The following is a 115343-nucleotide window of genomic DNA, read 5'->3' as shown; positions in this document are numbered from 1 at the left end:
TGGTGAACATCGGTATCGGTGGCTCGTTCCTCGGCCCGGAGCTGGTCTCCGAAGCGCTGTTGTCCTACGCCCATAAAGGCGTGCGTTGCCACTACCTGGCGAATATCGACGGCAGTGAGTTCCACGAACTGACCATGAAGCTGCGCGCCGAGACCACGCTGTTTATCGTCTCGTCGAAGTCCTTCAACACCCTCGAAACCCTGAAGAATGCCCAGGCCGCCCGCGCCTGGTACCTGGCCCAGGGTGGCTCGGAAGCCGAGCTGTATCGCCATTTCATCGCCGTATCGAGCAACAACGCGGCAGCGGTGGCCTTCGGTATTCGCGAAGAGAACATCTTCCCGATGTGGGACTGGGTCGGCGGCCGTTACTCGCTGTGGTCGGCCATCGGCCTGCCCATCGCCCTGGCCATCGGCATGTCCAACTTCAAGGAGCTGCTGTCCGGTGCCTACACCATGGACCAGCACTTCCAGAACGCCCCGTTCGAGTCGAACATGCCGGTGCTGCTGGGCCTGCTGGGCGTGTGGTACGGCAACTTCTGGGGCGCGCAGAGCCATGCGATCCTGCCGTACGACCACTACCTGCGTAACATCACCAAGCATTTGCAACAGCTGGACATGGAATCCAACGGCAAGAGCGTGCGCCAGGATGGCACACCGGTGTCCACCGATACCGGCCCGGTGATCTGGGGCGGCGTCGGCTGCAACGGTCAGCACGCGTACCACCAGTTGCTGCACCAGGGGACCCAACTGATTCCGGCTGACTTCATCGTGCCGATTGTCAGCTTCAACCCGGTGTCCGATCACCATCAGTGGCTGTACGCCAACTGCCTGTCCCAAAGCCAGGCGCTGATGCTTGGCAAGACCCGCAGCGAAGCCGAAGCCGAACTGCGCGACAAAGGCCTGCCGGAAGCCGAAGTGCAGAAGCTGGCGCCACACAAGGTGATCCCGGGCAACCGCCCGAGCAACACCCTTGTGGTCGAACGGATCAGCCCGCGCCGCCTGGGCGCGCTGGTGGCGATGTATGAGCACAAGGTGTTCGTGCAGAGCGTGATCTGGGGCATCAACGCCTTCGACCAATGGGGCGTGGAGCTGGGCAAGGAACTGGGCAAGGGCGTCTACAACCGTCTGACCGGCGCCGAAGAAACCTCCGCCGAGGATGCTTCGACCCAGGGCCTGATCAACTACTTCCGCGGTCGTCACCGCGGTTAAAGGGATCGGCACTACACTTACGGTCTGAACCTGCGGGAGCACACCCTGTGTAGGAGCGGGCTTGCCAGCGATAGCGATCTTCAGGACGCCATCGCCGGCAAGCCAGCGCCTACGAGGGTCGCACGGCTCCCCTCTTGTCGCTAAAACAAGAATAAGGACCGCTCATGTTCGACCTCAGCCAATTCCCCACCGCCGATGCCGTCCGCCGGGCTGCGCAACTCAGCCAAGAGGACTATCAGCGCCTCTATCGCCAATCCATCGACCAGCCGGATACTTTCTGGGCTGAACAGGCCATGGCCTTTCTCGACTGGATAACCCCGTGGCACACCGTCCAGCAGTCGGACATCCACACCGGCGCCGCCCAGTGGTTCGCGGGCGGCACACTGAACGTCAGCTACAACTGCATTGACCGTCACCTGGCGCAACGCGCCGATCAGCCGGCCTTCATCTGGGAAGGCGATGATCCGACAAACGCGTCCAAAATCACCTACCGCCAACTGCACCAAAACGTCTGCCGGCTCGCCAACGTGCTGAAAAGCCGCGGCGTGAAGAAAGGTGACCGGGTGTGCATCTACATGCCGATGATCCCGGAGGCGGCCTACGCCATGCTCGCCTGCACGCGCATTGGCGCAGTGCACTCGGTGGTGTTTGGGGGGTTCTCGCCGGATGCCTTGCGCGACCGCATCCTCGATGCCGACTGCCGCACCGTGATCACCGCCGATGAGGGCGTGCGCGGCGGCAAGCCGGTGGCACTGAAACAAAATGTCGACAAGGCCCTGGCCAATTGCCCGGACGTCAGTACGGTACTGGTGGTCGAGCGCACCGGCGCCGCTGTGAACTGGAGCGAAGGCCGCGACCTGAAGTATCGGCAATCCCTGGAAGCCGCGAGCGACGATTGCCCACCCGAGCCCATGGACGCCGAAGACCCGCTGTTCATCCTCTACACCTCCGGCAGCACCGGCAAGCCCAAGGGCGTGCTGCACACCACCGGCGGCTACCTGCTGCAGGCGGCGATGACCTTCAAGTACGTGCTCGATTACCGCGATGGCGAGGTGTTCTGGTGCACCGCCGATGTCGGCTGGGTCACCGGCCACAGCTATATCGTGTATGGCCCGCTGACCAATGGCGCCACCTCGCTGATGTTCGAGGGCGTACCGAGCTACCCGGACAGCTCGCGCTTCTGGCAGGTGATCGACAAACACCAAGTCAACATCTTCTACACGGCGCCCACCGCCCTGCGCGCCTTGATGCGTGAAGGCCATGGCCCTTTGCAGAGCACCTCCCGCGCCAGCCTGCGCCTGCTGGGCAGTGTCGGTGAGCCGATCAACCCGGAGGCGTGGGACTGGTATTTCAACGCGGTCGGCGAACAGCGCTGCCCGATTGTCGATACCTGGTGGCAGACCGAAACCGGCGGCATCATGCTCAGCCCGCTGGTCAGCGCCCGGCGGATCAAGCCGGGTTGTGCGACTCAGCCGATGTTTGGCGTACAGCCCGTGCTGCTGGATGAGCACGGCAAGGTGATCAGCGGCGCCGGCAGCGGCGTGCTGGCGATCAAGGCCAGTTGGCCGGGGCAGATCCGCAGTGTGTATGGCGATCCGCAGCGCATGATCGACACCTACTTCAAACCCTACCCCGGCTACTACTTCACCGGTGACGGCGCCCGGCGCGACGAAGACGGCGACTACTGGATCACCGGGCGCATCGACGATGTGATCAACGTGTCCGGCCACCGTATCGGCACCGCCGAAGTGGAGAGCGCCCTGGTGCTGCATGACCAGGTGGCCGAAGCGGCCGTGGTCGGCTACCCCCATGACGTCAAGGGCCAGGGCATTTATGCGTTCGTCACCCCGATGAATGGCGTCGAGCCCGATGACACATTGAAAAAGCACCTGCTGGAGCTGGTCAGCAAGGAAATTGGCAGCTTTGCCAAGCCGGAACTGATCCAATGGGCGCCCGCTTTGCCGAAGACTCGCTCGGGCAAGATCATGCGCAGGATCCTGCGCAAGATCGCCTGTAACGAACTCGACAGCCTCGGTGATACTTCCACCCTGGCCGATCCGAGTGTGGTCGACGGCCTGATCGACAAACGCCTGAACCGATAGGACACCATGGAATTTCTGCGCAGCCGTATCGAAACCCAGTTGATGAGCCTGACGGGCTTGTCACTGGGCCAGTTGGACCTGGAAAACCCCAAGGGCGATCCAGGCCTGTTCGGGCCGGACTCGGTCAGTTGGCAGGTGCATGGCGACTTCAGCAGCATGCTGATCGGCGGTATCAGCGCCTTGATGCTGCAAGCCTTGCACCCGCTGGCCCTGGCGGGCGTGTGGGATCACTCGAACTTCCGCCAGGACATGCTCGGGCGGCTGCGGCGGACTTCGCAGTTCATCTCCGGGACCACCTTCGGCTCGCGCAAGGATGCCGAATGGCTGATCGAAAAAGTCCGCACCATTCACCTGCAGGTGGTCGGCCATGCGCCGGACGGGCGACCTTATGCCGCCAGCGATCCGGAGCTGCTGAACTGGGTGCACGTGGCCGAGGTGAGCAATTTCCTCGCGGCCCACCTGCGCTATCGCAACCCGCGCCTGTCAGGCCGGGATCAGGACCGTTACTACAGCGAGATTGCCTTGGTCGCCGAGCGACTGGGCGCGCGGCATGTGCCTCGCTCGCGGCAGGAAGTGGCAGATTACATGGCGCGTATTCGTCCTCAACTGCTGTGCGACGAGCGCAGCCATGAAGTGCTGCGCCTGCTGCTCAATGCGCCTGCGCCCAGTCACCTGGCCAAGCCTTTCGGTGCCTTGATGATGCAGGCCGGCATTGATCTGCTGCCGGACTGGGCAAGCGCCATGCTCGACCAACAGCAGAGCCCGCTGCAGCGCCAGATGATCCGCGCCGGGGTCAAGCGCAGTGCGCCGTTGCTGCGTTGGGCGATGCGCAATGGTTCGGTGCAACGCGCCCATCGGCGGATGGGGTTGATGTAGGCCGTGGCGCATAACTGTTAAACTCCGCGCCCTCATTTCCCCAGCAAGGCGCGCTCCATGTCTTCCTTGAATCAGGCGCTGCGCGCCGCCCTCGATCAACGCCAAGACCTGATCAACGAGCTGCATGCCCAGGGCACCGATTGCTATCGGCTGTTCCATGGCAGCCAGGAAGGCGCCGGCGGCCTGACCGTCGACCGCTACGGCCCGCAACTGCTGGTGCAGAGCTTCCACCAGAGCCTGGAAACCAGCGACCTGCTGGCGCTGCATCAACAGATCAACCAGCACCTGGGCCTGGAACTGCTGCTGGTGTACAACGACCGCTCCCGGGGCAACTCGCGAATCGACCGCGAAGACACGGTGTACCGCGCCGAGCCCGCTGCGCTGGAAGACATGATCGGCCACGAGTGGGGTCTCAATTACCGCGTGCGCGGGCGGCATGCCGGGCAGGACCCGTTGCTGTTCCTCGACCTGCGCAACACGCGCGGTTGGGTCAAGGCGCACAGCGCGGGCAAAAGCGTGCTGAACCTGTTTGCCTACACCTGTGGCGTCGGCTTGAGTGCCGCAGCCGGCGGCGCCCGAGAGGTGTGCAACCTGGACTTCGCCGAAGGCAATCTGGCGGTCGGCCGTGAGAACGGCCTGCTCAACCCGCAATTGCCGACCATGGAGTTTGTGCAGTCGGATTATTTCCCGGCGATTCGCCAGTTGGCCGGCTTGCCGATTACCCAACGTCGTGGGCAGAAGCTGCCGAGTTACCCGCGCCTGGAGCCACGTCAATATGACCTGGTATTGCTCGACCCACCGGCCTGGGCCAAGAGCGCATTCGGCACTGTCGACCTGCTGCGCGACTACCAGAGCCTGCTCAAGCCGGCGCTGCTCGCCACCGCCGACAACGGCGTGCTGATCTGCTGCAACAACCTCGCAAAAGTCAGCATGGACGACTGGCGCGACCAGGTGCTGCGCTGCGCCGAGAAAGCCGGGCGGCCGGTACGCGACTGGCAGATCATGACACCTGGCGCGGACTTTCCCTCGCAAGACCAACAGCCGCCGTTGAAGACCCTGATCCTGCAGCTGTAGTACTTTTCCCAAGAAGCCGCGTACTTCGGAACCGAAATCCCGTGCCATACTCCAAGGCACTCTTGTTCGACATAGATGGCGTCACCCATGCCCAAAGGATTGATTCGCGCCGCTGGCGCCCTGTTGACCGCCCTTGCCCTGTACAGCTTGCTGGGCTTTCTGATTCTGCCGGGCATCGCCCTTCGCATTGCCAACCAACAACTGGCCCATTACGCCACGGTGCCGGCCCGGATCGAGCGCATCGAGCTCAACCCGTTCAGCCTGGAAGTGACGGCATGGGGCCTGAAAATCGGCGAGCCGGGCAAGGAGCAAGTGGGTTTCGAGCGTCTCTACGCCAACCTGCAGATCGACAGCCTGTGGACTCGCGCGCTGCACCTGGCCGATGTGCAATTGGACAAGCCCAAGACCGAACTGCTGTTCGACAAGTCCGGCCAGTTGAACCTGGCGCAGCTGTTCAAGCTGCCGCCCAGCGAGCCTAGCCCGGCCGATCCCAATGCCAAGCCGTTTCCATTGCGTATCGACAGCATCAAGCTGGCGGGCGGCTATGTGCACTTTCAGGACCTGCGCCCCAGCGAACCTATCGAATTTCTCTACGACACGCTCGACTTCGAACTGAAGAACCTCAGCACCTTGCCCGAAGACAACGCCGACATGACCTTGGTGGCCGCCGGCCCTGAAGGCGGGCGGATCGACTGGAAAGGCAATTTCAGCCTGGTGCCGATCATTTCCGAAGGGACCCTGAAGATTACCGACGGCAAGATGAAAGCCTGGTGGCCTTATGTGCGCGACGCCTTGCCACTGGTGCTCGAAGACGGCGTACTCAACTTCAGTACCGACTACCGATTCAGCCTGGCCAAAGAGACCGAGCTGAACCTGACCAACACCGCAGCGAGCGTCGCGCCGTTTGCCATCAACGCGCCGGATGGTCGCCCGCTGGTGCGCCTGGAGCGCCTGGACGTCAGTGAGACCACGGTTGACCTGGCCAAGCAGCAGGTCGTCATCGGCAAGATTCGCAGCAACAAACTGGAAACCTGGGCCGCCCGTGAAGCCGACGGCCAACTGGACTGGCAGAAACTGTTCGCCAGCCAACCGAGCAAAGCGGCCAAGGCGCCTGAGCCTGCCACGGCACCGGCCACCGCCGACTCACCGAAACCCGAACCCGCCGCGCCGAGCAAACCCTGGCAAGTGCTGCTCAAGGATGTGCAACTGCGCAACTATCAAGTGCACCTGGCCGACCGCCAGGTCAAACCCGCCGTCGCGCTTGAACTGGGCCCGTTGAACGTCGACATGCAGAACTTCGACAGCCTCAACCAGAGCCCCTTCACCTTGAAGGTCGACTCCGGCCTGGGCAAGCAGGGCAAGATCCAGGCAACCGGCGAGGTCAACCTCAACCCGATCAGCGCCAAGCTGAAAGTGAATACCCAGGACATCGACCTTCGGGTGGCGCAGTCCTATATCAGCCCGTTTATTCGCCTGGAACTGCGTAGCGGCATGCTCGGCAGCAATCTGGACGTCAACCTCAAGAGCGCCGATCCGCTGAAGCTCCAGGTAACGGGCCGGGCGCAAGTCGACCAGTTGCACACCCTCGACACCCTGAAGACCCGCGACTTCGTGAAGTGGCAGCGCCTGGTGCTGGAAGGCGTGAACTACCAGCACGGTGAGAGCCTGTCGATTGACAAGGTCAACCTGCTGCAACCGTATGCACGGTTCATGATCAACGATGACCGCACCACCAACGTGGATGACCTGCTGATTCCACAGCCGGCCAACAGTGGCGCCAAGTCAGCAGCAAAACCGGCCAGCAAAGACAAACCCCTGGGCATTCATGTCGGGCAAATCGCGATCAACGACGGCTCGGCCAATTTCGCCGACTTCAGCCTCACGCCGAACTTCGCCACGGCGATTCAACAACTCAACGGGCAGATCGGCACGATCGACAGCCGCCAGGCCAAACCGGCCAGCGTCGACATCAAGGGCAAGGTCGACCGTTACGCTCCCGTCACCATCAAAGGCAGCGTAAACCCGTTTGATCCGATGGCGGCGCTGGATATCGCCACCAGCTTCAAACGTGTCGAGCTGACCACCCTGACGCCTTACTCGGGCAAGTTCGCCGGCTTCCGTATCCGCAAGGGCCGTCTCAATCTCGACTTGCACTACGTGATCACCAAAGGCCAACTGAAGGCCGAAAACAAGGTGGTGGTCGAGCAACTGCAGTTGGGTGAGAAAGTCGACAGCGCCGATGCCGTGGACCTGCCGATTCGCCTGGCCATCGCGTTGCTCAAGGACAGCGACGGCAAGATCTCGATCGAACTGCCGGTCACCGGCGACTTGAACAACCCGCAATTCAGCGTGATGCCGATCGTCTGGCAGACCCTGCGAAACCTGGTGGTACGTGCGGCGACAGCGCCGTTCAAATTCATCGGCGGGTTGATCACCGGGGGAGGCTCGGAGGACCTGGGTAATGTGTCCTTCGCCGCCGGCTCTAGCGAATTGAGCAAGGACGCCGAAGGTGCACTGAATACGCTGGCCAAGGCACTCAAGGAACGCCCTACCCTGCGCCTGGAAATCGAAGGCACGGCCGCGGCCAGCAGCGACGGTCCGTTCCTTGCCTCCCAGCGCCTGGAGCGTGAATACCAATACAACTACTACAAGATGCTCCAGCGCCGTGGCGACAAGGTCCCGGCCCAGGCATCGCTGTTGGTGGTTCCGGAAAGCGAGAAGGCCCCGCTGTTGGAAGGCATCTACCGCACGCGCCTGAAGCAGCAGCCGCCAGCCGAGTGGAAAGACCTCAGCCGCGACGACCGCACGGCCAAGTTGAAAGACGGTGTAATCAAGTTCTGGAGCAGCAGTGATGTGCTGCTGCGCCAGCTCGGCCAGGATCGCGCCAGTACCATCAAGGATTATCTGGTGGACAAAGGGCAGTTGGAAGATGACCGGGTGTACTTCATCGATGCCAACCTGGGCCAGGCCGAGAAGGATGGCCGGGTGGTGACGCCAATGCACCTGGATGCCGAGTAGCCTGCGAAGGCGGTGCGTCAGTCACTTATAGGCTGACACACCGAATTCGCGGGCAAGCCTGCTGCCACATCTGACCGCTTTCGCACTAAGATTTTATTTCGACCCACAATAGAACAGGCCCCGACACGAATGCCGGGGCCTGTAATGACCACATCCTTGTGGCCGGTCGCATGAACTCGTGAGGTGCATTGAGTGGATATCTAGCTCACTCGTTGCCGCCTTCGCCTAGTTCAGACGAATGGGTAAGCGTTACTCTGCTTTCAGGCCATCGGCCGATACAGCTTTAACGCCTTTGATTTTCTTGGTGATGTTCACCGCGGTAGTTTTCTGCGCTTCAGTCACAGCGACCGAAGAGGACAGGGAAACTACACCCTTATTGGTTTCGACTTTGATGTCGGTACCAGGAATGCCTTTCTCGGTTACCAGGTCAGCTTTCACTTTGGTGGTGATCCAAGTGTCCGAGGTGGACTCTTTGGCACCTGCAGCTGCGCTTTTGGTTTTGTCGACGTTGTCTGCCTTGGTAGCGCCGCCAGCCAGCAGGCCATCAGCAGAAACTGCAGTTACGCCTTTGATTTTCTTGGTGATCGCTACAGCGGTCGCTTTTTGCGAATCCGAAATGGCTACGGTCGACGAGAGGGAAACCACACCTTTGTTGGTTTCAACCTTGATGTCCGAACCAGGAATACCTTTTTCGGTCAGCAGATCAGACTTAACTTTGGTGGTGATCCAAGTATCCGAAACGCTTTCTTTTGCCTTGGTGGCTTCACCCGCCGCCATGGTCATTGGAGCTTGGGAAGTCTGGGCAAAGGCCACGTTAGCACCCATGGCCAGGGTCAGAGCGGTAGCAGTAGCGAGAGCGAACTTCTTCATACGAGTAACTCCTGTTTTATTAAAAGTCTGCAGTGTGTGAACCTTGATGCTGCAGCGTTAACAGGGATATTGCAGGCAGTGTGCCAAGTCCTGATATCCAAATAAATCCTTATAAAACAATACGTTAAGAAAACACGCTTTTTTCGGAATCGTGCAACTTGCATGAACCTGACCGGCGCTGCATGCAAGTTGCGGTTTTTTCGATTTACTAAGCACCTGATTTACCGGCATTTTCTCATGGACATAAAAAAAGGACCCCGAAGGGTCCTTTTTCCAGCTTAAAGCCTGCGGGTATTTAAACGCCCGAAGCCTTGGCTGCTGCTACGTCCTTGATGGACAGCTTGATACGGCCGCGGTTGTCCACGTCCAGTACCAGCACTTCCACTTCCTGGCCTTCTTTCAGGATGTCGGTCACTTTCTCGACGCGAGCATCGCTCAGCATGGAGATGTGAACCAGACCGTCCTTGCCAGGCAGGATGTTGACGAATGCGCCGAAGTCGACGATACGCTCAACCTTGCCGACGTAGATCTTGCCGATCTCGGCTTCAGCGGTGATGCCCAGAACGCGCTGACGTGCTGCTTCAGCCGCTTCCTTGGTTTCGCCAAAGATCTTGATCGAGCCGTCGTCTTCGATGTCGATCGAAGCCTTGGTCTCTTCACAGATCGCACGGATGGTCGCGCCGCCTTTACCGATGACATCACGGATTTTGTCGGTGTCGATTTTCATCGCGATCATGGTCGGAGCATTTTCCGACAGCTCGGTACGCGACTGACCAATGATCTGGTTCATCTGGCCGAGGATGTTCAGGCGCGCTTCCAGGGCTTGGCCCAGAGCGATTTCCATGATCTCTTCGGTGATGCCCTTGATCTTGATGTCCATCTGCAGCGCGGTCACACCTTTGGCGGTACCGGCTACTTTGAAGTCCATGTCGCCCAGGTGGTCTTCGTCACCCAGGATGTCGGTCAGGATGGCGAACTTCTCACCTTCTTTAACCAAGCCCATGGCGATACCGGCAACCGGTGCCTTCATCGGCACACCAGCGTCCATCAGTGCCAGGGAAGCACCGCACACGGAAGCCATCGAGCTGGAACCGTTGGACTCGGTGATTTCCGAGACAACACGGATGGTGTACGGGAACACGTCAGCAGCCGGCAGCATGGCCTGGACCGAACGACGGGCCAGACGGCCGTGACCGATTTCGCGGCGACCAGCGCCACCCATGCGACCACACTCGCCCACCGAGAACGGAGGGAAGTTGTAGTGCAGCATGAACGGGTCTTTTTTCTCGCCTTCCAGGGTGTCCAGCAGCTGTGCGTCACGGGCAGTACCCAGAGTCGCGACTACCAGGGCCTGGGTTTCACCACGGGTGAACAGGGCCGAACCGTGAGTCTTCGGCAGAACGCCGACTTCGATGTTCAGCGGACGCACGGTGCGAGTGTCGCGACCGTCGATACGTGGCTTGCCGTTTACGATGTTTTCGCGAACGGTGCGGTATTCGATTTCACCGAATGCAGCTTTGACGTCGCTGGCGGAAGGCTGGCCTTCTTCGCCGGACAGCTTGGCCACAACCTGATCCTTCAGCTCGCCCAGGCGAGCGTAACGGTCGGCCTTGACGGTGATGGTGTAGGCGTCGGAGATAGCAGCGCCGAACTCGGAGCGGATAGCACCCAGCAGTTCGGTGGCTTCCGGGGCAGCAGCCCAGGTCCAGGTTGGCTTGGCAGCTTCGGCAGCCAGCTCGGTGACAGCCTTGATGACAGCCTGGAATTCGTCGTGGGCGAACAGCACGGCGCCCAGCATCTGGTCTTCGGTCAGCTCTTTGGCTTCCGATTCAACCATCAGAACGGCTTCCGAGGTACCGGCAACGACCATGTCCAGGCTCGATGCTTTCAGTTGTTCGTAAGTCGGGTTCAGCAGGTAACCGGTGCTCTCGTGGAAAGCAACGCGGGCTGCGCCGATCGGACCATCGAAAGGAATGCCGGAGATGGCCAGGGCAGCCGAAGTACCGATCATCGCAGCGATGTCCGGATCGGTTTTCTTGCTGGTGGAAACGACGGTGCAGACAACCTGCACTTCGTTCATGAAGCCTTCTGGGAACAGCGGACGGATCGGACGGTCGATCAGTCGGGAAGTCAGGGTTTCTTTCTCGGAAGGACGGCCTTCGCGCTTGAAGAAACCGCCAGGGATCTTACCGGCAGCGTAAGTCTTTTCCTGGTAGTGAACGGACAGAGGGAAGAAGCCCTTGCTCGGGTCAGCGGTCTTCGCGCCGACTACGGTCACCAGTACGGTGACGTCATCGTCAACGGTGACCAGCACTGCGCCGGAGGCTTGACGGGCGATACGGCCTGTCTCGAGGGTAACGGTCGACTGACCGAACTGGAATTTTTTGATAACCGGGTTCACGGTGTCCTACCTTCTTTGTGGCTCTTGGGGAACTTGTCTTCTTGCGAAATTCTTGGGCAATGCCGGGAGTCGGCCCGACCGCTGTCCAGGGTAAAACGTGTGTCCAGATAAAACTTGAGGCTGGGAGCCTGCCATGGGCCAGCGGGAATCCCACTGACACACGGCAGACAACCAACCTCTAGCGCAATCGCTTATTAGCGACGCAGACCCAGGCGACCGATCAGAGCCTGATAACGACCCAGATCCTTGCCTTTCAGGTAGTCCAGCAGCTTACGGCGCTGGTTTACCATGCGGATCAGACCACGACGGGAGTGGTGATCTTTACCGTTGGCCTTGAAGTGACCTTGCAGCTTGTTGATGTTGTGGGTCAGCAGTGCAACTTGCACTTCTGGCGAACCAGTGTCACCAACAGCTTGCTGATAGTCAGCTACGATTTGTGCTTTTTCTTGAACGTCGAGAGCCATGAGGCAATCCTTTTTTCAGGAAACCACCCAAAGGGCAGTCTCAACAGGCCAGGGACAAATCCCTGTATCTAAAAATGAGTAGTGACCGTGCCTGTTAACAGCCACCCTCGTTCCAGTTTGCGTAAAATCTACTGCGCTTTTACCACAAACTGGTTCCGGTCATTCTGACCGAATCAGTCGACGCGGCGCGATGCGCCCGTCTTCGCTCACTTCACCGATACCGATAAAGCGACCGTTATGATCCTGTACCCGCACCATGCCGAACTTCGGGGCATCCGGGGCACGTACCGGCTGGCCGTTGAGCCAGTAGAACGCGCTGTGCTCCGAGAAGTGCAGCAATGGCCAATCCAGCAAACCGCTGTCCGATGGCATCAGGAAGCGATCCACCGCTTCATTGCCGCCTTCGGCGTGCACCGCCTCCAACTCTTCCAGCGTCACCGTCTGGGCCAAGCTGAAAGGTCCGGCCTGGGTACGTCGCAGCTCTGCAACGTACGCGCCGCAACCGAGCTTTTCACCGATATCTTCCACCAGGGTACGGATATAGGTGCCTTTGCTGCAGTCCACGGCCAGGCGCGCAGTGTCACCTTCACAGGCGAGCAATTCCAAGCGCGCAATAGTAACAGAACGCGGTTCGCGCTCCACTACTTCGCCCGCACGTGCCAGCTTGTAAAGAGGCTGCCCATCGCGCTTGAGAGCCGAGTACATCGGTGGTATCTGACTGATTTCTCCACGAAAAGCGGGTAAAGCAGCCTCGATATCAGCACGACCAACGGTCACGTCGCGAACCTGCAGAACATCACCTTCGGCGTCAGCCGTGGTAGTGGTCTTGCCCAGTTGCATCAGGGTTTCATAACCCTTGTCGGAATCGAGCAGGTATTGCGAGAACTTGGTGGCCTCGCCAAAGCACAACGGTAATACACCGGTGGCCAGGGGATCGAGGCTGCCGGTATGCCCGGCCTTCTCGGCATTGAGCAGCCAGCGAACCTTCTGCAACGCAGCATTGGAGGTAAAGCCAATGGGTTTGTCGAGCAGAATGATGCCGCTGACATTGCGACGAATACGTTTGACCTGAGCCACCGCTTACTCCTTGGCGTCTTCAGGTGTGGACGGGTGCTGGCTGTCTTCAGCCACCGCGCGCTCGATGAGTGCCGACAGGTGCGCACCACGCACGACGCTTTCGTCGTAGTGGAAGTGCAACTGGGGCACGCTGCGCAGCTTCATCTCACGGGCCAACTGCATGCGCAGGAAACCTGCAGCCGAGTTGAGCACCTTGATGCTTTGCGCGATTTCTTCGCTGCTGTCCTGGCCCATCACGGTGATGAAAATCTTCGCGTGACCAACGTCACGGCTCACTTCAACAGCGGTGATGGTGACCAGGCCAACGCGGGGGTCTTTGACTTCGCGACGGATCAGTTGGGCCAGCTCACGCTGCATCTGATCGCCGATACGCTGGGTACGGCTGTATTCTTTTGCCATGTCTTGTTACCTGTTACTGCCACACGGTGAAACCCATGGGGTCTGAAAGCGGCAAACGCCCGGCCTGACAAAAGCCAGACCGGGCGTTGCGTTTAGAGTCCGGACACTGCGCGGGGCATCTGCATGCCCACACGCCGTGTGGCTCCTGAAGTGCGCGAGTTAGAGGCTGCGAGCAACCTGAACCTTCTCGAAGACTTCGATCTTGTCGCCAACCTTGACGTCGTTGTAGCTCTTGACGCCGATACCGCATTCCATGCCGGCACGCACTTCAGAAGCGTCATCCTTGAAGCGGCGCAGGGATTCCAGCTCGCCTTCGAAGATAACGATGTCTTCACGCAGTACGCGGATTGGACGGTTACGGTACACGGTGCCTTCGACAACCATGCAGCCGGCGATCGCGCCGAATTTCGGCGAGCGGAACACGTCACGTACTTCGGCGATACCCAGGATGTTCTCCCGGACGTCACTGCCAAGCATGCCGGTAAGGGCCTTCTTGACGTCTTCGATGATGTCGTAGATGACGTTGTAGTAACGCATGTCCAGGCCTTCCTGCTCGACGATCTTGCGAGCGCCAGCATCGGCACGCACGTTGAAGCCGAACAGTACAGCGTTGGAAGCCAGTGCCAGGTTGGCGTCGGATTCGGTGATACCACCGACACCGCCACCGACAACGCGCACTTGCACTTCGTCGTTACCCAGGCCGTTCAAGGCGCCGTTCAACGCTTCGAGGGAACCACGGACGTCAGATTTGAGGACGATGTTAAGCGTCTTCTTCTCTTCCTGGCCCATGTTCTCGAAGATGTTTTCCAGCTTGCCAGCGTGAGCACGGGCCAGTTTGACTTCGCGGAACTTGCCTTGACGGAACAGAGCCACTTCACGGGCTTTCTTCTCGTCGGCAACCACGCTCATCTCGTCGCCAGCGTCCGGCGTACCGTCCAGGCCGAGGATCTCGACCGGGATAGCTGGACCTGCTTCCTTGATTGGCTTGCCGTTCTCGTCGAGCATGGCACGTACACGGCCGTAGTTCGAACCGACCAGCACCATGTCGCCTTGGCGCAGGGTACCGTCTTGAACCAGGACGGTCGCCACCGGGCCGCGGCCCTTGTCGAGGCGGGACTCAACCACGACACCACGGCCAGGAGCCGATGGGGTAGCGGTCAGTTCCAGAACTTCGGCTTGCAGCAGAACGGCTTCGAGCAGTTCGTCAACGCCGGTACCCATCTTCGCAGAGACCGGTACGAACGGAGTGTCACCACCCCACTCTTCGGAAGTCACGCCGTGAACCGACAGTTCGCTACGGATGCGATCGAGATCAGCGCCCGGCTTGTCGATCTTGTTCACGGCAACCACCAGCGGCACGCCAGCCGCTTTCGCGTGCTGAACAGCTTCGATGGTTTGTGGCATCACGCCGTCGTCCGCTGCAACCACCAGGATCACGATGTCGGTCGCCTTGGCACCACGAGCACGCATTGCGGTAAACGCGGCGTGACCCGGGGTGTCGAGGAACGTCACCATGCCACGGTCGGTTTCAACGTGGTAAGCGCCGATGTGCTGGGTAATGCCGCCGGCTTCGCCTGCAGCTACCTTGGCACGACGGATGTAGTCGAGCAGGGATGTCTTACCGTGGTCAACGTGGCCCATTACGGTCACGACCGGCGCACGGGAAACAGCCTCGCCTTCAAACTTCAGGGACTCGGCCAGGGAATCTTCCAGGGCGGTGTCGCTGACCAGGGTCACTTTGTGGCCCAGCTCTTCAGCAACCAGTTGGGCAGTTTCCTGATCCAGTACCTGGTTGATGGTGGCCGGAGTACCCAGCTTGAACATGAACTTGATGATTTCAGCAGCCTTGACCGACATCTGCTGGGCCAGATCGCCCACAGTGATGGTCTCGCCGATCTTCACTTCACGCACGACAGGGCCGGTTGGGCTCTGGAAACCGTGGGCGTTGCGTTTTTTCAGCTTGGCCTTGCCGCGACCACCACGACGGAAGCCATCGCTTTCTTCGTCGGTAGTACGTGGGGCAACGCGTGGAGCAGGCGCTTTCTCTTTGACCGACGCACGATGCGGAGCGTTTTTGCGCTCGCCATCACCGCCACCACCACGACGATTGTTATCGTCGGCACGTGGCTTGTCTGGACGACGCGGTTCGTCGCGCTTGCGGGCGTCAGCTGCAGGAGCAGGTGCGGCGGCAACCGGAGCGGCCTCACGCACAGCTTCTACCGGCGCGCTTGGCGCGGCGACTGCTTCAGTGGCAGCAGGTTGCGCAGCAGCAGGCTGGCGACGCGCTTCTTCTTCGGCGCGACGCTTGGCTTCTTCTTCAGCCTTCTGACGAGCAGCATTTTCTACTGCGCGACGTTCTTCCAGTTCGCGTTTGCGCTCGGCTTCGATTTCTTCCGGGCTGCGCTGTACGAAGACTTTCTTCTTGCGTACTTCAACGCTGATGCTCTTGCTACCAGCAACACGCAGTGTGCTGGTGGTTTTGCGCTGCAATGTAATCTTGCGCGGTTCTTCCACTTTCGCCTTGTGGCTGCTCTTCAAGTGAGTCAGCAAAGACTGCTTCTCACTATCGCTCACACCTTCATCGGCGGCGGTGTGCGGCAGACCTGCCTCACGCATCTGCTGCAACAGGCGCTCTACCGGTGTTTTGACCTCATCGGCCAGTTGTTTCACCGTGACTTGCGTCATGCACTTCTCTCCTCAGGCCGCGCCTAATTACTCGAACCAATGGGCTCGGGCGGCCATGATCAACTTGCCGGCACGATCATCGTCAATGCCGTCGATGTCGAGCAGATCGTCAATAGACTGCTCGGCCAGGTCTTCGCGGGTAATTACGCCGCGCACCGCCAGTTCCATCGCCAAATCCTTGTCCATACCCTCAAGCGAGAGCAGGTCTTCGGCCGGATGGGCGTCTGCCAGCTTTTCCTCAGTAGCGATGGCTTTAGTCAACAAACGATCCTTGGCCCGAGCGCGAAGCTCGTTGACGGTGTCTTCGTCAAAGCCGTCGATGTTGAGCATTTCTTCCAACGGTACGTAGGCAATCTCTTCCAGGCTGGTGAAGCCTTCATCTACCAGCACCTGCGCCAGGTCTTCGTCGACTTCCAACTCGTCGATGAAGTTGCGCAGGATGTCACCGGTTTCAGCTTGCTGCTTAGCCTGGATGTCCGATTCGGTCATCACGTTCAGGGTCCAGCCGGTCAGTTGGCTGGCCAGACGCACGTTCTGACCACCACGACCAATGGCCTGAGCCAGATTGTCTGCGCCAACGGCGATGTCCATTGCATGGGCATCTTCGTCAACGATAATTGCCGCCACTTCAGCCGGCGACATGGCGTTGATCACGAACTGCGCCGGGTTATCGTCCCACAGGACGATGTCCACACGCTCACCGCCCAATTCGCCCGACACTGCCTGGACGCGCGAACCGCGCATACCAATGCAAGCGCCTTGCGGGTCGATGCGTTTGTCCTTGGAGCGAACCGCGATCTTGGCGCGTGAACCCGGGTCGCGGGACGCAGCCATGACTTCGATCAGGCCTTCGGCAATTTCCGGCACTTCAATACGGAACAGCTCGATCAGCATTTCCGGCGCGGTACGCGACAGGATCAACTGAGGGCCGCGGTTCTCGGTGCGGATTTCCTTGAGCAGCGCGCGCAAACGCACGCCAACACGGAAAGTTTCGCGAGAGATGATGTCTTCGCGGGCCAGCAACGCTTCGGCGTTGTTGCCCAGGTCGACGATCACGTTATCGCGGGTAACTTTTTTCACGGTGCCGGAGATGATTTCACCCAGGCGCTCGCGATAAGCGTCAACGACTTGAGCGCGCTCGGCTTCGCGAACCTTCTGCACAATGACCTGCTTGGCGGTCTGTGCAGCAATACGGCCGAATTCGATCGATTCGATCTTTTCTTCGACGACATCACCGACCTTGGCGCCAGGGTGCGTTTCAGCAACCTTGCTTGGCCAGGTTTCGATGGCCGGATCATCAAGATCGGCTTCTTCGACGACCGTCCAGCGACGGAAAGTCTCATAGGCACCGGTGTGGCGGTTGATTTCCACACGCAGATCAACTTCGTCTTCAAAACGCTTTTTGGTTGCAGTGGCCAGGGCCAGCTCCAGCGCTTCAAAAATCACGTTTGCCGGTACGCCCTTTTCATTGGATACCGACTCAACAACCAGCAGTACTTCTTTGCTCATCGTACGCCTCGCCTTTCGCAAGCCATTGGATCCGCGGGATCCGCGTCTCAGTCAAAACTGGGAATAATGTTGGCCTTGTCGATCATATCGATCGGCAACAGGAACTCATGGTCTTCTACCTGCACCACGACATCCTGTTCTTCTACACCGCGCAGAAGGCCCTGAAAGTTGCGACGCCCTTCGAACGGGGATCGCAGCTTGATCTTCACTTGTTCACCGGCAAATTTTGCAAACTGATCAATAGTGAACAGTGGGCGTTCCATGCCTGGCGAGGAAACTTCGAGGGTGTATTCAACGGAGATCGGATCTTCAACATCCAGGACACCGCTGATCTGACGGCTGACAATGGCACAATCGTCCACCAGCACGCCGCCCTCTTTATCGATATAAACGCGCAACATTGAGTGGCGACCTTGAGCCGAAAACTCAATACCCCAGCATTCATAGCCTAGGGCCACGACCACCGGGGCCAACAAGGCCTGCAACTCTTCTAGCTTGCTCGACACCTGAACCCCCTCGTGCATGTATGTGCATGCTGTGCAAAATAAAAAAATGGGCGAAACGCCCATCCTTGAAACGCCGTCGAACAGCGGCGTTGAAAGTGTCCAGCTAACAAAAAGCCCCTTAAAAGGGGCTCCGCTAAAACTGGTTGCGGGGGCCGGATTTGAACCGACGACCTTCGGGTTATGAGCCCGACGAGCTACCAGACTGCTCCACCCCGCGACAAAGCTGGGGCGGAAGTATACGACCGATCCCTTACAGGGTCAATGTAACCTTCCACCTACAAGAAAGCCCGCAACAGCGGGCTCTCCTGATAATTGGTACCGAGAAGGGGACTCGAACCCCTACACCCTATGGGCACAACCACCTCAAGGTTGCGTGTCTACCAATTCCACCACCTCGGCAATACAGCGTTTACAACCCTTCTTACTTCTGCTCTTGAGCTGGAGGTACGTCAGTCGCTGGAGTAGCCGACTTTTGCTCTTGAAGCACCGGGACATCATCAGAAGCCGGTTTTGCTTTTGGTACTTCCAACACTGCTGGGTTTGGGAGACCTACTTGAGTCAGCACATGAGCTTTCTCTTTAGCAAAGTAACCTAACCCCAAGCTGGTTATGAAGAAACCGGCGGCAAGTATAGCAGTAAACTTACTAAGAAAGGTAGAGGAACCTTGGCTTCCGAACACAGTATTTGAAGCACCTGCACCGAAAGACGCACCAGCATCCGCACCTTTACCCTGTTGCAACAAAACCAGGGCAACTACGCCCAGGGCAGCCAACAGATGAAAAACGACTACGACTGTTTCCAGCATTTTTTCAGTTTCCCGCGGCGCGACAGATCGCACCGAACTCATCTGCATTCAGGGAAGCTCCACCAATGAGCCCCCCATCGATATCCGGCATGCCGAACAGTTCGACCGCATTGGCCGCCTTCACGCTGCCGCCGTATAGAAGACGCACACCTTGTGCGACTTCAGAATTCTCTGCCGCCAACTGCGCGCGGATGGCTGCGTGCACATCCTGCGCCTGTTGCGGTGTAGCAGTCAGCCCGGTACCAATGGCCCAGACCGGCTCGTAAGCAATAACTGCCTTTGCAAACGCACCAACACCCAGCTCCTCGATGATGCTGCCCAGCTGACGCGAGACAACCTCAAGAGTCTTGCCCGATTCACGCTGCTCCAGGGTCTCCCCTATGCACAACACTGGAATCAAGCCACAAGCCTGTGCCGCTGCGAACTTGCGATTGAGTGTCCCATCACGCTCGCCCATCATCTGACGGCGCTCGGAGTGCCCGACAAGCACATAGGAACAACCCGCATCGACCAATTGACTCGGTGCAATCTCACCGGTCAACGCACCTTGCATGGCTTCCACCGCAGAATTCTGCGCGCCGACCTGAATCGACTTGCCTTTCAAGCCATCAACTACTTGAGTGATATGCAAGCAAGGCGGGAAAACCGCGACATCAACACCGCTAGGCAAGGCCAAGTGACGAAGGCCATTGATCAGCTCAGCGACACTGGCGCGGGTACCGTGCATCTTCCAGTTACCAGCTACCATAGTGCGACGCATGCTGTACCTCGTCGGTCAAAGTGGGCGCAGATGTTACCCAACCACATCATCACTGGCAAGCCGAATTCAGGCGCAAACTTCAGTTACCAGTTTTGCCAGGTCTTCGGCATGGCCGCGAACCTGAGTTTCGTCGTCACCTTCGACCATGACACGCACCAGAGGCTCTGTGCCGGACTTGCGCAACAACACCCGGCCACGCCCCGCCATTGCAAGGGTCACACGCTCGCACGCCTCTTTGACAGCGGGATGCTCGATCGGGTTTTCGCCACCGGCAAAACGCACGTTGAGCAATACTTGTGGGCACTTGCGCAGGGCCTGGCGCGCCTGGGCCAGGCTCTCTTCACGGCGACGCAGGGCCAATAGCACCTGCAGCGCAGCAATGATCGCGTCACCCGTGGTGGTGTGCTGGAAGCAAACAACATGCCCCGAGTTTTCCCCACCGATCTGCCAGTTACGCTCAAGCAGCTCAGCGATCACATAGCGGTCACCGACATTGGCACGCACGAATGGAATGCCAAGATCTGCCAGGGCCAACTCCAACCCCAGGTTACTCATCAGCGTACCGACGACCCCCCCTTGCAGCTTGTTACGCTCATGGAGGTCGCGAGCAATGATAAACAGCAGGTCATCCCCGTCGACCACGGCGCCGGTGTGATCCACCATGAGCACGCGATCGCCGTCACCGTCGAAGGCAATACCCAGGTCCGCATGCTCGGCCAGGACCGCCGCCTGCAGCTGGCCCATATGCGTCGAGCCACAGTTGTCGTTGATGTTCAACCCGTTAGGCTGGGCCGACAGCACTGTCACATCAGCCCCAAGCTCCTTGAATACGCTCGGGGCCACCTTGTAGGTCGCACCATGGGCGCAGTCGACAACAATTTTCAGCCCGGCAAAATTGGTGCTGCTTGGTACGCTGCTCTTGCAGAATTCGATGTAGCGGCCAGAGGCGTCGTTGATGCGCGACACCTTGCCCAGCTTGCTGGACTCAACCACCGTCATCGGTGCGTCCAGCAGCTCTTCGATCATCAACTCGATCTCATCCGGCAGCTTGGTGCCCAGACCCGAGAAAAACTTGATGCCGTTGTCATCATGGGGATTGTGAGAAGCACTGATGACAATCCCGGCTTCCGCGTGGAAGGTACGCGTGAGGTAGGCGATAGCCGGCGTCGGCATCGGCCCCAACAGCATCACATCGGCGCCCGCGGCGGACAAACCAGCTTCCAGTGCGGATTCAAACATGTACCCGGAAATTCGAGTGTCCTTACCCACCAGGATGCGGCAGGCGCCCATGCTACGGAACGCCATACCTGCCGCCCACCCCAGCTTGAGCATGAAATCCGGAGTAATCGGAAACTCGCCGACCCGCCCACGGATACCGTCGGTGCCAAAATATTTTTTAGTCATAAGTGCTCCATCATTCTTATTCGGCTGATTCTACCGCGGCAATCATGCGCACCACATCCACCGTCTCGGCGACATCATGCACGCGCAAGATACGCGCACCCTTGGTCATAGCAAGCGCCGCGAGTGCGAGACCGCCGTACAACCGCTCACCTACCGGACGATTCAGTGCCATCCCTATCATGCTCTTGCGCGAAACACCGACCAACAGGGGCCGACCAAGGGCATGCAGGGACTCCATGTGCTTGAACAGGCTTAAGTTGTGCTGCAAGGACTTGGCGAAGCCAAACCCTGGATCCAGGATAATCTTTTCAGGCGCAATCCCGACTGCGGCGCATTGAGCGACCCTTTCAGCCAGGAAGCTGCTCACTTCACCCACCAGGTCATCATAGTGCGGGTTGTCCTGCATATTGCCGGGCTCACCCAGCATATGCATCAGGCACACCGGCAGACCGGTAGCCGCCGCCGCGTCAAGGGCGCCGTCACGCCGCAGGGAACGCACGTCGTTGATCAACCCTGCCCCCAGGCGCGCCGTCTCACGCATGACTGCCGGGGTGGAAGTATCCACCGAGATAATGACATCCAGCTCGCGAGCAATGCGCTCTACAATCGGCGCCACACGCTCCAGCTCCTCCAACGGAGAAACTACCCGAGCGCCCGGCCGAGTCGACTCACCGCCGACATCAATCAGGGTCGCCCCCGCCGACACCATTGCTTCGGCATGGCGCAACGCAGCATCGAGCTGGCTGAAGCGGCCGCCGTCGGAAAAGGAGTCAGGGGTGACATTAAGAATGCCCATCACGTGCGTATGGGCCAAATCAAGAACCCGGTTGCCGCAAGGCAACCGGGTGGAGGACAACACAGAAGTCATTTCAAACCTTAGTGGTCAGCTGCCGGACCACCGATCGGGGTTTCAGGGCGTTCGTTCTGCACGACAGGCGGAGTGCCAGAGGTGCCCGAACCACCTTCCCAATCACGCGGCTCACGCGGCGTACGGCCCGCCATGATGTCGTCGATCTGGTCAGCATCGATAGTCTCGTACTTCATCAACGCGTCAGCCATGGCGTCCAACTTGTCACGGTTGTCGGTCAGGATCTGCTTGGCCGTGCCATAGCACTGGTCAATGATGCTGCGCACTTCGGAGTCGATCAGCTTGGCTGTCTCGCCGGAGAAGCTGGCACTCTGACCACCACCCCCACGACCCAGGAATACCTCACCCTCTTCCTCGGCGTACATCAACGGACCGAGCTTCTCCGACAAGCCCCACTTGGTCACCATGTTCCGCGCAATCTGACTGGCACGCATGATGTCATTGGAAGCCCCGGTCGTTACGCCATCAAAGCCCAGGGTCATCTCTTCAGCAATTCGACCGCCGTACAGTGAGCAGATCTGGCTGATCAGCGCACGCTTGGAGAGGCTGTAACGATCCTCTTCCGGCAGGAACATGGTGACACCCAGCGCCCGACCCCGAGGAATGATCGACACCTTGTAGACCGGGTCATGCTCTGGCACAACGCGACCCACAATGGCGTGACCGGCTTCGTGATAAGCGGTGTTCTGCTTTTCTTTCTCGGACATGACCATGGATTTGCGCTCTGCGCCCATCATGATCTTGTCTTTCGCCAGTTCGAACTCTTTCATCTCGACGATGCGCTTGCCTGTACGGGCCGCGAACAACGAAGCTTCGTTGACCAGGTTGGCCAGGTCGGCACCGGAGAAACCCGGCGTACCACGCGCAATCACTGCTGGAGCGACATCGTCACCCATCGGCACTTTGCGCATGTGGACTTTGAGGATCTGCTCGCGACCACGGATATCCGGCAAGCCTACGACAACCTGACGGTCGAAGCGGCCTGGACGCAGCAGCGCAGGGTCCAGCACGTCAGGTCGGTTGGTCGCAGCGATGACGATGATGCCGTCATTCATCTCGAAACCATCCATCTCGACCAGCAACTGGTTGAGGGTCTGCTCACGCTCATCGTGACCACCGCCCATGCCAGCACCACGATGGCGACCAACAGCGTCGATTTCATCGATGAAGATAATGCACGGTGCGTGTTTCTTGGCCTGCTCGAACATATCGCGAACGCGGCTGGCGCCGACACCGACGAACATTTCGACGAAGTCAGAACCGGAAATGGTGAAGAAAGGCACCTTGGCTTCACCGGCAATCGCCTTGGCCAGCAAGGTTTTACCGGTACCCGGAGGACCGACCATCAGCACGCCGCGAGGAATACGGCCGCCCAGGCGCTGGAACTTGCCCGGATCGCGCAGGAATTCAACCAACTCACCGACTTCTTCCTTTGCCTCGTCGCAACCCGCGACGTCAGCCAGGGTGGTCTTCACCTGATCTTCGGAGAGCAGGCGCGCCTTGCTCTTGCCGAAGCTCATCGGCCCGCCCTTGCCTCCCGCACCGCCTTGCATCTGGCGCATGAAGAACATGAACACGGCGATGATCACCAGGATCGGGAAGCTGGCCACCAGGAGTTGAGTCCAGATGCTCTGCTGCTCAGGCTGCTTGCCTTCGACAACCACATGGTTATCCACCAGGTCGCCGATCAGACCGTTGTCCTGAATGGCTGGACGAATGGTCTTGAAGCTATCGCCATCGTTGCGTTTGCCGGTGATCACGTAGCCATCAACCGCCACGCGCTCGACCTTGCCATCCTTAACTTGCTGGATGAAGTCGGAATAGTTGAGGGTCTGCGGCTCGTTAGGGCTGGAGAAGTTGTTCATCACCGTCACCAGGACAGCCGCGATGATCAACCACAGGATCAGATTCTTTGCCATATCGTTCAATTAACTACCCTCTGAAGCAAGCTCCGCTACTGGCGCGCGCTTCGCATGATATTCACCGGCCTAACTTACTACATTACCTACAACTCTGGCAGGCGCCGTCTGTAACCCTTTGTGAAACTTTGACTACACAATATTCGTAAAGCTTCGTGACGAAAGCGATATAAAAAAACCTATCGACTCCCTTCAAACCTTCAAAGACGCTCATCACTGGCAGCGCCTTCAATGCCGCGGAACCCCCGCGCCAGCAGATATTGCTCGCGAGACCGGTCCCGGGAAGAGTCCGGTTTACGCATCTGTACCTTGTCGAACAGCTTGCGGATGTTCTTGTGGTACTCGTCGAAGCCTTCACCCTGGAAGACCTTGACCAGGAAATCACCACCCGGACGCAATACCCGCCCCGCCAGATCCAGCGCCAACTCGCACAGGAACATGGCTCGCGGCATATCAACAGCCGGTAATCCACTCATATTGGGGGCCATGTCGGAAATCACAAGGTCTACCTGCGAATTTCCGACGGCTTCCAGGATCTCGGCCAGTACGGCGTCCTGGGTGAAATCGCCGTGCACGAAGGTTACATCCGGGATGCTGTCCATCTCGAGGATGTCGGAAGCGATCAATCGGCCTTGCCCGCCAATCAGACGACTGGCCACCTGGGACCAGCCACCGGGCGCTGCACCCAGGTCGATCACGCTCATGCCGGGGCGAAACAATTTGTCCTTGTCCTGGAGCTCCAGCAGCTTGTAGCTGGCCCGGGACCGGTAGCCGTCCTTCTGCGCCTTTTTGACGTAAGGATCGTTGAAATGCTCTTGCAGCCACTTAAGGCTAGTTTTGGAACGGGCCACGGGCCACCTCGAAAAATAAAACGGGTCGTGATTAACTGGGCGGTCCCGGACTCGCTCGGGTAAACTGGCCGCCGCTTTTTACAAGATCAGACGCAGGGGTCAGATTATGCCGCTCACTCAAGAGCAGAAGAAACAGTACAAATCCATTGGCCACCATCTGAAACCAGTTTTGATTGTGGCAGATAACGGTTTGACTGAAGGTGTGTTAGCCGAATTTGAACGCGCACTGAACGATCACGAACTGATCAAGATCAAGGTCAATATCCTTGACCGTGAAGCGCGCCTGGCCGCCATTGCAGAACTGTGCAAGGTTGGCAAAGCGGACCTGGTCCAGGTCATCGGCAAGATGGCGCTGCTGTATCGCAAGAACTTCAGCGTCAACAAGCAACTGTCGAACGTTCATCGCTTCAAATGACAACAAGGGTCACGGGCGTGCTTCGCGCGCCCCGCCACTCCATCCCGGCGCAGGCTGTATAACCAGCACCAGGCCGGAGAACCCTAGCACAAGATAGCTGAATAACTGCCAGCGCAACGCTTCCGGCAGCCACACATGCACGATGCAGTACATCGCACATGCATACAGCGCCATCAACAGCAGTTGGCCGCGAATATCCCGCCACAAACTCCCCAAGCCTTCGGCCTTGACCAGCACCAACGCCTGGAGCGTCACGCACGCCGCCGCAAAACCCACCAGCAGCGCACTCAGTAATCCATCGATCTCATTGATCAGCAACGGTGCCAGGCCAATCAGGCCCAGCGCCGGTAACACGCCAATGTGCAACAACCACAGGCCGCCCACCCAAAGCATCTGGGCAAGCTGCCAAAGCATGGCGCCCGCACGAAGCGGGCGCCGCCGTTCAGACGTGACGGACTTCAACAATCTCGTACTCGATCACGCCACCCGGCGTCTTGACCGCCACCACGTCACCCTCTTCCTTGGCAATCAAGGCGCGGGCAAGCGGGGAGCCGACGGAGATCTTGCCGAGTTTGAAGTCAGCTTCGTCTTCCCCGACGATGTGGTAGACCACGCTTTCGTCAGTCTCGACGTTGGCGATTTCCACGGTGGTGCCGAAAATCACCTTGCCGGTCTTCGGAATGGTCGTTACGTCGATGACCACCGAGTTCTGCAGGCGGCCTTCGATGTCACGGATCCGCGCCTCGACCATACCTTGCTGCTCGCGAGCAGCGTGGTATTCGGCGTTTTCCTTAAGGTCACCCAGTTCGCGGGCCGTACCGATGTCCTGGCTCAGCTTTGGACGTACGACCTTGGTCAGATGGGCGTGCTCCTCTTCCAGGGCCTTGAAGCCCTGGACGGTCATTGGGTATTTGGTCATGCCTTCAATCCTGCGTGTAGATCCTGCAAGCGACGCACGGTCTTTTCCGGACCGAACTTGAGTGCTTCGCAGATGGCTTCGCCAGCAGCAATGGTGGTGGTGCAGTAGATCTTGTGCTGCAAGGCGTTACGACGAATGGAATAGGAGTCCGCGATCGACTGGCGACCTTCGGTGGTGTTGATGATCAGCGTGACTTCGTCATTCTTGATCATGTCGACCACGTGCGGACGGCCTTCCGTCACCTTGTTCACGCGACGCACTTTCAGGCCGGCAGCCTCGATCAGCTTGGCGGTCCCGGCGGTGGCCACGACTTCAAAACCCAAGTTGATCAGATCACGGGCCACGCCTGCAACCAGTGGCTTGTCATCATCACGCACGCTGATAAACGCAGTACCGCCGGTCGGCAGCACCTCGCTGGCACCCATCTGGGCCTTGGCGAACGCTTCACCGAAGGTATCGCCCACGCCCATCACTTCACCGGTGGACTTCATCTCTGGGCCCAGGATCGGGTCCACACCAGGGAATTTGGCGAATGGGAACACCGCCTCTTTCACACTGTAGAAGTTCGGAATGATTTCCTTGGTGAAGCCGATTTCCTTCAGGGTCTTACCGGCCATCACGCGGGCAGCGATCATGGCCAGGGACACACCGATGCACTTGGAAACAAATGGCACGGTACGCGAAGCGCGCGGGTTGACTTCGATGACGTAGATGTCTTCGCCTTGCAGCGCCAACTGTACGTTCATCAAGCCGACCACGCCCAGTTCCAGGGCCATTTTCTTGACCTGTTCGCGCATCTCGTCCTGGATGTGCGCCGGCAGCGAGTACGGTGGCAGCGAGCACGCCGAGTCACCGGAGTGAACACCCGCCTGCTCGATGTGCTGCATGATCGCGCCGATCACGACATCAGTGCCGTCGCAGACCGCATCCACATCCATTTCGATGGCGCAGTTGAGGAAGTGGTCCAGCAGCACCGGGCTGTCGTTGGACACTTTCACCGCATCGCGCAGGTAACGCTTGAGTTCTTCTTCTTCGTAGACAATTTCCATCGCCCGACCGCCCAGTACGTAGGACGGACGCACTACCAGCGGGTAGCCAATCTTGCTGGCGGCGCGGATGGCCTCATCTTCGCTGCGCACGGTGGCGTTCGGCGGCTGACGCAGGTTCAGGCGTTCAACCATCTGCTGGAAGCGCTCACGGTCTTCCGCACGGTCGATGGCATCTGGGCTGGTGCCAATGATCGGCACGCCGGCCGCTTCAAGGGCACGCGCCAGTTTCAGCGGGGTTTGGCCGCCGTACTGGACGATCACGCCTTTTGGCTTCTCGACGCGCACGATTTCCAGCACGTCTTCCAGGGTCACTGGCTCGAAGTACAGGCGATCAGAGGTGTCGTAGTCGGTGGAAACAGTTTCCGGGTTGCAGTTGACCATGATGGTCTCGTACCCGTCTTCGCGCAGGGCGAGAGCGGCGTGTACGCAGCAGTAGTCAAACTCGATACCCTGGCCGATACGGTTCGGACCGCCGCCCAGGATCATGATCTTGTCGCGACCCGACGGGGCGGCTTCGCACTCTTCCTCATAGGTGGAGTACAGGTAGGCGGTGTCGGTGGAGAACTCGGCGGCGCAGGTATCAACGCGCTTGTAGACCGGGAAGATCTCCAGCTTGTGGCGATGCGTACGCAGGTTCTTCTCAGTCACACCCAGCAGCTTGGCCAGGCGCTGGTCGGAGAAGCCTTTGCGCTTGAGGCGGAACATCATGTCGCGGTCGATGCTGGCCAGACCGAGGGTCTTGACCTTCTCTTCTTCCTTGATCAGATCTTCGATCTGCACCAGGAACCACGGGTCGATCATGTTCATGCCGAAGATGTCTTCGACAGTCATGCCGGCGCGGAAGGCGTCAGCCACGTACCAGATACGCTCGGCGCCCGGCACGGTCAGCTCGCGCTTGAGCACGCTCATGCTTTCCGGGTTGCTCAGGTCGAGCTTCTCGTCCAGGCCGCAAACGCCCACTTCCAGGCCGCGCAGGGCTTTCTGCAGGGATTCCTGGAAAGTACGGCCGATGGCCATGACTTCACCAACCGACTTCATCTGAGTAGTCAGGCGCGCGTCAGCCTTGGCGAATTTCTCGAAGGCGAAGCGTGGCAGCTTGGTGACGACGTAGTCGATGGACGGTTCGAAGGACGCCGGGGTCTTGCCGCCGGTGATGTCGTTCGACAGCTCATCGAGGGTGTAACCCACAGCCAGCTTGGCCGCGACCTTGGCGATCGGGAAGCCGGTCGCTTTCGACGCCAGGGCCGACGAACGCGATACACGCGGGTTCATCTCGATCACGACCATGCGGCCAGTGTTCGGGCAGATACCGAACTGAACGTTGGAACCGCCGGTTTCCACGCCGATCTCGCGCAATACCGCCAGGGAGGCGTTACGCAGGATCTGGTATTCCTTGTCGGTCAGGGTCTGTGCCGGAGCAACGGTGATCGAGTCACCGGTGTGCACGCCCATCGGGTCAAAGTTTTCGATGGAGCAGACAATGATGCAGTTGTCCTTTTTGTCGCGGACAACTTCCATTTCATATTCTTTCCAGCCGATCAGCGATTCGTCGATCAGCAGTTCCTTGGTCGGCGACAGGTCCAGACCACGGGCGCAGATTTCTTCGAACTCTTCACGGTTGTAGGCGATACCGCCACCGGTGCCGCCCATGGTGAAGGACGGACGGATGATGCACGGGAAGCCGAGAGTCTCGAGGACTGCGTTGGCTTCTTCCATGGTGTGCGCGATACCGGAGCGCGGGCACGCCAGGCCGATGGACTTCATCGCCTTGTCGAAACGCGAACGGTCTTCAGCCTTGTCGATGGTGTCGGCATTCGCACCGATCATCTCTACGCCGAACTTCTCCAGCACGCCTTCGCGCTCCAGGTCCAGGGCGCAGTTCAGTGCAGTCTGGCCGCCCATGGTGGGCAGCAGCGCGTCCGGACGCTCTTTCTCGATGATCTTGGCAACGGTCTGCCACTTGATCGGCTCGATATAGGTGGCGTCGGCCATGGCCGGGTCGGTCATGATGGTCGCCGGGTTGGAGTTCACCAGGATGACGCGGTAGCCCTCCTCGCGCAGGGCTTTACAGGCCTGGGCGCCGGAGTAGTCGAATTCGCAGGCCTGGCCGATAACGATCGGGCCAGCGCCGAGAATCAGGATGCTTTTTATGTCTGTACGTTTTGGCATGGGTTTGTCACTCAAATCCGCAGGTCAGTCGGCAAGCCGTCTTGAACATTCTTTGAAGAGCCTGCGGGGGCCACCGACAGTCGGGGCCGCGCGCAGGCCACTCAGTCAGCGTCGCTTGGCCATCTCATTGATGAAACGGTCGAACAGCGGCGCTACGTCGTTCGGGCCCGGGCTTGCTTCAGGGTGGCCCTGGAAGCTGAAGGCGCTCTTGTCAGTGCGCTCGATGCCTTGCAGGGAACCGTCGAACAGCGACTTGTGAATTGCGCGGACGTTGCCCGGCAGGGTCGCCTCATCCACCGCAAAGCCGTGGTTCTGGCTGGTGATCATCACAACGCCAGTATCCAGGTCTTGCACAGGGTGGTTGGCACCGTGGTGGCCGTGCCCCATTTTCAGGGTCTTGGCGCCGGAGGCCAGGGCCAGCAACTGGTGACCCAGGCAGATACCGAAGACTGGAATTTCGGTTTCCAGCACATCCTTGATCGCCTGGATGGCGTAGTCGCAAGGCTCAGGGTCACCCGGACCGTTGGACAGGAACACGCCGTCCGGTTGCAGGGCGAGCACATCGCTGGCCGGGGTTTGCGCAGGTACCACGGTCACGCGGCAACCGCGCTCGACCAGCATGCGCAGGATGTTGTACTTGATGCCGTAGTCGTAGGCGACGACGTGGTAAGGCAGCTCAGCGGCCTCGATGGTCGCGTGACTGTCAGTCTTCAAGTCCCAGACGGTGGAGCGCCACTCGTACTTTTCCTTGGTGCTGACGACTTTCGCCAGGTCCATGCCTTTCAGGCCAGGGAAGCCTTGCGCAGCAGCGATCGCTGCCTCTTCGGAAATATTCTCACCGGCCATGATGCAGCCGTTCTGCGAGCCTTTTTCACGCAGGATGCGTGTCAGGCGACGCGTATCGATACCGGCGATTGCCACAACATTGTTGGCTTTCAGGTAATCGGACAGCGACATCGTGTTACGCCAGTTGCTCGCGACCAGTGGCAGGTCACGAATTACCAGACCCGCCGACCAGACACGATCAGACTCGACGTCTTCCGGTGTAGTACCGGTGTTGCCGATGTGCGGATAGGTCAGGGTAACGATCTGTTGGGCGTAGGAAGGATCGGTAAGGATTTCCTGATAGCCGGTCATGGCGGTGTTGAACACCACCTCTCCAACGGTTTGACCGTCGGCTCCAATGGCTTCGCCGCGAAAAATGCTGCCATCAGCAAGGGCGAGTATGGCTGGCTTAGTCAAGAAGACCTCCCGTAAATAAAGCCTGAAAGGGCGATCGCAGGTTGTAAAAAAGCGGAGTGACGTATGGACACGTCACCCCGCTTCTTCACCGAATTATTCTGCGCGCTTTTAGTGGACACACTAAAGCTGTAGCTTACAGAAAAAGGCTTTTTTGGTCCACCGCTAATGAGCCTTAAAGGCAGGGGAATGCGACAGGACGTCGCTTAGCGGGTAAAAACGGGGCCTCAGGATAATCATGAGGCCCGATTTTAGCTACTGATTAGTGCAGATCCAGCACGTCACGCATGTCATACAGACCTGGCTCACGACCTTCCAGCCAGAGCGCAGCACGGACGGCGCCCTTGGCAAACGTCATGCGACTGGAGGCCTTGTGCGTGATCTCCAGGCGCTCACCTTCAGTGGCAAACAGCACGGTGTGATCACCCACAACATCACCACCGCGCACGGTCGCAAAGCCGATGGTGTCACGCGCACGCGCACCGGTATGACCTTCACGACCATATACGGCCACCTTGGACAAATCGCGGCCCAACGCATCAGCGATGGCTTCACCCATGCGCAGCGCGGTGCCCGACGGCGCATCGATCTTGTGACGATGATGGGTCTCGATGATTTCGATATCCGCCTCATCACCCAGCACGCGGGCTGCCAGATCCAGCAACTTGAGCGACAGGTTCACACCCACGCTGAAGTTGGCCGCGAAGACGATCGGGATATCCTTGCCCGCCTCCACCAGCAACTGCTTCTGCTCGGCACTCAAACCCGTCGTACCGATCACCATGGCCTTGCCCGCCTTGCGGCAGAACGCCAGGTTTTTCAGCATCACGTCAGGCAGGGTGAAGTCGATCAACACGTCGAACTCTTCAGCCACCTGCTCCAGGCTGCTCGACAACGACACACCGATACGGCCCAGCGAGGCCAACTCGCCCGCATCCGCACCAATCAACGTGCTGCCCGGGCGAACGATGGCTGCGGTCAGCCCGGAGGCCGGCGAGCGCTGCTGCACCGCCTCGACCAGCGTCTTCCCCATGCGCCCGGCAGCGCCCATAACGGCTATACGTCGCATATCCACTCCTTACAGGTCGCCGAAGAAGCGCTTCACGCCATCGAAAAACCCAGTGGTTTTCGGTGAATGGGAGTCGTCACCTTCCAACGAACTGCGGAACTCTTCGAGCAGCTCACGCTGACGACGCCCCAGATTGACCGGGGTCTCGACCGCTACGCGGCACATCAGATCGCCTGCACCACCGCCGCGCACCGGCGCAACGCCCTTGCCACGAATACGGAACTGCTTGCCGGTCTGGGTACCCTCGGGGATCTTCAGCTTGACCCGACCATCCAGGGTCGGAATCTCCAACTCGCCGCCCAAAGCTGCATCAACAAAGCTGATCGGCACTTCACAGAACAGGTGCTTGCCGTCGCGCTGGAAGATCGAGTGCTCACGCACATTGATCACCACGTAAAGGTCACCGGTAGGGCCACCCTGGGTGCCCGCCTCGCCCTCACCCGACAAACGGATGCGGTCTCCGGTATCAACACCCGCCGGCACTTTGACCGACAGGGTCTTGTACTCTTCGACGCGACCTTCGCCGTGGCACGAGTCGCACGGATCGGAAATGATCTTGCCCTGGCCATGGCAACGCGGGCAGGTTTGCTGCACCGAGAAGAAGCCCTGCTGCATACGGACCTGGCCGATACCGCCACAGGTCGGGCAGGTGATCGGCGAGGAGCCTTTCTTGGCGCCCGAGCCATCGCACGGCTTGCAATTAACCAGCGTCGGCACGCGGATGTTGACGCTGGTACCGCGCACGGCCTCTTCCAGGTTCAACTCGAGGGTGTAGCGCAAGTCGCTGCCACGCTGGGCGCCACCACGCTGGCCACCTCGGCCACCGCCAAAGAAGTCGCTGAAAACGTCGCCGAAGATATCGGAGAAGTTCTGACCGCCGAAACCTGCACCGCCGCCGCCCATGCTCGGGTCGACACCGGCATGACCATACTGGTCGTAAGCCGCACGCTTGTTCGGATCAGAAAGGCATTCGTAGGCCTCGTTGGCCTCCTTGAACATTTCTTCGGATTCTTTGCTATCCGGATTACGGTCCGGGTGGTGCTTCATCGCCAGGCGACGGTAAGCCTTTTTCAGGTCCGCATCGCTGGAGCCGCGCTCCACACCCAATACTTCGTAATAGTCACGCTTTGCCATAAGTCTTTGCACTCTTAAGGACGTTTGGCCAGACCCTCCTGAGCCTTGCCAAACTCGTTGAGCCCCAATACAGGCCCGGACCCAACTCACGTCAATTCAACGATCCTGGTCATTACTGCTTTCAGCCAGGGACCCGGCCAAAAACGCGGTGACTGTCGCCCGGGAAGCAGGAGCATTCCCGATCACACCGCCAACATCCGAGCGTTGTCGCATGTTGTAAAAATTCGCATACCCCAGACACGCCAACGCGGGAGCAAGCTCCCGCGCGGCGACATCCTACCAGTCACCGCTTGATAGCGGTCAACCGGGCGACCAACTTACTTCTGGTCTTTGACTTCTTCGAACTCGGCATCGACAACGTCGTCGTGCTTGGCTTCAGGCTCTGCGTGCTGTGCAGCACCATCAGCCGGCTGGCCTTGTTCGGCGTACATTTTCTGGGCAACCGGTGCGGAGACTTTCGACAGCTCCTCAACCTTGGCTTCGATGGCAGCCTTGTCGTCGCCTTTGATGGCGGCTTCCAGGGCAACCACGGCAGCTTCGATTGCGGTCTTCTCCTCAGCAGTCACTTTATCGCCAGCATCCGCGACCATTTTGCGGGTCGAGTGAACCAGTGCATCACCCTGGTTACGGGCGCCAGCCAGCTCGGCAAACTTGGCATCTGCGTCGGCGTTGGCTTCAGCATCACGGATCATCTGTTGAATTTCTTCATCAGACAGACCGGAGTTGGCCTTGATAGTGATCTTCTGCTCTTTGCCAGTGGCCTTGTCCTTGGCACCTACGTGCAAGATGCCGTTGGCGTCGATGTCGAAGGTCACTTCGATTTGTGGCACGCCGCGTGGTGCTGGTGGAATCTCGGCCAGGTCGAACTTGCCCAGGGACTTGTTCTGAGCCGCTTGCTTACGCTCACCTTGCAGCACGTGGATGGTCACAGCACCTTGGTTATCGTCGGCAGTCGAGAACACCTGGGATTTCTTGGTAGGAATCGTGGTGTTTTTCTCGATCAGCGCAGTCATCACGCCACCCATGGTTTCGATACCCAGGGTCAGCGGGCTGACGTCCAGCAGCAGCACGTCTTTCACGTCGCCGGCCAATACCGCGCCCTGGATGGCAGCACCCATGGCAACCGCTTCGTCCGGGTTCACGTCTTTACGTGCTTCCTTGCCGAAGAACTCGGTTACTTTCTGCTGTACCAGTGGCATACGGGTCTGACCGCCCACCAGGATCACGTCGTTGATGGAACCAACGTCGATACCTGCGTCTTTCAAGGCAATGCGGCAAGGTTCGATGGTGCGCTGAACCAGGTCTTCAACCAGTGCTTCCAACTTGGCGCGAGAAATCTTCACGTTCAAGTGCTTAGGACCGGTGGCGTCTGCAGTGATGTACGGCAGGTTCACGTCGGTCGACATGCTCGAGGACAGCTCGATCTTGGCTTTTTCAGCAGCTTCCTTGAGGCGCTGCATAGCCAGCGGGTCACCCTTGAGGTTCATGCCGCTTTCTTTCTTGAATTCGTCAACGAGGTAGTCGATCAGACGAATGTCAAAGTCTTCACCACCCAGGAAGGTGTCGCCGTTGGTGGCCAACACTTCGAACTGGTGCTCGCCGTCAACTTCAGCGATCTCGATGACCGAGACGTCGAACGTACCGCCACCCAGGTCATAAACGATCACAGTGTGGTCGCCCTTGGCCTTGTCCATACCGTAGGCCAGAGCGGCTGCGGTAGGTTCGTTGATGATACGTTTTACGTCCAGACCCGCGATGCGGCCGGCGTCTTTGGTCGCCTGGCGCTGGCTGTCGTTGAAGTAGGCCGGAACGGTGATGACCGCTTCAGTCACTGCTTCACCGAGGTAGTCTTCGGCAGTCTTCTTCATCTTTTTCAAGACTTCAGCCGAGATCTGCGGTGCAGACATCTTGTTGCCATTGACTTCAACCCAGGCGTCGCCGTTGTCAGCCTTGGCGATTTTGTAAGGCACCATCTTGATGTCTTTCTGTACGACTTCTTCGTCGAACTTACGACCGATCAGACGCTTCACCGCGTACAGGGTGTTGTGCGGGTTGGTGACAGCCTGACGCTTGGCCGACTGACCAACGAGGATCTCGCCATCATTTGCGTAAGCAATGATCGACGGCGTGGTACGCGCGCCTTCGGCGTTTTCGATAACTTTGGCTTTGCCGTTTTCCATGACGGAGACGCAGGAGTTGGTGGTCCCCAGGTCGATACCGATAATTTTGCCCATGATTTACTCTCCCGAAACTTGAATTTGGATGCCGCAGCAGTGGTGGCTAACTGCGGTAGCACTTAAACGCTTGACTTATAGATGGGGGCCTTACGGCGTATTTCAAGCCTGCTCATCAATAGAAGGCGAAACCGATGCAGGAGCCTTGCTCACTACAACCATCGCCGGGCGCAGCAAGCGACCATTGAGCTGATACCCCTTCTGGAACACTTTCAACACGCTGTTAGGCTCCAGGTCATGGCTTTCCTGCATGGCCATGGCTTGGTGATGCTCAGCGTTGAACGGTTCGCCGCCGGTTGGATCGATGGCTTCCAACTGATAACGCTTCAGGGTGTCCTGGAACATTTTCAGGGTCAGTTCGATCCCTTCGCGCATTGGGCGGATGTTTTCGTCGTCCGGGTTGGACAACTCAAGGCCACGTTCCAGGCTGTCGATGATCGGCAGCAAGTCACCGGCGAATTTTTCCAGCGCGAATTTGTGAGCCTTCTCTACATCCTGCTCGGCACGGCGGCGGACGTTCTGCAGATCGGCGGCAACACGCAAAGACTGGTCCTGCGCAGTGGCCAATTGCTCTTCGAGCACTTGCACACGCACGGCCAGGTCTTCCGAGCCAGCCTGGGTAGCGTCTGGAGTTTGCGTATCCTGCGTCTGTTCGTCAGCCATAGATTTCTCCTTTCAAAATCATGCGCGAACTCAACTCGCGCTTCTGTTCCGGTATATGGGGCCACAATTTCAGGGTTCAAGGGCGCAGGCGTTACCAAAAGTCTTTCCCATGACCGGGATCAATTCCTGCCGCATCATTCCTCATTGCGCTAAAAAAAGTGACGACTCAAGCAAATCGAGCTAAGCGCCAGGATTGTCAGCCCTGAACAAAACACTGTATAAATAACCAGACCTAAAGCCTGGGAGCGACGTTCATGCTCGTGCACCTGTCCGTACATAACTACGCCATCGTTGAACACCTGGATCTCGAACTGGATCGCGGGATGAGCGTAATCACAGGCGAAACCGGCGCCGGCAAATCGATCATGCTCGACGCGCTCGGCCTGACCCTGGGCGATCGCGCCGACAGCGGCGTGGTGCGTCCGGGTGCGGACAAGGCCGACATCCTGGCTACCTTCGACCTGGCAGACATCCCCGAAGCCGAGGCCTGGCTCGCCGAGCGCGACCTGAATAATGAGGGGCCGTGCATCCTGCGCCGGGTGATCACCGCCGAAGGGCGCTCGCGCGGCTACATCAATGGCACGCCCTGCCCGCTTGGCGACCTGAAAGCCCTGGGCGAGTTGCTCATCGATATCCACAGCCAACATGAACACCAGTCCCTGCTGAAAACCGACACCCACCGCCGCCTGCTCGACGAATATGCCGGCGCCACCGACCTGGCCCGCCAGGTGCAGCTTGCCGCTCAACGCTGGCGCCAGACCCGCCAGGAATTGGAGCGACTCTCCAACTCCGGCGACGAGCAGCGCGCTCGCCATCAACTGCTCAGCTACCAGCTTGAAGAGCTCGAGAGCCTGGCACTCGGCGAGACCGAGCTGGAACAACTCGAACAGGAACACAAGAACCTCACCAATGCCGAAACCCTGTTGGGCATCTGCCGCCAAGTGGTGGAGCAATGCAGCGAAAGCGATTCCGGCAATGTGCTCAACGCCCTGACGGCCAGCCTCAACCGACTGTCCAGCGTCAACAATGCTTCGGGCTCGCTCAGCGAGGCCACCACCTTGCTGACCAGTGCGCAGATCCAGGTAGAAGAAGCCGTGGGCGAGTTGAATCGCTTCCTCGACCACTTTGATGCCGACCCCTCCCGCCTGCAGGAAATAGAGGAGCGCCTGGACACTATCTACACCCTGGCGCGCAAACACCGAATCCAGCCCACCGATGTGGCCACGATGCAGCAAAAGCTGCTGGATGAAATCGAAACACTGAATGCCAACGACGAATCCATCGAACGATTAGGCGATGAACTCGCATCCTTTGCCCGTCATTATCAAGAGAAGGCCCGCGAGCTGAGCGACCTGCGCCAGCAAGCAGCCGCCAGCCTGGCCAGTGCCGTAGAACAGGAGATCCAGCGCCTGGGCATGCCGGGCGGGCGTTTCACGATTGAATTGCGCGCCAATGCCAGCAATGAGCTGCAGCCCCACGGCCTGGAGCAGGTAGAACTGCTGGTCAGCGCCAACCCTGGGCAGCCGCTCAAGGCGCTGGCAAAAGTGGCATCCGGCGGCGAATTATCGCGCATCAGCCTGGCGATCCAGGTGATTACCGCCCAAACGTCACGGGTGCCTACGCTGGTATTCGACGAAGTGGACGTCGGTATCGGCGGGCCGACCGCAGAAATTGTTGGCCAGTTGTTGCGACGCCTGGGGGATAGAGGCCAGGTGCTGACGGTGACTCACTTGCCACAGGTGGCTGCACAGGGACATCAACATCTGTTTGTACACAAGGTGCGCGGCGATGAAGCGACACACACAGCCGTGTCCAAGCTGAACAAATCGGAACGTGTGGAAGAAGTGGCTCGGATGCTCGGCGGTATCGACCTGACCAAAGAGTCCCTGGCCCACGCGAAGAAAATGGTGGTGGCCGCGAAAGCCTGAAGCCAGCATTTTCTCCCTTATAGAAAGCACGAAGGCGACCCTAGGGTCGCCTTCGATCGTTTCGCAGAGAGAATCTGCGTCGATTTTTACTTTTTCTTACGGATGTACAGGACCAGATTATGGTCAACCAGATCGAAGCCATGCTCCTCAGCAATCTTATGCTGCAGCGCTTCAATCTCAGGGCTGGTGAACTCGATAACCTCATTGGTATCCAGGTCAACCATGTGGTCGTGATGACCACCGTCAGCCAATTCGAACACTGCATGACCGCCGTCGAAATTATGACGAACCACCAGCCCTGCGGCTTCAAACTGGGTCAGCACACGGTAAACCGTGGCCAGGCCAACGTCCTCGTTAGACTCCATCAGCGCCTTATAAACATCCTCGGCACTCATGTGGCGCTGCTCAGCAGAATCGAGCATTTGTAGAATCTTGACTCGTGGCAGAGTCACTTTAAGACCGGCTTTGCGTAGTTCGCTATTTTCAACCATGGTTAGCTTTCTCGCGGATGCTGCTTCGCAGCTTCTCTTAATACGGGTATGATCGGCGTTTACGTTGTCCCAGCCAAGATAGTGGAAGTCGCCCACCGATGCAAAACACCAAGCTCTTGCTAACCAGTTTCACCTTTGTGGGACTGCTCGCACTCGCCGGTTGTTCATTCCCCGGGGTTTACAAAATCGACATCCAGCAGGGCAATGTCGTCACGCAGGACATGATAGACCAGTTACGCCCGGGAATGACCCGACGGCAAGTAAGGTTTATCATGGGCAACCCCCTGCTGACCGACACTTTCCATGCTGATCGCTGGGATTATCTCTACAGCATCCAACCGGGTGGCGGTGAACGCCAGCAGGAGCGCGTCAGCGTCATTTTCAATGGCAATGACCAACTCGTCAGCCTGTCTGGTGACTTCATGCCCGGCGTGAGCCGAGATGAAGCCTTGCTCGGCAAGGACAACGGCGCCAACGTGACTGCCCCTGCGCAGGAAAACGAGAAGCCGAAGTCTGAAGTGCCAGCCAAACCAGGCTCATTGCTCGACAAGATCCAGAAAGACGTCGACGGCGTAGAAACTGTGCCGGTCCCGACGCCACAGCCTCTGGACACCAGCCCGCAGTAATTGAGCGGCGCCCAATAAAAAACCCGGCATGCCGGGTTTTTTATTGCCTGCTGCTTGGCAAGCCTATGGATTTTGCTGTTTGGCCAGCGCCGCCTTGGCTGCACGCAAGCGGCGCACCTCTTTAGGATCGGCCAGCAAAGGCCGGTAAATCTCAATACGATCGCCCGCCTGCACGACTCGCACGTCGGGGTCCGCAATTACCTTGCCAAATATCCCCAAAGGGCAATCCGCCAGATCCAGCGCCGGAAACTGCGCCTCGATCCCGCAAGCCCGCACCGCGGCTCGCAAGCTGGTGCCTTCAGGCACCGCAGCCGCCAGCAACATCTGCCGATCTTCTGCGGCGTATACCACCTCAATCTCAACCATGCAGTTGCTTGGCTCGCTGGCAAAACGCATCCACCAGGGTATTGGCCGCCTGATTGAACAGTGGCCCCAGTGTTGCTCGCACGATAGGCCCCGCGTAATCAAACGACAGGTCCAGGCTGATCTTGCACGCCTTGTCCGTCAGCGCCTTGAACACCCACACACCATGCAATTGGGTGAACGGCCCCTCCTGCAGGTTCATTTCAATGGATTTCCCGGGCACCAGCACATTGCGCGTAACAAAATGCTGGCTAAGACCGCCCTTCGCCACGCCAACGCTGGCGACCATGTGCTCATCACTGCTTTCCAGCACCTCGGCAGTCGAGCACCAAGGCAGGAATTCCGGGTAACGCGCAACGTCGTTGACCAGGTCATAGAGCGCCTGTGCCGGATAGGGCAGCAACGCCGAACGTTGAATATGCGTCGTCATGTGTGCGTCATTTCCACTGCTGAGGCAAAACATCGCGAAAGAACAGCCCGATCCGCGAGAGAAAAAAACCAAAGAACTGCCTGCATTGTCCGGGATTCGTCCAACACGCTCAAGCACGCAGGTTGACCGTAGCCGACACGCTCGCAACTCCCTATAATGCCGCCCCTATGGCTAAACAAAAGAAACACCCCACAGGGACCATCGCGCAAAATAAAAAGGCGCGACACGATTACTTCATCGAACATCGTTTCGAGGCTGGTCTGGTCCTGGCCGGCTGGGAAGTAAAAAGTCTGCGCGCCAGCAAGCTGCAACTGGTCGACAGCTATGTGCTGCTCAAGGATGGCGAGGCGTGGCTGCTCGGCAGTCATATCACTCCGCTGACCACCGCGAGCACCCACGTGATTGCCGACCCGGTGCGCACGCGCAAGCTGCTGCTCAACGCCCGCGAGATCGACAAGCTCGCCGCCGCCGTGCAGCAGAAGGGCTATGCCTGCGTCTGCCTGTCCTGGTATTGGAGCAAGCACCTGGTCAAGTGTGAGATCGCGCTGGGCAAGGGCAAGAAGGAATACGACAAGCGTGATACCGAGCGCGAGCGCGATTCCAACCGGGAACTGCACCGCGCCGTACGCAACAAGGGCAAGGAAGAATAATCCTTGTCGCGGTGTAGCTTCGGGAACGCCCGCGGCTACATCCCCTTGCGCCGCTCGGCACGCGCCACGCGCTGAACCTCCTGACGCACCTCTTCCAACACTTCCTGCACATACAGCAGGTGACGTGTTGAAACCTCTCGTGCCTGCTCCGCCCGCCCCTCGATAATCGCCAGGTACAAATCCCGGTGCTGACTAATCAGCATGTCGCGGGTTTCCGTGCGCTGCTGATACATGCCGCCGATGTTGGTGACCACGTTACGCTTGAGCAGATCGAACAAGCCGCGAATCGTGTGCAGCAGCACCGCATTGTGGCTGGCCTCGGCAATCGCCAAGTGAAACCTTGCATCCGCCGCCCCCTCCTCCGCCCGGCTCACGTCATCGGCGCGGGTGTAGCAATCCTGCAGTGCTTCGAACGCCGCCGTCAGCCGCTCGCGATCCACCTCGGTGGCGCGCAATGCGGCGTAATAAGCACAAGAAGCTTCCAGGGTCTGGCGAAACTCCAGCAAGTCACGCTGCGCTTCGGGATTGTTCTCCAACAGGTGCAACAGTGGATCACTGAACGTAGACCCCAGCGACTCCGCGACATAGTTGCCGCCGCCCTGACGACTCACCAGCAAGCCCTTGGCCGCCAGCTTCTGGATTGCTTCGCGCAATGACGGGCGCGACACGCCAAATTGCTCAGCCAAGGCCCGTTCGGCCGGCAAGCGCTCACCCGACTTCAGCGTGCCCTCAAGGATCATGCCCTCAAGCTGCTCGACAATATCGTCAGACAAACGGCGCTGACGCACCTGATCAAACCCCATAACTCACTCTCCACCATCCCGACCACTCGCCGGGCCCTCTATTCTCGCCTATCGCTGCGCTTGCAGCACCTATCAGAACGCCTTGGATTTATCCGCTCAGCTCCCCGTCCTCGCAGACCTGAGACCAAAGTTTCGCAAGCGGCAAATTGACACACCGGCCCGAAGCCTTTTAACCTAGCCCACAGCGATTGTAAATTGGTATTACCAATTATCCAAGCTGACTAAACAACAACAATCAGGGGCCACCCCATATGCAAACCTGGCAACAGCTCTACAGCCCGCTCGGCAGCCTCGGCCTGTCCGCACTGGCCGCCGTTATCCCGATCGTATTCTTCTTCCTGGCCCTGGCGGTGTTTCGCCTCAAAGGCCACGTTGCCGGGAGCATCACCCTGGCGCTCTCGATCCTGGTCGCGATCTTCGCCTTCCAGATGCCGGTAGACATGGCGCTGGCTGCCGCCGGCTATGGCTTCGCCTACGGCCTGTGGCCTATCGCCTGGATCATCGTGGCGGCCGTGTTCCTGTACAAACTGACGGTCAAGAGCGGCCAATTCGAAATCATCCGCAGCTCGGTGCTGTCGATCACTGACGATCAACGCCTGCAAGTGCTGTTGATTGGCTTCTGCTTCGGCGCATTTCTGGAAGGTGCCGCCGGTTTCGGCGCCCCCGTGGCGATCACTGCCGCGCTGCTGGTAGGCCTGGGCTTCAACCCACTGTATGCCGCCGGCCTGTGCTTGATTGCCAACACCGCGCCGGTCGCCTTCGGCGCACTCGGGATCCCGATCATCGTGGCCGGCCAGGTGACCGGTATCGACGCGTTCAAGATCGGCGCCATGACCGGCCGCCAACTGCCCCTGCTGTCGCTGTTCGTGCCGTTCTGGCTGGTGTTCATGATGGATGGCCTGCGCGGCGTTCGCGAAACCTGGCCGGCGGCGCTGGTGGCTGGCTTGAGCTTCGCCGTCACCCAGTACTTCACCTCCAACTTCATTGGCCCGGAACTGCCGGACATCACCTCGGCCCTGGCCAGCCTGATTGCCCTGACCTTATTCCTCAAAGTCTGGCAACCCAAGCGCACCGCGGGCGCGCAGATTGCCGGCGCCACGTCGAGCGCAGCAGTCACCGCCAGCGCTGGCGGCTTCGGCCTGCCGCGCAACACCGTTGCTTCGCCCTACAGCCTGGTGCAGATTTTCAAGGCCTGGTCGCCGTTCCTGATCCTGACCGTGCTGGTCACCATCTGGACGCTCAAACCGTTCAAGGCAATGTTTGCCGCCGGCGGCTCGATGTACAGTTGGGTGTTCAACTTCGCAATTCCGCACCTGGACCAATTGGTGATCAAGGTGGCGCCCATTGTCACCAATCCCACCGCGATCCCGGCCGTGTTCAAGCTGGACCCGATCTCGGCCACCGGCACTGCGATTTTCTTCTCGGCACTGGTGTCGATGCTGGTGCTGAAGATCGACATTAAAACTGGTCTTACCACTTTAAAAGAGACCTTCTACGAGCTGCGCTGGCCCATCCTGTCGATCGGCATGGTGCTGGCGTTCGCCTTCGTCACCAACTATTCCGGCATGTCGTCGACCATGGCACTGGTGCTGGCCGGCACCGGGGCGGCCTTCCCGTTCTTCTCGCCTTTCCTCGGCTGGCTGGGGGTTTTCCTGACAGGCTCCGACACCTCATCCAATGCACTGTTCAGCTCGCTGCAAGCCACCACCGCGCATCAGATCGGCGTCAACGACACCCTGCTGGTCGCGGCAAACACCAGCGGCGGCGTGACCGGCAAGATGATCTCGCCACAATCAATCGCCGTCGCCTGCGCAGCCACTGGCCTGGTGGGCAAGGAATCCGACCTGTTCCGCTTCACCCTCAAGCACAGCCTGTTCTTTGCCACGATCGTCGGGCTGATCACCTTGGCGCAGGCCTACTGGTTCACCGGTATGCTGGTGCACTGAGACCTGCACGCAATAGGGTAAGAATCGACGCCGGACAACGGTTCCGGCGTCAGCTATTTCTGGAGGACCGATGAGTCTGCCTGCCGCTTTCCTTGCCGACGTCATACAGCTGATCCCGAAGGATCGGCGTTTCGACGACCCACTTTCCACCCTCGCATTCGGTACCGACGCCAGCTTTTATCGACTGATCCCACAGCTAGTGATCCGCGTGGAGTCGGAAGACGAAGTCGTCGCGCTGCTGCAACTGGCCCAACGCGACCGCGTGCCAGTGACCTTCCGCGCGGCGGGCACCAGCCTGTCCGGGCAAGCTATCAGCGATTCAGTACTGATCGTGCTGGGTGACAACTGGAACGGCCGCGAGATTCGCGGGCAAGGCACGCAGATCCGCCTGCAGCCCGGCGTCATCGGCGCCCAGGCCAATGCGTGGCTGGCGCCGTTCGGGCGCAAGATCGGGCCGGATCCAGCGTCGATCAATGCCTGCAAGATCGGCGGCATCGTTGCCAATAATGCCAGCGGCATGTGCTGCGGCACCGCGCAGAACACCTATCACACCCTGGCCGGGATTCGTCTGGTACTGGCCGATGGCGGTCGACTGGACACCGAGGATGCAGCCAGCGTTGCAGCGTTTCGAAAACACCATGCAGCCCTGCTTGAGCGACTGGCGACACTTGGCCGCGAGACGCGGGCAAATGCCGAACTGGCGGCAAAAATCCGCCACAAATATCGTCTGAAAAATACCACCGGCCTGTCGCTCAATGCCCTGGTGGATTTCGATGAACCGCTGGATATCCTCAGCCATCTGCTGGTCGGCTCCGAAGGGACCCTGGGCTTCATCAGCGCAGTGACCTACGACACAGTGATCGACCACCCCAACAAAGCGTCGGCGCTGATTGTGTTCCCGGATGTCGAGACCTGCTGCAACGCGGTGACCGTGCTGAAAACCCAGCCGGTCTCGGCGGTTGAGCTGTTGGACCGGCGCAGCATGCGCTCGGTGCAGGACAAACCCGGCATGCCGGCTTTCGTGCAGCACTTATCGGAAAATGCCTGCGCGCTGCTGATCGAATCGCGCGCCGCCTCCCCATCACTGCTGCACGAACAATTGGCGCTGATCATGGCGTCCCTGGCGGCGTTCCCTGTAGAGAAGCAAGTCGACTTCACTGAAGACCCGGTGGAAAACGCCCGCCTGTGGGCGATCCGCAAAGACACCTTCCCCGCCGTCGGTGCCGTCCGCAAAACCGGCACCACGGTGATCATCGAAGACGTCACCTTTCCGGTCGAGCAACTGGCGATCGGCGTGAACCGCTTGATCGAACTGTTCGACAAACATCACTACGACGAAGCCATCCTTTTCGGACACGCCCTGGAAGGCAATCTGCACTTCGTGTTCACCCAAGGCTTCAACAGCGCGGAAGAAGTCACGCGCTACCAGGCGTTCATGGACGACGTCGCGCAATTGGTGGCCGTGGAGTTTGGCGGCTCGCTGAAGGCCGAACACGGCACGGGCCGCAATATGGCGCCTTTCGTCGAGCTGGAATGGGGCAGCGATGCCTATCAGTTGATGTGGCAGCTCAAGCGTCTATTGGACCCCAACGGCATTCTCAACCCGGATGTTGTACTCAGCGAAGACCCGCAAATCCACCTCAAGCACCTCAAGCCCCTGCCGGCCGCCGACGAGATTGTGGATAAATGCATCGAGTGCGGGTTCTGCGAGCCGGTGTGTCCCTCCAAAGGCCTGACGTTGAGCCCGCGCCAGCGCATCGTGATCTGGCGCGATATCCAGGCGAAAAAACGCGCAGGCGTCGACACCACTGAACTCGAAGCCGCCTATCACTACCAGGGTATCGATACCTGCGCCGCCACCGGCCTGTGCGCGCAACGCTGCCCTGTAGGAATCAATACCGGCGACCTGGTGAAGAAGCTGCGCAGCCGCGATGCTGACCGTACGAAAACCGCCGAATGGCTCGCGACCCATTTCGCCACGGCATTGCAAGGTGCGCGCTTTACCCTGCATGTCGCCAACGGTGCGCGCATGCTGTTGGGCGCCCCTCGCCTGGCGAAACTGTCTGCCACGGTGACCCGGTTGTCCAAGGGGCAAATCCCGCAGTGGACCAGCGCCATGCCACAGCCGGAGAAAACCATCCGCTTCAGCCCGGCCGTGACCGATGAGCGGCCCCGCGTGGTCTACCTGGCGGCTTGCGTCTCACGCGCCATGGGGCCGTCCGCCAGTGATAAAGAGCAGATGTCGCTGTACGACAAGACCCGTGGCCTGTTGGAAAAGGCCGGTTACCAAGTGGTGTTCCCCGACAATCAAGACAGCCTGTGCTGCGGCCAGCCGTTTGCCTCAAAGGGCTATGCCGAACAGGCGGAGCACAAACGCCAGGAACTGATCGGCGCGCTGCTGCATGCCAGCCGTGGCGGACTCGATCCGATCTACTGCGACACCAGCCCCTGCACCCTGCGCCTGGTGCAAGACCTCGGCGAAACGCGCCTGGACCTTTACGACCCGGTACGTTTTATCCGCACACACCTGATGGACCGACTCGACTTCACCCCCCAGGAAGCGCCGATTGCGGTACACGTCACCTGCAGTACCCAGCATTTGGGCGAAAGCCAGGCGTTGATCGACCTGGCCCGACGCTGCTCAAAAACCGTGGTGATCCCGGAAGGCATCCACTGCTGTGGTTTTGCCGGCGACAAGGGTTTCACCACGCCGGAACTCAACGCCCACGCGCTGCGCTCGCTCAAAGACGCCGTGCAATATTGCAGTGAAGGCCTCTCCACCAGCCGCACCTGCGAGATCGGTCTGAGCCAGCACGGAGGCATTGATTATCACGGCTTGGTGTATCTCGTGGACCGGGTCACCCAGGCCCGCGTGCATTAATCCTGCAAAAAAACGAACCCCTGCGCGCCGGCGTAGTCATCTGCATAGGCCTCGACGAACGAGGCTCAACAGTGATGTCGCTGGCAGCCGTTGAACGCCAGCAGCGTCGAGCCCTTTTGCGCAAGGAGATACCCTATGAAGCGTTCCGCTCTTGCTGGCTTGTTCATTACCGCTGCGATGCTGGCCTCCCCTGTTTTCGCTGCGGGCGAGCCCGATCTGTGCAAGATCAATCTGGACAAAATCAACAACGGCCAAGCCCTGCTTGCCACTGACACCAGCGGCAAGAAGGGAGAAATCGACACCGCCGTCTCCCAGGCAAAAGCAGCTCATGCTGCAGGTGATGACAAGAAGTGCATCGAGATCACCTCCAAAGCCCTGCAAGACCTGCAGAACACTGAAAAAGGCGGCAACCAGTAACACGCCGTCGTTGATGGCCAACCTTCGGGTTGGCCTTCCGTGAGCGTTTGGCGTACACTGCACAGGCTTGTCACTCACTAAGAAACAACGAGTTACAAGCACGGGGCCGTTTAGGATTCGACGCCGGTCGCGAAACTTTAGGTGCATGCCGAGTTGGTAACAGAACTCGTAAATCCACTGTTGCAACTTCTTATAGTTGCCAATGACGAAAACTACGGCCAGGAATTCGCTCTCGCTGCGTAAGCAGCCTTAGCCCTGAGCTTCTGGTACCTTCGGGTCCAGCAATCACCAGGGGATGTCTGTAAACCCAAAGTGATTGTCATATAGAACAGAATCGCCGTGCAGTACGTTGTGGACGAAGCGGCTAAAACTTACACAACTCGCCCAAAGCACCCTGCCCTTCGGGTCGCTGAGGGTTAACTTAATAGAAACGGCTACGCATGTAGTACCGACAGCGGAGTACTGGCGGACGGGGGTTCAAATCCCCCCGGCTCCACCACTTCATCATCTAAAGACGTCCACGGACGTCTTTTTTTGTGCCTGAAATTCAGTGAAATCAAGGGTTTCAGCGCTACTGGGCTCCTCAAAGGTTTTTTGAGTTCCAGGCGTTTGGGTATTCCAAATGGTATTCCAAGCTCTCCGGTGCTATTTTTTGGAATACCAAAACGGTGTCAGAGGTAGCTCTCATGCCTGCTCCAGCCCTCCGCCTATCTGACCGCCAGCTCAAGGCAGTCAAGGCCAAAGACAAGGATTATGTCCTCAGTGATGGTGACGGCCTTCAGCTCCGGGTCAGGAGCAATGGCTCGATGCTGTGGAACTTCAATTACCGCGAGCCGGTAACCAAAAACCGTATCAATATGGGGCTGGGCACGTACCCAGCGCTCTCGCTAGCGAACGCCAGGAAGAAAGTGGTGGAAGCACGCGAGCTGCTTGCACAAGGCATTGATCCCAAAGTGCTACGCAATGCACAGGACGAAGCCAAACGAGCGGAGACGGAGCACACGTTTGAAAACGTGGCCACCGCCTGGTTCGAGCTGAAGAAGGACTCCGTCACGCCGGCGTACGCCGAAGACATTTGGCGATCGCTCACGCTGCATGTATTTCCAGACCTGAAAACAACGCCGCTCTCGAAAATTACCGCACCGATGGTCATCGAACTGCTTCGCCCAATCGAGGCCAAAGGCAGCCTCGAGACAGTGAAGCGATTGAGCCAACGGCTCAACGAGATCATGACCTACGGGGTAAACTCCGGGCTGATTTTCGCTAACCCCCTCAGTGGCATTCGAGCGGTATTCAAGAAGCCCAAGAAAGAGAATATGGCCGCGCTACGACCCGAAGAGCTATCCGAGCTCATGGTGGAAATCGCGAACGCCAGCATCAAGCGGATCACCCGCTGCCTGATCGAATGGCAACTGCATACCATGACCCGTCCTGCCGAAGCGGCGACCACCCGTTGGGCAGACATCAACTTCGACAAACGCATCTGGACCATCCCGCCGGAGCGCATGAAGAAGCGTCGTCCGCATACCATCCCGCTGACCGAACAGGCACTCGCGTTACTGGAGACGCTCAAGCCCCACAGCGGCCACAGGGAATACGTGTTCCCGGCAGATAGAAACCCGCGCACCCATGCCAACAGCCAGACTGCCAACATGGCGTTGAAACGCATGGGCTTCCAGGACCGCTTGGTCAGCCACGGCATGCGCTCCATGGCCAGCACCATCCTGAACGAGCATGGGTGGGATCCGGAGTTGATCGAAGTCGCGCTGGCGCATGTCGACAAGGACGAAGTCCGAAGCGCTTACAACCGAGCCGACTACATCGAACGCCGGCGTCCGATGATGGCTTGGTGGAGTGAGCACATCCAGAAAGCGGCCACTGGCAACCTGTCGGTAGCTGCCATCAATGACGCCAGGAACCGCAATGTCGTGCCGATACGGTGAGTGCTCACCGGACGCCGTTGGTAACCGATGATGACTCCCCAGATAGAGTGATGGTTGATTTGGCGACAGCGGCGAGACCGGCGACAACCCATGTAATACCTGGCCTGCAGCATGGCGACAGAAGTGGCGACTGTCGCCGTTGCAAGCCTCGCTCTTGGGGCTTTCTCGGCCAAGCCCACGCGAGCGGGAAGGCTCCGCATTCCCACTCGCATGGGCTCTGGGTAATTGCATCTCACTTGACCACCTAATTGCATTGCAACTGACCAGTCGTTTGCATCCGGCTTGACCAGTCATTTGCATTCGCGCTGACCAGCCGTTTGCAGTTGATGGGTATCAGCGGGTGCCACTCAACGCGAGTGCGTCAGCCAAGCACTGAAGGACTGCAACCGGCCGATTGTGTTGAAAAAGTCGACCCGGCCTGAGTACCCATGCATTGAGCGGTGAAAACGCCTTTTTTGCACGCTGCTACGTCAAATCTGAGCCCTGAACCTTCTGCGCAAAACACAGATTTCAATCTCAGACGTGTACTTTTCTGCCATGGAAACCGAAGCCGACTTTTTCAACAGAATCGGCCAAGAGCGGATACTGGCGCTGGCTCAATATCCGTGCTCCAGCAATGCGCAATACTCTTTAACAAATCCATCTCGCAAATAGAACCTACGGTATGCTTGCTCAACGATTTTGAAGTACTCCGATGGTGCCCCCCATGTTACAGAGTGTAGAAGTTTACCTCCATTAGGTTCTTCGCTATGAAAGTCGTTGTACTTGACCAAGTCTGCAAATTGAAAGCCCAGGGTTGAAAGCTCACGATAGCATTTCAGCTCTTGCTCCGTAATTGGAGAGCCGCCCATATCGAAATCCAAGCTCACAGGATTGCTTCGTACGTCAGTGAGTTTTCGATCCCAGTCAAGTGTTAGCTGTTTATATCGTATATAGCTTTCTGACTTTGGGTCATTGGCATGCTGCTCTTTGCTCAGGACGCTTGAAGCGCTGGAAAAATCTTTATAAAGTGCAAAATATGCTAGCGTCACTCCACATTCAACCGAAAAATCAATAGTCTGCTGTGCTGACTCTGGCGTCTCCCATTGACCGCCAAGCATGAAATATGCCTTTGTGAGAATATCCGCAGATCGAAGTCGCGCAAACAATTCTGAAATTTGACGATTCGTTACGATCTCACTTGCTGCTTTACTCTTTTTTCTCCGCTCTTCACTTCCGTGCTCAATGCCGAATGCAAGCATACGACATCCTGATTGTTGTAACCGCTCTATGAAAGGAACATCCATACTCTCTTCGTAAGCAATGAAATCCTCAATACGGAAGATTCCACGCCAACCAAATGAGTCGCCAGCCCGCTCTTTGACTCTGACCAATCCATCAAGAAAATCGCTAGCCCATGCGAGTCCATTGTACTTATCTGCTCGAAGCTTTCCATCGGATGCAATCTGCGGCAGCAAGTTATCGTCTACAAACTGAACTCGGAGTTCTGGATGTTGCAAAGCCAGGCCGTTAACCTCCATGAGAACATGCGAGACTTCTCGGCGAATTTCACCTCCACTTTTCTCTCTCCGCTCGGTACAAAAAGCACAATTCCAGTCGCAGCCTTGCGACATAACTACATGAGCCTCATGAAAAGTCTTCGATTTTGCCCTGGTTCGCGTGGGCTCATACTGGCCACCCTCGTTACGATAAATGCGACGATCAATTATGACTTGCGGCCAGGTAGCCGCTGGCGACTTTAGCGATAAGGCCGGCAGCATGTTACCTTTCTGGACTCCACGACCAACCACATTCCAGCTCTTTAAGTTGGGGGTAATACCCGGTGCTTCGGGCCATTTCCCTGGAGTTTTCAAACTAGCCACCAAGGACGATAGATTTTCCACAGCATTGTCTGAAACTGCAAAGTCCCAGCTTGCTTGGGCGTCCTCTGTATGTACTGTAGAGAACTGCCATGCATTTAGCTTGGCTGCCGGCCCGCCGATTACCAGTGTAGTACTATGTGTTCGCTTGCGAATACCAACGAGCATATTCATCGTTGATTGAACTGTAGAAAATACTGTATTGAATCCAATTAAGTCGAAAGTTCGTGCCAGGCGTAACACTTCAGCACGCAGCCTTGGGAACCTATGACAGTCCGCGATCTGAACGTCGTGCCCCTGAGCCGCGAGATGAGAGGCCAGTAGGCCCAGGCCCAAAGCTGGTGTGCTGGTCCGCGATGCTCCGGATGCAGCATCATCGATTTCAATGGGAGGTAGTACAAGCAGGATGCGCTTAACATCTTGGAGAGTATCAGCGCGCGTAACGGCAACTTCTGGATGCATACAACCACGAAGTGTAGGCGCAGTCTCACCTACGACTGGTCCAATCAACCATCTTGCGACGGGGAAGTCCAATACACCTAAAGGTGCGGGCTTCCCGGGTTCCGATAGTGAAACACACTCTTCTAGATAATGACTCAGAAATTCCCGATGCAGCCATGGATGGCCATCATCGGTGCTGATAGCCAAGTCCACAATTCTACCCAGTTCCTCATTTAGGGAGCCCCCTATGCTCAACCCCCCCGCGGAGAAGGCAGCTTCTAGTCGCCGTCGCAATGTGTGTGAGAAGGCTAGGTGCAATGAGGCCCATCTAATACTTTCATCCTCATCAAGAGCCATTCTCCGTAAAGTCTCGAGAAGCACCTGCGTCGATAAGCTCGCGGTAGCAAGCGCTGCGAATACACGCTTATCCCCACGCCAATGCCCCTTAACTTTGCCAACAGCAGGATAATAAATATTTAAAAAACTGACAGCCTGATCAGAAATCTGTCGAGTCGGATCTAAGCCATGCGCCATTAGCGCCAGCGTCGTAGGCGCCAACATAGGGTCGGTTGCGATGATTTCCGCAATATCATGTGAGTGCTGCGTTACTTTAATACAGCGCTCATTTTCCATTATGAAAGCAGGATCAGTTTCAATTCCCGAAACAATTTGTGCGAGCCCTGGGTTTTTGCTTGCCAAGCGGGCGAGTCGAATAGCGAACGAGGTCCCAAAATCGAATAAACGAGCTGACTCGAAGAACTTAGGAGCAATCTCGCTGGCCTGATTCAAGATTTCATTAGTAAAGGCTGATGAGTAGTAGAGTAACTCCTTAGTCAAAAATGCATCTTTCCAGATGACCTGTAACATAGGCTCTGGAAAGGACTCAGAAAAAGCTCTGAAACTAGGGCAAATGTTTGCGCAAGCAGCCATAAATCGCCAACACACGTCCATGTATCCCGAGTCTCTTGCTGAGCTCGCCACAGCCATACGATCACCAATAGCGCTGCCGATATCACGCAGTTTCTCTTGCAGTTCGGCCCTATTATGTAAATCGGCGTTCTTACCGGCGTCGCTAAGACTATTGAAGGCCGTCGTCAAATCAGCCCAGTCCTCTTCGAGGTCTAGTTGGCCCAAAGTCTCAAGTATTCGGTCCAATACTTGACGAGACTCCTCCTGCTTTCGACCGACAGCTTGTCGGTTCGCCCAATGCACCGATCCAGGCAAGTACCAACCAGTACCTTCTAGCAAATCAGATGCGCAGCGTTTCCAGCTATATTCACGCTTCAGCAGGGATGCAACCTCGATAGCAGCTTGCTTTCGCACCTCGAGGTTGCCTGTAATCGCAAGCAATGCGTCAGCACATTGCCCGATATCCTCCTGGCTCGGCGTACCTGCAGTCATGCTGCCGCCCAGATTCACGAACTCAACGCTGTCGAATGGAACTTCTGGGAACTGCTGCTTTAGATCATCAATTAGCATCGCGAGCCCGGACTGACGCGAGCATACCAGAGGGATACCGGCGCAAAGAGCCTCCCATCCACTCAAGCCAAACCCTTCATGCCAAGACGGCATCAACGCCACATGACAATTTGCCAAGCGTTGGCGTAGGGCTACCTGGTCATCGGAAAAAGGCTCTGCATGAAGAGTAAACGCAGCATTCTTGCTGCCGATCTCCTTCAACTCTTCTACCACAACTTGGTCGGAACTTGGGTCTACTCCCCAAGCAAAAAGCTGCCCGCGCGCTCGCCAGGCCACAGCATCAATTTGTCGACCTCGCGAATATGCTTCCGCGAGTGCATGAATGGCCAGTATAGAATTTTTAATCGGATCATCATCACGATTAAGCCGACCTGAGATAAAAACTTGTAAGTCGACGCGAGGATCGTGGTGCTGCCACTTAACCTTTTCCACTCCGGGTATCAATGGCCTTACAGGTGATCTTGGTCGATGCTTGGCACTTCGTGCCGATGCGAAGTTACGCTGTAAAAGTGGACCCACGGCAAATGCACAATCTGCAGCAGCAATGACTTCTCGCTGCTTGATCGAGCGCGCAGTCACCTCCTCCATGCTTTGCCCTTTCATAAAGGCATACGACGAATAGTCCATATGACCTATAACGGCTGACTTGATATCCGTCTCGCTCAGATGTTGACGAAGTTGGTTGGCGCAGTCGACGGCAGCTTGGCCAGTAATGACGTCATGCCCCACAACCAACACGCCTTGCAACGCCTCCATATCTACTATCCTACAATAGCTGGCAATTTCGGCAGCTATGTCGGAAGCTTTGAACTCTTTATGCTCTATAAGCGTCACCCCTACCTCGCATCCGATTTCCGGCAACCGATTTACAAAGCAGTACGTCTGGCTTCCTTTGGGTAGTGCTTGGATCAAGCCTTCTGCTAGACCCTTATTGAATACATTGAGGCCACCTAAATCACTTCCCCATCGAGTTGCAAGCAAAGCCACCACGTATGCCATCTCGGCTCCTAGATTATTCGATGCGCTTAGGTAGTCGCGGCGCGTTGCGTGCCCTTGATCAGAGACTGGGATCTCAACGCTGATCAGTAGCCATTGCTACATCTGCCTAATACGAATCTCATATGATATGTCGTTTTAGTCGTTGTCGCCCATTAAGTACCGGTTGGAGATGTTGCTACGGTTGAGCGACATAATGAGGGCGAAGGTTGGACAGCTACCAGGGGCTGCTTTTGGCCGTTCTCCGCTGGTCGTCACTACAGCGTGTGCTGATCAAGTCGAATGCAAACGGTTGATCAGCACGACTGCAATTGACTGGTCAGTGACAATGCAAATGGTCAAGTCCATGCAATTACGCAGGCTCACATTAAAAACCGACGAACGACCACCCGGCCATGGAAAACCACCGGCTTCCAAGGTCTTCCACCGTTACCGATTGGCGCAACAGCCGCCCCCAAAATCGGTTGACCGCGAGCAGAACGAGCGCTAAACCAGAACCGTACCAGCGCTGTCCTCGACAGCACCCAGGTAGCCAGAACCTTTGAGGCTACGCCATACCGTGGTGGTTCACCCCCAAGTGCGATTAGCGTCCGGCGGCTCGCACGGTCACAGCGATGTGATGGATGCCACTTCTTCCAGAATACCCACTGCGGCAGCTCATGCTCTCCCTGGCTGCTCTGCAGCAACTTATCCGCTTGGCCATTTCTTGCGCCAACCTGTTGCCCGTCTCTTTGCCCCCTAAAGAGACGGGCGCATATCACACTGCTGCAGCCTTGCTCGCACGGGACTTTGCGGCTTTCCCCCTCGTGACAATCGGCGTGACAAACACCGAATGCTCACTCACCACAGCGATGCCGATGATGGTGCCGCAGCCCAAGAAATGGACTGCACCTGACTGACAGTCAGGCATGCCCCGGTCATCACATCACTGCCTTCACCTGACTCAGGATCTCGCGGCATTGGTCTCGTCAGCCAGTGCAGCCTCCACCCGCCCACTTCTACGGAAGTGCTCAGGAGGCCAGATCATGAGATGCCCAAGCTCCCGGTCGTAAAGAGCCGTCAGTCCCGCGTAGTGGACAAACCTCACAGGTCGCAGGGGCCTTGATCCCTGATAACACTCAACAACAGTGGCGGGATGAGTGAGGACGAAGTCGATAATCTCAGGAGAATTGCGATGCAACTGTGTGAAGCGTTCGAGCCACCACAACCCTTGCTGGAATACCAGCAGGCGCCACTGCCCTACCCGGTCGAAGCACTCGGGGATCTGTTGGGCCCTGCGGTCGAACGACTGGCCGAGGTGATCGGCGTGCCCTGCGCAATGGCTGCACAATCGGTGCTGGCCAGCGCTGCCCTGGTGAGCCAGGGTCATGCCAATGTCCAACTCGACGGCCGAACCTATCCGTTGTCCCTTTACCTACTGACGGTGGCGTCCTCGGGAGATCGCAAAAGCGCGGTGGACCATCTGGCACTAAAGGCGGCGCGCGACTGGGAGCGACAGCAGTGGACCCTGTATGCGGAAAAACTCAAAGCTTATCGCGCCGCTACCAGCATCATGGCCAAACCCAAAGCCTCAACAGAGCGTGCTGAGGCGAAAGGCAGTGAGCTGTCCGAACCGGTACCACCGAGACTGATCATTGCCGAGCCCACCATTGAGGCCCTGGTCAAAAGCCTGGGCCAGGGCTTACCCAGCATGGGCTTGTTCAATGATGAAGGTGGTCAGTTCTTGGGCAGCAGCACCATGAGCAAAGAAAATCTGCTCAAGGCGATCACCACCTTGTCGATGCTGTGGGATGGCAGCCCGATCGACCGGGCGCGTTCCATGGCTGGGGAAAGCCTGCGTGCCTATGACCGCCGCCTCAGCCTGCATCTGATGCTGCAACCCTACCTGGCCAACCAGCTGTTCAAAGACCCGGTGATCAATGGCCAAGGCATCCTCGGCCGCTGCCTGATCAGTTGGCCCGAGCGGCTGGCCGGCCAGCGGCTCTACAAGGCGATCGACCTGACCCAAGATGCCAAAGTCCAGTGCTACCAACAGCGGATCACCGCCCTGCTGCAAAAGCCCTGGTCGCTTCACCAGGATGGATCACTCAATCCCGCCGCGCTGGAGCTGACTCCCCGGGCGCGCCGGGCCTGGATTGATATTCACGACACCATCGAGTGCCAGTCTGGCGAGTTCGGCGAGCTGGCCGGCATCCAGCCTGTCGCGGGCAAAGCAGCGGCGAATGTAATGCGTATTGCGGGCGTGCTGGCCACGGTTGAACAGGCCCGTGCGTTGGAGGAAGGACACATCCAGCGCGCCTCCACCCTGATGGATTACTACCTGGCCGAGATTCAGCGCCTAACCGAACAGGAGCCGGTCAATAGCCGATGCGAAGAGGCGGATCGGCTGCTGCGCTGGCTGGTACAGAAAGGCTGGACCCACTTCACCATTCGCGACGTCAATCGCAACGGCCCTCGTTTTGCCCGCAAGAGCGCTGACCATACCGCCTCTTTATTGGTCGTGCTGATCACTCATCGCTGGCTGAGCAGTCGCGATGGAAGAACCTTCGAGGTACGCCATGTTCCGCCTCAATGACGCGGTGCGCCGCTACCAGGCGCAACATCAACCACAGCCTGAATCGCGGCGTGTCGCCGCCTCTGTCGCCACCCTGTCGCCACGCGCCAGGTCAGAAACGACGCGGGTTGTCGCCACTGTCGCCGCTGTCGCCACACCAACCTTGGACCGTGCCCAGCTCGCCCATCTGATCGAGCAACTGCGCGAGGAAGGAGCACTGCTGCAACACCACGAGAGCACCCTCCTGATCCGCCCGACACACTGGCAGCAGGTGGACAGGCTCAGCCCTTACTGGAAAGCCCTGCTGCTCTTTCTGCAAACAAACGAAAACGGTGATGATGATGGCTCTGGTCGGTCGGCGTGAGGGTCGCAACTTTGGCTATGGCCGCCAGCTGAGCTACGCAGGCCCACAAGCGCTCAAGGATCTGTTTGCCGGCGGCCACTTCGCCACGGTCAAAGCGCATAGCGATCGCTGGCAAGCGTTCGTGCGTTGGTGTCGGTCAGAGGACGGCCCCGGTTACAACGATGCGCGTCAGATCGATCGACAGACGCTGCAAGACTATGCCGCGTATCTGCGCCAGCAGATCCAGCAAGGTGAACTCTGCATCGCCACCGCGCAGAACCGCCTGAGCAGCGTCAATCGCACCCTCGCGGCGCTGCGCGGTGATCAGGACGTGAGAATCGCCAGCCCGAGTCAAGCGTTGGGACAGCAGCGCTTGAGCGTACGCACCCGCGCGCCGGAGGGCCAAGACCACCAACAGGTGCGGCGAGTGGTGGAGGCGCTTGGCGAACAGCAACACAAGCGGGTGGCCGCGATTATCCTGTTGGCCCGAACAACCGGTATGCGCCTACGCGAAGCGATTCTGGCTGACCTGCCACGCTTGCACCGCGAAGCCGAACACCTGAGCCGCATCAACATCCAGGACGGCACCAAAGGCGGCCGTTCAGGGGCATCAGCGCCGCGATGGGTCGTGGCCAATGAAACGGTGAAGACGGCACTGCAATTGGCTCGTAAGGCATCGCCGCCCCGCAGCCGCAACTTGCTGGCCCTAGACGAAAGCTACGCCGTGTTCCTGCATCAGACCGTACTCCCCGCCCGAGAAACGCTGCATGAACACGAGCTGAAGGGTTTCCATGAACTGCGAGCGGCCTACGCCTGCGAGCGTTATGAGCAGCTCACGGGCCACGCGGCACCAGTCAATGGTGGCCACTGCTACCGCATTGACCGCGACCTTGATCAGAAGGCACGGCAACAGATCAGCATTGAGCTCGGGCATAACCGGATTGATGTGGTTTCGGCCTACATTGGAGGTCGAGCGTGACCAAACCCTTCGATATGGAGCTGTTCCTGAGCGGCGTACTGACTGGCTCGAAGGTCACACAGCATCGCCACCTACGCCAAGCCCGAATCATGCAAGCGGCCATTCAACAACGATGGCAACGCGATAATCCCTGGACCTGGCAGCTCAAGCATGTGCGCTGGTTTCTCACTCAGCACCTGAAAGACCACTCCGACGCCACCCGGTATTACTATTGGCTCACCGCTCTGTTGATCTGGAAACGATTAGGGAATGACCGAGAAATGCTGATCTAACGCTCGAATCGTGGATAGGCAACCCTCCAGGCACGCTTGCCCACCTTCATCTATCTGAGCGTGGATATTCTCTTGCGGATGAACCGGCTCGGTTATACCAGCTTAATAGACAACCTTGCCGTGTGGGCCCGGGCCAGCGTTGGATAAAACCCACAAAAAAACCCGCCAATAGGCGGGTTTTTTGACATCAGCTAATTCACGCAGTAAGGATCGGCTCAACCAAACCTTTCGCTGCACAAATTTCATGGATGTCTTGGGTGGCCTTCTTATAACTGGCCACAGCCTCGCGAGTAAGCTCGGCGTTCTGCTTACGCTGCTCCACTGAAGCAGGTTTGAGATACCTTAACGATTTACCAGTCATATCGCCGTCTCCACTCCGTTGTAGGTTTAGACAGGAATCAGGCAGTCCTGGTTCCCGTAGTAGCAATCTCTGAGCCGCATCACCCAATGTCTGTAGGTCAGGCCATCGGGCTCATGAACCATACTTTCAGCGGGCTCATCCCTCAGCTGGCCGTCGGGACCAACTCTAAGGAAGGCTAAATACATAATTTCAAACAAGTCATCAAAAATTTTCATCTGCTTCGCCAAGGGCCCTTTTAGCGGATGATCATCTTTTACTTCGTCCGCAAAACACAAATAGTCACCTTGTGTCTTGCGTGGACGGTGATACATGACGACGCCAGGTTTTTTCGGCATCAGCGACTGCACATTCGTCGTGGCTCTCAGCAGAAAATGAAGCCATACGGTTGCTGCTGCGCTCATTATGTATCGACTATAGGTTATTTCGACCGTTGCCTTCGTTTCATTAAGAGCATCGATCAAAGCGACCATTTTGTCCACTCGCCCACCTGCGTTATGTCGTAGGTGAAGCTCAATCGCAGTCCCTTCAGGAGCGTCCTTCAAGAAAGCAACGACGGGATCGACCGTTTCAGCTGAAATCTCATTTGGAAGCTCAAGTCTGAGACGGGGTTGAATGGCCTCTTCAGCTTCTTCAGCCTCAACAACCTCATCAACCTCACCGGTTGGATTAACGTCCGCTTCCAATGCTCAGTACCGTCATGTTCTCTGGGGGCCGAACTCTACAGATAGCATTAAGCTATCTCAATAGCACTTCATCGACTTTTTGAACATTACCAGTCTATTTTTGGCCATCAGTGCTATCAGCTGGATTTTGACCCTTCCTCCAGCTTCGGAGTTCAGATGCCACTCTCAAGTGAGACTGCGCCCAGAGCCGATCAGGTGTCTAGCCCAGTCTCATGTTTTTTATTACGAAAATAAACTCCGCCGCTTACACTTTGGACTGTTCTCCCCGGACCGCCCTCAAAAATCGTAGGGCTACTTGCTCAGCGAGATCCTCACCCTCACGCTCATCGGGCAACCTTTTTTCGGTGCATGCTATTTTTTCAATTACGGATCACGAACGTAGGTCAGCGCGTCAATACCGGAGCTGATAGGCTTAGCTAATGCTGCAGTACTAATAGTTGACATTTCACTTGACAACTGATTAGATTCTTAAAAGATGGTCTTTTAATGCGTTAAATGCTCACTAGGTACCAACAGGAGGGCTGGCGTAGCCAGCCCTCCTGTTGGTACCTAGTGAGCGAAAAACAACCTGTTTTTTCACGCAGGATGGTCGCAAGGCAGTGCATTTCGTCGGTTAAAGCCTTGCAATCACAGCCCTTCACCTGTAAATGCGCAGACTGAATGTGCTAACCTCAAATTCAAGTCTATATCTCCACCCTTATGGGTAATTTCGCCATGATCAGCGGCCCCCAGCATTCAAAAGACCTTAGCTTTGCGGAAATGATGAGCCTTAAAAGCAGCTCACGTAACCGCCAGGTTGATGCTGTCTATGCATCTGACCCTCAGATGCTTGAAATGGCTGCTGCCCGTGCCAAAGCCGTCCTTCGTGGTAATTCTGGCCCAATCGCCCGCCCACAACGATTTTCTGCGCTTAGCAACTGATGCCCGAAGCGGTAAACGAAGACGCTCCGTTCGCCCTACTTGAACGTTCAGAGCTCTTTGCTTTCCTGCTTGATCTAATTCAGCGCGTCTACCGCCCCTCAATTCAATCAGCTGTCACCGATTACGGCCTTGTGATCGTTGGCGGGCAATCGCTTACGCTTTGGGCCCGGCAATACCTCATCGACGAAATGACAGGCGAGGATGTCGGATTCGTCACTAGCGATGACTTGGACTTTATCGGTAAGCCCAGCTCTATTGATTATTGCGCCCAGATGATGGGCGTCCCTTTTCGCAAGGCGAAGATGGACGACAACACGATAAATATTGCCGCCGCGTACATTGACTGGATTGACGGTAAAGAGGTCATCGTCGATATACTGGAAATGGACAGCGTCGGGGGCGCGCCCAAAAAAGAGATTTTCAAGTATTTATCCGTCCTGGATATCGAAGGTGTGCAGGTCGCCGTCATCGACCCCATCACGTGTCTAAAGTCCCGTTTGTTCAACCTATTCGCTTACTGGCAGGATCGAAAGCACCGGGAGTCAGTGCGAGTGAAGATCGCACTACGCGCGTCGAACCAGTACCTGCGCGACTTGCTGGCTCATGATGGGTATCGAGTCATATCAGAGCATATCCATCGAATTAAAGCCTTGGCCCTGACACCGCTCGGCAAGCGTGTTTATGTCGAATATGGAATCGACGTGCTGGACGCCATCCCCTACGATCCGGCGCTGTTTCCAGCGGCCTACATGGATCGGGAACGACCGAACATGCTCCGCCAAATTGGTGATGTACGCCGACGGAAGTTAATTCAGTACCAACGATTCGCTTGTGGTCCTATCCACCCTAGCCATCTTCAGCCCGCTGCAGAGAACGATCCCAGATAAAAGAATCTGGACGATGCAAAACACTCGCGCTGTCATGGCCTCGACTCATCTTGCCTACAGCTTCAACCACCAAAATCTGATCTTCCCCCGTGCCACTATCAAACAAGGTACATTTACACCCATCGAGCACGATCAGCAGTGCCGGAATGGAGCGACCAGGCCGGTTTGAAAGGGAATTGGGGTTATGGACAAAAAGTCGCTTTCCGAGCGGGACATCTGCAGCAAGTACATTGCCCCAGCCGTTCAGCAAGCTGGATGGGACATGCATAAGCAGGTGCGCGAGGAAGTCAGCTTTACCAAAGGCCGCATTATCGTCCGGGGAAAACTTCACAGCCGTGGCGAAGCACGCCGCGCAGACTTCATCCTCTACCACCAGGCCAACCTACCTATCGCTGTGATCGAGGCAAAGGACAACAAGCACTCCGTTGGCTCCGGCATGCAGCAAGCCCTGGGCTATGCAGAGGCGCTGGACGTACCGTTCGTGTTTTCCAGCAATGGCGATGGGTTCCTGTTTCACGACCGCAGTGGCACAGGCAGCCAGATAGAGACAGAACTCACCCTCGATCAATTCCCCAGCCCCACCGAACTCTGGATGCGCTACTGCCAGTGGAAGGGGCTGGATAATACCGCCCAGCACAAGATCGAAGCGCCCTATTACGACGACGGTTCCGGGCGCATGCCGCGCTATTACCAGATGAATGCCATCAACCGCACCGTCGAAGCTGTAGCGCGTGGCCAAGACCGTATCTTACTAGTGATGGCAACGGGCACCGGCAAGACCTACACCGCCTTCCAAATCATCTGGCGGCTGTGGAAATCAAAACAGAAGAAACGCATTCTGTTCCTGGCCGATCGCAACATCCTGGTCGACCAGACCAAGAACAACGACTTCAAGCCCTTCGGCCAGGCGATGACAAAAATCGCTAAACGGCAGATCGATACCTCCTACGAGATCTACCTGTCGCTCTATCAGGCCGTCACCGGCACTGATGAAGAGATGAACATCTACAAGCAGTTCTCCCGCGACTTCTTCGACCTGATCGTGATCGACGAGTGCCACCGTGGCAGTGCCGCCGAAGATTCCGCCTGGCGTGAAATCCTCGACTACTTCTCTAGCGCCACCCATGTCGGCCTCACTGCCACACCGAAGGAGACCAAAGAAGTATCCAGCATCACTTACTTCGGTGAGCCGATTTACAGCTACACCTTGAAGCAAGGCATCGAAGACGGCTTCCTCGCCCCCTATAAAGTGGTGCGCATCGACTTCGACAAAGACCTGCAAGGCTGGCGTCCGCCCAAGGGCATGCTCGACAAAAACGGCGAACTGATCGAAGACCGCATCTACAACCTCAAGGACATGGATCGCACCCTAGTCATTGAGGCGCGCACCCAACTGGTGGCGCAGAAAGTTACCGAACTCCTCAAGGCCACTGATCCATTTCAGAAAACCATCGTCTTCTGCGACGACATCAACCACGCCGAGCGCATGCGCCAGGCTCTGGTGAACCTCAACCCCGAGCGGGTGGCCGAGAATCGCAAATACGTCATGCGTATCACCGGCGATGACCAGGAAGGCAAGGCCGAACTGGATAACTTCATCAACCCGGAAGAGCGCTACCCGGTTATTGCTACCACCAGCAAACTGATGACCACCGGCGTCGATGCTCAGACGTGCAAGCTGATCGTACTCGACCAACACATCAAATCGATGACCGAATTCAAGCAAATTATCGGTCGTGGCACTCGGATCAACGAGGACTACGGCAAGTACTGGTTCACCATCATGGACTTCAAAAAGGCCACCGAGCTGTTTGCCGACCCGGCCTTCGACGGTGACCCGGTGGTGATCTACGCCCCAGAAGGCGATGACTCCCCCGTACCGCCGGATGACCCACTAGCCGATGAAGATGGCATCAGCGCAGGCAACGATAACGAGGGTGATGACCTGGATTTTACCGGCGAAGATGAGGGCAAAAAACGCATCAAGTACGTCATCGACAACGTCCCGATTCATGTCATCGCCGAGCGTGTGCAGTATTACGGTCCGGATGGCCGATTGATCACCGAATCGCTGCACGACTACACCCGCACCTGCGTGCAAAAGCAGTTCGCCTCGCTGGACGACTTCCTCCGGCGTTGGAGTGATGCCGAACAAAAGAAAGTCATCATCGAGGAGATGGCCGTCCAGGGTGTGATGTGGGAAGCCTTGGCCGAGGAAGTGGAGAAGACACAGGGTAAACCGCTCGATCCGTTCGACCTGATCTGCCACGTCGCCTTCGATCAGCCCGCCCTGTCACGCCGCGAGCGAGCCGAACAGGTGAAAAAGCGCAACTACTTCGCCAAGTATTCCGGTGCCGCCCGCCAGGTCCTGGAGGCATTGCTGGATAAATACGCCGATACCGGCATCGAGCATATCGAGGACATCAAAATCCTTCAGCTTGACCCTTTCAGCCAGTTCGGTGCGCCCATGGAATTGGTCAAAGCCTTCGGCGGCAAGGCTGGCTACAACCAGGCCATCCACGAGCTGGAAGACGAACTTTATGCCAGTTGACGGCTAACTACCGACGACCTGCCAAGGCAGCTGTCCACACTATCCTGTAGAATTTCGCCCCCCTTGCGGTATGCGTTGAGAGAACTTCATGTCCATTAGCTCCACCATCAAGTCCATTCAGGACATCATGCGTAAAGACGTTGGCGTAGACGGCGACGCCCAGCGTATCGGCCAGCTCGTGTGGCTGCTGTTCCTGAAGATTTTCGATGACCGCGAGCTGGAATGGGAGCTGATGGACGACAACTACCGCTCGCCCATTCCAGACAGTTGCCGCTGGCGTACCTGGGCCGCCGATCCGGAAGGCATGACCGGCGAGGCTCTCAAGGACTTTATCGACAACAACCTATTCCCCCAGTTGCAGAACCTGAATGAGTACAGCAACACGCCTTCGGCCTATGTGGTGCGCAGCGTATTTGAGGACGCTTACAACTACATGAAATCCGGCCAGCTGCTGCGCCAGGTGATCAACAAGATTCAGGAAGGCGTGGATTTCAACAAGGCCCAGGAACGCCACGAGTTCGGCAACCTCTATGAGCAACTGCTGCGAGACCTACAGAACGCGGGTAATGCTGGCGAGTTCTACACCCCGCGCCCAGTCACCGAGTTTATGGTGCGTATGGTCGATCCGAAGTTGGACGAAAAGGTCATGGACCCGGCCTGCGGCACGGGCGGATTTCTGACCTGTGCCATTGAGCATAAGCGCAGCCGCTATGTAGAAACCACCGAAGACGAGCGAACCCTACAGGCCAGCATCTTCGGCGTGGAGAAAAAGCCGTTGCCGCACCTGCTGGCCACCACCAATATGATTCTGCACGGCATCGAAGTGCCGAATCAGATTCGCCACGATAACACCCTGAGCAAACCGCTGATCAGTTGGGGGCCGAGCGAGCGCATGCACTGCATCGTCGCCAACCCACCGTTCGGCGGCATGGAAGAAGACGGCATCGAAACCAACTTCCCAGCGGCCTTCCGCACTCGTGAGACGGCAGACCTGTTTTTAGTGTTGATCATGCAGTTGCTGAAAGACGGTGGCCGCGCCGCCGTGGTGCTACCCGATGGCTTTCTGTTTGGCGAAGGCATCAAAAGCCGCATCAAGGACAAACTGCTGACCGAGTGCAACCTGCACACCATCGTTCGCCTGCCCAACGGCGTGTTCAACCCCTACACCAGCATCAAGACCAACCTGCTGTTCTTCACCAAGGGCACACCGACCAAACAGGTGTGGTTCTACGAGCACCAGTATCCGGCCGGTGTGAAGAATTACTCCAAGACCCGCCCCATGCGCATCGAAGAGTTCTCAGTGGAAGAAGCCTGGTGGGGCAGCGAGGTCAATGGCTTTGCCGCACGGGTGGAGAACGAATTTGCCTGGCAGGTCAGCGTCGAAGAGCTGCAAGCGCGAAACTGGAACCTGGACTGCAAAAACCCGCATATCGGCGAACAAATCAGCCACGATCCGGACGAACTACTGAGCAACTACACCACGCTGCAAGGCGAGATCAGCGATCTGCGCGACCAACTTAAGGCCGTGCTGGCTGAAGCCCTGGAGCGCGAGGTATGACGACGTTACTTACAGATAACCTGCCACTGCTGGCTGGCGCGCCGAGCGGTATCAAAAAGCTGCGTGAACTGATTCTGGAACTGGCGGTGCGCGGCAAGTTGGTGCCGCAAGATCCAAGTGATGAACCGGCCAGTGAGTTACTCAGGCGCATTGCCGAAGAAAAGGCGCGGTTGGTGGCTGAGGGCAAGATCAAGAAGCAGAAGGCGCTTTCTGAAAGAGATGCCGAAGACCCAGCATTTGAGCTGCCAGCGGGCTGGGCGTGGGCTCGACTTGCTGATGTTGTGAATGTCCTTAATGGTAGGGCCTACAAGAAAGAAGAGCTGCTAGAAGCAGGCACGCCCGTCCTGCGAGTTGGGAACCTCTTTACATCCAATCATTGGTATTACTCGACTCTCACCCTTGCAGAGGATAAGTACTGCAATCCGGGAGACTTACTGTTTGCTTGGTCTGCATCTTTCGGACCATTCATTTGGCATGGTGAGCGCTCAATCTACCACTACCACATCTGGAAGCTCGATTTTTACGCCAAAGGTCAGCTCAGCAAGCATTACCTCTACAACTGGTTGCTGGAGAAAACGCAAGAGATCAAGGCTGCTGGCCATGGCGTATCAATGGTTCACATGACCAAAGAGAAAATGGAAAAGCTGGTAGTGCCCGTGCCACCGCTCGCCGAACAAGATCGTATCGTCGCCAAAGTCGATGAGCTGATGGCCCTGTGCGACCGCCTGGAAGACCAGCAGACCGACGCCGAAATCGCCCACGCCCAACTGGTGCAAGCGCTTCTCGACAGCCTGACCCAAGCCAGCGACGCTAACGACTTCACCATCAACTGGCAACGCCTGGCCGAACACTTCCACACCATGTTCACCACCGAACCCAGCATCGACGCCCTCAAACAATCCCTGTTGCAATTAGCAGTGACGGGCAAACTGGTACCGCAAGATGTGAGCGTCTGTCTCCAGGACGGGCTGCCTGCTGGCTGGGACGAGATCAGAATTGAAGAGTTCTGCACTGTCCAAGGAGGGATTCAGAAAACCCCTTTGCGAAGGCCGATCTCTCAGCACTTTCCATATCTACGTGTCGCGAATGTTCAGCGTGGTCGGATTGATGTCAAGGAGCTTGAGCGATATGAGCTGTCGCTGGCGGAACTCGCAAAGTGGCGATTAAACGCGGGTGATCTCTTAATCGTTGAGGGAAACGGAAGTGAGAACGAAATAGGAAGATGTGCAATTTGGCGGGGAGAAGTCGAAGATTGCGTCTACCAAAATCACCTGATGCGTGTTCGCCCAGAAATATGTGAGCAAGTGGAATATCTGGCCCTTTACCTCAACTCTCCAGTTGGCATCGCTCACATGAAGCGCTTGGCTATTACAACAAGCGGTCTTTTCAACTTGAGTGTCGGTAAAATTCGTAGCATTCCTGTAGCGCTACCGCCAGTATCAGAACAACGCCGCATCGTTGCCAAAGTCGATCAACTGATGGAACTCTGTGATCAGCTCAAAACCTACCTAACCCAGGGCCGACTACTGAACGAACAGTTGGCCAATACCCTGATCCAACACGCCCTTGCCGAAGATGACCAGCGGGTTCTACGCACCATGGATAGGCAAGCAGCCCGTACTCTGCTCGCCGCAGAAATCACTCATCGACTGCATAACCAGCGCACCTTCGGTCAACGCAAACTGCAAAAAGTGATTTACTTGGCCGAGCACGCGGCTAGGCTCGCCGAAATCCGAGGTGACTACCTGCGCGATGCTGCAGGCCCCCACGATCGCCAGTTGATGAATAAGGTCGAAGGCGAGATGCAAGACCATCAATGGTATGAGCGCATCGAGCGCGAGACCGTTGGCCATGCTTACCGCCCGCTTTCCCATGCAGGACACCATCGGCAGGCGTATTGCAGCGCCTGGCCAGTCGCTGAACGCGCCACCATTGAGCAGGTCATCGAACTAATGCGGGACTGGGATACAGATCGTTGCGAAATGACTGTGACGCTTTATGCCGCCTGGAACGACTTTATCCTTGAAAGCCGCCCAGTTTCCGATGAAGCCATCGTGGACGAAGTCATGCATAGCTGGAACGACACCAAGCTGCGCTTTGGCAAAACCGAATGGTTAGCGGTGCTCGCGGAGATGAAGAAGCACAAAATCCTAATGCCCAACGGCTTTGGCAAACGCACCACAGGAGGCATGCTCAGCTTGCCCGGTTTCGAGTAAATGGATGATCCTTTTGGCCGTCCTTGCAAGATACGGAAACGAAGCATAATGCTCATTCCAGCTTCTCTCGGTATTCCAATCGGTATTCCAAAGAAATTTGAAACCTCACTTTAAGCAACTAAATCAAATACCTAAAAATACAATTCAGATTACCCCGGCCCACCAATTCGAAGCATCGACAGAACCCGCCTAGTGCGGGTTTTGTTGTTTCTGGGGTTTGAAAAGCCCGACAGGATGAACCTTCAGAATTTTCCTTCAAGCTATCGCGCCCTTGATGAACTGGCGCAACCCGCGCCACACAGCTAACTTCCTCCCGTCGCTGCTCATCAGCGACCGGCTTTGACAGGCCGAAAAGTGCAACCTTTCACACCCCTTGATAAGACGGCATGCTTGACGCGTTCCGCCTCGCTCATGGCGGCTGTGCGTGGGGCATCTTCGGGTGCGCCGGGTTCCTACACTTCCGGTCTGTCAACCCGCGTACAGCTGCCATCCATTCCTGTTGACAGCAGGGGGCGGTAGCTCCTTAAACAGTGGGGGAGCTTCATTATGAAAAAGATCCCCCCAATCCACCCTCGACAACCCTCTTCACCCTCGCCCCAGATCTCTCCCCCGAAACCCTGCTGATCCAAGCCAGCGAAACCCTCGCCTCACTCAACGCCATGACCACCGACCTCGCCTTCGAACTCGAAGGTGCCAGCCGCCACAAGATGCTGGCCAGCCAGCAATTGATCGTGCTGAGCGAACTGTTGGTAGAGCGCGTGCTGGTGCTCACCCAAGATACCCAAACACTCCAATAACAAAAAAGGCCGAGGAAACTCGGCCTTTTGCTCTCATCTACCTCAGAAATCCCAACGAGTCGTAACCATCACGTTGCGCGGGTCACCGTAATACGCCGAGTCATAGAACCCGATATTGGTGAAGTACTTCTTGTCGAACACGTTGTTGACGTTAAGCGTGGCCGACAGGTTCTGGGTCAGTTGATAGCGCGCCATCACGTCCACCAGCCAGTATGGGTCTTGGGTAAATTTTTCCGAACGGCCGCCACCGGGATAGCCCCAGTTGCGCACGGTTTGCCAGCCCGCACTCTGCCAGCGCGTGCCACCACCGAGGGTGAGTTTGTCCAGGCTGCCTTGGAGTTTGTAGCTGGTGTAGAGGGTGACCTGATCCTCGGGCTCCCAGGTCGCCACTTTCTTGCCATCGGCATCGCGAGCGATCTTGTGGGTGTACCCGGCCTGCAACTGCCAGCCTGGCGCGAGTTCGCCGGAGATCTCGGCTTCGTAGCCTTTGGTTTTGCTCTCGGTGCCCATGTACGCGTAGTCGACGGCCGGCTGCGAGTTCCAGGCGGTATCGGCGATTGGGCGATTGGTTTCGTGCACCTCGAAGTAGGCGAGGCTGGCATTCAGGCGGCCATCGAAGAATTCGCCCTTGAGGCCTATCTCGTAGTTTTTGCCCTCGTCGGGTTGAAGCATGGTGTTGGTTCGATCGCGGTACTGGGTCTGCGGCTTGAAGATTTCCGTGTAGCTGGCGTAGGCGGTGAAGTTTTCGTTGAGGTCGTACGTCAGGCCGGCGTACGGCACCACCTTGCCGCTTTCTTCGGTGTCGCTGGTGCCAGTGACCTGATAGTTGGCAACCCGCGTGCCGAGCAACAGGTGCAGCGCATCGGTCAGGCTGAAGCGCCCGGTGACATAGGTGCCGGTCTGGCGGGTGATTTCATCACTGAAGCGGGATGCCTTACCCCACGCAGGCTCGATAGCCTCGCCGTGCCAGTTGTAGAAATCATAGGAGTTGTCGAAGTAGACGGGGTTACGGTAGTCCTTGCCCTTCCACCGTGAGCTGGAAACGGACTGCCCGATCACCAGTTCATGCTCACGCCCGAACAGCTCAAATGGTCCCGAGGCGTACACATCCAGGCTGTCGCTGGTGGTGTCGCCGGTGTATTTGGCCGCATAGATCGAACTGGCTGTCGCGGAATCCTGGGAGATGTAGCCCAATGGCGCGTCATAGCCGTTGACCTGATGGTTGTACTGGCCTTTGGTGACCCAGCCGTTGTCGAAGCTGTGTTCCAGGGTGGCGAAGACAGTGTGGCTGTATTGTTGCCATGAGCCCCATTTCGGCCCGTTGTTGAACGAGCGCGGCAAGTCGAGTTTGTTGCCGGTGGCGTCGAAGATGGTACGGGTGCCAGTCCAGCTGGAACCTTTGGGGTCGCTGTCCTGGTAGTCGGCGCCCAGGGTCAGCAGGGTGTCCGGGGTCAGGTCGACTTCGAGAATGCCGTAGAGCACGCTGGTCTTGCGCGAGTAATGATCAAGGAACGACTTTTTGTCCTGATAGGCGGCCACTGCGCGACCGCGCACGTTCCCGGTTTCAGTCAGGGGACCGCTGACGTCGACCTGCGAACGGTAGTTATCCCAGGAGCCCGCGCCCAGTTCGATGCTGCTCTTGAACTCGGAGGTCGGCTTCTTGCGGATCAGGTTGATAGTACCGCCAGGGCCACCGGCACCGGTCAGCAGGCCTGTAGCGCCCTTCAGCACTTCGACACGGTCGTAGATCGCCATGTCCGTCATGGTCTGGCCCGCCGAGTATTGAGCATCACGCAGGGTCGGTATGCCGTCGTACTGGAAGTTCTCGATGGAGAAACCGCGCGAGTAATAGTTGGTGCGCTCGGTGTCGTAGGTCGACACGGTGATGCCCGGCGTGTGGCGCATCACATCGTCGATGGATTTGAGACCGAAGTCATCCATGACCTGGCGGGTGACCACCGAGATCGATTGCGGAGTTTCCCGCGGCGTCAGCACCAGGCGCGTGGCCGTGGCAATGGTGCCCGGGGTATACGAGCCCGTGCCTTCGGTGACCGTGCCGAGTTGGTTGGCGCTGACTTGGGTGGTCTGCAACTCCACCTTTCCGTCTTGGGACAACGGCCTGGCCACCACGCGATAGCCGCCCTGCTCGCGCTCCGCCTGCAAGCCCGCCGGGCTCAACAGGCGCTCCAGGCCTTCGTCCACCGAGAAATTGCCTTTCAGGCCTTTGCTCTGAATGCCGGCTGCCAGCGCCGAATCAATGCCGATCATCACGCCCGCTTGCTGCCCAAAGGCCCCCAATACACGGTCCAGGCTACCGGGCGAAATGTCATACGCCCGAGGTTGGGATTGTTGCTGGGTAGGCGCCGCAGTGGCGGCCATGATGCTGTGGCTTGCGGTTGCCACCGATAAACCGAGGATAACGGTGCGCAAAGCGCTGACGCGGCTGAGCATAAAGACTGTCCTGTCGTGAAAGGGTTGGATGGACGCTTTTTTCTGCGTCTTACCTGTCTTGATGCACGAGACGGAAAAACCTGCCACGCGATGTAAAAATAATTTCAGGTCAGGCCGGCACGACAGTGGCCAGGTAGCCAAACACCCGCTGCACGCGGACGGGCAACACTTTGGCCAGCAGGTCCAGGCTGGCCTCAGGCTGGTCCAGCGAAAACGAACCTGACACCTGCAAACCCGCCACGGCGGGGTCACAGCGCAGTACGCCGCGTCGGTAGCGGTCGAGTTGCTCAAGCACTTCGACCAGCGGCATGCGCTCGGCGATCAACAGGCCTTGGGTCCAGGCGTCTGCGCTGAATGACACGGTGGCGAGCGGCCCGCCCTGCAAACGGTCGAAACTCAATTGGCGGCCCGTGCCGAGCAGGAGGCTGGCGCCGTGCGAAGGTTCGATGGAGGCGCTACCCGACAGCATCTGCACCTGTGTGCCCTGCTGGCGAGGCAGGTCGTGGCTGATGATCATCCGCGACAGCGCCTCCGGTCGTACCCAGCCATTGGCCGTCTGGACCGCAGTGCCAGCGCTTATGCCAGTAATCAACAGCAACCTGCCGAGGTTAAGCGTCAGGTGGGCACCACGGATGTCCACCGCGGTGCGGGTATCCAATTGCAACTCGCCGTTATCGGCCAAACGCAGATGCCGTCGCTCCCCGGTAGCGGTGTGGTAATCGCTGAACAGCTCCGGCAACAGCACCCGCTCGCGTACGCTCAAGCCAAGCGCGGTAGCCACGCTCAAACCAGCGAAACCCTTGAGGACCGTGCGCCGCGACGGAACACTGCGCGCCTGCAGCAATTGCCTGGCACTGGACGCGGACAGCGCGTGGGTGTTGACGCGCATGTCGCGGCTGAGTCCGGCCAAGCGCTGCCAGGCCAGTTCATGCTGCGGGTGCTCGTTGCGCCATTGTTGGCAGGCGTGCTGCTCGGCGGCATTACAAGTGCCTGATTGCAGGGCGACCATCCAGTTCAACGCCTGATCCAGCACACGTTCGTCCAGGGGTTGATCGTTGGCGGGCTTGAAACGGTTCATCCCGCGTACACCGCCAGGTAGCAGTGGCGATAGGCCTTGAGCATGGCTTTTTGCACCACATTCACAGTGAGGTCCATGCGTTCGGCGATCTGTGGATAAGTCAGGCCGTCCAGCTGCGACAGCAGGAAAATCTCGCGCACCTTGCTGCCCAAGCCATCCAGCACCTGGCCTACCGAGTCCAATGCTTCAAGCACCAGCAAGCGGGTTTCCGGCGAAGGCATGTGTTCAGGTTCCAGGACTGTCAGTGACTGCTCATATGCACGCTCCAACGCCTGACGACGGAAATACTGCCCGCACAATCGACTGGCAACCGTCGTGAGGTAAGCACGCGGCTCACGGAAAACCGGCACGGTGCCGCTGCTCAAGATCCGCACGAAGGTATCCTGCGCCAGGTCCAGGGCCTGTTCCTGCCCACCCAACTTGCGCCGCAGCAACTGCACCACCCAGTTGTGATGTTGGGCGTAGAGTTCGCCCACGACCTGATGGGCAGAAGAAGATGAGGCCATCGGTGTGATATCCAGGGGACGGCTAAGGAAAGTCACACATGATAATACTTCTCATTAGAGACTGGTTAGGAGTTTCTTACTGAGCGTGGCACCTGCCCTCTTGGACTCCCCCGCACTTCCCATTACCCTGACCGCCTCTATCAGACAACCGGAAGTCCGATACCCGTGCTGAAGCCCCTCGCTGTTCTCACCCTCACCCTCGCCTGCGCCCCAGTGCTCGCAACCGCCGCCGACCTCGCTGGCGTCTGGACGGGCACTTTGGGCAAATCCGCGATCACCGTCTGTTTCAACGGTGCCCACGGCGCCAATGGCAGTTACTACTACCAACGTATTCTCACGCCCATTCAGCTGACTCAGGCCAATGCCAGTGAGCCGTGGGTGGAAGAAGGGCAAACCGGCTTCTGGCAGTTGGACGACCCGCAAGACGACTCGCTGACCGGCACCTGGAGCAAAGCCTTGGGTGGTAAAAGCCTGGCGTTGGTGTTGAAACGCGCAGACGCCGACGGGTGCGCGAGCGACACCTACAACCTTCCTCTTGAAGCCGCGCCGCCTGCGGTAAAGGTCGAGAAGAAGACCTTCGCCGAGCATGCCTATCAAGGAAGACCCAAGGTGGGCAGGTCATCCTGAAACTTGAAGGCGACGGGGAAGCGATCGATAAGATCAACCGCGATCTCGCGCGCATGGCCATTAATCCAGAGGGCCAGACCGACTTCTACCGGGAACGGCGCAACTCACTGGACCAGAGCGGCGGTACCACGACCAGCGAGATCACGGTGGAGCCGTCGTACTGGTCAGCACACTGGATCACCGTGCGTTTCTATCGCTGGTCGGCGGGCTACGGGCGCGGTGGAATCAGTTGGGGCCTGCACAGCTGGAACCTGCAAACCGGCGAAAAGGTCGACCCGTGGACGTGGCTGGGAGGCCGCGAGCAATGGGACACCCCCTACTCGGGCCAAGTCAAACTGCCCGCCCACTTCAGCGCGTGGCTGGCCAAACAGACCACCACCGACGAAGGGTGTCCGGCGGTGACCAGCTATTCCACGTTCGATTTGAGCTTCAACACCCAGGGCCTGCAACTCTCGACACCCGCCCAAGGCGACGGCTGTGACAACGAGCTGAGCTTTACCTGGGAGCAACTGGAGCCGGTGCTGTCGGCGCAAGGCAGGGCCGCAGTCCCCAGTTTGAAGGCCCCGTGAGGGTCTGGGTGCACTTTAAAAAAATCCGACACTCGTTCACGAAATATTCAGAAACGCCGACGGATACTAGCCAATTGCAATGACCGTTCCCCCGGACGGTCCTCCTGCCTTGGTAGCCAGAACCCATGACGCGTCCCGCTCCTCTGCTGTTGCTGCTTGCTGGTTTGTTGTTCTTCTTTGCCTTGGGCAACCATGAGTTGCAAGGCTCCACCGAAGCTCGTGTGGCCGGGATCGCCATGGCCATGCACCTGGACAACAACTGGGTGGTGCCGCAGTTGTTTCGCGAGCCCTTCCTGGAGAAACCGCCGCTGAGCCTGTGGATCGACGCCGGGGCGATTCGCCTGTTCGGCGGGACCACCTGGGCGGTGCGCCTGGCCTCGGCCTTTGCCGGGTTGTTCAGCGTGATGCTGCTCTACGGCATGCTGCGCACGTTCGGACGGCCGAAGACGCTGGCATTCAGTGCCGCCTTGATCCTCGCGACCATGGCCAGTTACTGGGGCAATGTGCGCGGCGTGGGTGAGGACTCGCTACTGACCCTGGGCGTCACCACCGCGCTGCTGGCGTTCTATGAGGCGATGCGGCCCGAGTCCGAGCGTCAAGGCGGCAACGCCTGGCCCTGGGCCCTGTTTACCGTGGGGATGGTCATCGCCACCTTGAGCAAGGGCGTGCTGGGCCTGGCGATGCCGGGTATCGTGATCTTCGTGTACCTGGCCAGCACCAGCCTGATGGACAAACGCCTGCGCATAGGCGACTGGCTCAAGCCGGCCTTCTTCACTTTGCTGGCGCTGATACCGTTGATGATCTGGCTGGGCTTCCTGTTCCAGCGCGGCGGCATGCAGGCGGTGGGAGAAGTGTTGTGGACCAACAGCGTCGGGCGCTTCAGCGGCTCGTTTGTCGAGGCGGGGCACTACGAGCCGATCTACTACTACATCGCGAAGCTGCCCGAGGCGTTCCTGCCCTGGAACATCCTGGTGTACCTGGGCCTGTGGCATTTCCGTAAAAGCCTGGTGCGCAACCGTTACCACCTGTTTTTCAGCGTGTGGCTGGTGGCGCAGTTCACCCTGCTGACCTTCGCGTCGAGCAAACGCACGGTGTACTTGATGGCGCTCACGCCAGCCGCCGCGGTATTGGCAGCAGAATATGCACGGGTGCTGCTGGAATGGCTCAAGACCCACAAACCGGGGTTGTATAAACACCACACCAGGCTGGTGGGCGGCGTGTTCACCCTGGCGATCGCCTGCTACCTGATAGCCGCCTTCTGGTTCGCGCCCAAAGCCGACGTGCGCCAGTCGTTCGTGCCGTTGATAAGTCAGATCCAGGCACTGCAAGCCGAAGGCAAGGAGGTGGTGTTGTTTCAGCCCAATGAGCGGATTGCCGGCGCCAGCGTGTTCTACACCCAGGCCTATCTGCCGATCCTGCAGACCGAAGCCGAGCTGCAGCGCTTTTTGACCGCCAGGCCCGGCAACGTTGCGCTGCTGGACCACACCAACGATTTAACCACCAAGGTCACGGTCATCAAGGAGATGGCGATCAACCGCCAGCCTTACTACTTCATCGAGCAGTAAGGCCGGCGCGGGGCATCAGTGCTTGGTGACCTTGTCCAGGTAACCCATGGCAAACGCCGAGACCACGAAGGTCATGTGAATGATCACGTACCACATCAGGTGTTGCGGATCGACGTTCTTGGCGTCCATGAAGATGCGCAGCAGGTGGATGGAGGAAATCGCCACGATGGACGCCGCGACTTTCATCTTCAGCGACGAAGAGTCCATGGTGCCCAGCCAGTTGAGCTTTTCCTTGTTGTCGTCGATGTCCAGCTGCGAGACGAAGTTCTCGTAGCCGGAAATCATCACCATCACCAGCAAGCCACCGACCAGGGCCATGTCGATCAGCGACAGCAGCACCAGGATCAGCTCGGACTCGGCCATCGAGAACACGCTCGGCAGCAAGTGAATCACTTCCTGGAAAAATTTCAGCGCCAGCGCCAGCAACCCGAGGGACAAGCCGAAATAGATCGGCGCCAGCAGCCAGCGCGAGGCGTACATAGCATTTTCGATAAAGCGTTCCATTGGATCTCACACAGCTTGGCTAAAAATGGCGGCGAGTATACCAGCCGCTACCAAACACCTGTAACCGCGAGAAAACTGACCTGTGCGGCATCTGTAAGAGAATTTTTCTGCTAGTGTCGAGCCCATCAACTCGGCTCCATGACGTCGGACAGGAAGAATTCAGATGATGGATGTGCGATCCCCTTTGGCCAGTCTCGGCCTGTGCGCGGCATTGCTGCTGGCCAGCGGCTGCTCCCCCAGCGATGAGCAGAAGCAGACCACCCTCGAAGAGAAAACCGCAAAATTCGAACACTCCCTCGACAGCATCCAGGACCCCAAACTGCGCGACGCCATCGCCGACCTCGGCGGCTCGCTGCTGTTGCTGGAACGGGCGCGGGTCAAACTCGCGACCAAGCCCATCGAAGCCGAATACGGCGAAGACAGCCTGGCCCTGCTCAAGCATTACCCCACGCCCCAGGCGCTGGTGGACACCTACATCAATGGCCTGTTCGTGCTGCGCAAGGCCTCGCACTCCGACTATCTGACGGATCTGCAGCCGGTCTTCCCGTTCAACTTCAACACCCCCGAGCAATTCCCCTTTCCCCATGGCCTGGAGTGGCAGTCGGTCACCTTGAGCAACAACAAGGTCGTGCCGTTTCAGCCCGAATGGTCGGAAACCGATCCGGGCATCCAGCTGAGCCCCAGCAGCTCCAACCTGACCAACCCGGATGACCTGACGGTGACCTACCCGTTCATCGATGGCATCGAGACAGAAAACAAAAGCCAGCCGCAGCCGGTCCGCCTCAAAGGTACGGTGGAAGCGGTCGCGCCGGGCAAAGTGCTGACGTTCGACCTGTCGAAAAAGGACGTGGGCCACAAGCGCACCGAAGGCAATATCACGGTCAACCTGGTGCTTCTGGAAAAAAACTACGCCGAGATCGAGCTGACCAACAGCCAACCGCTGGCGCCGGAAGTCGGCGACGAGTCGCCCAACCCCCTGCTGGTGCAGGCACGCGACAGCACCGGGCAATTCCTCACACGCTCCGGCTCAATCAACGAAAGCGCCGCGCAAGTCGAGTTCTACGAGAAGCAACTGGCCGAGATGCAAAAGCAGAAGGCCTGGTCGGATGCGTTTGAAAAACAGCTGACCGATGAGCAGAAAGCCTTCGAACACAAGCAGACCAGCCATTACGCCAAGGTGTATTTCAACGGCCTGATCGACAACCTGCAGATCAACGTGCTGGATTTCTCCACGGCCACGCTCACCCGCAAGGACCTCGACCTGCCGGTTCAGCGCTTCGACAAGAACAGCCTGGAAAAGACCGTCCAAGCCTTGCCCATGCCGGTCACCGTGTATGACGACGGTGCCGCCAGCTGGCTCAAGGACGCGACCATGACCGAGGATCAACTGAAAAACAGCGTCACCATCAGCCAGTCCGTCGAAGACGCCAGCGCCGCACATATCGTGTTCGACCATCCGTTCACGTTCAATGACGACCTGGTCGGCAGCGAGCGCAACAGCAGCGAATCACCGGTAACCTTCTTCACCGCTGACGACAAAGGTGAACGCGGCGAGCCGATCGAATTGCCCACCGAAGCGTTTGAACTGAACCCGGCGCGCGGCACCCTCACCTACGACCTCAACCTGTTCCCGGAAAACCCGGCGTACGTGGTGGGCTCGATTCCGCTGTTTTTGGCCACCATCCAAAAGGCTGAGATTGACGTCGCCAAACTGCCCAAGGGGCTGTCGCTCAAGGACAACGCGCTGATTGTCGACCAGAAGGAATTCCCCGCCGACAGCTGGCGCTTCTATGCCAAGGACGCGAGCGGCAACTACCTCAAGGAAATTCTCGGCGTGAGCCATCGCGCCGAGGAATACGGCACAGCGATGTTTGATGTGCATTACTTCTACGGCCAGCCCACTGCGCTGGAAAGCTACCAGCGCACCGACCTGAGCACCGTGCAGTACGGCTTTGAGGTCAAGTTGGACAAGCCCGAGAGCAAGTAACCCGGCTAGAGCGCCAGGCGCTCGTGCCCACCGTTGAGTTGCCGCAGATGGGCCTGCAGGTGCAGGCACCAGATCTGCGGGTCATCCGCCAGTTCATAGCCGTGCAGGGTCAGGCTTTCGACGATCGATTGCAGAATGGTTTCGGCGACGAAGGGCCCATGAAACGGGCCCTGGGACTTGATGGTGGAAGGCTGCTCGCCAGTCATTCCGGCAGCAAACAGCAGGGTCCACAGCCCGTTATCCCCCGCGAGAGGGCGAATGGAGCATTCGATACGGGTGACCAGGCCCAGGCATTGGCGGGTAAGGCAAAGGTTGCGCGGCATGGCGGCGACCCTCGGTAGATCGGTGTTCAACCTCAGCCGATGGCGAGGCTGTTTCTATCCAGCGACTCCTGTGGATATCCCTTGATCAGAGAATAGAATAAAACCAGTGCAAACCAAGGTTGTAGGGACCAACGGGCGTTGGGCCTCTATAGACGAGTCAAAAATGTGGCGATTTTATCGGTGTTCCAAGGCACCGTTGTTCCCATGAGGAAGCTAGTGTCGAGCTTTAGCGAGGCTGCGAAGGCGGCGGCATTGCTGGCATTTTCCGCGCCTGGCACACCGCTTTCGCAGCCTCGCTAAAGCTCGACAACTCCCACAGAGGATTGCGGTGTCGGCCTGATTTCAATCCCCTAGGTGAATCGCAATATCCGACGCGACGCAGCCCAAGTGTAGGAGCTGTCGAGCCTCGGCGAGGCTGCGAAGGCGGCGGCATTGCTGGCATTTTCTGCGCCTGGCACACCGCTTTCGCAGCCTCGCTAAAGCTCGACAGCTCCTACAGGGGATTGGCGGTGTCGGCCTTATTTCAATCCCCTGTGTGATCGCAATATCCGACACGACGCAGCCCAAGTGTAGGAGCTGTCGAGCCCCAGCGAGGCTGCGAAGGCGGCGGTATTGCTGGCCTTTTCTGCGCCTGAGACACCGCTTTCGCAGCCTCGCTAAAGCTCGACAACTCCCACAGGGGATTGCGGTGTCGGCCTGATTTCAATCCCCTAGGTGAATCGCAATATCCGGCGCGACGCAGCCCAAGTGTAGGAGCAAGCTGTCGAGCCCCAGCAAGGCTGCGAAGGCGGCGGCATTGCTGGCATTTTCTGCGCCTGAGACACCGCTTTCGCAGCCTCGCTAAAGCTCGACAGCTCCTACAGGGGATTGGCGGTGCCCCGTTATTTCAATCCCCTGTGTGATCGCAATATCCGACGCGACGCAGCCCAAGTGTAGGAGTTGTCGAGCCCCAGCGAGGCTGCGAAGGCGGCGGTATTGCTGGCGTTTTCTGCGCCTGGGACACCGCTTTCGCAGCCTCGCTAAAGCTCGACAGCTCCTACAGGGGATTGGCGGTGCCAGAGTTATTTCAATCCCCTGTGTGATCGCAATATCCGACGCGACGCAGCCCAAGTGTGGGAGTTGTCGAGCCCCAGCGAGGCTGCGAAGGCGGCGGTATTGCTGGCATTTTCTTCGCCAGGCACACCGCCATCGCAGGCGAGCCAGCCCCCACATTAATAGCGCTTTAACAAGACAATCAGGTCGGCTTGGCTTCGGCCAAGGCCTGTTGCGCCAGCTCCTTCTCCGCTTCTTTCAAGTCGTCTTCACTGATCATCTCGGCAATCGCACGCAACCGCTCGACCACGCGCGCATTGACCGTACCTTCCGGGAACTGGCCTTCTGCGTCCGGCTCACCGGCGTCCTCGCCCACCAGCAGGCTCAGCGCCTCATCCGCCTGGCGCACCGCATAGATGTGGAATTGCCCATCGCGCACGGCCTGCAAGACCTTCTCGTCGAGCATCAGCGTGGCGACGTTGGCCTGGGGAATGATCGCGCCCTGTTCGCCGGTCAAGCCGCGGGCTTCGCACAGGCGGAAGAAGCCTTCGATCTTCTCGTTGACCCCACCCACCGCCTGCACTTCACCGAACTGGTTGATCGAGCCGGTGATCGCAAAGCACTGCTTGAGCGGCGTCTTCGACAACGCCGAAATCAAGGTGCAGGCCTCGCCCAGCGACGCGCTGTCACCGTCCACGTAACCGTAGGACTGCTCCAGCGCGATACTCGCGGAGATCGCCAGCGGGAATTCCTGGGCATAACGGCTGCCGAGGTAACCGGTGAGGATCATCACGCCCTTGGAGTGGATCGGCTGCCCGAGGTTGACCTCACGCTCGATGTCGACAATGCCGCTGCCGCCCGGATACACCGTGGCGGAAATCCGCGCCGGCACACCGAATGCCGAATCCCCCACTTCCAGGACCGTCAGCCCGTTGCACTTGCCGACCGCCGCACCAGCGGTGTCGATCAGGATCACCCCGGCGAGCATGTCGTCGAGGATCCGCGCCGACACACGTCCCGTCCGCGTGGCCTTGGCCTTGAGCGCACGTTCGATGTGACCGGCATCCGTCATCTCGTCGCCGGCCAGGTGCCGGATAAAGTCCGCCTCGCTGACCAACTGGAACAAGTCGCCAATCCGCGCCGACAAGCGCCCCTGGTGTTCGGCCAGTCGGGCGCTGTAGGTCGCCAGGCGCGCAACCGCGTCGGAGGTCAGCGGCGCCATGCCCTCTTCCGAGGTGCGAGTCTTGAGCAACTGGGCAAACTGCTCCAGGCTCTCGTCGACCATCGGGATGTCTTCGTCGAAATCCACCAGTACCCGGAACATCTCCTGGAAGTCCGGATCGGCGTCCTGCAGCGCGTAGTACAGCTGGCGCGAACCGATGATGATCACCTTGACCTGCAACGGGATCATTTGCGGATTGAGGGTCACGGTGGCCAGGCGCCCCAGCTCGCCCAGCGGCGATTCCATCTTCAGCTTGCGCGACTGCAGCGAACGCTTGAGGGCGTCCCATACAAACGGCTCGCCGAGCATTTTCTCGGCTTCCAGGATCAGGAAGCCGCCGTTGGCCCGGTGCAAGGCGCCTGGGCGCAGCTGGCGATAAGTCGTGTACAGCGCGCCCTGGTCGGTGCTGTATTCGATACGGCCGAACAGGTTGTCGTAGGTCGGGTGCGGCTCGAATACCACCGGCGCGCCGCCGTTGACCGGATGGCCGACCACCAGGCTTGGGCAGTACTGCTCTTCCAGCAGTTTGCGCGCCTGGGCGTCAGTCTTCGCGTCGTCGACCAACTGCTCGACCACGGTTTTGAGCAGGTACACCTGCATGGCTTGCAGGTAACCACAGACCGCGGCGTTTTCCGCGTACTTTTCCGACAGCGGTGCGAGCAAAGGCTGCAGCGCCAGGGTGATGGTTTCTTCGTTGAACTGGCGCAGCTGGTTATTGGACTCGCGCTTCCACTGCGGCAGGCTTGCGAGTTCTTCGTTGAGGCGCTCCTCCAGCTCGGAAATATCCGTGTGGAAGCGCTCGCGATCGGCTTCCGGCAACTGCGAAAACTCCGCCTCGTCCAGCGCCTTGCCGTCGAGCATCGGGGTAAACGCAATGTTGGTGCTGTCACGGTACAGCGCCACGTCCTTTTCCAGGGCCAGGCGCTCGATCACATCCAGGGCCTTGTCGTAGCGCTGGTTGAAGGCGCGGTCGATGGCGCTTTTGCGCTGTTGATAAGTCGGGTGCTCGAACACCGCCGGGAAGGTCGCGACCAGGTTATCCACCAGGCCATTGATATCGGCGATGAACGCCGCCGCCGCGCCGCCTGGCAATTCCAGGGCACGCGGTTCGCGCGGCTCATCGAAATTATTCACGTAGACCCAGTCCGCCGGGGTCTGCAGGCGCTTGCCTTCGGCTTTCAGGTAGCGTTTGACGAACGAAAAGCGGCCGGTGCCCGGCTCGCCCATGACAAACACGTTGTAACCGGGGCGTGGCATGGCCACACCGAACTGCAAGGCTTCAACCGCACGTTCCTGGCCAAGCACACCGCGAAAGGGCTCCAAATCATTGGTGGTCGAGAAGCTGAACTGTTCAGCGGAGAAAGGGCGAGTCAGCGCTTCGGGCGCTAGACGCAAGCTGGCAGCAACAGGATCAGGCATCGGGCTTCCTTACATCAAGCGGGGCAGATGACGGCATTCTGGCTCCCGGTTACGCGCTATGGCAAGGCGCGCCTGTGGGAAAGCATAGACGCGGGATGCGTCCTACAAAAAAATCGCGACAACGCTGATTGTTTTATAAAAACACACGGAACCCTTGGAACGTGCCTAAACTCCAAACTGCGCGGGTTGGACTAATAACCGATCCCTAGGGCGCTACGAAGTGCCTGAACCCTTGTCCATTGGTTTGCACACAAAGAGAACAAAGCTATGAAACGGATCCTTCTTGGTACTCTCTTCACCGTTGTCTCCCTCAATGCCATGGCTGAAGCACCAGGTGGCCCGAACTGCGGTTGGGGCAACATGTTGTTTGAAGGCCAGCGCGGTACTCCAGCGCACTTCCTGGCTTCCACCACCAACGGTACCTCCGGTAACGCCACCTTCGGCATGACCTCGGGCACCAACGGTTGCAGCACCAACAGCGCCCTGACCTACGGCGGCAAATCGTGGATTGCCATGAATGGCATGATGAACGAGCTGTCCGAAGACATGGCCAAAGGCAATGGCGAAGCACTGACCACCTACGCGGTGGTACTGGGCGTTGCACCGGAAGATCGCGAGCACTTCGCGGCCGTTACCCATGAGCACTTCCAGCAGATCTTCAGCAAAGCTGACGTGACCGCTGACGACGTGCACAACAACACCCTGGCTGTACTGAAAAGCGATGCCCGTCTGGCGAAATACGCAACCCAGGCTTAAGCTCGACCCGCCCGCGCCTCTCGAGGCGCGGGTTTTAATTTTTGGACCCGCCCCCCTTTGGGTCTCACTTTATCCGACTTAAGTTGCCCCTATGCTCAAACGCTTTGCCTGGCTGGCACTCTTCGCTTGCGCCCCGCTGTTCGCGGCCCCGCATCTTGATGATCAACGTTTGCAGCAATTGGCCAACGACCCGTTCTGGTTGTCCCTGGGCCACTACGAAGCCGGCAAGATCAGCGGCTGGCGCAGCTATGTCAGCGACAAGAAGTTCTTCCTCGCCCCCGATGGCGCCCACCACCCGGACGCGGAACTCAAGGCCACCGTCGAAGCGCTGTACCTGCCGGCCAGCCTCGGTGAGAAACACGCCCAATGCGTTTACCCCGCACGTACCCGCTGGCTCAAGGATCAGTTGCACCTGACCGACCTGCCCGCCGTGGACTGCAAAGAATTCAAGCAATGGTTCAAGGACGTCGCGCCCCACAGCGCGGTCATGATCTTCCCGGCGGCGTACCTCAACAGCCCGTCGTCGATGTTCGGCCACACCCTGCTGCGCATCGACCAGGCGGACGTGCAAAGCAACAACACCGCCCTGCTCAGCTACGCGATCAACTTCGGCGCCTACATCGAAGGCTCGGACAACAGCATCCTCTACGCCTGGAAAGGCCTGATGGGCGGCTACCCCGGCCTGTTCGCCCTGGTGCCCTACCAGGAAAAACTCTCCGAGTACCGTAGCCTGGAGAACCGTGACCTGTGGGAATACCGTCTGAACCTGACCCAGGTCGAGACCGAGCGCATGGTCGAACATGTGTGGGAACTCAAGCAGATCCAGTTCGACTACTTCTTCTTCGACGAAAACTGCTCCTATCGCCTGCTGGAACTGCTGCAGGTGGCGCGCCCTGGCCTGCGCCTGACCGAGCAATTCCCGCTCACGGCCATTCCCACCGACACGGTCAAGGCGGTAAAAGATGCGGGCCTGGTCGAGAAAATCGACTATCGCCCCTCCCGTGAACGTGAACTGCTGGAGCGCGCCAAGCCGCTGGACAGCGACGAGCAGCAATGGGTATTGAAGGTCAGCGACGACCAGAAACAATTGCAGGAGCCCACCTTCAAAGCCCTGCCTCGTGACCGACAAGCCCTGATCATCGACGCCGCCTATCGCCTCGGCCGCTACCGCGCCAACGGCCTGGAACGCGACACCGAACGCTCCCAGCGCAGCTTCGAACTGCTGCGGGCGATCAACCAGAACCCCGCGCCCGACCTGAAAATCGTCCCGCCTGGCTTGCCGGAAAACGGCCATGAATCGCGCACCTGGCAAGCCGGTATCGGCACCCGTGGCGACAAGGCGTTCGGAGAATACGGCCTGCGCATGGCCTACCACGACCTCAATGACAACGCCGAGGGCTTCCCTCTTGGCGCGCAGATCGAGATCCTGCAGATGAAACTGCGCCAGTACGAAGGCAATCACTGGCAACTGCAGCAACTGGACCTGGCGACCATCCGTTCGCTGACCCCGCGCAATGCCTTGCTGCAGCCGTGGTCATGGCAAGTCACCGGCGGCCTGGAGCGCGTCCCCGGCAAGCACGACGACGAAACCCTGGTCGCCCACGTCAACGGCGGCGCCGGCGGCACCTGGCAACTGAGCGACGACATGCTCGGCTTCGCCCTCGGCACCGTGCGCGTGGAACACAACAATGACTTCAGCGAAGCCATCTCACCGGCAGCCGGTTTCAACACCGGCTTACTGTGGAAAAACCCGCTGGGCAACCTGAGCCTGGAAGCCAAGGGCGATTTCTTCACCAACGGTGAAGTGCGCCGCAGCCTCAGCCTCAACCAGCAGTGGGAACTGTCTCGCAACCTAGGCCTGCGCCTGAGCGCCCAGCGCGAGTACAGCCACCTGTCGACGCCGGTCAATGAAGTGATGCTCGAAGTGAAGTGGTATCACTACTGACCAGAAGCTGGCGATGATCAAAATGTGGCAGCCGGGCTTGCCCGCGATAGCGGTGTATCAGCAACGGCCCGGCTGACTGACCCACCGTCATCGCCGGCACGTTTTGGATTCGCCCACGTCTTTCTCACCTCCCTTTCACACCTCCCCGACAAATCCCCTTCTAGACTCTCCCTATCAGCCGTGAAACGGCCAGGGAGTACGCCATGTGGCGGTATGCGCTAATGCTGTGTGCGGTGGTGTGGCTGGCGGGTTGCCAATCCACTCACCAGGAGTTGTTGGCCAAGGGTTATCCACCGGCGTTTGCCGACGGTTTTGATGATGGCTGCAGCAGTGGTCGCCAGGCTGCTGGGGTGATCACCGGGGAGTTTCGCAAGAATGTGCCGCGCTACCTGAAAGACCGCCAGTACGCCGAAGGCTGGGAGGATGGTTTTCGTCAGTGCAAGGCCATGCGAGAGAACGAAGAGTTGCGCGACTACAAGGACAATCACTGGGATGACCGCGAACGTGCGTGGCAGCAGGAGAAGGACAGAGACGCAGCCAGGGCGTATCGCTCGCAATAGGTCTGCGTCGACCTTGCAGGCGGATACGCAGGACGTGGGAACGATCGTGCGGCGAACATGGCCCAATCTCCATAGGAGGAGCATGTCATGAGCCGAGCTTTCGTAAACGAAGATAACGCTGCAGCCCAGGCCGATCAGCCGGTGGAGCGCCAGGTCAGCGAGCAACCCAATCGCCTCACCGCGCAAGGGTTGGCGCAGTTGCAGGCCAAAGTCGCGCAGTTGCAGCACGAATACAGCCTCGAATCAGCCAAAGACGATAAGCAGCGCCAGGCCGATCTCGAGCGCGATCTGCGCTACTTCAATCAGCGCGTGCAGAGCGCCCAAGTGGTGCCACCGGCCAAGTCTACCGACAAGGTGCAGATCGGCAATTGGGTCACCTTTGCCAACGAGCAGGACGAGCAGCAGCGCATCCAATTAGTCGGTGAAGACCAGGCCGACGCCACCGCCAACCTGATCAACTGGGGCTCGCCGCTGGGCCGCGCGTTACTCGGTGCCCAGGTCGGCGACGAAGTGCTGTGGAAGCGCCCCGTCGGTGACCAGTTGATCGAAGTGCTGGTGATCGAACCCGAGGCCTAGACGATGCCTTGCGCGAGCATCGCATCGGCGACTTTGACGAAGCCCGCGATGTTCGCGCCCTTCACATAGTTGATCCGACCGTTTTCCTCGCCGTAATGCACGCAGGCATGGTGGATCGACTGCATGATGTTGTGCAGCTTGCTGTCCACTTCACCGGCAGTCCACAGCAGGCGCATGGCGTTCTGCGACATTTCCAGGCCGCTGACGGCCACGCCGCCGGCATTGGACGCCTTGCCCGGCGCGAACAGAATGCCCGCCTCGATGAAGATATCCACCGCCGCCAACGTGGTCGGCATGTTGGCGCCTTCGGCCACGCAGATGCAGCCGTTGCGCAGCAGGGTGCGGGCCGCTTCGGCGTCGAGTTCGTTCTGCGTGGCGCAGGGCAGCGCGATATCGCAGGCCAGCTCCCAAGGGGTCTTGCCTTTGCGGAACTCCAGGCCAAAACGCTCGGCCAGCTCGCTGATACGGCCGCGCTGTACGTTTTTCAGTTCGAGCAGGGCCGACCATTGCTCTTCGGTCAAACCGCTTTCGGCGTACAAGGTGCCTTCGGAATCGGACAGGGAAACCACCTTGCCGCCCAGGTCCATCACCTTGCGCGCCGCGTATTGCGCCACGTTGCCGGAGCCGGAAACGGCCACGCGCTTGCCTTCGACCCGCTGGCCATTGCGCTTGAGCATTTCCTCAGCGAAGTACACGCAGCCGAACCCGGTGGCTTCCGGGCGGATCAGGCTGCCGCCGTAGGTCATGCCCTTGCCGGTCAGCACCGAGGTGAACTGGTTGCTCAGGCGCTTGTACTGGCCAAACAGAAAACCGATTTCACGGGCGCCCACGCCAATATCGCCGGCCGGCACGTCCACGTCGGCGCCAATATGGCGGTACAACTCGCTCATGAAGGCCTGGCAAAAGCGCATGACTTCGGCGTCGCTCTTGCCCTTGGGATCGAAATCCGAACCGCCCTTGCCGCCGCCCATGGGCAAGGAGGTCAGGGAATTCTTGAAGGTCTGCTCGAAGGCGAGGAACTTGAGCACACCCAAGTTCACCGACGGGTGGAAGCGCAGGCCGCCCTTGTAGGGGCCGATGGCGCTGTTCATCTGGATGCGAAACCCGCGATTGACCTGGACCTTGCCATGATCATCCACCCACGAGACCCGGAAGGTAATCGCGCGCTCCGGCTCGCAGATGCGCTCCAGGATGCCCGAGGTCAGGTAGTGGTGGTTGGCTTCAAGAAACGGCCACAAGCTGCGTAGGACTTCTTCTACCGCCTGGTGAAATTCCGGCTGGTCGGGGTCGCGTTTCTTGAGGCGCAAAAGGAAGGATTCGACAGATTCGATCATGAAAGTCTCGGCAAATTTATTGTCGTTAAAGGAGATTTGTCCCGGACTTTATCAATTCATGTCGCACCGCGACAGGGCGAAATGTCGCTTTTGTGAATTTAAATGGTGCATTGGATATAAATGCAGGCGGTTTTTGCACCTTAATGAGGATTTCAATCCAAGCCTTGCACCAACAGTTAACCCGCTATCGCAGGCAAGCCAGCTCCCACATTTGACATGTGTTCCCACTTTGGAATGCGGTCGAATGTGGGAGCGGGCTTGCTCGCGAATGAATTCAACTCGGTCTGCCTGAGCAACACGCAAAAAAAACGGAGCCCGAAGGCTCCGCTTTTTAACCACCCACCCGAATCAGGCCAGTTTTTTGTGACGCACACGGTGCGGCTGGGCAGCAGCATCGCCCAAGCGCTTTTTACGGTCGGCTTCGTACTCGGTGTAGTTACCTTCGAAGAACACCGCTTGGGAGTCATCTTCGTACGCCAGGATGTGAGTCGCGACGCGGTCAAGGAACCACCGATCGTGAGAGATCACAATGGCGGCGCCCGGGAAGTCCAGCAGGGCTTCTTCCAGGGAACGCAGGGTTTCAACGTCGAGGTCGTTGGACGGTTCGTCGAGCAGCAGGACGTTGCCGCCCTCTTTCAGGGTCAGGGCCAGGTGCAAGCGACCACGCTCACCACCGGACAGGTCCTTGACGAACTTCTGCTGGTCGCCGCCCTTGAAGTTGAAACGACCGACGTAGGTACGCGACGGGATTTCATAGTTGCCGATGCGGATCTGGTCGGAACCGTCGGAAATCTGCTGGAACACCGTCTTGCTGCCGTCGAGGTCGTCGCGGCTCTGGTCAACGCAGGCCAGCTGCACGGTTTCACCGATCTCGATGCTGCCGGAGTCCGGGGTTTCCTTGCCCATCAGCATGCGGAACAGCGTGGATTTACCCGCACCGTTACCACCGATAACGCCGACGATCGCGCCTTTTGGCATCGAAAACGACAGGTTGTCGATCAGCACGCGGTCGCCGTAGCCTTTGGAAACGTTCTTGAACTCGATGACCTTGTCACCCAGGCGCGGACCAGCCGGGATGTAGATCTCGTTGGTTTCGCTGCGCTTCTGGAATTCCTGCGATTGCATTTCTTCGAAGCGTTGCAGACGTGCCTTGGATTTGGACTGGCGGGCCTTGGCGCCTTTGCGCACCCACTCCAGTTCTTCCTTCATGGCTTTTTCGTGGGCCGATTGCTGCTTGGATTCGGCGGCCAGACGGTCGGACTTGGCTTCCAGCCAACCGGAGTAGTTGCCCTCGTAAGGGATACCGGCGCCACGGTCGAGCTCGAGGATCCAGCCGGCGACGTTGTCCAGGAAGTACCGGTCGTGCGTGATCGCAACCACGGTGCCCGGGAAATCGTGAAGGAAGTGTTCCAGCCAGGCGACGGAATCGGCGTCCAGGTGGTTGGTCGGTTCGTCGAGCAGCAGCATGTCGGGAGCCGACAGCAGCAGGCGGCAAAGGGCCACACGGCGCTTCTCACCACCGGACAGGTGTTCGACCTTGGCGTCCCACGCCGGCAGGCGCAGCGCATCGGCGGCGACTTCCAGCTGGCGCTCCAGGTTGTGACCGTCGCCGGCCTGCAGGATGGCTTCGAGCTTGGCCTGTTCGGCGGCGAGCTTGTCGAAGTCGGCATCCGGTTCGGCGTAGGCGGCGTAGACCTCATCCAGGCGCGCCTGGGCGTCCTTGATCACGCTGACGGCCTCTTCGACCACTTCACGCACGGTCTTGGCCGGGTCCAGCTGCGGCTCCTGCGGCAGGTAGCCGATGTTCAGTTCGGGCATCGGGCGGGCTTCGCCTTCGAACTCGGTGTCGACGCCGGCCATGATTTTCAGCAGCGTGGACTTACCCGAACCGTTGAGGCCGAGCACGCCGATCTTGGCGCCGGGGAAGAAGGACAGCGAAATGTTTTTCAGGATTTCCCGCTTCGGCGGAACAACTTTTCCCAGCCGATGCATGGTGAAGACGTATTGAGCCATGGTGAACCTAGCGTCAGTGACTGATGAATTGAGCGGGCGAAGCCCGTGCCAGGCCATGCGCCGCGCGGGCCGTTGACGGTAATCAATGCCTGCGTGCGGAAAAAGCCTGAATGTCTGGGGCTGGAACGCCCCCGCGTAACCGGCAAAGCTACCTGAATGCGCTGGGCCAGTCCAGCCAGGCGGGGCTGGCACTTTGCCACAAGTCAAGGCATGCTAGCCGCCCTCCGGGCGTCCGGCTTATAGTGCACGTCGCGCGCCAGTCCAGCCAAACCGCAGGATCACAGCTTGTCCAAAGTCACGCCGCCCACTCCCCTGCGCGCCGCTCATATAGCGCCGGGAGCGCCCCTGCACGGCACCCTCAAAGGCGCGTTGGCGACGCTTGTCCTCATGTTGCTCGCATTATTGTTCTGGCAACTGCTGGACCAGTTGCAGCAGAACCAGAAGAACCAGCAGCAATACACCATCGACTACAGCGCCGACCTGGCTGAGCAGATCAGCCTGAATATGGGCCTGAGCGCAAAAATCGCCCTGAACCTGCTGCCGATGGTCGAGCCACCGCGCGACAGCGAACAGCAACAGGCATTGATGCGCACCCTGCAACGTTCGCTGCCGGAACTGCGCAGCATCGCCCTGCTCGCCCCCAGCGGCGCGATGATCAGCGACAGCGCCAACGACAGCCAGGACGGCCCCTGGCTAGAAGAACTGGTGCAGCGCAGCCACGCCCAGTCCTACTACCTGAGCAACAACAACGACGGCGCCATCATCTATCTATTGCTGCACCAGCCCAGCGGCGGTTCCAGGATGTACTGGGTGCTGCGCCTGGCACCCAATTACCTGACCAGCCTCACCCGCCAGGACGGCCAGGGCCAGCGCCCCATGTGGGCCATCGAGAACCGCATCAACCACCGTGTCATCAGTCGCGACAGCGGCATGCCGGCCCAGTGGGCCAGCGCCCTCACCCCCGACGAGTTGAATAAAAGCGTGCTGGTCACGCCCCTGAGCAAAAGCGACTGGCAATTGCGCGGGCTGTTCGACCGCACCGCCGTGCTGGAACAACTGCTGCCGGCGTTCATCGGCAAATGCCTGCTGGGCCTGGCGTTTTCCCTGATCCCGGTGATCGTGCTGCTGAACATGCGCCGCCGCCAGCGCCAGGTGCATGAGGGCCGGCGGCGCTACCAGGATATTTTCGAAGGCACCGGCGTGGCCTTGTGCGTGCTCGACCTGTCGGGCCTGAATGCCTGCTTCGACCGGGCACAGCTGCAGACCCGCGAACAGCTCAAGGCCTGGCTGCAGGACAACCCGCTCGAACGCCAGCAACTGCTCAAGGAACTGCGCATCACCGAGGTCAACCAGGTCGCGGTGCGCCTGTTGAATGTCGGCTCCTGCGAAGAAGCCTGGGAGCGGCTGGTCGATGATTGCCCGCGCAACGCCACCTCCATCGGCTACCAGATACTCGAGGCCGTGCTCACCCAACAGCACCAGCTGGAGCTGGAAATCCAGCTCAAGGACGTGGCCGGCAACGAGCAATACCTGTGGCTGGTGATGCGCCTGCCCGAGCAACAGGATGATTTCAAGGCAGTGATCCTCAGCATCAGCGATATCACCAGCCGCAAGCTGATCGAACTGTCGCTGGTGGAGCGTGAAAGCTTTTGGTCGGATGTAGTGCGCACCGTGCCCGACCACCTGTATGTGCAGGATGTGATCAGCCAGCGCATGATTTTCAGCAACCACCACCTGGGCCACACCCTCGGCTATAACAAGGCCGAACTGCAGCAAATGGGCGAGTACTTCTGGGAAATCCTGCTGCACCCCGAGGACGCCGAGCATTACCACGACTTGCGCCAGCAACAGCGCGAGATCGGCTACACCACCCAACTGCAATGCCAGCTGCGCTTTCGCCATCGCAATAACCAGTGGCGACGATTTGATATCCGCGAGCAGGCCCTGGCCCGGGACAAGACCGCGCTGGTCACGCGCATCATCGGCGTGGCCAAGGACATCACCGACCAGATCGAAGCCAGCGAGTCCCTGCGCGACAGCGAACAGCGCTACCGCATGCTGGCCGAAAGCATCAGCGACGTGATCTGCTCCACCGACAGCCAGTTGGCCCTCAACTACATCAGCCCGTCGGTCAACGCGGTGCTCGGTTACGACGTGGAATGGGTGTTCAAGAACGGCTGGCAATCGATCATTGCCAACCCGCAGCAATTGACCGGCATCTACAGCCTGGTGGAACAGGTCAGCCGCGCACTCGGCGATCCCGAGGCGCTGAACCGCCTGCGTGATGAAATACAGACCCAGCTGTTCCTGTTCGACTGCCTGCGCGCCGACGGTCGCAAAGTGCCGATCGAACTGCGCCTGGTGCTGGTCTGGGACGAGCACGGCGCCTTCGAGGGCATCCTCGGCGTGGGCCGTGATATCAGCCAGCAACGCCGCGCCGAAAAAGACCTGCGCATGGCGGCCACGGTATTCGAGCACTCCACCTCGGCGATCCTGATCACCGACCCGGCCGGCTATATCGTGCAGGCCAACGAGGCGTTCAGCCGGGTCAGCGGCTACGCGGTGACGGATGTCCTCGATCAATTGCCGAACATGCTCACCGTCGACGAACAACAGGAAGCCCACCTGCGCTACGTGCTCAAGCAACTGCACCAGCACAGCACCTGGGAAGGCGAAGTCTGGCTCAAGCGCCGTAACGGCGAGCATTACCCGGCCTGGGTCGGCATCACGGCGGTGTTCGACGACGAAGGCGACCTGGCCAGCTACGTGTGCTTCTTCAGTGACATCAGCGAGCGCAAGGCCAGCGAACAGCGTATCCACCGCCTGGCGTACTACGACGCCCTGACCCACCTGCCCAACCGCACGCTGTTCCAGGACCGCCTGCACACTGCGCTGCAGTCGGCCGAGCGGCAGAAGTCGTGGGTGGTGTTGATGTTCCTCGACCTCGACCGCTTCAAACCGATCAACGACTCCCTGGGCCACGCCGCCGGCGACCGCATGCTCAAGGAAATGGCGACCCGCCTGCTCGGCTGCGTGGCCGAAGACGACACCGTGGCACGCATGGGCGGCGACGAGTTCACCTTGCTCCTGCAACCACGGGTCAACCGCGAAATGGCGTTGAACCGCGCGATCCACGTGGCCGAGCAGATCCTCGCCAGCCTGGTCAAGCCGTTCGTGCTGGAAGGCCGCGAGTTCTTCGTGACCGCGAGTATCGGCATCGCCTTGAGCCCGCAGGACGGCAACGAACTGAGCCAACTGATGAAGAACGCCGACACGGCGATGTATCACGCCAAGGAACGCGGCAAAAACAACTTCCAGTTCTACCAGGCCGACATGAACGCCAGCGCCCTGGAGCGCCTGGAGCTGGAAAGCGATCTGCGCCATGCGCTGGACCAGAACGAATTCGTACTCTATTACCAGCCGCAGTTCAGCGGCGACGGCAAACGCCTGACCGGCGCCGAGGCCCTGCTGCGCTGGCGCCATCCGCGTCGCGGGCTGGTGCCACCGGGCGACTTCATCCCGGTGCTGGAGGAATTGGGCCTGGTGGTCGACGTGGGCGACTGGGTGATCAGCGAGGCGTGCCGCCAGCTCAAGACCTGGCACCAGAACAAGGTCCGCGTGCCGAAAGTCTCGGTGAACATCTCCGCGCGGCAGTTCTCCGACGGCCAACTGGGCACGCGCATCGCCACCATCCTCAAGGACACCGGCCTGCCGCCGGCGTGCCTGGAGCTGGAGCTGACCGAAAGTATCCTGATGCGCGAAGTCAACGAAGCCATGCACATCCTCGACAGCCTGAAAAACCTCGGCCTGAGCATTGCGGTAGACGACTTCGGTACTGGCTATTCGTCGCTCAACTACCTCAAGCAATTTCCCATCGACGTGTTGAAAATCGACCGTACCTTCGTCGATGGCCTGCCGTCCGGCGAGCAGGACGCGCAGATCGCCCGCGCCATTATCGCCATGGCCCACAGCCTGAACCTGGCAGTGATCGCCGAGGGCGTGGAAACCCATGAGCAACTGGATTTCCTGCGTGAGCACGGCTGTGACGAGGTGCAGGGCTACCTGTTCGGCCGGCCGATGCCGGCGAATCGGTTCGAGGCGCAATTCAGCAATGATGCGCTGTTCATGTTCGACTGAAATCCTCAGGTGATGCGGATGGCCTCTTCGCGAGCAAGCCCGCTCCCACATTAGACCGTATTCCACCTGAAGGAACCCGATTGAATGTGGGAGCGGGCTTGCTCGCGAAGGGGCCCGAACAAACACCACCTATCCCCAGATGAGCCCCGCTTGTCCGCGACATGATGTCCTTTCATATGCCATCTAAAACCCATTGGGTTAGAATGCCCTCCTTTTCTGCCCCCGATCCTTGAGGACCGCCATGTTCAGCCGTGATTTGACTATTGCCAAGTACGACGCCGATCTCTTCGCCGCCATGGAGCAAGAAGCCGTGCGCCAGGAAGAGCACATTGAGCTGATCGCTTCGGAAAACTACACCAGCCCTGCGGTGATGGAGGCTCAAGGCTCGGTTCTGACCAACAAGTACGCCGAAGGCTACCCAGGCAAGCGCTACTACGGCGGTTGCGAGTACGTCGACGTGGTTGAGCAATTGGCCATCGACCGTGCCAAGGAACTGTTCGGCGCCGATTACGCCAACGTCCAGCCACACGCCGGCTCCCAAGCCAACAGCGCCGTGTACCTGGCCCTGCTGCAAGGCGGCGACACCATCCTGGGCATGAGCCTGGCCCACGGCGGTCACCTGACCCACGGCGCCAGCGTTTCCTCCTCGGGCAAGCTGTACAACGCCGTTCAATACGGTATCGATGCCAACGGCCTGATCGACTACGACGAAGTCGAGCGCCTGGCGGTCGAGCACAAGCCAAAAATGATCGTGGCCGGTTTCTCTGCCTACTCGCAGATCCTGGATTTCCCACGCTTCCGTGAGATCGCTGACAAAGTCGGCGCCTACCTGTTCGTCGACATGGCTCACGTAGCCGGTCTGGTCGCCGCTGGCGTCTACCCGAACCCAGTGCCTTACGCCGACGTCGTGACCACCACCACGCACAAGACCCTGCGCGGTCCACGTGGCGGCCTGATCCTGGCGCGCGCCAACGCCGACATCGAGAAGAAGCTGAACTCCGCCGTCTTCCCGGGCGCCCAGGGTGGCCCGCTGGAGCACGTGATCGCAGCTAAAGCGATCTGCTTCAAGGAAGCCCTGCAGCCTGAGTTCAAGACTTACCAGCAACAAGTGGTGAAGAACGCCCAGACCATGGCCAGCGTGTTTATCGAACGCGGCTTCGACGTGGTTTCCGGCGGTACCGAGAACCACCTGTTCCTGCTGTCGCTGATCAAGCAGGACATCTCCGGTAAAGATGCTGACGCTGCCCTGGGCAAAGCCTTCATCACCGTGAACAAAAACTCCGTGCCGAACGACCCACGTTCGCCGTTCGTCACCTCCGGCCTGCGCTTCGGTACTCCGGCTGTGACCACTCGTGGCTTTAAAGAAGCAGAGTGCAAGGAACTGGCCGGCTGGATCTGCGACATCCTGGCAGACCTGAACAACGAAGCCGTGATCGACGCGGTCCGTGAGAAGGTCAAGGCCATCTGCAAGAAGCTGCCGGTCTACGGCGCTTGATTGCAGTTGCTTGAATGAAAAAGCCCGGCTCAAGAGCCGGGCTTTTTTGTGGCTCGATCGTTCCCACGCTCCGCGTGGGAACGATCAGGATTGGTAAACCCGTGCAAACCCTTCGCGGATTTTGTCTTCGGGCAACTCATCGGCAATAAACACAATCACACTCTCGCGCACCTCGCCCTCGGCCCACTCGGTGTCCCAATCGAACCCGTAGAGCTTCAGCACGCCTTGGAACACCATGCGCCGGTCCTCTCCGGCAATGTTCAGCACGCCCTTGTAGCGCAGCAGCTGCTTGCCGTGGTCTTCCAGCAGTTCATTCATGAACTCACTGAGGCGGTCGATATCCAGCGGCTGCTCGGTGCGCAGCACCAGGCTGGAGATACGGTCGATGGACGGCGCCGCACTCACCGGGCGCAGGCTCATGCCGGCGTTGAGGTTGAAGCCGCGGACATCGAGCAACTCGGCCAGGTCGATGGCGCCATGGTCCACCACACGAATCGGCGCGCGGCGGTTGATGCGGGTCAGGCGCTCGCTGAGGGCCTCGAAGGTGGCGTCGTCCACCAGGTCACGCTTGCTCACCAGCAGGCGGTCGGCAAAACCGATCTGGGCCTGGGCGATGGTCTGGGTCAGGTGGTGCTCGGCATGCGCCGCGTCCACCAGGGTGATGATGCCGTCGAGGATGTAGCGCTCACGCAGTTCTTCATCGATAAAAAAGGTCTGCGCCACCGGCGCCGGATCGGCCAGGCCGGTGCACTCGATCACCAGGCGGTCGAAGGCGATCTCGCCGCTGTCCAGGCGTTCCAGCAGCAGGTACAGGGCTTTGGTCAGGTCGGTGTGGATGGTGCAGCACACGCAGCCGTTGGACAGGGTCATGACTTGCACCGGTTCTGTACCCAACAGTTGGGTATCGATTCCGGCGTCACTGAATTCGTTTTCGATCACGGCGATTTTCAAGCCGTGCTCGGCCTTGAGCAGATGGCGCAGCAAGGTGGTCTTGCCGGCGCCGAGGAAGCCGCTGAGGACGGTGACGGGGATGGGAGAGGACAAAGACAGTTCTCCTGATAACTGAAAGAACACAAAACAAATGTGGGAGCGGGCTTGCTCGCGAAGGCGGTGTATCAGTCGAAGTATGCATCAACTGACAGACCGCCTTCGCGAGCAAGCCCGCTCCCACATGGAGTCACCGCCAACCCGGGTACCGGGTTAGCAGCACTTGGGCCCACCCTTGCCACCGTAACGGGCTTCCTGGCGTTCCCGGAAGAACGCCTTGTAGTCCATCACCGGTTTGTCCGGGTGCTTGGTTTGCATATGCTCGACGTAGGTGTCGTAGTCGGGCATGCCGACCATCAGGCGCGCGGCCTGACCGAGGTATTTACCGAGGCGACTGATGTCATTGAACATGGCTGCAATCCTCGTTTACGCGTCCGGTACGGCCTGGAACGGGGCTTCTTTATCCGTACGTTCCTTGTTGCCCCAGGCGGCGACGCCGACCTTGAGCGCATAGAACAGGATGCTGAATACCACGAACAGGAACAGTGCTGTCAGCGTTGCGTTGGTGTAGGCGTTCCAGATCACGTGCTGCATCTGGTCGACGCTCTTGGCCGGGGCCAGGATCTGGCCGTTGGCCAGCGCATCACTGTACTTCTTCGCCAGCGACAGGAAGCCGATCGCCGGGTTGGCGTCGAACAGCTTGATGAAGCCTGCGGTGGTGGTGCAGATCAGCAGCCATACGGCCGGCAGCATGGTCACCCAGATGTAGCGTTGGCGTTTCATTTTGATCAGTACAACGGTCGCCAGCATCAGCGCGATACCCGCCAGCATCTGGTTGGAGATACCGAACAGCGGCCACAAGGTGTTGATGCCGCCCAGTGGGTCGATCACGCCCTGGTACAGCAGGTACCCCCACATCGCCACACAACCGGCGGTGGCAATCAGGTTGGCTGTCCACGACTCGGTGCGCTTGAGCGACGGCACGAACGAACCCAGCAGGTCCTGCAGCATGAAGCGACCGGCACGGGTGCCGGCGTCGACTGCCGTGAGGATGAACAACGCCTCGAACAGGATCGCAAAGTGGTACCAGAACGCCATGGTGTTTTCACCCGGCAGCACACTGTGCAGGATCTGCGCGATACCCACGGCCAGCGTCGGTGCACCGCCGGCACGCGCCAGGATGGTGGTCTCGCCGATGTCATGGGCCACGGCCTGCAATGCCTCAGGCGTTATCGCAAAGCCCCAACTGCTGACGGTTTGCGCCACGGTCATCACGTCACCGCCGACCACAGCGGCCGGGCTGTTCATGGCGAAGTACACGCCAGGCTCAATCACGGAAGCCGCGACCATGGCCATGATGGCCACGAACGACTCCATCAGCATCGCGCCGTAGCCGATGTAACGGGCGTTGACTTCGTTATCCAGCAGCTTGGGCGTGGTGCCCGAGGAAATCAGCGCGTGGAAACCCGAGACCGCGCCACAGGCGATGGTGATGAACAGGAACGGGAACAGGCCGCCCTTCCACACCGGGCCGGTGCCGTCGATGAACTGGGTCAGGGCCGGCATTTTCAGCTCTGGCATGGTGACCAGGATGCCGATCGCCAGGGCAATGATGGTGCCGATCTTGAGGAACGTGGAGAGGTAGTCACGCGGCGCCAGGATCAGCCATACCGGCAGTACCGCCGCGACGAAACCGTAGCCGATCAGCATCCAGGTAATCTGGATCCCGGTGAAAGTGAAGGCTTTGGCCCAGGTCGGGTCAGCGGCAATCTGCCCGCCCAGCCAGATCGAACCCAGCAGCAACAGCACGCCGATGATCGAGATTTCACCGATGCGACCCGGGCGGATGTAGCGCATGTACACGCCCATGAACATCGCGATCGGGATGGTCGCCATGACCGTGAAGATGCCCCATGGGCTTTCGGCCAGGGCCTTGACCACGATCAGCGCCAGCACCGCGAGGATGATGATCATGATCAGGAAGCAGCCGAACAGCGCGATAGTGCCCGGAATGCGGCCCATCTCTTCGCGAACCATATCCCCCAGGGAACGGCCGTTGCGACGGGTAGACAGGAACAGGACCATGAAGTCCTGCACCGCACCGGCCAGCACCACCCCGGCAATCAGCCACAGGGTGCCCGGCAGATAGCCCATTTGCGCCGCCAATACCGGGCCGACCAGCGGACCTGCACCGGCAATCGCCGCAAAGTGGTGACCGAAAAGGATGTGTTTGTTGGTCGGCACATAGTCCAGACCGTCGTTGTTGAGCACTGCGGGGGTGGCCCGCCGTGGATCGAGTTGCATCACGTTGTTAGCGATGAACAGACTGTAGTAACGGTATGCAACCAGGTAGATGGCCACAGCAGCGACCACAATCCACAAGGCGTTGATCGCCTCGCCGCGGCGCAAGGCCACTACGCCCAGGGCGCACGCTCCTACAATTGCCAGCACCAGCCAGGGTAGGTGGCGTAGCAGGCTATTATTATTTTTCATTTTTATATTCCAGCCAGGGTGGACAGAAAGGACAGCCATCCCGAGTTTAGCGCTGTTGGCCTCAAAGACCACCCCCCTACATTGGTCTAGAGCCTTGCAACGGCAAAAAAAGCACAAATAAAAGCCCAATGATGGCGCAGGGCTACAATCCCCTTATCCACAGAGGGTTTGACCATGAGTGAACACCCGTCAGATCGCCGCCGTTTCCGGCGTATTGCCTTCGATGCCAGGACCACCATTGCACAGCACGGCTGGAATTGGCCGGTGCAACTGGTGGATTTGTCGCTCAAAGGTTTGTTGGTGCAACGCCCTGATGACTGGCGGGGCAATCGCGCAGAGCCGTTCGACGTCGAGATTCGCCTCGATCCACAGGCGCATATAAAGATGCAGGTCAGGCTGGCCCATGACGATCACGGGCAGTTGGGGTTTGTGTGCGAGCACATTGACCTGGATTCGATCAGCCACCTGCGGCGGCTGATCGAGTTGAACCTCGGTGATGAGGAGGAACTGCACCGCGAGTTGGCGGCATTGCTGGAAACCTGACCGTTCGTGCAGACCTGCATAACGGAGTGCCTGCTAATGATGTGCAAGCTGATCCACCGCTATCGCAGGCAAGCCAGCTCCTACATTGAACAGGGTTGCCAGTGGGGTCAGTGGTTACTCGAACAACGCATCCAACGCCTGTTCCAGGCGGGTTACGCCGATCACCTGCAATCCTGGCGGCATCTCCTTCGGGGCATTGCCCTTGGGCACGATGGCGCGCTTGAAGCCGTGCTTGGCGGCCTCCTTCAAACGCTCCTGGCCACTGGGCACCGGGCGGACCTCGCCCGACAGGCCGACTTCACCAAACACCAGCAAGTCATGGGGCAATGGCCGATTGCGCAGGCTCGACATCACCGCCGCCATCAACGCCAGGTCGGACGCTGTCTCCAGCACCTTGACCCCACCGACCACGTTGAGGAACACGTCCTGGTCGTGAGTCGGAATGCCGCCATGACGGTGCAAGACCGCCAGCAGCATCGCCAGGCGGTTCTGGTCCAGGCCGAGCGTGACGCGACGGGGGTTGGCCAGGTGGCTGTCATCCACCAAGGCCTGGACTTCGACCAGCATCGGTCGGGTGCCTTCCCACGTGGCCATCACCACGCTGCCAGGGACTTCTTCCTGGGCACGGGTCAGAAAAATCGCCGACGGGTTGGAGACTTCTTTCAGCCCGCGGTCAGTCATGGCGAACACGCCCAGCTCATTCACCGCGCCGAAGCGGTTTTTCACTGCCCGCAGCAAGCGCAGTCGACCGTCGGATTCGCCTTCGAAATACAGCACGGTATCGACCATGTGCTCCAGCACCCGTGGCCCGGCCAGGGCGCCTTCCTTGGTTACGTGGCCGACCAGGAAGATCGCCGTGCCGCTCTGCTTGGCATAACGCACCAGCAGCGCTGCACTTTCGCGCACCTGGGATACACCGCCCGGCGCTGATTGCAGTTGCTCGGTGAAAATCGTCTGGATCGAGTCGATCACCATGACCTTGGGTTTTTCGATGCGGGCCGTGGCGATGATGCTTTCGATGCAGGTTTCGGTCATGACCCGCAATTGGTCCTGGGGCAACCCAAGACGGCGGGCGCGCATGGCCACTTGCTGCTGGGATTCTTCACCCGTGACGTACAGCGCCGGCATGCGGCTGGCGATGCTGCACAGGGTTTGCAACAGGATGGTGGATTTGCCGATGCCCGGATCACCGCCGATCAGCACCACCGAGCCGTCCACCAGGCCGCCGCCGAGTACGCGGTCGAGCTCGCCGGAGGCCGTGGAGAAACGCGGGATTTCCTCGACGCTGACTTCGGCCAGGGTCTTGATCTGTGCCTGCTGCCCAGTCCAGCCGGCGCGGCCGGTGGGGGCTGCGGCGCCGCCGCTTTCGATCATGGTTTCCGTCAGGGTGTTCCACGCACCGCACTCGGTGCACTGGCCGGCCCACTTGGGAAAGGTCGCGCCGCACTCGGTGCAGCCGTACATGCGCTTGGCCTTTGCCATTTGAGAACCTCCAACCGAAAAACCGCGATGATAGCTCAGCGCGACGCCGGGGTCCGGATTTCACCGCTGGCCAATCGTGAAGCACTGTTGCCGGCCGGGTCTTCGGCGTCGAGGTTGGCGCCCTTGGCCTTCAAGGCATCCAGCAGCTCGACGCGCTTGAACAGCCCGGCATACATGGCCGCCGTCTGCCCGGCGCCGTTGCGTTGATCGGGATTGCAGTCGGTGGCCAGCAGGCGCTGGGCAATTTTCAGCTCACCCTTGAAGATCGCGCCCATCAACGCGGTGTTGCCACGTTTGTCCTGCACGCAGGCATCGGCGCCGGCCGCGAGCAGGCGCTCCACGTAGGCGCTTTCGCCGTGGTAGGCCGCCAGGATCAGCGCGGTGTAGCCCTTTTCATCCTGGGTGTTGAGGCTGTAGCCGGAGTCGATAAAGGTGTCGAGCATGTCGAGGTCGCCACGGCGGGCAGCGTCGAAATAGTAATCCTGCAGCTGCGCCTGGAGCGCGAAGGGGTCATTGGCGGCGGGCTGTTCGGCCAACACGTTCAGCGACCAGCAGGCCAGCAGAGCCCATAAGAAGGTACGCATCATTCAATCCTCTGCGTAACCCTGCAGGCGCCGGTTTGCCGGTGATGGCGGCGTTGAATACGCCATCGCCGGCAAGCCGTCGCCTACGGGGGGCGCGTGGTTAGTCGGTGAGTTTTTCCGCCAGCGCCTTCACGCGTGCCAGGTCACCCTTGGCAACTTTGGCCACACCCGTGCCGTACTCCGGGTCGGCCTTGTAGAGGAACGACAGGATGATGTGCTTGCTCTCGTCATCGGTGGTGGCCAGGGAGCCGCCGAAGTTCTCGATCAGGTCCTGGCGCTCTTTCTTGCTGTAGGAGCGATACAGGTCGCCGGCTTGCTTGAAGTTCTGCTCACGCTGGATCTTCGCCTGCTGGGTGCTGCCCGACAGGGCCGACTGGCTGTAGCGCGCGGCTTGCGGCTCTTCACGTGGCAGCAGGCGGCTTGGCTGGTAGTTCACGCCCGTGGTGGTCTTGCCGGCATTCATTGCGCCGTCCTGGTTGCCGTTGTTGACGGTGACCCGTGGCGCGTTGATCGGCAATTGCAGGGCATTGGCGCCCAGGCGGTACATCTGCGTGTCGGCGTAGGAGAACACCCGGCCTTGCAGCAGGCGGTCCTCTGACGGCTCGATGCCCGGCACCAGGTTGGACGGTGCCATGGCCACCTGCTCGGTTTCCTGGAAGACATTGGCCGGGTTGCGGTTCAGCACCATCTGCCCGACTTTGCGCTCCGGTACGCCCGGCCAGATCTTGGTGGCATCCAGCGGGTCGAAATCGAACTTGGCCAGGTCCTCAGGCTTGAGCACCTGCACGTACAGGTCCCACTTGGGGAAATCCCCCTTGTTGATGTGGGTGACCAGGTCATGGGTCATGTGGCTGTAGTCACGGCCCTGCACGTCGACGACCTGCCTGGGATCAAGGTTCTTGAGGCCCTGCAGGCTCTTCCAGTGGAACTTGACGTAGTGCACTTCGCCCTTGGCGTTGATCAGCTTGTAGGCGTGCACGCCATTGCCGTCCATTTCCCGGTAGCTGGCCGGGGTGCCCGAGTCGGAATACAGCTCGGTCAGCGTGCGCGTGGACTCTGGCACATGGGAGAAGAAGTCGAAGCGACGGGAATCGTCATCCAGGTTGGTGCGCGGGTCCGGCTTGAAGGCGTGGACCATGTCCGGGAACTTGATGGCATCGCGGATAAAGAACGTCGGGAAGTTATTGCCAACGAGGTCCCAATTGCCCTCGGCGGTGTAGAACTTGGTGGCGAAACCGCGCGGGTCGCGCAGGGTTTCCGGGGAGTGGTTGCCGTGCACCACAGAGGAAAAACGCACGAACACCGGGGTACTTTCGCCGGCGGCGAAGACCTTGGCCTTGCTCAGGTCGCTGAGGTTGTCGGTCACCGTGAAGGTGCCGTGGGCGCCCGTGCCACGGGCATGCACGACGCGCTCGGGGATGCGCTCGCGGTCAAAGCGTTGCAGCTTCTGGATCAACTGCACGTCCTGCAGCAGCACCGGGCCATTGGCGCCGGCAGTCTGCGAGTTCTGGTTGTCGCCAACGGCAGCGCCGTTGTCGCGGGTCAGGTTGGCGGCTTGCACTGACAGCGAAAGCAGGCTGGCGGTCGCGACTACCAGCGCATATCGCGCCGATAGAGGCCGGCGACTCATTGAGTTCTTCATCGAGGTGTCCTCTGGTTTTTTTGATGCACATTCAGTTGTGCTTGCCAGAGGCTAGTGACCCGAGCACCAGAAGATAAATAGAAAAGCCGCACTAACCCGATTGAAAAAATAGTGTGGTAAGCCACTGATTTGGCGAGTATTTCGCGCGCGATTGGTGGCACTTTGCAAACTATTTGCGATTTAATGTGTCGATAAAAACTAACAGTGTTAACGGTTGTGTCAGGCAAGCCCGCTATGACTGACTTACACTGGGTTCCACCCTTCTCATCTGTAACAAGGAATAACCTATGGGCGTGATCAGTGAGTTCAAGGCCTTCGCGGTCAAAGGTAATGTGGTCGATATGGCCGTCGGTATTATCATCGGCGCCGCCTTCGGCAAAATTGTTTCCTCGTTTGTAGGCGACGTGGTGATGCCGCCACTGGGCCTGTTGATCGGCGGCGTGGACTTCGGTGATCTGGCGATAACGCTCAAGGCTGCGCAGGGTGACGTCCCCGCGGTGGTACTGGCCTATGGCAAGTTCATCCAGAGCGTGGTCGACTTCCTGATCGTTGCGTTTGCGATCTTCATGGGCGTGAAGGCGATCAATCGCCTGAAACGTGAAGAGGCCGTGGCACCAAGCCTGCCGCCGACGCCTACCAAGGAAGAGGTCTTGCTGGGCGAGATCCGTGACCTGCTCAAGGCACAGAACGACAAGCCGCTTTAACCGATAAGGCCTGTGTCAGAGGCGCCTGTTGCAGGCGCCTTTTTTATTACCAGTAGTTTTCCACTGCCACCTGGCCCGGGCGCCGGCTCAAGCTCAATTGCAGGTCGCGCTGCTTGAGCAACTGGCGAGTGTCATCGACCATCTGCGGGTTGCCGCAAATCAGTACACGGGAATGCTCAGGCGTCAGCTCGACCCCGGCCGCACGCTCCAACTCGCCGTTTTCGATCAGCGTGGTAATGCGCGCGTTCAAGGCGCCGGGGTGCGGCTCGCGGGTCACGATCGGAAGGTAGGTCAGTTTGTGCGCGTACTCGGCGAGGTACTCACGCTCGCCCAATTCGGCGATCAGCGCCTGATAGGCCAGCTCCTTGGCCTCACGCGCGCTGTACACCAGGATGATCCGCTCGAATTTCTCCCAGACTTCGAAATCCTGCAGGATCGACAAAAACGGCGCCACCCCGGTGCCGGTCCCCAACATCCACAAATCACGGCCATCGACAAAACGGTTCAACGTCAGGAAACCCGTGGCCTGGCGCTCGACCATCAGGGTATCGCCCACTCGCAGGCGGCTCAGTTCACTGGTGAATTCCCCGCCAGGCACCACAATCGAGAAGAAATCCAGGTGCTCATCGAATGGCGAAGACACCACGGAATAGGCGCGCCACACCGTGCTGCCGTCGACCTTGGTCACCCCCAGACGTACGAACTGACCCGCCGTGAAGCGGAATCCCGGGTCACGTGTGGTGCGCAGCGTAAACAGGCTGGGGGTCAGCGATTGCACGTCGAGCAAGGTCTGGCGGGTAAATTTCTCAGCACTGGCCGTCATGGGAGGCTCCGTTCTACAGGAGCCCTAGTGTCCCTCAAAGTCGCGCGCGGAAACACCGGTGGTTTGTAGTGGAATCCCATGCGCACGCAAGTATGGCTATCTAATAGCATCACTAATCAATTGGCTATTAAGCCCTTTCCCGACGTTACAAACGCACCATAACTTGCGCGTTACACAGCCTTCAACCCACTAAAAAACCGCAAGAAATTTATTCAGCGCAGGGAATGAGTTGCAACAATCGAATAAAAAAATCTCAAGCACCGCCCGGCAATAACCAAATTTTCATATTGCCTTGCAGGCCATGTCCTACACTCATTTCCTGCGGCGTAAGGAGTCCAGGACGTATCCCCAGTCGCGCAGAACCTCATGGAGATTCACCAATGCTTAACTGGCGCAATTCAAGACTTCCAAAGCTGGAAGGCGAGAGCGAAACCACCAGTCTTTTTGACCTAGCCGTCAATCACACCTACGCACTCGGCTTTCAGTACTGCTCATTTACCATGACTTCGCAACGACCTGACACTCAGGCGAAGCCCATTTGCATCAACAACTATCCGGAGGAATGGAACAAACTGTATAACCAGGCCCGCTTCTTTGAAGTTGATCCGGTCGTTAAACATTGCAAAACTTGTGTATTGCCCCTGGTCTGGGAGGAAAAAACCTTCAAGGATTCCCCCTCCCTCTGGTCCCTGGCCCAGACATGTGGCGTGAACCTGGGCTGGACTCAAGCCGTGCATGATTTCCAGGGCGTGTTCAGCATGCTCACCCTGGGCCGCGGCAAAGGTGCGGTCAGCCCGCAAGAACTGTATGAAAAGGCCGGCCAGGTACTCTGGCTCTGCCATGCGCTCCACACGGTCGTAGCACAGACCTACACCGACACCGCAACCAGCAGCCCTGCGAGCAAACTGACCCCACGGGAAACCGAAATCCTCAAGTGGTCGGCCATGGGCAAGACCGCCGCGGATATCGCCACTATCCTGTGCCTGTCCGAACGCACGGTAGGCTTTCATATTTGCAGTTGTTTCAAGAAGCTGGGCGTCAACAACAAGATTGCCGCCGTGCTCTGTGCTTCGAAAGCGGGGTTGTTTTAAGCGCGGCTGAAACTACGCATGTAATCCCCCCTGAAAAAAAGTAACATTTGCGGCAAATGTCTGAGTGCTGAGCGACCCTTCCGGGGTCCTGCCCGCTGTTCACTCAGACCGTTGTGCAGGCCACTGCCCAACGCCCATCGATTACCCAGAGCCTCCCCGCCATGCCCCTGCTCGACACGCCCTTCGCCCAGCTCGATCTGATTCGCCAGCCAGAACAGCACAACGATCCGCTGCAAGCCTTCGACGCGGCCGACGAGTACCTCCTCAGCTACCTGGCCGAACAGCAACCCGGCGCCGCGACCCGCGTGTTGGTGCTAAATGACAGCTTCGGCGCCTTGGCCGCCAGCCTTGAAGGCCAGGTGCAAGTGACTTCCAGCGGCGACTCTTTCCTCGCGGCCCAGGGCCTCGGGAAAAACCTGGTGCGCAACGCCAAGGCCTTCGATGCGGTGCCGTTCATCCCCGCCAGCCAGCTGCCAGCAGGGCCCTTCGATCGCGTGCTGATCCGTGTACCCAAGACCCTCGCCTTGCTGGAAGAGCAACTGATCCGCCTGCAGGGTCAACTGGCGCCGGGCGCGGAAGTGATCGCCGGGGCGATGGTCAAGCACCTGCCACGCGCGGCCGGGGAAATGCTTGAGCGCTATATCGGCCCCATGCACGCCTCGCTGGCCGTCAAGAAAGCCCGGCTGTTGATCGCCACCATTGCGGAGCGTCCGACAGCGGTCTCGCCCTACCCCACCCGCTACACCGTGGATGCGCCGGCGATTGAACTGCTGAACCACGCCAACGTGTTTTGCCGCGAAAGCCTGGACATCGGCACCCGCGCTTTCCTGCCGCACCTGCCGAAAAACCTCGGCAGTGCCCGCGTCGCAGACCTGGGCTGCGGCAATGGCGTATTGGCCATCGCCAGCGCACTGCAAAACCCTGACGCGCAGTACACCTTGGTGGACGAGTCCTACATGGCCGTGCAGTCGGCGCTGGAGAACTGGCGCGCCGCCCTCGGCGAGCGCGACGTCAACGTCCGCGCCGGTGATGGCCTCGCTGGCCAGGAACCGCAGTCCCTGGATGTGGTGCTGTGCAACCCGCCGTTCCACCAGCAGCAGGTGGTGGGCGACTTCCTGGCCTGGCGCATGTTCCAGCAGGCGCGCGAGGCACTGGTGGTCGGCGGCGCCCTTTATATAGTCGGCAACCGTCATCTGGGTTACCACAGCAAGTTGGCGCGGCTGTTCCGGGGTGTCGAGCAAGTGGCGGCGACCCCGAAGTTCGTGATCCTCAAGGCGCGCAAATAAAAAAACCCTGCCAATCTCGCGATGGGCAGGGTTGAAAGCCGGGCCGCAAGGCCCGGATCGGGATGTCAGTGGGTGGTCAGGCCGGCCGCATTCATGAACATGCGCATCAGGCTGGCCACGACAAACAAGGCCAGCACGCTGCCGGTCCAGATCATCGCCAACCACCCCAGGCGCCGCCACAGCGGCTGTTTCTCGGCCTGTTCAATCTCGTGCAACGAAGGCTTGCCGGACATTAAACGCCCCTCCTAGTGATAACCGTCTTCGTGGGTGACCTTGCCGCGGAACACGTAGTAGCTCCAGAAGGTGTAGCCCAGGATGAACGGGATGATGAACAACGTGCCGACCAGCATGAAGCCCTGGCTCTGCGGCGGTGCGGCGGCATCCCAGATCGAGACCGACGGCGGGATGATGTTCGGCCACAGGCTGATCCCCAAGCCGCTGTAGCCGAGGAAGATCAGCACCAGCGTGAGCAGGAACGGCGTGTAGTGCGCATTACGCGCCACCGCACGGATCAGGCCGTACATGGTCACCAACACCAGGATCGGCACCGGCAGGAACCAGAACAGGTTCGGCAGGGTGAACCAGCGCGAAGCGATTTCCGGGTGCGCCAGCGGCGTCCACAGGCTGACGATACCGATCACCGCCAGCACCACGAACGCCAGCGGCCGCGCCAGGTTGTGCATCTGCTCCTGCAACTTGCCTTCGGTCTTCATGATCAGCCAGGTGCAGCCGAGCAAGGCATAGGCCACGATCAGCGCCACACCGCAGAACATCGTGAACGGTGTCAGCCAGTCCAGCGAGCCGCCGGCAAACTGGCGATCCACCACCGGGATGCCGTCGATAAAGGCGCCCAGCGCCACGCCCTGGAAGAACGTCGCGGCCAGCGAGCCACCGATGAAGGCCTTGTCCCACAGGTGACGCTTGTGGTCCTTGGCCTTGAAGCGGAACTCGAAGGCCACGCCCCGGAAGATCAGCCCGATCAGCATCAGGATCAGCGGCAGGTACAGCGCGGAGAGCACCACCGAATAGGCCAGCGGGAACGCGCCGAACAACGCCGCGCCGCCAAGTACCAGCCAGGTTTCATTGCCGTCCCAGACCGGGGCGACGGTGTTCATCATCACGTCACGGTCGACTTTGCCGGGGATAAACGGAAAGAGAATGCCGATACCCAGGTCGAACCCGTCCATGACCACGTACATCATGATGCCGAAAATGATGATCACGGCCCAGATCAGCGGAAGATCAATACCCATCTCAATTCCCCTTGTGCTGGATGTGGGCGTGGTCGTCATCGCTGCCATCATCGGCGGCAGACAACGGACGGGCCGGTGTGCGTTTCTGGCCAGGACCACCGTGGGTCGGCTCGGTGCCTTCGTGAGTCACAGGGCCCTTGCGCACCAGGCGCATCATGTAGCCCAGGCCCGCGCCGAACAGCGCGAAATACACCACCACGAACAACACCAGGGTAATGGTCATCTGCGCCAGGCTATGCCCGGAGGACGCATCCGCCGTGCGCATCAACCCGTAGACCACCCACGGCTGACGGCCGATTTCGGTGGTGAACCAACCGGCGAGAATCGCGATCAGCCCGGACGGGCCCATCCACAGCGCCAGGTACAGGAACGGCTTGGACGTGTACATCTTGTCGCCACGGCGCAGCCACAGGCTGAACAGCCCGGTGAAGATCATCAGGAAGCCCAGGCCGACCATGACCCGGAACGACCAGAACACAATGGTCGAATTGGGGCGATCCTCAGGCGGAAACTCCTTGAGCGCCGGCACCTGTTTATCCAGGGAGTGGGTCAGGATCAGGCTGCCCAGATAGGGAATCTCGACCGCGTACTTGGTTTTCTCGGCCTTCATGTCCGGCCAGCCGAACAGGATCAGCGGCGTCGGTTCGTTGCCGATATTCTCCCAGTGGCCTTCAATCGCAGCGATTTTCGCCGGTTGATGCTTGAGGGTGTTGAGGCCATGGAAGTCACCGATCACTGCCTGGATCGGCGCGACGATCAGCGCCATCCACATCGCCATCGACAACATGGTGCGGATCGCCGGGTTGTCCTTGCCGCGCAGCAAATGCCAGGCCGCCGAGGAGCCGACGAAGAACGCCGTGGCCACGAAGGCCGCCGTGGCCATGTGCATCAGGCGGTAGGGGAAGGACGGGTTGAAGATCACCGCTAGCCAATCGGTGGGGATCACGCGGCCGTCGATGATTTCAAAGCCCTGCGGCGTCTGCATCCAGCTGTTGGAGGCGAGAATCCAGAACGTCGAGATCAACGTACCGACGGCCACCATCACCGTGGAGAAAAAGTGCAGCTTGCGCCCCACCTTGTTCCAGCCGAACAGCATCACGCCGAGGAAACCGGCTTCGAGGAAGAACGCCGTGAGCACTTCATACGTCAGCAGCGGGCCGGTGACGGCGCCGGCGAAGTCCGAGAAGCGGCTCCAGTTGGTGCCGAACTGGTAGGCCATCACCAGGCCGGAGACCACGCCCATGCCGAAGTTGACGGCAAAGATCTTCGACCAGAAATGGTAGAGGTCACGGTAGGTGTCGTTATGGGTCTTGAGCCACAAGCCCTCCAGCACCGCAAGGTAACTGGCCAGGCCGATGGTGATCGCCGGGAACAGGATGTGGAACGAGATGGTGAATGCGAATTGAATTCGGGCGAGATCTAGCGCCTCCAAACCGAACATAAGTCTTCCTCTGTCAGGTAATACCGGCTGCTGGCGGGAGCCTGCACCCACTGCCCCCACGGATATGGAGTCTGGCGAATTTCAATTCGTTTCTTTTTTTAACCAACCACGCAGGGAATCTGGCCTTGCGGCCGCCAGACCGATGCCCGGGCGGACATTGATCTGGATCAAGCATTGCTGAAAGAGTAGTCCCATTTTGAGGATTGAACTGTGTGGTCTTTTGCCGCGTGACAGACTGCCTCAGCGCAGTTCCTGCAACCATCTGTTACAACTTGATGATAATCTCGGCCCTCCCCCGGCCCTGACCAGAATTCCCGATGCCTAGTGAACCCGCGTTGCTGTTGCGTCACCACCGCCCTTTCATCGCGTTCTGGCTGGCACGGATCTTTACCGCCAGCGGTTTCCAGATGCTCACCGTGGCCATCGGCTGGAACCTCTACCAGCTGACCGGCAATGTGCTGGACCTGGGCCTGGTCGGGCTGGTCGAGTTCGTACCGCGCGTGCTGTTCATGCTGCACACCGGGCATGTGGCCGACCGCTATGAGCGGCGCAAGGTCGCCGCCATCTGCCAGACCGTGCAGGCGTTGATCGCCTTGTCCCTGGCCATCGGTGGCCTGACCGGCAACGTGACCCGCGAGATGATCTTTATCCTCGCTTTCCTGCTCGGCGCCGCACGCTCCTTTGAAATGCCCACCACCCAGGCACTGCTGCCGAGCATCGTGCCCAGCGCACTGTTCCCGCGCGCCGTGGCCTCGTCGCAATCGGCCCAGCAACTGGCGACCATCGTCGCGCCGGCCCTCGGTGGTTTGCTCTACGCGTTTGGCAGCGTGTGGGTGTATGGCCCTACCGTGGCGCTGTACCTGATTGCCTGTGTGCTGACCCTCAACCTGCCCGCCCGCCAGACCCCGCTCAACAAGGGCAAGGCCACCCTCGATTCGCTGCTCGCCGGCATCCGCTTTATCCGCAGCCGCCCGGACATTCTCGGGGCAATTTCCCTGGACCTGTTTGCCGTGCTGCTGGGCGGCGCCACCGCGTTGCTGCCGGTGTTCGCCAAGGACATCCTGCTGACCGGAGCCTGGGGCCTGGGCCTGCTGCGCTCGGCACCAGCAGTAGGCGCGCTGTTGATGTCGCTGTGGCTGGCACGGTTTTCGGTGGATCGGCATGTGGGCCGCGTGATGTTCACTGCCGTCGGCGTATTCGGCGTGGCGACCATCGCGTTCGGCCTGTCCACTTCCTTCTGGTTCTCGCTGGCAGTGCTGGTGGTCCTGGGCGCGGCGGACATGATCAGCATGGTGATCCGCGCCTCCTTCGTGCAGCTGGAAACCCCGGATGAAATGCGCGGCCGCGTGAGTGCCGTCAACGGCCTGTTCATCGGCGCATCGAATCAACTGGGCGAGTTCGAGTCGGGCATCACCGCCCACTGGTTCGGCACCGTGCCCGCCGTGGTCATGGGCGGGATCGGCACGCTGGTGGTGACGGGGACGTGGATCAAACTGTTCCCGACCCTGGCCAACCGCGACCGCATGCATGTGCCGGTGGAGGAAACCAAGCCATAAGCCGGTTGAAAAACCGTCAATGTCGGCGCTGGCTTGCCTGCGATGGCGGTGTCTCAGCCACTATATGATGGGCTGACAGAGTGCTATCGCAGGTAAACCAGCTCCCACATTTTGCTCTTCTGTGGTCCGAAGACCGGGTTACAGCACCTTGTCCAACGTGATGGGGAACTCGCGCACTCGCTTGCCGGTGGCATGGTAGATCGCATTCGCGACCGCCGCCGCCACGCCGACAATGCCGATCTCACCGACGCCCTTGGACCCCAGCGCGTTGACGATCTCGTCGTGTTCTTCGACGAATATCACCTCAATTTCGCCAATATCGGCATTCACCGGAATGTGGTATTCGGCCAGGCTGTGGTTCATGTAGCGCCCCAGTTGATGGTCGACCTGGGTTTCTTCATGCAGGGCCATGCCGATGCCCCATACCACGCCACCGAGTATCTGGCTGCGCGCCATTTTTGGATTGACCACGCGCCCGGCCGCAATCGCACTGACCACGCGGCTGACCTTGATAGTGCCGAGGTCTTCATCCACGCGCACCTCGACGAACACCGCCGAATGCGTGGCAGTGCTGTAGCCCTCACGTTTTTTGTCCGGCTCACTGTCGACCTGGGCTTCCAACGCCGCTTCGCCACTGTCCTTGACCAACTGCGCCAACGACACGCTCACGTCGCCGGCGTGCAGTTGACCGTCTTCAAACCGCACGGACTGCGCCTGCGTGAATACCGGGTAGGTCTGCCGGGCGATGGCCAGCAACTGGGCATTCAAGGCTTCGCACGCTTGCTGCACCGCGGTGCCCACCGAGGACACAGTAAACGAGCCGCCCTGCAACGGCGCCGTCGGCAATGAAGAATCACCGAGCAGAAAACGCACGTCGTCCATCGCCACGCCGCTGGCCTGGGCCGCGATCTGGGTCATGACCGTGTACGTACCCGTGCCGATATCGGTGGTGGCGCTGCTGACCGTCAGCTTGCCCTCGGCATCGAGGCGGGCCTTGGCGCTGGCCTTCATCTGCATGGCTTCCCACACGCCACCGGCCATGCCCCAGCCGATCAACTGGCGGCCATCGCGCATGCTGCGCGGTTCCGGGTTGCGCTGGCTCCAGCCAAAACGCTCGGCGCCATCACGGTAACATTCGCGCAGGGCTTTGCTTGACCAGGGTTTGTCGTCGTTCTGATTGCGCTCGGCGTAGTTGATCAGCCGCAGCTTCACCGGGTCCATGCCCAAGGCGCACGCCAGTTCGTCCATGGCGCACTCCAGGCCGATCACGCCCAGGGCCGCGCCAGGTGCGCGCATGTCCAGCGGGGTGAATACGTCCAGTGGCACCAACTGGTAGGTCAATTGCACGTTGTCGCAGTGATAAAGCATGCCGCTCCACTCCACCACGTGCTCGCTGAAATCTTCGAAACGTGAGGTCTGGCCAATCGCCGTATGCCCCAGCGCCATCAAGCAACCGTCAGCCGCCGCGCCCATCTGCAAACGCTGCAAGGTGCGTGGGCGGTAGCCGAAGGTGAACATTTGCTGGCGCGTCAGCGTGACGCGCACAGAGCGCTTGAGCGCCAGGGACGCCATCACCGCCAGCGGCAACTGGTACTGCGGGCGCAGGCCGGATCCGAAGGCGCCACCGACGAACGCGGCAAAGATGCGCACTTGGCTCTTGTCCAGGCCGAAGACTTTTTGCACATAGGCCTGGCAGTTCTGCGGGCCCTGGGTCTTGTCATGGATATGCAGGGTGCCGTCCGGCTGATACAGCACGGTGCTGGCGTGCGGCTCCATCGGGTTGTGGTGCTCGATGGGGGTGCTGTAGTGCAGGTCAAGGCTCACGGCGGCGCCGGTCCATTCGGCCTGGAAATTACCGCGTGGCTTGGGCGGGGTTTGCGGTGACGGGTGAGCCTGCTCCTGCTGGGCCACCAGGTCGGTTTCGAAGGTTTCGCTGGCGTACTCGATCTGTACCAGCGAACCGGCATGCCGCGCCAGTTCGAGGTTGTCGGCGATCACCAGGGCCAGCGGCTGGCCGCTGTAGAGCACACGGTCGTTGTACAGCGGACGAAACGGCGAGCCATCGGCGGCATCATCGTCGGCGAAGGCATCGTCATAGCTGGCGAGTCTGGGCCGGTTGCGGTGATCGAGCACCATGACCACGCCCGGCAGCGCCAAGGCTTTGGAGGCGTCGATGTTGACCACGCGTCCTTTGGCGATGGTGCTGGAGACCACACTGCCATGCAGCAGGCCAGCCTCGGGGAACTCGCCGGCATAGCGCGCCTGACCGGTGACCTTGAGCAGACCGTCGACACGGTCCAGGGGTTTGCCGAGGGCGGTCATGGGCGTTCTCCGGCGACAGCGGTGTCGCTCAGGGCGCGGATGATTGCACGGCGCGCCAATTTGATCTTGAAGCCGTTGTGTTCCAACGGCTCGGCGTCTTGCAGCAGGGCATCGGCGGCGTTGCTGAAGGTTTCGCGGCTGACCGCCTGGCCGATCAACGCAGCTTCCACCGCGCGATCCCGCCACGGTTTGTGGGCCACGCCGCCGAGGGCCAGGCGCGCGTCGACGATCCGGTCACCATCCAACTCCAAGGCTGCGGCGACCGAGACCAGCGCGAAAGCGTAGGACGCACGGTCGCGGATTTTCAGGTAGTGACTGTGACGCGCCAGGTGGTCGGCCGGCAGCTCAATGGCGGTGATCAGTTCATCATCGGCCAATTGGTTATCACGCTGCGGCGCATCGCCGGGCAGGCGGTGAAAGTCGGCAAACTCGATGACCCGCGCGCCGCCACGCCCCTCCACATGCACCCGTGCCTCCAATGCCGCAAGGGCCACGCACATGTCCGACGGGTGAGTGGCGACGCACTGGTCGCTGGCGCCGAGGATCGCATGGATACGGTTCAAGCCGGTGCGCGCCGGGCAACCGCTGCCGGGCTCGCGCTTGTTGCAGGGCACGGCGGCGTCATAGAAGTAATAGCACCGGGTGCGCTGCAGCAGGTTGCCGCCAGTGCTGGCCATATTGCGCAATTGCGGCGAGGCACCGGCGAGGATCGCCTGCGACAGCAACGGGTAGCGCGCCTCGACCAGTGGGTGCCAGGCCAGGTCGGCGTTGCTGACCAGCGCGCCGATGCGCAGGCCGCCTTCTGCGGTTTCTTCAACACCCTGCAACGGCAGGCCGGTGATGTCGATCAGGTGCTCGGGGCGCGTGAGGTTTTCTTTCATCAAGTCCAGCAGGTTGGTGCCACCGGCGATAAAGCGCGATGCGGCGCTGCTCAGGTGCACGGCCTCGTGCACATCCGCGGGCTTGCTGTAATGGAAGGGGTTCATGACTGATCTCCCCCGGCGCGGCAGCGGGGCAACGCGTCTTCGATGGCATCGCGAATATTGGTGTAGGCGCCGCAACGGCACAGGTTGCCGCTCATCAGTTCCTGGATCTGCGCGGCGTCGTGGGCACGGCCTTCATTGGCCAGGCCGACAGCGGAACAGATCTGGCCAGGGGTGCAGTAGCCGCACTGGAAGGCATCGTGCTGGATGAACGCTTGCTGCATCGGGTGGAGCTGGTCGCCGTCGGCCAGGCCTTCGATAGTGGTCAGCTCGGCGCCGTCGCACATCACCGCCAGGGTCAGGCAGGCGTTTACGCGTTTGCCGTCGCGCAATACGGTGCAGGCGCCGCATTGGCCGTGGTCGCAACCCTTTTTGCTGCCGACCAGATCCAGTTGCTCACGCAACAGGTCGAGCAAGGTGGTCCAGGGCAACACGTCCAGCTGGCGGTCCTGGCCATTGAGGCTCAGGCGTATGGAGTGGCTGGCGAACGGTTGGGCCGCCGCGCCATTGGGGGTCGCGCTCATAAACACCTCACGGGTTGGTATACATCCGCGGCGTTCAGGAAAGTCGCCGTCTCAGGGGTACGACTTCCCGGGGTATTGAGCGTTCAAGGCAATTGATAGGTGGCGATCAGCGAATGCTGAGGGTGGTAACCAGTTGGTTGCGCGGCGGATTGATCGACGTGTTGCTGTACTGGAAGGTGCCACCCGCAGTGATATTCAGCTGGAACGCATAGATGTAGCCCATCACCGTGCCCGCGCCGCTGCACGCCTGGCTGATGGAGCCCACCTGGCAGATGGCGGTGCTGCTGCCGGAAACCGGCGCACCATCGAAGAACGCCTGGGAGCTGTTGCCCAAACCGACTTCCATCACGTACACCAGCGTTTGCCCACGGTGCGTGCACATCTGGGTGCTGGCCGCGCGTTCAGGGATGGTTTCAGTACAAGCGGCCGACTGCACCTTGAACACCCGCACCTCGCTCAACGCCGGTGCAGTCGCGCCCCACGCCGGTGCCGCACTGAGCCAAAGGCCGATTATGGCGAACAGAGCTAGACTGCTGGCGTTGGCTTTTTTCATGCTGGCGATGACCCTGGATTAAACGTCGGCGCAGTATGCCTCAAGGCCACGCTTCAGAATACGCAGCCTATACGCCACACGGCCTCGGCTGCTGGTATGATGCGCCGCTTTTTCCGATCCTCTCTGGAACCACAGGCGCTTGGCGCAGTTTGTGCTTTGACTTAGAGGTCAACAAATCACGACGCAAAATAGCGTCACAGGGAGCAGGCATGCTGGAAAAGCTGTTTCAACTCAAGGCACACAACACCAACGTGCGCACCGAGATCCTCGCGGGCATCACGACATTCCTGGCCATGGCCTACATCCTGTTCGTCAACCCGAGCATCCTCGGCGAGACCGGCATGGACAAGGGCGCAGTATTTGTCGCGACCTGCCTGGCGGCCGCCATCGGATCGACCGTGATGGGCCTGATCGCCAACTACCCGATCGCACTGGCGCCGGGCATGGGCCTCAATGCCTTCTTTACCTACACCGTAGTCCTGCACATGGGCCATACCTGGCAAGTTGCACTGGGCGCGGTGTTCATCTCGGCGGTGCTGTTCTTCCTGCTGTCGATCTTCCGGATCCGTGAGTGGATCATCAACAGCATCCCGCTGCCCCTGCGCTCGGCAATTGCCGCCGGTATCGGCCTGTTCCTGGCGCTGATCGCCCTGCACAACGCCGGCATCGTGGTCAGCAACCCGGCCACCATGGTCGGCCTGGGCGACCTCAAGCAACCGGCGCCGATCCTCGCCACCCTCGGTTTCGCGCTGATCGTGGCGCTGGAAGCCCTGGCCGTGCGCGGTGCAGTGCTGATCGGCATCCTGGCGGTGACCATCGTGTCCATCGTCATGGGCTTCACTCCGTTCGGCGGCGTGACCTCGATGCCGCCATCGCTGGCCCCGACTTTCCTGCAGCTGGATATCAAAGGCGCACTGGACATCGGCCTGGTCAGCGTGATCTTCGCCTTCCTGTTCGTCGACCTGTTCGACAACTCCGGCACCCTGATCGGCGTCGCCAAGCGCGCCGGCCTGATGGGCAAGGACGGCCACATGCCGAAGATGGGCCGCGCCCTGATCGCCGACAGCACCGCCGCCATGGCAGGCTCGCTGTTGGGCACGTCGACCACCACCAGCTACATCGAATCCGCCGCCGGCGTGAGTGCCGGTGGCCGTACCGGTCTGACGGCGATCGTGGTTGCGATCCTGTTCCTGCTGGCGCTGTTCTTCTCGCCACTGGCGGCCAGCGTTCCCGCGTTCGCCACCGCGCCGGCACTGCTGTTCGTCGCCGTGCTGATGACCTCGGGCCTGGCCGAAATCGACTGGGATGACATTACCGTTGCAGCGCCGGTGGTGATCACCGCCCTGGCGATGCCCTTCACTTACTCCATCGCCAACGGCATCGCCTTCGGTTTCATCGCCTGGACCGCCATCAAGCTGCTTTCGGGCCGCTACCGTGAGCTGAACCCGGCACTGGTGATTCTGTCGATTCTGTTTGTGATCAAGCTGGGCTGGTTCAACGCATGACTTTTGACGCCGCACGCTACACCGCTCAACTGCAAGACAAGGTCACGCGCTTGCGTGACCTGCTGGCACCGTTCGACGCGCCCGAGCCTCAGGTCTTCGATTCGCCGCTGCAGCACTTTCGCCTGCGCGCGGAGTTCCGCCTGTGGCGCGAAGGCGGTGAACGCCACTACGCGATGTTCTCCCAGGACGACAAACGCACACCGATCCTGATCGAAGAATTTCCCATCGCCAGCCAGCGCATCAACCAGTTGATGCCGCAGCTCAAGGCCGCCTGGCAAGCCAGTGCTGCGCTGAGCCACAAGCTGTTCCAGGTGGAGTTCCTCACCACCTTGGCCGGCGACGCAATGATCACCCTGTGCTATCACCGCCCGCTGGACGAGCATTGGCACACCGCCGCGAACCAGCTGGCT

88 protein-coding genes, 2 tRNA genes, 1 other RNA gene and 1 pseudogene (2 of these 92 cut by a window edge) are annotated in these 115343 nt (G+C 59.3%); 39 read left to right on the top strand and 53 right to left on the bottom strand.

Features of this window, described 5'->3' with window-relative positions:
- The 5 genes from pgi to BBG20_RS31220 form a co-directional block, all read left to right on the top strand.
- Positions 1–1208, top strand: the 3' portion of a protein-coding gene (gene pgi / locus BBG20_RS31240; protein WP_065910282.1) for a glucose-6-phosphate isomerase. 457 nt of this gene lie to the left of the window's left edge; 1208 of the gene's 1665 nt are visible here — the last part of the coding sequence; its start codon lies beyond the left edge, outside the window; the stop codon is at positions 1206–1208.
- A 164-nt stretch (positions 1209–1372) separates the two neighbouring features.
- A complete protein-coding gene (gene acs / locus BBG20_RS31235) occupies positions 1373–3310 on the top strand; it encodes an acetate--CoA ligase (protein WP_065910280.1) in 1938 nt (645 codons plus the stop codon).
- 6 nt (positions 3311–3316) lie between these two features.
- On the top strand, positions 3317–4186 hold the full coding sequence (locus BBG20_RS31230; RefSeq protein WP_065910278.1) for an oxygenase MpaB family protein: 870 nt from the start codon (positions 3317–3319) through the stop codon (positions 4184–4186).
- A 57-nt stretch (positions 4187–4243) separates the two neighbouring features.
- Positions 4244–5260 carry a class I SAM-dependent rRNA methyltransferase gene (locus BBG20_RS31225; RefSeq protein ID WP_065910276.1) on the top strand — a complete coding sequence of 339 codons (1017 nt, stop codon included), beginning with the start codon at positions 4244–4246 and terminating at the stop codon, positions 5258–5260.
- Positions 5261–5347: 87 nt separating this feature from the next.
- A complete protein-coding gene (locus BBG20_RS31220) occupies positions 5348–8278 on the top strand; it encodes a DUF748 domain-containing protein (protein ID WP_065910274.1) in 2931 nt (976 codons plus the stop codon).
- Positions 8279–8527: 249 nt separating this feature from the next.
- Here BBG20_RS31220 and BBG20_RS31215 read toward each other — a convergent pair whose 3' ends face one another.
- From BBG20_RS31215 to rlmE, 16 genes are all read right to left on the bottom strand, one after another.
- Entirely contained in the window at positions 8528–9148 is a 621-nt protein-coding gene (locus BBG20_RS31215) for a BON domain-containing protein (RefSeq protein ID WP_065910272.1), read from the bottom strand.
- A gap of 295 nt (positions 9149–9443) precedes the next feature.
- Positions 9444–11549 (bottom strand): polyribonucleotide nucleotidyltransferase, encoded by a 2106-nt coding sequence (gene pnp / locus BBG20_RS31210; RefSeq protein ID WP_017528788.1) that lies wholly within the window; start codon positions 11547–11549, stop codon positions 9444–9446.
- A 194-nt stretch (positions 11550–11743) separates the two neighbouring features.
- Complete coding sequence (gene rpsO / locus BBG20_RS31205; RefSeq protein ID WP_003176135.1) at positions 11744–12013, bottom strand: 30S ribosomal protein S15; 270 nt, start codon at positions 12011–12013, stop codon at positions 11744–11746.
- A 159-nt stretch (positions 12014–12172) separates the two neighbouring features.
- A complete protein-coding gene (gene truB, locus BBG20_RS31200) occupies positions 12173–13090 on the bottom strand; it encodes a tRNA pseudouridine(55) synthase TruB (protein WP_034117853.1) in 918 nt (305 codons plus the stop codon).
- A gap of 3 nt (positions 13091–13093) precedes the next feature.
- Positions 13094–13489 carry a 30S ribosome-binding factor RbfA gene (rbfA, locus tag BBG20_RS31195; RefSeq protein ID WP_016973761.1) on the bottom strand — a complete coding sequence of 132 codons (396 nt, stop codon included), beginning with the start codon at positions 13487–13489 and terminating at the stop codon, positions 13094–13096.
- Between the two features lie 159 nt (positions 13490–13648).
- Entirely contained in the window at positions 13649–16174 is a 2526-nt protein-coding gene (infB, locus tag BBG20_RS31190; protein WP_025857113.1) for a translation initiation factor IF-2, read from the bottom strand.
- A 27-nt stretch (positions 16175–16201) separates the two neighbouring features.
- The gene (nusA, locus tag BBG20_RS31185; protein WP_008057419.1) at positions 16202–17683 is read right to left on the bottom strand and encodes a transcription termination factor NusA; all 1482 of its coding nucleotides are present in this window, start codon (positions 17681–17683) and stop codon (positions 16202–16204) included.
- Between the two features lie 47 nt (positions 17684–17730).
- On the bottom strand, positions 17731–18189 hold the full coding sequence (gene rimP, locus BBG20_RS31180) for a ribosome maturation factor RimP (RefSeq protein WP_003235029.1): 459 nt from the start codon (positions 18187–18189) through the stop codon (positions 17731–17733).
- 140 nt (positions 18190–18329) lie between these two features.
- A tRNA-Met gene (locus BBG20_RS31175) sits at positions 18330–18406 on the bottom strand.
- A 96-nt stretch (positions 18407–18502) separates the two neighbouring features.
- Positions 18503–18588, bottom strand: a tRNA-Leu gene (locus BBG20_RS31170).
- A 22-nt stretch (positions 18589–18610) separates the two neighbouring features.
- Positions 18611–18994: a preprotein translocase subunit SecG gene (secG, locus tag BBG20_RS32220; RefSeq protein ID WP_010206600.1), complete on the bottom strand. Its 384-nt coding sequence runs from the start codon at positions 18992–18994 to the stop codon at positions 18611–18613.
- Between the two features lie 4 nt (positions 18995–18998).
- Positions 18999–19754: a triose-phosphate isomerase gene (tpiA, locus tag BBG20_RS31160; protein ID WP_058427650.1), complete on the bottom strand. Its 756-nt coding sequence runs from the start codon at positions 19752–19754 to the stop codon at positions 18999–19001.
- A gap of 66 nt (positions 19755–19820) precedes the next feature.
- Positions 19821–21158 (bottom strand): phosphoglucosamine mutase, encoded by a 1338-nt coding sequence (gene glmM / locus BBG20_RS31155; RefSeq protein WP_065910270.1) that lies wholly within the window; start codon positions 21156–21158, stop codon positions 19821–19823.
- Between the two features lie 16 nt (positions 21159–21174).
- On the bottom strand, positions 21175–22026 hold the full coding sequence (folP, locus tag BBG20_RS31150) for a dihydropteroate synthase (RefSeq protein ID WP_065910269.1): 852 nt from the start codon (positions 22024–22026) through the stop codon (positions 21175–21177).
- A gap of 8 nt (positions 22027–22034) precedes the next feature.
- Complete coding sequence (gene ftsH, locus BBG20_RS31145; RefSeq protein WP_032803717.1) at positions 22035–23945, bottom strand: ATP-dependent zinc metalloprotease FtsH; 1911 nt, start codon at positions 23943–23945, stop codon at positions 22035–22037.
- Positions 23946–24145: 200 nt separating this feature from the next.
- Complete coding sequence (gene rlmE, locus BBG20_RS31140; RefSeq protein ID WP_010206606.1) at positions 24146–24796, bottom strand: 23S rRNA (uridine(2552)-2'-O)-methyltransferase RlmE; 651 nt, start codon at positions 24794–24796, stop codon at positions 24146–24148.
- Between the two features lie 106 nt (positions 24797–24902).
- On the opposite strand from rlmE, the gene BBG20_RS31135 reads away from it, so the two are divergent.
- Positions 24903–25211, top strand: a complete 309-nt coding sequence (locus tag BBG20_RS31135) for a YhbY family RNA-binding protein (protein WP_010206607.1) — start codon at positions 24903–24905, stop codon at positions 25209–25211.
- A gap of 9 nt (positions 25212–25220) precedes the next feature.
- Here the strand turns inward: BBG20_RS31135 and BBG20_RS31130 are convergent, their stop codons facing one another.
- The 8 genes from BBG20_RS31130 to grpE form a co-directional block, all read right to left on the bottom strand.
- Positions 25221–25625 carry an MFS transporter gene (locus BBG20_RS31130; RefSeq protein ID WP_065910268.1) on the bottom strand — a complete coding sequence of 135 codons (405 nt, stop codon included), beginning with the start codon at positions 25623–25625 and terminating at the stop codon, positions 25221–25223.
- Between the two features lie 28 nt (positions 25626–25653).
- Positions 25654–26130 (bottom strand): transcription elongation factor GreA, encoded by a 477-nt coding sequence (gene greA / locus BBG20_RS31125; RefSeq protein ID WP_003235048.1) that lies wholly within the window; start codon positions 26128–26130, stop codon positions 25654–25656.
- The gene (carB, locus tag BBG20_RS31120; protein ID WP_065910267.1) at positions 26127–29348 is read right to left on the bottom strand and encodes a carbamoyl-phosphate synthase large subunit; all 3222 of its coding nucleotides are present in this window, start codon (positions 29346–29348) and stop codon (positions 26127–26129) included. The genes greA and carB overlap by 4 nt, the downstream gene beginning before the upstream one ends.
- Before the next feature lie 105 nt (positions 29349–29453).
- Positions 29454–30590: a glutamine-hydrolyzing carbamoyl-phosphate synthase small subunit gene (gene carA / locus BBG20_RS31115; protein ID WP_065910266.1), complete on the bottom strand. Its 1137-nt coding sequence runs from the start codon at positions 30588–30590 to the stop codon at positions 29454–29456.
- A 259-nt stretch (positions 30591–30849) separates the two neighbouring features.
- Positions 30850–31656 carry a 4-hydroxy-tetrahydrodipicolinate reductase gene (dapB, locus tag BBG20_RS31110; RefSeq protein WP_065910264.1) on the bottom strand — a complete coding sequence of 269 codons (807 nt, stop codon included), beginning with the start codon at positions 31654–31656 and terminating at the stop codon, positions 30850–30852.
- Between the two features lie 9 nt (positions 31657–31665).
- Positions 31666–32790: a molecular chaperone DnaJ gene (gene dnaJ, locus BBG20_RS31105; protein WP_065910262.1), complete on the bottom strand. Its 1125-nt coding sequence runs from the start codon at positions 32788–32790 to the stop codon at positions 31666–31668.
- Between the two features lie 317 nt (positions 32791–33107).
- A complete protein-coding gene (gene dnaK / locus BBG20_RS31100) occupies positions 33108–35024 on the bottom strand; it encodes a molecular chaperone DnaK (protein WP_065910260.1) in 1917 nt (638 codons plus the stop codon).
- A 102-nt stretch (positions 35025–35126) separates the two neighbouring features.
- Positions 35127–35687 carry a nucleotide exchange factor GrpE gene (gene grpE, locus BBG20_RS31095; RefSeq protein ID WP_065910258.1) on the bottom strand — a complete coding sequence of 187 codons (561 nt, stop codon included), beginning with the start codon at positions 35685–35687 and terminating at the stop codon, positions 35127–35129.
- Between the two features lie 254 nt (positions 35688–35941).
- On the opposite strand from grpE, the gene recN reads away from it, so the two are divergent.
- Positions 35942–37615, top strand: coding sequence for a DNA repair protein RecN (gene recN / locus BBG20_RS31090; protein WP_065910256.1), 1674 nt, complete (start codon positions 35942–35944; stop codon positions 37613–37615).
- 86 nt (positions 37616–37701) lie between these two features.
- On the opposite strand, the gene fur is transcribed toward recN, so the two are convergent.
- Positions 37702–38106 (bottom strand): ferric iron uptake transcriptional regulator, encoded by a 405-nt coding sequence (gene fur / locus BBG20_RS31085; protein WP_003194220.1) that lies wholly within the window; start codon positions 38104–38106, stop codon positions 37702–37704.
- A gap of 98 nt (positions 38107–38204) precedes the next feature.
- Here fur and BBG20_RS31080 point away from each other — a divergent pair, with 98 nt between their 5' ends.
- Entirely contained in the window at positions 38205–38732 is a 528-nt protein-coding gene (locus BBG20_RS31080) for an outer membrane protein assembly factor BamE (protein WP_065910254.1), read from the top strand.
- Positions 38733–38795: 63 nt separating this feature from the next.
- Here the strand turns inward: BBG20_RS31080 and BBG20_RS31075 are convergent, their stop codons facing one another.
- Both BBG20_RS31075 and BBG20_RS31070 read right to left on the bottom strand, forming a co-directional pair.
- Positions 38796–39098, bottom strand: a complete 303-nt coding sequence (locus BBG20_RS31075) for an RnfH family protein (protein WP_065910252.1) — start codon at positions 39096–39098, stop codon at positions 38796–38798.
- Positions 39091–39525: a type II toxin-antitoxin system RatA family toxin gene (locus tag BBG20_RS31070; protein ID WP_005791512.1), complete on the bottom strand. Its 435-nt coding sequence runs from the start codon at positions 39523–39525 to the stop codon at positions 39091–39093. The genes BBG20_RS31075 and BBG20_RS31070 overlap by 8 nt, the downstream gene beginning before the upstream one ends.
- A 167-nt stretch (positions 39526–39692) precedes the next feature.
- Here BBG20_RS31070 and smpB point away from each other — a divergent pair, with 167 nt between their 5' ends.
- Positions 39693–40175 (top strand): SsrA-binding protein SmpB, encoded by a 483-nt coding sequence (gene smpB / locus BBG20_RS31065; protein WP_060752280.1) that lies wholly within the window; start codon positions 39693–39695, stop codon positions 40173–40175.
- 35 nt (positions 40176–40210) lie between these two features.
- On the opposite strand, the gene BBG20_RS31060 is transcribed toward smpB, so the two are convergent.
- Entirely contained in the window at positions 40211–40978 is a 768-nt protein-coding gene (locus tag BBG20_RS31060; protein WP_065910250.1) for a GntR family transcriptional regulator, read from the bottom strand.
- A gap of 251 nt (positions 40979–41229) precedes the next feature.
- On the opposite strand from BBG20_RS31060, the gene BBG20_RS31055 reads away from it, so the two are divergent.
- The 5 genes from BBG20_RS31055 (at position 41230) to BBG20_RS31035 (ending at position 48165) form a co-directional block, all read left to right on the top strand.
- On the top strand, positions 41230–42924 hold the full coding sequence (locus BBG20_RS31055) for a lactate permease LctP family transporter (RefSeq protein WP_065910248.1): 1695 nt from the start codon (positions 41230–41232) through the stop codon (positions 42922–42924).
- A 70-nt stretch (positions 42925–42994) separates the two neighbouring features.
- The gene (locus tag BBG20_RS31050; RefSeq protein WP_065910246.1) at positions 42995–45805 is read left to right on the top strand and encodes an FAD-binding and (Fe-S)-binding domain-containing protein; all 2811 of its coding nucleotides are present in this window, start codon (positions 42995–42997) and stop codon (positions 45803–45805) included.
- A gap of 135 nt (positions 45806–45940) precedes the next feature.
- Positions 45941–46222 carry a hypothetical protein gene (locus tag BBG20_RS31045; RefSeq protein WP_065910245.1) on the top strand — a complete coding sequence of 94 codons (282 nt, stop codon included), beginning with the start codon at positions 45941–45943 and terminating at the stop codon, positions 46220–46222.
- A 102-nt stretch (positions 46223–46324) separates the two neighbouring features.
- Positions 46325–46721: a transfer-messenger RNA gene (gene ssrA / locus BBG20_RS31040) on the top strand.
- A gap of 187 nt (positions 46722–46908) precedes the next feature.
- Complete coding sequence (locus tag BBG20_RS31035) at positions 46909–48165, top strand: integrase domain-containing protein (RefSeq protein WP_065910243.1); 1257 nt, start codon at positions 46909–46911, stop codon at positions 48163–48165.
- Positions 48166–48761: 596 nt separating this feature from the next.
- Here the strand turns inward: BBG20_RS31035 and BBG20_RS31030 are convergent.
- Positions 48762–52943 (bottom strand): glycosyltransferase, encoded by a 4182-nt coding sequence (locus tag BBG20_RS31030; protein ID WP_065910241.1) that lies wholly within the window; start codon positions 52941–52943, stop codon positions 48762–48764.
- 1171 nt (positions 52944–54114) lie between these two features.
- Here BBG20_RS31030 and BBG20_RS31020 point away from each other — a divergent pair.
- From BBG20_RS31020 to BBG20_RS31005, 4 genes are read left to right on the top strand one after another with little or no spacing between them, the layout of a single operon-like run.
- Complete coding sequence (locus BBG20_RS31020) at positions 54115–55515, top strand: YfjI family protein (protein WP_065910239.1); 1401 nt, start codon at positions 54115–54117, stop codon at positions 55513–55515.
- Positions 55499–55858, top strand: a complete 360-nt coding sequence (locus BBG20_RS31015) for a hypothetical protein (RefSeq protein ID WP_065910237.1) — start codon at positions 55499–55501, stop codon at positions 55856–55858. The genes BBG20_RS31020 and BBG20_RS31015 overlap by 17 nt, the downstream gene beginning before the upstream one ends.
- Positions 55836–56816 carry an integrase domain-containing protein gene (locus BBG20_RS31010; protein WP_065910350.1) on the top strand — a complete coding sequence of 327 codons (981 nt, stop codon included), beginning with the start codon at positions 55836–55838 and terminating at the stop codon, positions 56814–56816. Before BBG20_RS31015 ends, BBG20_RS31010 begins: the two co-directional genes overlap by 23 nt.
- Positions 56813–57088: a hypothetical protein gene (locus tag BBG20_RS31005; protein WP_065910235.1), complete on the top strand. Its 276-nt coding sequence runs from the start codon at positions 56813–56815 to the stop codon at positions 57086–57088. The genes BBG20_RS31010 and BBG20_RS31005 overlap by 4 nt, the downstream gene beginning before the upstream one ends.
- A gap of 196 nt (positions 57089–57284) precedes the next feature.
- Here the strand turns inward: BBG20_RS31005 and BBG20_RS32995 are convergent, their stop codons facing one another.
- Both BBG20_RS32995 and BBG20_RS31000 read right to left on the bottom strand, forming a co-directional pair.
- Positions 57285–57449, bottom strand: a complete 165-nt coding sequence (locus BBG20_RS32995; protein ID WP_158267389.1) for a hypothetical protein — start codon at positions 57447–57449, stop codon at positions 57285–57287.
- Positions 57450–57475: 26 nt separating this feature from the next.
- Complete coding sequence (locus tag BBG20_RS31000; RefSeq protein ID WP_065910233.1) at positions 57476–58132, bottom strand: hypothetical protein; 657 nt, start codon at positions 58130–58132, stop codon at positions 57476–57478.
- Positions 58133–59052: 920 nt separating this feature from the next.
- Between BBG20_RS31000 and BBG20_RS30995 the strand changes: the two genes are divergently transcribed.
- The 5 genes from BBG20_RS30995 (at position 59053) to BBG20_RS30970 (ending at position 67062) form a co-directional block, all read left to right on the top strand.
- The gene (locus BBG20_RS30995; RefSeq protein WP_065910231.1) at positions 59053–59940 is read left to right on the top strand and encodes a hypothetical protein; all 888 of its coding nucleotides are present in this window, start codon (positions 59053–59055) and stop codon (positions 59938–59940) included.
- 184 nt (positions 59941–60124) lie between these two features.
- Positions 60125–62491 (top strand): EcoAI/FtnUII family type I restriction enzme subunit R, encoded by a 2367-nt coding sequence (gene hsdR, locus BBG20_RS30990; RefSeq protein ID WP_065910229.1) that lies wholly within the window; start codon positions 60125–60127, stop codon positions 62489–62491.
- A gap of 88 nt (positions 62492–62579) precedes the next feature.
- Positions 62580–64049 (top strand): type I restriction-modification system subunit M, encoded by a 1470-nt coding sequence (locus BBG20_RS30985; protein WP_065910228.1) that lies wholly within the window; start codon positions 62580–62582, stop codon positions 64047–64049.
- A complete protein-coding gene (locus BBG20_RS32210; RefSeq protein WP_083221514.1) occupies positions 64046–66265 on the top strand; it encodes a restriction endonuclease subunit S in 2220 nt (739 codons plus the stop codon). Before BBG20_RS30985 ends, BBG20_RS32210 begins: the two co-directional genes overlap by 4 nt.
- A 530-nt stretch (positions 66266–66795) precedes the next feature.
- Positions 66796–67062 (top strand): DUF6124 family protein, encoded by a 267-nt coding sequence (locus BBG20_RS30970; RefSeq protein ID WP_065910226.1) that lies wholly within the window; start codon positions 66796–66798, stop codon positions 67060–67062.
- Between the two features lie 42 nt (positions 67063–67104).
- Here the strand turns inward: BBG20_RS30970 and BBG20_RS30965 are convergent, their stop codons facing one another.
- The 3 genes from BBG20_RS30965 to BBG20_RS30955 all read right to left on the bottom strand — a co-directional run bounded on the left by BBG20_RS30965 (position 67105) and on the right by BBG20_RS30955 (position 71097).
- Complete coding sequence (locus tag BBG20_RS30965; RefSeq protein WP_065910224.1) at positions 67105–69513, bottom strand: TonB-dependent siderophore receptor; 2409 nt, start codon at positions 69511–69513, stop codon at positions 67105–67107.
- A 109-nt stretch (positions 69514–69622) separates the two neighbouring features.
- Complete coding sequence (locus BBG20_RS30960) at positions 69623–70591, bottom strand: DUF4880 domain-containing protein (RefSeq protein ID WP_065910222.1); 969 nt, start codon at positions 70589–70591, stop codon at positions 69623–69625.
- The gene (locus BBG20_RS30955) at positions 70588–71097 is read right to left on the bottom strand and encodes a sigma-70 family RNA polymerase sigma factor (protein WP_065910220.1); all 510 of its coding nucleotides are present in this window, start codon (positions 71095–71097) and stop codon (positions 70588–70590) included. Before BBG20_RS30955 ends, BBG20_RS30960 begins: the two co-directional genes overlap by 4 nt.
- A 165-nt stretch (positions 71098–71262) precedes the next feature.
- On the opposite strand from BBG20_RS30955, the pseudogene BBG20_RS30950 reads away from it, so the two are divergent.
- Together BBG20_RS30950 and BBG20_RS30945 are read left to right on the top strand one after the other, a co-directional pair.
- Positions 71263–72293: pseudogene (locus tag BBG20_RS30950) on the top strand (hypothetical protein).
- A gap of 125 nt (positions 72294–72418) precedes the next feature.
- The gene (locus tag BBG20_RS30945; protein ID WP_065910218.1) at positions 72419–73858 is read left to right on the top strand and encodes an ArnT family glycosyltransferase; all 1440 of its coding nucleotides are present in this window, start codon (positions 72419–72421) and stop codon (positions 73856–73858) included.
- A 15-nt stretch (positions 73859–73873) separates the two neighbouring features.
- On the opposite strand, the gene BBG20_RS30940 is transcribed toward BBG20_RS30945, so the two are convergent.
- On the bottom strand, positions 73874–74362 hold the full coding sequence (locus tag BBG20_RS30940; RefSeq protein WP_010206662.1) for a TIGR00645 family protein: 489 nt from the start codon (positions 74360–74362) through the stop codon (positions 73874–73876).
- 163 nt (positions 74363–74525) lie between these two features.
- Between BBG20_RS30940 and BBG20_RS30935 the strand changes: the two genes are divergently transcribed.
- The gene (locus BBG20_RS30935) at positions 74526–76349 is read left to right on the top strand and encodes a hypothetical protein (RefSeq protein WP_083221513.1); all 1824 of its coding nucleotides are present in this window, start codon (positions 74526–74528) and stop codon (positions 76347–76349) included.
- 5 nt (positions 76350–76354) lie between these two features.
- Here the strand turns inward: BBG20_RS30935 and BBG20_RS30930 are convergent, their stop codons facing one another.
- Positions 76355–76672, bottom strand: coding sequence for a PA4575 family protein (locus BBG20_RS30930; protein WP_065910216.1), 318 nt, complete (start codon positions 76670–76672; stop codon positions 76355–76357).
- 1234 nt (positions 76673–77906) lie between these two features.
- The gene (locus BBG20_RS30925) at positions 77907–80345 is read right to left on the bottom strand and encodes a Lon protease family protein (RefSeq protein ID WP_065910214.1); all 2439 of its coding nucleotides are present in this window, start codon (positions 80343–80345) and stop codon (positions 77907–77909) included.
- A 267-nt stretch (positions 80346–80612) separates the two neighbouring features.
- Between BBG20_RS30925 and BBG20_RS30920 the strand changes: the two genes are divergently transcribed.
- From BBG20_RS30920 to BBG20_RS30905, 4 genes are all read left to right on the top strand, one after another.
- Positions 80613–81101, top strand: a complete 489-nt coding sequence (locus tag BBG20_RS30920) for a DUF3015 domain-containing protein (protein WP_016973832.1) — start codon at positions 80613–80615, stop codon at positions 81099–81101.
- Between the two features lie 91 nt (positions 81102–81192).
- Positions 81193–83046, top strand: coding sequence for an Lnb N-terminal periplasmic domain-containing protein (locus BBG20_RS30915; protein ID WP_065910213.1), 1854 nt, complete (start codon positions 81193–81195; stop codon positions 83044–83046).
- A gap of 203 nt (positions 83047–83249) precedes the next feature.
- Positions 83250–83606 (top strand): hypothetical protein, encoded by a 357-nt coding sequence (locus BBG20_RS30910; protein ID WP_065910211.1) that lies wholly within the window; start codon positions 83250–83252, stop codon positions 83604–83606.
- A gap of 87 nt (positions 83607–83693) precedes the next feature.
- A complete protein-coding gene (locus BBG20_RS30905) occupies positions 83694–84182 on the top strand; it encodes a GreA/GreB family elongation factor (protein WP_065910209.1) in 489 nt (162 codons plus the stop codon).
- Here BBG20_RS30905 and gdhA read toward each other — a convergent pair.
- Both gdhA and ettA read right to left on the bottom strand, forming a co-directional pair.
- A complete protein-coding gene (gene gdhA / locus BBG20_RS30900) occupies positions 84179–85516 on the bottom strand; it encodes an NADP-specific glutamate dehydrogenase (protein ID WP_065910207.1) in 1338 nt (445 codons plus the stop codon). The two genes, BBG20_RS30905 and gdhA, sit on opposite strands and share 4 nt — an antisense overlap.
- Positions 85517–85864: 348 nt before the next feature.
- On the bottom strand, positions 85865–87529 hold the full coding sequence (ettA, locus tag BBG20_RS30895; protein WP_025859215.1) for an energy-dependent translational throttle protein EttA: 1665 nt from the start codon (positions 87527–87529) through the stop codon (positions 85865–85867).
- A gap of 285 nt (positions 87530–87814) precedes the next feature.
- Between ettA and BBG20_RS30890 the strand changes: the two genes are divergently transcribed.
- Both BBG20_RS30890 and glyA read left to right on the top strand, forming a co-directional pair.
- Entirely contained in the window at positions 87815–91666 is a 3852-nt protein-coding gene (locus BBG20_RS30890; RefSeq protein WP_065910205.1) for a sensor domain-containing protein, read from the top strand.
- Positions 91667–91907: 241 nt separating this feature from the next.
- Positions 91908–93161, top strand: coding sequence for a serine hydroxymethyltransferase (gene glyA / locus BBG20_RS30885; protein ID WP_065910203.1), 1254 nt, complete (start codon positions 91908–91910; stop codon positions 93159–93161).
- Between the two features lie 84 nt (positions 93162–93245).
- On the opposite strand, the gene yjiA is transcribed toward glyA, so the two are convergent.
- The 3 genes from yjiA to BBG20_RS30870 all read right to left on the bottom strand — a co-directional run bounded on the left by yjiA (position 93246) and on the right by BBG20_RS30870 (position 96641).
- Positions 93246–94205 (bottom strand): GTPase, encoded by a 960-nt coding sequence (gene yjiA, locus BBG20_RS30880; RefSeq protein ID WP_065910201.1) that lies wholly within the window; start codon positions 94203–94205, stop codon positions 93246–93248.
- Between the two features lie 156 nt (positions 94206–94361).
- Positions 94362–94559 (bottom strand): YbdD/YjiX family protein, encoded by a 198-nt coding sequence (locus BBG20_RS30875; RefSeq protein WP_003194308.1) that lies wholly within the window; start codon positions 94557–94559, stop codon positions 94362–94364.
- A 15-nt stretch (positions 94560–94574) separates the two neighbouring features.
- On the bottom strand, positions 94575–96641 hold the full coding sequence (locus tag BBG20_RS30870; RefSeq protein ID WP_065910199.1) for a carbon starvation CstA family protein: 2067 nt from the start codon (positions 96639–96641) through the stop codon (positions 94575–94577).
- 174 nt (positions 96642–96815) lie between these two features.
- Between BBG20_RS30870 and BBG20_RS30865 the strand changes: the two genes are divergently transcribed.
- Positions 96816–97184, top strand: a complete 369-nt coding sequence (locus BBG20_RS30865; RefSeq protein ID WP_065910198.1) for a PilZ domain-containing protein — start codon at positions 96816–96818, stop codon at positions 97182–97184.
- 114 nt (positions 97185–97298) lie between these two features.
- Here BBG20_RS30865 and radA read toward each other — a convergent pair whose 3' ends face one another.
- From radA to katB, 3 genes are all read right to left on the bottom strand, one after another.
- Entirely contained in the window at positions 97299–98666 is a 1368-nt protein-coding gene (radA, locus tag BBG20_RS30860; RefSeq protein ID WP_053137919.1) for a DNA repair protein RadA, read from the bottom strand.
- A 35-nt stretch (positions 98667–98701) separates the two neighbouring features.
- The gene (locus BBG20_RS30855; RefSeq protein ID WP_065910196.1) at positions 98702–99250 is read right to left on the bottom strand and encodes an ankyrin repeat domain-containing protein; all 549 of its coding nucleotides are present in this window, start codon (positions 99248–99250) and stop codon (positions 98702–98704) included.
- A 100-nt stretch (positions 99251–99350) separates the two neighbouring features.
- The gene (gene katB, locus BBG20_RS30850; RefSeq protein WP_065910194.1) at positions 99351–100892 is read right to left on the bottom strand and encodes a catalase KatB; all 1542 of its coding nucleotides are present in this window, start codon (positions 100890–100892) and stop codon (positions 99351–99353) included.
- Between the two features lie 287 nt (positions 100893–101179).
- Between katB and mscL the strand changes: the two genes are divergently transcribed.
- Positions 101180–101596, top strand: a complete 417-nt coding sequence (gene mscL / locus BBG20_RS30845) for a large-conductance mechanosensitive channel protein MscL (RefSeq protein WP_065910193.1) — start codon at positions 101180–101182, stop codon at positions 101594–101596.
- A 46-nt stretch (positions 101597–101642) separates the two neighbouring features.
- On the opposite strand, the gene BBG20_RS30840 is transcribed toward mscL, so the two are convergent.
- Positions 101643–102419, bottom strand: coding sequence for a ferredoxin--NADP reductase (locus tag BBG20_RS30840; protein ID WP_065910191.1), 777 nt, complete (start codon positions 102417–102419; stop codon positions 101643–101645).
- Between the two features lie 380 nt (positions 102420–102799).
- Between BBG20_RS30840 and BBG20_RS30835 the strand changes: the two genes are divergently transcribed.
- The gene (locus BBG20_RS30835; RefSeq protein WP_065910189.1) at positions 102800–103510 is read left to right on the top strand and encodes a helix-turn-helix transcriptional regulator; all 711 of its coding nucleotides are present in this window, start codon (positions 102800–102802) and stop codon (positions 103508–103510) included.
- A gap of 161 nt (positions 103511–103671) precedes the next feature.
- On the top strand, positions 103672–104796 hold the full coding sequence (locus BBG20_RS30830) for a methyltransferase (RefSeq protein WP_065910187.1): 1125 nt from the start codon (positions 103672–103674) through the stop codon (positions 104794–104796).
- Positions 104797–104861: 65 nt separating this feature from the next.
- Here BBG20_RS30830 and BBG20_RS30825 read toward each other — a convergent pair whose 3' ends face one another.
- Genes BBG20_RS30825 through BBG20_RS30815 form a run of 3 tightly spaced genes read right to left on the bottom strand, consistent with a single transcriptional unit; the run spans position 104862 to position 107490 of the window.
- Complete coding sequence (locus BBG20_RS30825) at positions 104862–105029, bottom strand: DUF2474 domain-containing protein (RefSeq protein ID WP_010206690.1); 168 nt, start codon at positions 105027–105029, stop codon at positions 104862–104864.
- Between the two features lie 12 nt (positions 105030–105041).
- Positions 105042–106049: a cytochrome d ubiquinol oxidase subunit II gene (gene cydB, locus BBG20_RS30820; RefSeq protein ID WP_065910185.1), complete on the bottom strand. Its 1008-nt coding sequence runs from the start codon at positions 106047–106049 to the stop codon at positions 105042–105044.
- Between the two features lies 1 nt (position 106050).
- Positions 106051–107490 carry a cytochrome ubiquinol oxidase subunit I gene (locus BBG20_RS30815; protein WP_065910184.1) on the bottom strand — a complete coding sequence of 480 codons (1440 nt, stop codon included), beginning with the start codon at positions 107488–107490 and terminating at the stop codon, positions 106051–106053.
- A 317-nt stretch (positions 107491–107807) separates the two neighbouring features.
- On the opposite strand from BBG20_RS30815, the gene BBG20_RS30810 reads away from it, so the two are divergent.
- Positions 107808–109046, top strand: a complete 1239-nt coding sequence (locus tag BBG20_RS30810) for an MFS transporter (protein ID WP_065910183.1) — start codon at positions 107808–107810, stop codon at positions 109044–109046.
- 138 nt (positions 109047–109184) lie between these two features.
- Here BBG20_RS30810 and BBG20_RS30805 read toward each other — a convergent pair whose 3' ends face one another.
- The 4 genes from BBG20_RS30805 to BBG20_RS30790 all read right to left on the bottom strand — a co-directional run bounded on the left by BBG20_RS30805 (position 109185) and on the right by BBG20_RS30790 (position 113428).
- Positions 109185–111368, bottom strand: coding sequence for a xanthine dehydrogenase family protein molybdopterin-binding subunit (locus BBG20_RS30805; protein ID WP_065910181.1), 2184 nt, complete (start codon positions 111366–111368; stop codon positions 109185–109187).
- Complete coding sequence (locus BBG20_RS30800; protein ID WP_065910179.1) at positions 111365–112354, bottom strand: FAD binding domain-containing protein; 990 nt, start codon at positions 112352–112354, stop codon at positions 111365–111367. Before BBG20_RS30800 ends, BBG20_RS30805 begins: the two co-directional genes overlap by 4 nt.
- Entirely contained in the window at positions 112351–112875 is a 525-nt protein-coding gene (locus tag BBG20_RS30795; protein WP_065910177.1) for a (2Fe-2S)-binding protein, read from the bottom strand. The genes BBG20_RS30800 and BBG20_RS30795 overlap by 4 nt, the downstream gene beginning before the upstream one ends.
- Positions 112876–112981: 106 nt before the next feature.
- Positions 112982–113428: a DUF4879 domain-containing protein gene (locus BBG20_RS30790; protein ID WP_065910175.1), complete on the bottom strand. Its 447-nt coding sequence runs from the start codon at positions 113426–113428 to the stop codon at positions 112982–112984.
- Positions 113429–113637: 209 nt separating this feature from the next.
- Between BBG20_RS30790 and BBG20_RS30785 the strand changes: the two genes are divergently transcribed.
- Positions 113638–114933, top strand: a complete 1296-nt coding sequence (locus BBG20_RS30785) for an NCS2 family permease (RefSeq protein WP_034100857.1) — start codon at positions 113638–113640, stop codon at positions 114931–114933.
- Positions 114930–115343, top strand: partial view of a tRNA (uridine(54)-C5)-methyltransferase TrmA gene (gene trmA, locus BBG20_RS30780; RefSeq protein ID WP_065910173.1) — the beginning only. 666 nt of this gene lie beyond the right edge of the window; only the first 414 of its 1080 coding nucleotides appear in the window; its start codon is at positions 114930–114932; the stop codon falls past the right edge of the window. The genes BBG20_RS30785 and trmA overlap by 4 nt, the downstream gene beginning before the upstream one ends.

Origin of the sequence: Pseudomonas aylmerensis (genome assembly GCF_001702265.1) — a bacterium.
Classification (GTDB): Bacteria; Pseudomonadota; Gammaproteobacteria; order Pseudomonadales; family Pseudomonadaceae; genus Aquipseudomonas; species Aquipseudomonas aylmerensis.
The sequence above is the reverse complement of the archived record's forward strand: the minus strand, read 5'-3'. Positions and strand labels throughout refer to the sequence as shown.

Coding starts and splice junctions, on each gene's coding strand:
- BBG20_RS30830 (WP_065910187.1), top strand. CDS start 103,672: ATGCCCCTGCTCGACACGCCCTTCGCCCAGCTCGATCTGATTCGCCAG.
- BBG20_RS30875 (WP_003194308.1), bottom strand. CDS start 94,559: ATGTTCAATGACATCAGTCGCCTCGGTAAATACCTCGGTCAGGCCGCG.
- BBG20_RS30965 (WP_065910224.1), bottom strand. CDS start 69,513: ATGCTCAGCCGCGTCAGCGCTTTGCGCACCGTTATCCTCGGTTTATCG.
- BBG20_RS30935 (WP_083221513.1), top strand. CDS start 74,526: ATGATGGATGTGCGATCCCCTTTGGCCAGTCTCGGCCTGTGCGCGGCA.
- BBG20_RS31220 (WP_065910274.1), top strand. CDS start 5,348: ATGCCCAAAGGATTGATTCGCGCCGCTGGCGCCCTGTTGACCGCCCTT.
- BBG20_RS30865 (WP_065910198.1), top strand. CDS start 96,816: ATGAGTGAACACCCGTCAGATCGCCGCCGTTTCCGGCGTATTGCCTTC.
- BBG20_RS31080 (WP_065910254.1), top strand. CDS start 38,205: ATGCAAAACACCAAGCTCTTGCTAACCAGTTTCACCTTTGTGGGACTG.
- BBG20_RS31015 (WP_065910237.1), top strand. CDS start 55,499: ATGTTCCGCCTCAATGACGCGGTGCGCCGCTACCAGGCGCAACATCAA.
- BBG20_RS30960 (WP_065910222.1), bottom strand. CDS start 70,591: ATGAACCGTTTCAAGCCCGCCAACGATCAACCCCTGGACGAACGTGTG.
- BBG20_RS30995 (WP_065910231.1), top strand. CDS start 59,053: ATGCCCGAAGCGGTAAACGAAGACGCTCCGTTCGCCCTACTTGAACGT.
- BBG20_RS30985 (WP_065910228.1), top strand. CDS start 62,580: ATGTCCATTAGCTCCACCATCAAGTCCATTCAGGACATCATGCGTAAA.
- BBG20_RS30800 (WP_065910179.1), bottom strand. CDS start 112,354: ATGAACCCCTTCCATTACAGCAAGCCCGCGGATGTGCACGAGGCCGTG.
- nusA (WP_008057419.1), bottom strand. CDS start 17,683: ATGAGCAAAGAAGTACTGCTGGTTGTTGAGTCGGTATCCAATGAAAAG.
- gdhA (WP_065910207.1), bottom strand. CDS start 85,516: ATGATCGAATCTGTCGAATCCTTCCTTTTGCGCCTCAAGAAACGCGAC.
- smpB (WP_060752280.1), top strand. CDS start 39,693: ATGGCTAAACAAAAGAAACACCCCACAGGGACCATCGCGCAAAATAAA.
- rpsO (WP_003176135.1), bottom strand. CDS start 12,013: ATGGCTCTCGACGTTCAAGAAAAAGCACAAATCGTAGCTGACTATCAG.
- glyA (WP_065910203.1), top strand. CDS start 91,908: ATGTTCAGCCGTGATTTGACTATTGCCAAGTACGACGCCGATCTCTTC.
- BBG20_RS30810 (WP_065910183.1), top strand. CDS start 107,808: ATGCCTAGTGAACCCGCGTTGCTGTTGCGTCACCACCGCCCTTTCATC.
- dnaJ (WP_065910262.1), bottom strand. CDS start 32,790: ATGGCAAAGCGTGACTATTACGAAGTATTGGGTGTGGAGCGCGGCTCC.
- BBG20_RS31230 (WP_065910278.1), top strand. CDS start 3,317: ATGGAATTTCTGCGCAGCCGTATCGAAACCCAGTTGATGAGCCTGACG.
- BBG20_RS30795 (WP_065910177.1), bottom strand. CDS start 112,875: ATGAGCGCGACCCCCAATGGCGCGGCGGCCCAACCGTTCGCCAGCCAC.
- dapB (WP_065910264.1), bottom strand. CDS start 31,656: ATGCGACGTATAGCCGTTATGGGCGCTGCCGGGCGCATGGGGAAGACG.
- recN (WP_065910256.1), top strand. CDS start 35,942: ATGCTCGTGCACCTGTCCGTACATAACTACGCCATCGTTGAACACCTG.
- BBG20_RS31010 (WP_065910350.1), top strand. CDS start 55,836: ATGGCTCTGGTCGGTCGGCGTGAGGGTCGCAACTTTGGCTATGGCCGC.
- BBG20_RS31130 (WP_065910268.1), bottom strand. CDS start 25,625: ATGCTTTGGCAGCTTGCCCAGATGCTTTGGGTGGGCGGCCTGTGGTTG.
- dnaK (WP_065910260.1), bottom strand. CDS start 35,024: ATGGGCAAAATTATCGGTATCGACCTGGGGACCACCAACTCCTGCGTC.
- BBG20_RS30790 (WP_065910175.1), bottom strand. CDS start 113,428: ATGAAAAAAGCCAACGCCAGCAGTCTAGCTCTGTTCGCCATAATCGGC.
- BBG20_RS31055 (WP_065910248.1), top strand. CDS start 41,230: ATGCAAACCTGGCAACAGCTCTACAGCCCGCTCGGCAGCCTCGGCCTG.
- BBG20_RS30905 (WP_065910209.1), top strand. CDS start 83,694: ATGAGCCGAGCTTTCGTAAACGAAGATAACGCTGCAGCCCAGGCCGAT.
- BBG20_RS30805 (WP_065910181.1), bottom strand. CDS start 111,368: ATGACCGCCCTCGGCAAACCCCTGGACCGTGTCGACGGTCTGCTCAAG.
- hsdR (WP_065910229.1), top strand. CDS start 60,125: ATGGACAAAAAGTCGCTTTCCGAGCGGGACATCTGCAGCAAGTACATT.
- BBG20_RS30840 (WP_065910191.1), bottom strand. CDS start 102,419: ATGACGGCCAGTGCTGAGAAATTTACCCGCCAGACCTTGCTCGACGTG.
- BBG20_RS31215 (WP_065910272.1), bottom strand. CDS start 9,148: ATGAAGAAGTTCGCTCTCGCTACTGCTACCGCTCTGACCCTGGCCATG.
- BBG20_RS30920 (WP_016973832.1), top strand. CDS start 80,613: ATGAAACGGATCCTTCTTGGTACTCTCTTCACCGTTGTCTCCCTCAAT.
- BBG20_RS31135 (WP_010206607.1), top strand. CDS start 24,903: ATGCCGCTCACTCAAGAGCAGAAGAAACAGTACAAATCCATTGGCCAC.
- folP (WP_065910269.1), bottom strand. CDS start 22,026: ATGACTTCTGTGTTGTCCTCCACCCGGTTGCCTTGCGGCAACCGGGTT.
- ettA (WP_025859215.1), bottom strand. CDS start 87,529: ATGGCTCAATACGTCTTCACCATGCATCGGCTGGGAAAAGTTGTTCCG.
- ftsH (WP_032803717.1), bottom strand. CDS start 23,945: ATGGCAAAGAATCTGATCCTGTGGTTGATCATCGCGGCTGTCCTGGTG.
- BBG20_RS30930 (WP_065910216.1), bottom strand. CDS start 76,672: ATGCCGCGCAACCTTTGCCTTACCCGCCAATGCCTGGGCCTGGTCACC.
- BBG20_RS31050 (WP_065910246.1), top strand. CDS start 42,995: ATGAGTCTGCCTGCCGCTTTCCTTGCCGACGTCATACAGCTGATCCCG.
- BBG20_RS30870 (WP_065910199.1), bottom strand. CDS start 96,641: ATGAAAAATAATAATAGCCTGCTACGCCACCTACCCTGGCTGGTGCTG.
- BBG20_RS31045 (WP_065910245.1), top strand. CDS start 45,941: ATGAAGCGTTCCGCTCTTGCTGGCTTGTTCATTACCGCTGCGATGCTG.
- BBG20_RS30955 (WP_065910220.1), bottom strand. CDS start 71,097: ATGGCCTCATCTTCTTCTGCCCATCAGGTCGTGGGCGAACTCTACGCC.
- katB (WP_065910194.1), bottom strand. CDS start 100,892: ATGAAGAACTCAATGAGTCGCCGGCCTCTATCGGCGCGATATGCGCTG.
- BBG20_RS30910 (WP_065910211.1), top strand. CDS start 83,250: ATGTGGCGGTATGCGCTAATGCTGTGTGCGGTGGTGTGGCTGGCGGGT.
- carB (WP_065910267.1), bottom strand. CDS start 29,348: ATGCCAAAACGTACAGACATAAAAAGCATCCTGATTCTCGGCGCTGGC.
- BBG20_RS31035 (WP_065910243.1), top strand. CDS start 46,909: ATGCCTGCTCCAGCCCTCCGCCTATCTGACCGCCAGCTCAAGGCAGTC.
- infB (WP_025857113.1), bottom strand. CDS start 16,174: ATGACGCAAGTCACGGTGAAACAACTGGCCGATGAGGTCAAAACACCG.
- BBG20_RS30815 (WP_065910184.1), bottom strand. CDS start 107,490: ATGTTCGGTTTGGAGGCGCTAGATCTCGCCCGAATTCAATTCGCATTC.
- glmM (WP_065910270.1), bottom strand. CDS start 21,158: ATGACTAAAAAATATTTTGGCACCGACGGTATCCGTGGGCGGGTCGGC.
- BBG20_RS30835 (WP_065910189.1), top strand. CDS start 102,800: ATGCTTAACTGGCGCAATTCAAGACTTCCAAAGCTGGAAGGCGAGAGC.
- BBG20_RS31020 (WP_065910239.1), top strand. CDS start 54,115: ATGCAACTGTGTGAAGCGTTCGAGCCACCACAACCCTTGCTGGAATAC.
- BBG20_RS30940 (WP_010206662.1), bottom strand. CDS start 74,362: ATGGAACGCTTTATCGAAAATGCTATGTACGCCTCGCGCTGGCTGCTG.
- BBG20_RS31075 (WP_065910252.1), bottom strand. CDS start 39,098: ATGGTTGAGATTGAGGTGGTATACGCCGCAGAAGATCGGCAGATGTTG.
- BBG20_RS32995 (WP_158267389.1), bottom strand. CDS start 57,449: ATGACTGGTAAATCGTTAAGGTATCTCAAACCTGCTTCAGTGGAGCAG.
- mscL (WP_065910193.1), top strand. CDS start 101,180: ATGGGCGTGATCAGTGAGTTCAAGGCCTTCGCGGTCAAAGGTAATGTG.
- BBG20_RS31070 (WP_005791512.1), bottom strand. CDS start 39,525: ATGACGACGCATATTCAACGTTCGGCGTTGCTGCCCTATCCGGCACAG.
- BBG20_RS32210 (WP_083221514.1), top strand. CDS start 64,046: ATGACGACGTTACTTACAGATAACCTGCCACTGCTGGCTGGCGCGCCG.
- radA (WP_053137919.1), bottom strand. CDS start 98,666: ATGGCAAAGGCCAAGCGCATGTACGGCTGCACCGAGTGCGGCGCGACC.
- grpE (WP_065910258.1), bottom strand. CDS start 35,687: ATGGCTGACGAACAGACGCAGGATACGCAAACTCCAGACGCTACCCAG.
- tpiA (WP_058427650.1), bottom strand. CDS start 19,754: ATGCGTCGCACTATGGTAGCTGGTAACTGGAAGATGCACGGTACCCGC.
- BBG20_RS30825 (WP_010206690.1), bottom strand. CDS start 105,029: ATGTCCGGCAAGCCTTCGTTGCACGAGATTGAACAGGCCGAGAAACAG.
- BBG20_RS30925 (WP_065910214.1), bottom strand. CDS start 80,345: ATGCCTGATCCTGTTGCTGCCAGCTTGCGTCTAGCGCCCGAAGCGCTG.
- secG (WP_010206600.1), bottom strand. CDS start 18,994: ATGCTGGAAACAGTCGTAGTCGTTTTTCATCTGTTGGCTGCCCTGGGC.
- BBG20_RS31060 (WP_065910250.1), bottom strand. CDS start 40,978: ATGGGGTTTGATCAGGTGCGTCAGCGCCGTTTGTCTGACGATATTGTC.
- rbfA (WP_016973761.1), bottom strand. CDS start 13,489: ATGGCAAAAGAATACAGCCGTACCCAGCGTATCGGCGATCAGATGCAG.
- BBG20_RS30855 (WP_065910196.1), bottom strand. CDS start 99,250: ATGCGTACCTTCTTATGGGCTCTGCTGGCCTGCTGGTCGCTGAACGTG.
- BBG20_RS30915 (WP_065910213.1), top strand. CDS start 81,193: ATGCTCAAACGCTTTGCCTGGCTGGCACTCTTCGCTTGCGCCCCGCTG.
- BBG20_RS30945 (WP_065910218.1), top strand. CDS start 72,419: ATGACGCGTCCCGCTCCTCTGCTGTTGCTGCTTGCTGGTTTGTTGTTC.
- BBG20_RS31030 (WP_065910241.1), bottom strand. CDS start 52,943: ATGGCATACGTGGTGGCTTTGCTTGCAACTCGATGGGGAAGTGATTTA.
- BBG20_RS30785 (WP_034100857.1), top strand. CDS start 113,638: ATGCTGGAAAAGCTGTTTCAACTCAAGGCACACAACACCAACGTGCGC.
- cydB (WP_065910185.1), bottom strand. CDS start 106,049: ATGGGTATTGATCTTCCGCTGATCTGGGCCGTGATCATCATTTTCGGC.
- greA (WP_003235048.1), bottom strand. CDS start 26,130: ATGACCAAATACCCAATGACCGTCCAGGGCTTCAAGGCCCTGGAAGAG.
- fur (WP_003194220.1), bottom strand. CDS start 38,106: ATGGTTGAAAATAGCGAACTACGCAAAGCCGGTCTTAAAGTGACTCTG.
- acs (WP_065910280.1), top strand. CDS start 1,373: ATGTTCGACCTCAGCCAATTCCCCACCGCCGATGCCGTCCGCCGGGCT.
- BBG20_RS31225 (WP_065910276.1), top strand. CDS start 4,244: ATGTCTTCCTTGAATCAGGCGCTGCGCGCCGCCCTCGATCAACGCCAA.